This window comes from Vibrio sp. KMM 9700, from assembly GCF_058545285.1.
This window is the reverse complement of record NZ_CM178589.1, coordinates 1,325,703-1,441,045: the sequence shown is the minus strand read 5'-3', so window position 1 is coordinate 1,441,045 and position 115,343 is coordinate 1,325,703. Positions and strand designations below refer to the sequence as shown.

General features: G+C 43.2%; 78 protein-coding genes, 17 tRNA genes, 11 rRNA genes, 1 pseudogene and 1 riboswitch (2 of these 108 cut by a window edge). Of the genes and pseudogenes, 78 read left to right on the top strand and 29 right to left on the bottom strand.

Annotation, left to right across the window (positions count from 1 at the left end):
- The 6 genes from AC2VOY_RS06445 to AC2VOY_RS06420 form a co-directional block, all read left to right on the top strand.
- Positions 1-1,260, top strand: a 23S ribosomal RNA gene (locus AC2VOY_RS06445) (it extends 1,634 nt beyond the left edge of the window).
- 134 nt (positions 1,261-1,394) lie between these two features.
- Positions 1,395-1,510, top strand: a 5S ribosomal RNA gene (gene rrf, locus AC2VOY_RS06440).
- A 92-nt stretch (positions 1,511-1,602) separates the two neighbouring features.
- Positions 1,603-1,693 (top strand) — tRNA-Ser (locus AC2VOY_RS06435).
- 712 nt (positions 1,694-2,405) lie between these two features.
- On the top strand, positions 2,406-3,404 hold the full coding sequence (locus AC2VOY_RS06430) for an HlyD family secretion protein (RefSeq protein ID WP_491830467.1): 999 nt from the start codon (positions 2,406-2,408) through the stop codon (positions 3,402-3,404).
- 27 nt (positions 3,405-3,431) lie between these two features.
- Positions 3,432-4,361, top strand: coding sequence for an ABC transporter ATP-binding protein (locus AC2VOY_RS06425; RefSeq protein ID WP_491830465.1), 930 nt, complete (start codon positions 3,432-3,434; stop codon positions 4,359-4,361).
- Positions 4,362-4,363: 2 nt separating this feature from the next.
- The gene (locus AC2VOY_RS06420) at positions 4,364-5,476 is read left to right on the top strand and encodes an ABC transporter permease (RefSeq protein WP_491833034.1); all 1,113 of its coding nucleotides are present in this window, start codon (positions 4,364-4,366) and stop codon (positions 5,474-5,476) included.
- A 56-nt stretch (positions 5,477-5,532) separates the two neighbouring features.
- On the opposite strand, the gene AC2VOY_RS06415 is transcribed toward AC2VOY_RS06420, so the two are convergent.
- The 8 genes from AC2VOY_RS06415 to hemC form a co-directional block, all read right to left on the bottom strand.
- Positions 5,533-6,306: an iron ABC transporter ATP-binding protein gene (locus AC2VOY_RS06415; RefSeq protein ID WP_491830464.1), complete on the bottom strand. Its 774-nt coding sequence runs from the start codon at positions 6,304-6,306 to the stop codon at positions 5,533-5,535.
- A 12-nt stretch (positions 6,307-6,318) separates the two neighbouring features.
- Positions 6,319-7,266 (bottom strand): iron chelate uptake ABC transporter family permease subunit, encoded by a 948-nt coding sequence (locus AC2VOY_RS06410; RefSeq protein WP_491830463.1) that lies wholly within the window; start codon positions 7,264-7,266, stop codon positions 6,319-6,321.
- Positions 7,259-8,221, bottom strand: a complete 963-nt coding sequence (locus AC2VOY_RS06405; protein ID WP_491830462.1) for an ABC transporter permease — start codon at positions 8,219-8,221, stop codon at positions 7,259-7,261. The genes AC2VOY_RS06410 and AC2VOY_RS06405 overlap by 8 nt, the downstream gene beginning before the upstream one ends.
- A 205-nt stretch (positions 8,222-8,426) precedes the next feature.
- Positions 8,427-9,368 carry a siderophore ABC transporter substrate-binding protein gene (locus AC2VOY_RS06400; RefSeq protein WP_491830461.1) on the bottom strand — a complete coding sequence of 314 codons (942 nt, stop codon included), beginning with the start codon at positions 9,366-9,368 and terminating at the stop codon, positions 8,427-8,429.
- A 245-nt stretch (positions 9,369-9,613) separates the two neighbouring features.
- The gene (locus tag AC2VOY_RS06395) at positions 9,614-10,789 is read right to left on the bottom strand and encodes a heme biosynthesis HemY N-terminal domain-containing protein (protein ID WP_491830460.1); all 1,176 of its coding nucleotides are present in this window, start codon (positions 10,787-10,789) and stop codon (positions 9,614-9,616) included.
- Between the two features lie 2 nt (positions 10,790-10,791).
- Positions 10,792-12,024, bottom strand: a complete 1,233-nt coding sequence (locus AC2VOY_RS06390; RefSeq protein ID WP_491830459.1) for a uroporphyrinogen-III C-methyltransferase — start codon at positions 12,022-12,024, stop codon at positions 10,792-10,794.
- 11 nt (positions 12,025-12,035) lie between these two features.
- Complete coding sequence (locus tag AC2VOY_RS06385; RefSeq protein WP_491830458.1) at positions 12,036-12,806, bottom strand: uroporphyrinogen-III synthase; 771 nt, start codon at positions 12,804-12,806, stop codon at positions 12,036-12,038.
- A 4-nt stretch (positions 12,807-12,810) separates the two neighbouring features.
- Entirely contained in the window at positions 12,811-13,749 is a 939-nt protein-coding gene (gene hemC / locus AC2VOY_RS06380) for a hydroxymethylbilane synthase (RefSeq protein ID WP_491830457.1), read from the bottom strand.
- Positions 13,750-14,185: 436 nt separating this feature from the next.
- On the opposite strand from hemC, the gene AC2VOY_RS06375 reads away from it, so the two are divergent.
- Entirely contained in the window at positions 14,186-16,708 is a 2,523-nt protein-coding gene (locus tag AC2VOY_RS06375; protein ID WP_491830456.1) for a class I adenylate cyclase, read from the top strand.
- Positions 16,709-16,796: 88 nt separating this feature from the next.
- Here the strand turns inward: AC2VOY_RS06375 and fadA are convergent, their stop codons facing one another.
- Together fadA and fadB are read right to left on the bottom strand one after the other, a co-directional pair.
- Entirely contained in the window at positions 16,797-17,957 is a 1,161-nt protein-coding gene (fadA, locus tag AC2VOY_RS06370; protein ID WP_491830455.1) for an acetyl-CoA C-acyltransferase FadA, read from the bottom strand.
- Between the two features lie 31 nt (positions 17,958-17,988).
- Positions 17,989-20,172, bottom strand: a complete 2,184-nt coding sequence (fadB, locus tag AC2VOY_RS06365) for a fatty acid oxidation complex subunit alpha FadB (protein WP_491830454.1) — start codon at positions 20,170-20,172, stop codon at positions 17,989-17,991.
- Between the two features lie 231 nt (positions 20,173-20,403).
- On the opposite strand from fadB, the gene AC2VOY_RS06360 reads away from it, so the two are divergent.
- From AC2VOY_RS06360 to thiH, 19 genes are all read left to right on the top strand, one after another.
- Complete coding sequence (locus AC2VOY_RS06360) at positions 20,404-21,027, top strand: YigZ family protein (RefSeq protein ID WP_491830453.1); 624 nt, start codon at positions 20,404-20,406, stop codon at positions 21,025-21,027.
- Positions 21,028-21,057: 30 nt separating this feature from the next.
- Positions 21,058-22,515, top strand: a complete 1,458-nt coding sequence (locus AC2VOY_RS06355) for a TrkH family potassium uptake protein (protein WP_491830452.1) — start codon at positions 21,058-21,060, stop codon at positions 22,513-22,515.
- Between the two features lie 5 nt (positions 22,516-22,520).
- Positions 22,521-23,060 carry a menaquinone-dependent protoporphyrinogen IX dehydrogenase gene (gene hemG / locus AC2VOY_RS06350; RefSeq protein ID WP_491830451.1) on the top strand — a complete coding sequence of 180 codons (540 nt, stop codon included), beginning with the start codon at positions 22,521-22,523 and terminating at the stop codon, positions 23,058-23,060.
- Between the two features lie 555 nt (positions 23,061-23,615).
- Positions 23,616-25,158: ribosomal RNA gene (locus AC2VOY_RS06345) — 16S ribosomal RNA — on the top strand.
- 98 nt (positions 25,159-25,256) lie between these two features.
- Positions 25,257-25,332, top strand: a tRNA-Glu gene (locus AC2VOY_RS06340).
- Positions 25,333-25,369: 37 nt separating this feature from the next.
- Positions 25,370-25,445 (top strand) — tRNA-Lys (locus AC2VOY_RS06335).
- 30 nt (positions 25,446-25,475) lie between these two features.
- A tRNA-Ala gene (locus AC2VOY_RS06330) sits at positions 25,476-25,551 on the top strand.
- A gap of 22 nt (positions 25,552-25,573) precedes the next feature.
- A tRNA-Val gene (locus AC2VOY_RS06325) sits at positions 25,574-25,649 on the top strand.
- 357 nt (positions 25,650-26,006) lie between these two features.
- Positions 26,007-28,900: ribosomal RNA gene (locus AC2VOY_RS06320) — 23S ribosomal RNA — on the top strand.
- A gap of 134 nt (positions 28,901-29,034) precedes the next feature.
- Positions 29,035-29,150 (top strand): 5S ribosomal RNA (gene rrf / locus AC2VOY_RS06315).
- The 16S, 23S and 5S rRNA genes sit together here with 5 tRNA genes alongside, the layout of an rRNA operon.
- Positions 29,151-29,244: 94 nt before the next feature.
- A tRNA-Asp gene (locus AC2VOY_RS06310) sits at positions 29,245-29,321 on the top strand.
- 370 nt (positions 29,322-29,691) lie between these two features.
- Positions 29,692-30,813: a BamA/TamA family outer membrane protein gene (locus tag AC2VOY_RS06305; protein ID WP_491830450.1), complete on the top strand. Its 1,122-nt coding sequence runs from the start codon at positions 29,692-29,694 to the stop codon at positions 30,811-30,813.
- 23 nt (positions 30,814-30,836) lie between these two features.
- Positions 30,837-31,220, top strand: coding sequence for a fluoride efflux transporter CrcB (gene crcB, locus AC2VOY_RS06300; RefSeq protein WP_491830449.1), 384 nt, complete (start codon positions 30,837-30,839; stop codon positions 31,218-31,220).
- Positions 31,221-31,315: 95 nt separating this feature from the next.
- Positions 31,316-31,414, top strand: a riboswitch (TPP riboswitch).
- 115 nt (positions 31,415-31,529) lie between these two features.
- Positions 31,530-33,446, top strand: coding sequence for a phosphomethylpyrimidine synthase ThiC (gene thiC / locus AC2VOY_RS06295; protein ID WP_491830448.1), 1,917 nt, complete (start codon positions 31,530-31,532; stop codon positions 33,444-33,446).
- 118 nt (positions 33,447-33,564) lie between these two features.
- Positions 33,565-34,827 (top strand): thiamine phosphate synthase, encoded by a 1,263-nt coding sequence (gene thiE, locus AC2VOY_RS06290; protein ID WP_491830447.1) that lies wholly within the window; start codon positions 33,565-33,567, stop codon positions 34,825-34,827.
- A 27-nt stretch (positions 34,828-34,854) separates the two neighbouring features.
- Positions 34,855-35,601 (top strand): HesA/MoeB/ThiF family protein, encoded by a 747-nt coding sequence (locus AC2VOY_RS06285; RefSeq protein ID WP_491830446.1) that lies wholly within the window; start codon positions 34,855-34,857, stop codon positions 35,599-35,601.
- Positions 35,602-35,662: 61 nt separating this feature from the next.
- On the top strand, positions 35,663-35,863 hold the full coding sequence (thiS, locus tag AC2VOY_RS06280; protein WP_491830445.1) for a sulfur carrier protein ThiS: 201 nt from the start codon (positions 35,663-35,665) through the stop codon (positions 35,861-35,863).
- Positions 35,864-35,895: 32 nt separating this feature from the next.
- A complete protein-coding gene (locus tag AC2VOY_RS06275; RefSeq protein ID WP_491830444.1) occupies positions 35,896-36,669 on the top strand; it encodes a thiazole synthase in 774 nt (257 codons plus the stop codon).
- Between the two features lie 20 nt (positions 36,670-36,689).
- Positions 36,690-37,802 (top strand): 2-iminoacetate synthase ThiH, encoded by a 1,113-nt coding sequence (gene thiH, locus AC2VOY_RS06270; protein WP_491830443.1) that lies wholly within the window; start codon positions 36,690-36,692, stop codon positions 37,800-37,802.
- A gap of 103 nt (positions 37,803-37,905) precedes the next feature.
- Here the strand turns inward: thiH and AC2VOY_RS06265 are convergent, their stop codons facing one another.
- A complete protein-coding gene (locus AC2VOY_RS06265) occupies positions 37,906-39,690 on the bottom strand; it encodes an aminopeptidase P family protein (RefSeq protein ID WP_491830442.1) in 1,785 nt (594 codons plus the stop codon).
- A gap of 551 nt (positions 39,691-40,241) precedes the next feature.
- On the opposite strand from AC2VOY_RS06265, the gene tsrA reads away from it, so the two are divergent.
- Complete coding sequence (gene tsrA / locus AC2VOY_RS06260; protein ID WP_491830441.1) at positions 40,242-40,538, top strand: H-NS-like global regulator TsrA; 297 nt, start codon at positions 40,242-40,244, stop codon at positions 40,536-40,538.
- Positions 40,539-40,760: 222 nt separating this feature from the next.
- Here the strand turns inward: tsrA and AC2VOY_RS06255 are convergent, their stop codons facing one another.
- Positions 40,761-41,669: a DMT family transporter gene (locus AC2VOY_RS06255; protein WP_491830440.1), complete on the bottom strand. Its 909-nt coding sequence runs from the start codon at positions 41,667-41,669 to the stop codon at positions 40,761-40,763.
- 302 nt (positions 41,670-41,971) lie between these two features.
- Here AC2VOY_RS06255 and ubiE point away from each other — a divergent pair, with 302 nt between their 5' ends.
- The 6 genes from ubiE to tatC all read left to right on the top strand — a co-directional run bounded on the left by ubiE (position 41,972) and on the right by tatC (position 46,974).
- Entirely contained in the window at positions 41,972-42,748 is a 777-nt protein-coding gene (gene ubiE / locus AC2VOY_RS06250) for a bifunctional demethylmenaquinone methyltransferase/2-methoxy-6-polyprenyl-1,4-benzoquinol methylase UbiE (RefSeq protein WP_491830439.1), read from the top strand.
- Between the two features lie 21 nt (positions 42,749-42,769).
- A complete protein-coding gene (locus AC2VOY_RS06245) occupies positions 42,770-43,426 on the top strand; it encodes a ubiquinone biosynthesis accessory factor UbiJ (RefSeq protein ID WP_491830438.1) in 657 nt (218 codons plus the stop codon).
- Positions 43,427-43,434: 8 nt separating this feature from the next.
- Positions 43,435-45,075 (top strand): ubiquinone biosynthesis regulatory protein kinase UbiB, encoded by a 1,641-nt coding sequence (gene ubiB, locus AC2VOY_RS06240; RefSeq protein WP_491830437.1) that lies wholly within the window; start codon positions 43,435-43,437, stop codon positions 45,073-45,075.
- Positions 45,076-45,386: 311 nt separating this feature from the next.
- A complete protein-coding gene (gene tatA, locus AC2VOY_RS06235; RefSeq protein ID WP_491830436.1) occupies positions 45,387-45,647 on the top strand; it encodes a Sec-independent protein translocase subunit TatA in 261 nt (86 codons plus the stop codon).
- A gap of 3 nt (positions 45,648-45,650) precedes the next feature.
- A complete protein-coding gene (gene tatB, locus AC2VOY_RS06230; protein WP_491830435.1) occupies positions 45,651-46,070 on the top strand; it encodes a Sec-independent protein translocase protein TatB in 420 nt (139 codons plus the stop codon).
- Between the two features lie 145 nt (positions 46,071-46,215).
- Positions 46,216-46,974 carry a twin-arginine translocase subunit TatC gene (gene tatC, locus AC2VOY_RS06225; protein ID WP_491830433.1) on the top strand — a complete coding sequence of 253 codons (759 nt, stop codon included), beginning with the start codon at positions 46,216-46,218 and terminating at the stop codon, positions 46,972-46,974.
- Positions 46,975-47,112: 138 nt separating this feature from the next.
- Here tatC and AC2VOY_RS06220 read toward each other — a convergent pair whose 3' ends face one another.
- Positions 47,113-47,874, bottom strand: coding sequence for a TatD family hydrolase (locus AC2VOY_RS06220; protein WP_491830432.1), 762 nt, complete (start codon positions 47,872-47,874; stop codon positions 47,113-47,115).
- Positions 47,875-48,088: 214 nt separating this feature from the next.
- Between AC2VOY_RS06220 and hemB the strand changes: the two genes are divergently transcribed.
- Positions 48,089-49,117 (top strand): porphobilinogen synthase, encoded by a 1,029-nt coding sequence (gene hemB / locus AC2VOY_RS06215; RefSeq protein WP_491830430.1) that lies wholly within the window; start codon positions 48,089-48,091, stop codon positions 49,115-49,117.
- 93 nt (positions 49,118-49,210) lie between these two features.
- On the opposite strand, the gene gppA is transcribed toward hemB, so the two are convergent.
- Positions 49,211-50,716 carry a guanosine-5'-triphosphate,3'-diphosphate diphosphatase gene (gene gppA, locus AC2VOY_RS06210; protein WP_491830429.1) on the bottom strand — a complete coding sequence of 502 codons (1,506 nt, stop codon included), beginning with the start codon at positions 50,714-50,716 and terminating at the stop codon, positions 49,211-49,213.
- 25 nt (positions 50,717-50,741) lie between these two features.
- On the bottom strand, positions 50,742-52,085 hold the full coding sequence (gene rhlB / locus AC2VOY_RS06205; protein WP_491830428.1) for an ATP-dependent RNA helicase RhlB: 1,344 nt from the start codon (positions 52,083-52,085) through the stop codon (positions 50,742-50,744).
- Between the two features lie 113 nt (positions 52,086-52,198).
- Here rhlB and trxA point away from each other — a divergent pair, with 113 nt between their 5' ends.
- The 16 genes and pseudogenes from trxA to AC2VOY_RS06125 all read left to right on the top strand — a co-directional run bounded on the left by trxA (position 52,199) and on the right by AC2VOY_RS06125 (position 68,274).
- Complete coding sequence (gene trxA, locus AC2VOY_RS06200) at positions 52,199-52,525, top strand: thioredoxin TrxA (RefSeq protein ID WP_491830427.1); 327 nt, start codon at positions 52,199-52,201, stop codon at positions 52,523-52,525.
- Between the two features lie 266 nt (positions 52,526-52,791).
- On the top strand, positions 52,792-54,051 hold the full coding sequence (gene rho / locus AC2VOY_RS06195; RefSeq protein WP_491830426.1) for a transcription termination factor Rho: 1,260 nt from the start codon (positions 52,792-52,794) through the stop codon (positions 54,049-54,051).
- Positions 54,052-54,167: 116 nt separating this feature from the next.
- A pseudogene (ubiD, locus tag AC2VOY_RS06190) lies at positions 54,168-55,592 on the top strand (4-hydroxy-3-polyprenylbenzoate decarboxylase); the annotation flags it as partial.
- A 130-nt stretch (positions 55,593-55,722) separates the two neighbouring features.
- Entirely contained in the window at positions 55,723-56,439 is a 717-nt protein-coding gene (gene fre, locus AC2VOY_RS06185; protein WP_491830424.1) for an NAD(P)H-flavin reductase, read from the top strand.
- A 580-nt stretch (positions 56,440-57,019) separates the two neighbouring features.
- Positions 57,020-58,562 (top strand): 16S ribosomal RNA (locus AC2VOY_RS06180).
- A gap of 98 nt (positions 58,563-58,660) precedes the next feature.
- Positions 58,661-58,736 (top strand) — tRNA-Glu (locus AC2VOY_RS06175).
- A 37-nt stretch (positions 58,737-58,773) separates the two neighbouring features.
- A tRNA-Lys gene (locus AC2VOY_RS06170) sits at positions 58,774-58,849 on the top strand.
- A 41-nt stretch (positions 58,850-58,890) separates the two neighbouring features.
- A tRNA-Val gene (locus tag AC2VOY_RS06165) sits at positions 58,891-58,966 on the top strand.
- A 356-nt stretch (positions 58,967-59,322) separates the two neighbouring features.
- A 23S ribosomal RNA gene (locus AC2VOY_RS06160) occupies positions 59,323-62,216 on the top strand.
- 144 nt (positions 62,217-62,360) lie between these two features.
- Positions 62,361-62,476 (top strand): 5S ribosomal RNA (gene rrf, locus AC2VOY_RS06155).
- 409 nt (positions 62,477-62,885) lie between these two features.
- Positions 62,886-64,428 (top strand): 16S ribosomal RNA (locus AC2VOY_RS06150).
- 68 nt (positions 64,429-64,496) lie between these two features.
- A tRNA-Ile gene (locus tag AC2VOY_RS06145) sits at positions 64,497-64,573 on the top strand.
- Positions 64,574-64,596: 23 nt separating this feature from the next.
- Positions 64,597-64,672: transfer RNA gene (locus tag AC2VOY_RS06140), tRNA-Ala, on the top strand.
- A gap of 304 nt (positions 64,673-64,976) precedes the next feature.
- Positions 64,977-67,870, top strand: a 23S ribosomal RNA gene (locus tag AC2VOY_RS06135).
- Positions 67,871-67,985: 115 nt separating this feature from the next.
- Positions 67,986-68,101: ribosomal RNA gene (rrf, locus tag AC2VOY_RS06130) — 5S ribosomal RNA — on the top strand.
- A gap of 96 nt (positions 68,102-68,197) precedes the next feature.
- A tRNA-Asp gene (locus tag AC2VOY_RS06125) sits at positions 68,198-68,274 on the top strand.
- Positions 68,275-68,533: 259 nt separating this feature from the next.
- Here the strand turns inward: AC2VOY_RS06125 and ilvY are convergent.
- The gene (gene ilvY, locus AC2VOY_RS06120) at positions 68,534-69,412 is read right to left on the bottom strand and encodes an HTH-type transcriptional activator IlvY (protein WP_491830422.1); all 879 of its coding nucleotides are present in this window, start codon (positions 69,410-69,412) and stop codon (positions 68,534-68,536) included.
- 153 nt (positions 69,413-69,565) lie between these two features.
- Here ilvY and ilvC point away from each other — a divergent pair, with 153 nt between their 5' ends.
- Entirely contained in the window at positions 69,566-71,050 is a 1,485-nt protein-coding gene (gene ilvC / locus AC2VOY_RS06115) for a ketol-acid reductoisomerase (RefSeq protein WP_491830420.1), read from the top strand.
- Between the two features lie 136 nt (positions 71,051-71,186).
- Positions 71,187-71,921 (top strand): hypothetical protein, encoded by a 735-nt coding sequence (locus tag AC2VOY_RS06110; RefSeq protein WP_491830419.1) that lies wholly within the window; start codon positions 71,187-71,189, stop codon positions 71,919-71,921.
- Between the two features lie 93 nt (positions 71,922-72,014).
- Here the strand turns inward: AC2VOY_RS06110 and ubiK are convergent, their stop codons facing one another.
- The 4 genes from ubiK to AC2VOY_RS06090 form a co-directional block, all read right to left on the bottom strand.
- Positions 72,015-72,284 (bottom strand): ubiquinone biosynthesis accessory factor UbiK, encoded by a 270-nt coding sequence (gene ubiK / locus AC2VOY_RS06105; RefSeq protein WP_491830418.1) that lies wholly within the window; start codon positions 72,282-72,284, stop codon positions 72,015-72,017.
- Between the two features lie 163 nt (positions 72,285-72,447).
- Positions 72,448-75,534, bottom strand: a complete 3,087-nt coding sequence (locus tag AC2VOY_RS06100; RefSeq protein ID WP_491830416.1) for a multidrug efflux RND transporter permease subunit — start codon at positions 75,532-75,534, stop codon at positions 72,448-72,450.
- A gap of 11 nt (positions 75,535-75,545) precedes the next feature.
- Positions 75,546-76,652 carry an efflux RND transporter periplasmic adaptor subunit gene (locus tag AC2VOY_RS06095; RefSeq protein WP_491830414.1) on the bottom strand — a complete coding sequence of 369 codons (1,107 nt, stop codon included), beginning with the start codon at positions 76,650-76,652 and terminating at the stop codon, positions 75,546-75,548.
- Positions 76,653-76,739: 87 nt separating this feature from the next.
- Positions 76,740-77,330, bottom strand: coding sequence for a TetR/AcrR family transcriptional regulator (locus AC2VOY_RS06090; RefSeq protein ID WP_491830412.1), 591 nt, complete (start codon positions 77,328-77,330; stop codon positions 76,740-76,742).
- A gap of 284 nt (positions 77,331-77,614) precedes the next feature.
- Here AC2VOY_RS06090 and rep point away from each other — a divergent pair, with 284 nt between their 5' ends.
- Positions 77,615-79,636, top strand: a complete 2,022-nt coding sequence (rep, locus tag AC2VOY_RS06085; protein WP_491830410.1) for a DNA helicase Rep — start codon at positions 77,615-77,617, stop codon at positions 79,634-79,636.
- A gap of 156 nt (positions 79,637-79,792) precedes the next feature.
- On the opposite strand, the gene AC2VOY_RS06080 is transcribed toward rep, so the two are convergent.
- Positions 79,793-80,206, bottom strand: a complete 414-nt coding sequence (locus AC2VOY_RS06080; RefSeq protein ID WP_491830408.1) for a c-type cytochrome — start codon at positions 80,204-80,206, stop codon at positions 79,793-79,795.
- A 220-nt stretch (positions 80,207-80,426) separates the two neighbouring features.
- On the opposite strand from AC2VOY_RS06080, the gene AC2VOY_RS06075 reads away from it, so the two are divergent.
- The 15 genes from AC2VOY_RS06075 (at position 80,427) to AC2VOY_RS06005 (ending at position 92,829) form a co-directional block, all read left to right on the top strand.
- Positions 80,427-80,503: transfer RNA gene (locus AC2VOY_RS06075), tRNA-Arg, on the top strand.
- Between the two features lie 38 nt (positions 80,504-80,541).
- Positions 80,542-80,617, top strand: a tRNA-His gene (locus tag AC2VOY_RS06070).
- A 211-nt stretch (positions 80,618-80,828) separates the two neighbouring features.
- A tRNA-Pro gene (locus tag AC2VOY_RS06065) sits at positions 80,829-80,905 on the top strand.
- A 44-nt stretch (positions 80,906-80,949) separates the two neighbouring features.
- Positions 80,950-81,025, top strand: a tRNA-His gene (locus tag AC2VOY_RS06060).
- A gap of 57 nt (positions 81,026-81,082) precedes the next feature.
- Positions 81,083-81,159: transfer RNA gene (locus AC2VOY_RS06055), tRNA-Pro, on the top strand.
- A gap of 339 nt (positions 81,160-81,498) precedes the next feature.
- Positions 81,499-81,828, top strand: a complete 330-nt coding sequence (locus AC2VOY_RS06050) for a metalloregulator ArsR/SmtB family transcription factor (protein WP_491833032.1) — start codon at positions 81,499-81,501, stop codon at positions 81,826-81,828.
- Positions 81,829-82,031: 203 nt separating this feature from the next.
- The gene (gene arsD / locus AC2VOY_RS06045) at positions 82,032-82,430 is read left to right on the top strand and encodes an arsenite efflux transporter metallochaperone ArsD (protein ID WP_491830406.1); all 399 of its coding nucleotides are present in this window, start codon (positions 82,032-82,034) and stop codon (positions 82,428-82,430) included.
- Positions 82,431-82,438: 8 nt separating this feature from the next.
- A complete protein-coding gene (arsA, locus tag AC2VOY_RS06040) occupies positions 82,439-84,208 on the top strand; it encodes an arsenical pump-driving ATPase (protein ID WP_491830405.1) in 1,770 nt (589 codons plus the stop codon).
- 377 nt (positions 84,209-84,585) lie between these two features.
- On the top strand, positions 84,586-86,286 hold the full coding sequence (locus tag AC2VOY_RS06035) for a dipeptide ABC transporter ATP-binding protein (protein WP_491830404.1): 1,701 nt from the start codon (positions 84,586-84,588) through the stop codon (positions 86,284-86,286).
- 81 nt (positions 86,287-86,367) lie between these two features.
- A complete protein-coding gene (locus tag AC2VOY_RS06030; protein WP_491830403.1) occupies positions 86,368-87,930 on the top strand; it encodes an ABC transporter substrate-binding protein in 1,563 nt (520 codons plus the stop codon).
- 239 nt (positions 87,931-88,169) lie between these two features.
- Positions 88,170-89,150, top strand: a complete 981-nt coding sequence (locus tag AC2VOY_RS06025; protein WP_491830402.1) for an ABC transporter permease — start codon at positions 88,170-88,172, stop codon at positions 89,148-89,150.
- Positions 89,151-89,152: 2 nt separating this feature from the next.
- Entirely contained in the window at positions 89,153-90,109 is a 957-nt protein-coding gene (locus AC2VOY_RS06020) for an ABC transporter permease (RefSeq protein ID WP_491830400.1), read from the top strand.
- A 222-nt stretch (positions 90,110-90,331) separates the two neighbouring features.
- A complete protein-coding gene (locus AC2VOY_RS06015; RefSeq protein ID WP_491830399.1) occupies positions 90,332-91,339 on the top strand; it encodes a Gfo/Idh/MocA family protein in 1,008 nt (335 codons plus the stop codon).
- A 94-nt stretch (positions 91,340-91,433) separates the two neighbouring features.
- Positions 91,434-92,345 carry a 1,4-dihydroxy-2-naphthoyl-CoA synthase gene (locus tag AC2VOY_RS06010; RefSeq protein ID WP_491830397.1) on the top strand — a complete coding sequence of 304 codons (912 nt, stop codon included), beginning with the start codon at positions 91,434-91,436 and terminating at the stop codon, positions 92,343-92,345.
- 328 nt (positions 92,346-92,673) lie between these two features.
- Positions 92,674-92,829 (top strand): hypothetical protein, encoded by a 156-nt coding sequence (locus AC2VOY_RS06005; protein ID WP_491830396.1) that lies wholly within the window; start codon positions 92,674-92,676, stop codon positions 92,827-92,829.
- 162 nt (positions 92,830-92,991) lie between these two features.
- Here AC2VOY_RS06005 and gorA read toward each other — a convergent pair whose 3' ends face one another.
- Both gorA and AC2VOY_RS05995 read right to left on the bottom strand, forming a co-directional pair.
- Positions 92,992-94,347: a glutathione-disulfide reductase gene (gene gorA, locus AC2VOY_RS06000; protein WP_491830395.1), complete on the bottom strand. Its 1,356-nt coding sequence runs from the start codon at positions 94,345-94,347 to the stop codon at positions 92,992-92,994.
- Between the two features lie 67 nt (positions 94,348-94,414).
- A complete protein-coding gene (locus tag AC2VOY_RS05995) occupies positions 94,415-95,266 on the bottom strand; it encodes a 23S rRNA (adenine(2030)-N(6))-methyltransferase RlmJ (protein ID WP_491830394.1) in 852 nt (283 codons plus the stop codon).
- A 176-nt stretch (positions 95,267-95,442) separates the two neighbouring features.
- On the opposite strand from AC2VOY_RS05995, the gene prlC reads away from it, so the two are divergent.
- Positions 95,443-97,500, top strand: a complete 2,058-nt coding sequence (gene prlC, locus AC2VOY_RS05990; protein WP_491830393.1) for an oligopeptidase A — start codon at positions 95,443-95,445, stop codon at positions 97,498-97,500.
- Positions 97,501-97,621: 121 nt separating this feature from the next.
- On the opposite strand, the gene AC2VOY_RS05985 is transcribed toward prlC, so the two are convergent.
- Both AC2VOY_RS05985 and AC2VOY_RS05980 read right to left on the bottom strand, forming a co-directional pair.
- Positions 97,622-99,232: an isocitrate lyase gene (locus tag AC2VOY_RS05985; protein ID WP_491830392.1), complete on the bottom strand. Its 1,611-nt coding sequence runs from the start codon at positions 99,230-99,232 to the stop codon at positions 97,622-97,624.
- 88 nt (positions 99,233-99,320) lie between these two features.
- Positions 99,321-99,653, bottom strand: coding sequence for an aldolase/citrate lyase/malate synthase family protein (locus AC2VOY_RS05980; RefSeq protein WP_491830390.1), 333 nt, complete (start codon positions 99,651-99,653; stop codon positions 99,321-99,323).
- Between the two features lie 209 nt (positions 99,654-99,862).
- Between AC2VOY_RS05980 and AC2VOY_RS05975 the strand changes: the two genes are divergently transcribed.
- Complete coding sequence (locus AC2VOY_RS05975) at positions 99,863-101,413, top strand: DUF3612 domain-containing protein (RefSeq protein ID WP_491830389.1); 1,551 nt, start codon at positions 99,863-99,865, stop codon at positions 101,411-101,413.
- A gap of 3 nt (positions 101,414-101,416) precedes the next feature.
- Here the strand turns inward: AC2VOY_RS05975 and asnC are convergent, their stop codons facing one another.
- Positions 101,417-101,881, bottom strand: a complete 465-nt coding sequence (gene asnC, locus AC2VOY_RS05970) for a transcriptional regulator AsnC (protein WP_491830388.1) — start codon at positions 101,879-101,881, stop codon at positions 101,417-101,419.
- A 93-nt stretch (positions 101,882-101,974) separates the two neighbouring features.
- On the opposite strand from asnC, the gene AC2VOY_RS05965 reads away from it, so the two are divergent.
- Positions 101,975-102,784: a class I SAM-dependent methyltransferase gene (locus AC2VOY_RS05965; protein ID WP_491830387.1), complete on the top strand. Its 810-nt coding sequence runs from the start codon at positions 101,975-101,977 to the stop codon at positions 102,782-102,784.
- Between the two features lie 86 nt (positions 102,785-102,870).
- Here the strand turns inward: AC2VOY_RS05965 and AC2VOY_RS05960 are convergent, their stop codons facing one another.
- Complete coding sequence (locus AC2VOY_RS05960) at positions 102,871-103,347, bottom strand: DUF302 domain-containing protein (RefSeq protein WP_491830385.1); 477 nt, start codon at positions 103,345-103,347, stop codon at positions 102,871-102,873.
- A 167-nt stretch (positions 103,348-103,514) separates the two neighbouring features.
- On the opposite strand from AC2VOY_RS05960, the gene AC2VOY_RS05955 reads away from it, so the two are divergent.
- Positions 103,515-104,177, top strand: a complete 663-nt coding sequence (locus AC2VOY_RS05955; protein ID WP_491830383.1) for a hypothetical protein — start codon at positions 103,515-103,517, stop codon at positions 104,175-104,177.
- Positions 104,178-104,211: 34 nt separating this feature from the next.
- Here the strand turns inward: AC2VOY_RS05955 and AC2VOY_RS05950 are convergent, their stop codons facing one another.
- Together AC2VOY_RS05950 and AC2VOY_RS05945 are read right to left on the bottom strand one after the other, a co-directional pair.
- Positions 104,212-104,814, bottom strand: coding sequence for a response regulator transcription factor (locus AC2VOY_RS05950; RefSeq protein WP_491830382.1), 603 nt, complete (start codon positions 104,812-104,814; stop codon positions 104,212-104,214).
- A gap of 17 nt (positions 104,815-104,831) precedes the next feature.
- A complete protein-coding gene (locus AC2VOY_RS05945) occupies positions 104,832-106,661 on the bottom strand; it encodes a sensor histidine kinase (protein WP_491830381.1) in 1,830 nt (609 codons plus the stop codon).
- Between the two features lie 159 nt (positions 106,662-106,820).
- Between AC2VOY_RS05945 and dsrO the strand changes: the two genes are divergently transcribed.
- The 6 genes from dsrO to AC2VOY_RS05915 all read left to right on the top strand — a co-directional run.
- A complete protein-coding gene (gene dsrO / locus AC2VOY_RS05940) occupies positions 106,821-107,642 on the top strand; it encodes a sulfate reduction electron transfer complex DsrMKJOP subunit DsrO (RefSeq protein WP_491830380.1) in 822 nt (273 codons plus the stop codon).
- Positions 107,642-108,754, top strand: coding sequence for an NrfD/PsrC family molybdoenzyme membrane anchor subunit (gene nrfD, locus AC2VOY_RS05935; RefSeq protein ID WP_491830378.1), 1,113 nt, complete (start codon positions 107,642-107,644; stop codon positions 108,752-108,754). The genes dsrO and nrfD overlap by 1 nt, the downstream gene beginning before the upstream one ends.
- Before the next feature lie 9 nt (positions 108,755-108,763).
- Positions 108,764-111,850: a tetrathionate reductase subunit A gene (locus AC2VOY_RS05930; protein WP_491830377.1), complete on the top strand. Its 3,087-nt coding sequence runs from the start codon at positions 108,764-108,766 to the stop codon at positions 111,848-111,850.
- Positions 111,851-112,024: 174 nt separating this feature from the next.
- Complete coding sequence (locus AC2VOY_RS05925) at positions 112,025-112,981, top strand: ABC transporter substrate-binding protein (RefSeq protein WP_491830376.1); 957 nt, start codon at positions 112,025-112,027, stop codon at positions 112,979-112,981.
- Positions 112,981-114,666 carry an ABC transporter permease gene (locus AC2VOY_RS05920; protein ID WP_491830375.1) on the top strand — a complete coding sequence of 562 codons (1,686 nt, stop codon included), beginning with the start codon at positions 112,981-112,983 and terminating at the stop codon, positions 114,664-114,666. Before AC2VOY_RS05925 ends, AC2VOY_RS05920 begins: the two co-directional genes overlap by 1 nt.
- A 4-nt stretch (positions 114,667-114,670) precedes the next feature.
- Positions 114,671-115,343, top strand: partial view of an ABC transporter ATP-binding protein gene (locus tag AC2VOY_RS05915; RefSeq protein WP_491830374.1) — the 5' portion only. It continues 329 nt past the right edge of the window; the window shows 673 of its 1,002 coding nt (coding positions 1-673); it begins with the start codon at positions 114,671-114,673; the stop codon falls past the right edge of the window.

Genomic DNA, 115,343 nt, shown 5'->3' with positions numbered 1-115,343 from the left:
GCTTGAGAGAACTCGGGTGAAGGAACTAGGCAAAATGGTACCGTAACTTCGGGAGAAGGTACGCTCTTAGCGGTGATGAGACTTGCTCTCTAAGCTGCCGAGAGTCGCAGATACCAGGTGGCTGCAACTGTTTATTAAAAACACAGCACTGTGCAAAATCGTAAGATGACGTATACGGTGTGACGCCTGCCCGGTGCCGGAAGGTTAATTGATGGGGTTAGACTTCGGTCGAAGCTCTTGATCGAAGCCCCGGTAAACGGCGGCCGTAACTATAACGGTCCTAAGGTAGCGAAATTCCTTGTCGGGTAAGTTCCGACCTGCACGAATGGCGTAATGATGGCCACGCTGTCTCCACCCGAGACTCAGTGAAATTGAAATCGCTGTGAAGATGCAGTGTACCCGCGGCTAGACGGAAAGACCCCGTGAACCTTTACTACAGCTTGGCACTGAACATTGACCCTACATGTGTAGGATAGGTGGGAGACTTTGAAGCGCAGTCGCTAGATTGCGTGGAGTCAACCTTGAAATACCACCCTTGTATGCTTGATGTTCTAACTTAGCCCCATTATCTGGGGTGAGGACAGTGCCTGGTGGGTAGTTTGACTGGGGCGGTCTCCTCCCAAAGAGTAACGGAGGAGCACGAAGGTGGGCTAATCACGGTTGGACATCGTGAGGTTAGTGCAATGGCATAAGCCCGCTTGACTGCGAGAATGACAATTCGAGCAGGTGCGAAAGCAGGTCATAGTGATCCGGTGGTTCTGAATGGAAGGGCCATCGCTCAACGGATAAAAGGTACTCCGGGGATAACAGGCTGATACCGCCCAAGAGTTCATATCGACGGCGGTGTTTGGCACCTCGATGTCGGCTCATCACATCCTGGGGCTGAAGTCGGTCCCAAGGGTATGGCTGTTCGCCATTTAAAGTGGTACGCGAGCTGGGTTTAGAACGTCGTGAGACAGTTCGGTCCCTATCTGCCGTGGGCGTTGGAAGATTGAAGGGGGCTGCTCCTAGTACGAGAGGACCGGAGTGGACGAACCTCTGGTGTTCGGGTTGTCATGCCAATGGCATTGCCCGGTAGCTAAGTTCGGAATCGATAACCGCTGAAAGCATCTAAGCGGGAAGCGAGCCCTAAGATGAGTCTTCCCTGGCACTTTAAGTGTCCTAAAGGGTTGTTCGAGACTAGAACGTTGATAGGCAGGGTGTGTAAGCGTTGTGAGGCGTTGAGCTAACCTGTACTAATTGCCCGTGAGGCTTAACCATACAACACCTAAAAAGTTTTGTAGTTGGATTGAATAGAAACACTTGAATGTAGTGTTAGAGAATTTTTTCTTTAAAAAGAAATAGCAGCTTTCCGAATTATTATTTAACGTGAAACGTTAAATAAAAAGAATTTACTTGGCGACCATAGCATTATGGACCCACCTGATCCCATGCCGAACTCAGAAGTGAAACGTAATAGCGCCGATGGTAGTGTGGGGTTTCCCCATGTGAGAGTAGGACATCGCCAGGTTCTTATAATTGTTTTCAGATTTTTAATAAAAATCTAAAAGCAAAATAATCAATAAAGCAAATTAGTAAGACTTTATTGAGTAAAAAATTAGTGGAGAGATGGCTGAGTGGTCGAAAGCACCGGTCTTGAAAACCGGCAACCGTTAATAGCGGTTCTAGGGTTCAAATCCCTATCTCTCCGCCACTATTGAAGAAAGCCCTTGTCGAAAGACAAGGGCTTTTTTTATATCTATATGTTTTGAAAAACATTTGTATTTATTTATGAGAGTTAAACTAATTGGCTTGGAATACTAGAAAGAACAGAATACTAACGATCACACATAAAGCAATAAGAAGCTTATGCTCCGCACTATCTGCCTGTTTCCAGTAATTAGAAATAAAGTTAAACATAACTAAACCTCCTTGCGTTAGAATCCGATATAATTATAGAAAATTTAAACAAAAAAAATGTGACGGATTAAACAAAATTATTTAAATACCTTCAATACAAAGCAGTGATTTACTCCCTATCAATGGCTGTTATATACCTTAAAACTAACCTTCCAGAACTAGAAAGTGCTTAACTGGTATTTCAAACTAATTGTTAAAACGCCCAATAATTAGATTATTCACTAGGATCCCCTGAATTAAATACCAAAGCTGAGTGAATAGTATTGGTTAAGTTACAACCTACTTAGATTTGCAATCCAGATCCCAACCCGTTATTTAAATTCAGAATTTAATGTTATTCCATATCCTGATGATGTTAAGTTTGAAATAGGTTATGCCATGTTTTATCGTCAAGCGGATAGAGCGAATCCAATTCATCGTTTTTTAAAAGAAAATATTTCGCAAGCGATGCAAATGGTGAAAACTTCTCAAGTTTAACCATGAGATCCTATCAGGAGGGACTTATAATGGTACAAAGGCGCTTGCATCATTCTTATATCCTTATACTGATGCTGAGCATTTCAAGTGCTTTACTTGGTTGCCAACCTCAAGATAAATTACGTGCGCAAGGAACATTGGAGCGAGATCGCATTAGCTTAACCGCGCCTAGCGCTGAAATCATCACTCAACTTGCTGCTAGAGAAGGGGATAAGGTGAAATCTGGTGATCTTTTATTGCAATTAGACACCCGTAAGCAAAAAGCAAAACTAGCCCAAGCGATTGCTGCCAAGCACAAAGCCGAAGTTTATTTAAAACAAATGCTTAACGGTGAACGGGCTCAAGATATTGCAGCTGCGAAGGCTAACTATGAAAGTCTGCAAGCTAAGTTGATTGATGCGAAAAAGAATTATCAACGGATACTTAGTTTAAGCCAGAAAAATTTAGCCTCCAAATCCGAACGAGACAGCGCCAAAGCTGAGCAAGATGCAGCTCAAGCGGATTATCAAGCAGCATTGCAAAATTGGCAAAAGCTTAATCAGGGGTATCGGGTTGAAGAAATTGAACAAGCGCAAGCAGACCTAGCAGCGCAAGAGGCAAATCTAGCATTAGAGCAAGCTGTGCTTGATGAGTTAAGTATTCGCGCCACACGTGATGCCCGTTTAGACTCATTGCCATATCATCAAGGTGAACGAGTTTCTGCTGGCAGCATTGTCGCGATTTTGCAAGCAGATAGCGCGCCTTATGCCCGAGTCTATATTCCTGAGCCAGCCTTAGCCCATTTCTCTATTGGTCAGTCCTACCCAGTTTATATTGATGGCGTTGCATCGCCGCTGCAAGCCAAGGTGCGTTGGTATTCGCGTGAGCCAAGCTTTACCCCTTATCGCAATATGAGTGAGGAAGATCGGGCTCGCTTAGTTTACTTAGCTGAGTTGGCGTTACCAAGATCTGCGAATGAGTTTGCAGTCGGCGTGCCTTTATATGTCGACCTCACTCAAGCGACAAATGCTTCAGACTCTCGTGACTAAAGATCCTCGTGACTAAAGGTACCCGTGATGGCTAAAGATCAAAGCGTGATTTACGCGCAAAACCTACATAAGAAATTTGCTGATTTTAGCGCCCTCAAAGACGTTTGCTTGGATGTGAAGCAAGGTGAAATTTATGGATTTCTTGGGCCCAATGGGTGTGGCAAATCGACTTTAATTCGCTGTTTAACTGGTCTACTGGCGCCGACTCAAGGTCAGGTTGAGGTTTTGGGTCACCATGTTCCAAACCAAGCCGATGCGCTACGTTTAAAGATTGGCTATATGACGCAAAAATTCTCTTTATATGAGTCATTAAGCGTCAGTGAGAATTTAGACTTTATCGGGCAAATCTTTGGGTTGAGAGGAAAGGCGCTTTTATCTCGCAAGCAAACCCAGATGCAACTTTATAATTTAGAGTCTATGGCAACTCAAATCGTCTCTGGAATGAGCGGCGGACAAAAGCAGCGTTTGGCACTGGCTTGTGCGACCATGCATCGACCTGAGCTTTTATTTTTAGATGAACCCACCTCGGCGGTTGATCCTGAAAACAGACGTGATTTTTGGGAAAAACTATTTGATTTGAGCGAGCAAGGCACCACCATTCTTGTCACGACGCATTATATGGATGAAGCGGAGCGTTGCCATCGTCTGGCGATTATGCAATCTGGTGAGATTCGTGCTAATGACACCCCAGAGGCGCTGATGGCGCAAATGAAAGTTAATATTGTTGAAATACAGGCGATAAATTTAAGGGGTCTAAAGCAACGTCTGTTACAGACTCAAGCTGTGTATTCTGCCGCCCAACTTGGCATACGCTTGCGGGTGTTAATCGATCAAAAAATTGCCGACCCAATCGCTTGGTTAAAAGCACATGAGCCGAGCCTTCATTCTGCCAAATTAGAGATAGTTCGGCCTACACTTGAGGATGTATTTGTTAGCGTAACGGGAGAAAAGCAATGAATATGCTCGCTTTTTACCGTATTAAAGCCATGATAAACAAAGAATTTAAACAGCTATCTAGGGATCGTATTACCTTTGCGATGATCATAATGATCCCTCTGATCCAGTTGTTACTTTTTGGTTACGCGATTAATCTAAATGTTCGGCATATTCCGGTTGGGGTGTTGGATCATAGCCAAAGCTATGCAAGCCGCACCGTGCTTGAAGATATTAAGCAAACCCAAGTGGTAGACGTAGTTGATGCTTTTACTAACGCTCAAGATGCGCAGCAGGCTTTGCAATCAGGAGAGGTGCGCGCAGTGTTGATTTTGCCACAAGATATGCTGCAACGCTTCGAGCAAGGTCGCGTATTAGGTCAGTGGCTGATTGATGGTTCAGATGCTGCGGTGAGCGCTTCTTTACTCGCTTTAGAAGACTTTCCTTTTCGTTTGAATCCTAAAAATATCGCGCCGCATGTTAAAACCGCCCAGTCGGATGCAAGTTTTGCGATGACCTTGCTGTATAACCCAAGTCGCAAGTCTTCAACTAGCATTATTCCGGGCTTAATCGGGGTGATTTTAACTATGACCACGGTTTTGTTTACCAGTATTGCGATTGCGAAAGAAAGGGAACAAGGCAACTTTGAGCTATTAATCACGACGCCGATTCGCCCATTGGAAATTATGCTCGCTAAAATTTTACCCTATATTTTAATTGGTTTGATTCAGGTATCGATCTTGCTCTTTTTAGGCTCAGTATTATTTAATATGCCAATCAATGGACCTTTAGGGCAGGTGTATTGCGTGGCGCTATTGTTTATTTGTGCCAGTTTGTCGCTGGGTTTGATTATCTCGACTTTGGCGAAGACTCAGCTGCAAGCCGTACAACTCACTTTATTTATTTTATTACCTTCGATTTTATTATCTGGTTTTATGTTTCCATATGAGGGGATGCCAGTGGCGGCGCAATGGCTAGCCGAAGCAATACCTATGACGCATTTTGTGCGTATGATTCGAGGAGTTATCTTACGTGGCGCAGATATATGGGATTTGTATAAGGATGCGCTATGGTTGGCTGGATTTACGCTTTTTGGGATAGCTTTTGCAGCGATAAGGTTTAACAAGTCTTTAGATTAAAGATGCCTTCTTCTTGGCTTTGAGTTACATAGAAGAAGGCATTGAATTAGAACTTTTTAATTTTGTGGCAATAACTGATAGTGCATACAGATGCGTTGACCATCCACTTCTTTAATTTTAAATGGGATCTCATAAATTTCACTAAGCACATCTTCTTGGATCACATCCACAACCTTGCCTTGTTTAATCACTTCACCTTGCTTCATTGCTACTATGTTGTCGGAATAACAGGAAGCAAAATTAATATCATGAATCACGATAATCACGGCTTTTTTATGATCGTGGGCAAGGTGGCGAATACTCGACATAATTTCAACCGAGTGCTTAATATCTAGGTTATTTAACGGCTCATCTAAAAACACATAATCTGTATCTTGGGCCACAACCATAGCGATAAATGCCATTTGTCGTTGACCACCACTGAGCTCATCAATAAATTTATCTTGAATATGTGCAATCCCAAGACGATCCAATGCTTTATCTATCTTTTGGTTATCTTCTGCGGTTAAACGGCCTTTAGAGTGAGGAAAGCGCCCAAAAGCAACCAATTCTCGCACGCTAAAGCGCATATTGACTTGGTTGGATTGGCGCAATACAGATAGGTGCTTGGCAAGCTCGCTAGTCTCCCAATCCGCCAGTGGCTTATCTGCAATATGCACTTGCCCCATGTCTGATTCAGTTAGGCGACTTGCCATTGAAAGTAAAGTACTTTTACCCGCACCATTGGGACCGATAATTGCCGTCACTTCTCCAAGCGGGAAAAGCGTACTTGCATCTTTGACGACAAATTTTTGGTTATATTTTTTACTTAAATTATCAATTTTAATCATTACAGACTCTTTTTATATTTTTTGTCGAACAAGTAACAACAAGAAGTAACTGCCGCCAACAAGGTTAATCAGAACGCTTAAGGTGGTACCAAAATCAAGCAGATGCTCGACGACCCATTGACCAAAAATCAAAAAGCTCACGGCAACTAAACTGCTTGCCAGCATTAAGGTTTGGTGGCGATAAGAGATAAATACCTGACGCGTCACTGCGACCACAATTAAGCCAAAAAATAGCACAGGGCCGACTAAAGCGGTCGAGATGGCGATTAAGAGTGACACCAAAAGCATGATTTGCAGCATCAGCTTTTGCGTATTGATACCTAAGCTCTTGGCATTATCTTCACCGAGCCACATCACATCGAGTTTGTGGCAGAAGCGATATAAGAGATAGGCACAAAGCAGCAGCGGAATAATGCTTAAATACACCAATTCGCTTTTAATATTATTAAAACTTGCAAACATAGCAGCTTGAATCGCCGTGAACTCATTTGGATCGATTAACAAGGTAAAGAAGTTCGTTACGCTGCCAAATAAGCTACTTAAAATCACACCAATTAAGAGTAAGTTAAAGATGTTGGCGTTCGGACGACGAAAGTAAAAACGGAATAAGAGCATGGCTAGAGCCGTCATCAAGACAGTCGAAAGCGCAAAGTTTATTCGTGTATCACTAATCAGAGGGTGCAGACTGCCAAAACTCACCACAAGCAGTACTTGGATCAGTACATATAAGGAATCAAAACCTAAGATTGACGGGGTTAAGATTCGGTTATTGGTAATGGTTTGGAACACCAGTGATGACATTGCAATCGCAATTGCAGCAAGCACTAAGGCAATAATTTTCGGCCCGCGTTTAGATAAGAAATATTCATAATTATCTAAGGTTAAGCCTTGGAATAAGAAATAACAGATAAAAAGGCCACTAAAGACAGCCAATAGGATGATTTTATTACGATCACGCATTTGATTTATCCTTTAAAACTAGGTGGATAAAAATACAACCGCCAAAGATGCTGATCACCATAGAGATGGGCACTTCATATGGGAAGATGATAAGTCGACCTAAGATGTCGCAAGCAAGCACTAACATGGCGCCAAGATAAGCCACCCAAGGTAGGTTGCGGCGCATATTATCACCCATAAAAATCGCAACTAGGTTTGGAATAATCAGTCCTAAGAAAGGGATCACGCCGACAATCATGACGACAGTGGCAGAAAGTATCGCGACGATCATAACGCCGATAAAGACGATTTTTTGATAATCCAAGCCGATGTTTTTCGCAAAGCTTTCGCCCATGCTGGCGGCGCTAAACTGGCTTGCATAGTAGTAGGCAAAACAAGCGACTGGTAAGGCTAAATATAAGAACTCATAGTTGCCTTGCAAGACGGAGGCAAAGTTTGCGACTGTCCATGAAGACATGGTTTGCACGAGATCGTATTTGTAGGCTAAGAAGACGGTTAAGGCAGAAACGACGTTGCCGTACATGATACCGATAAGGGGCACTAAAACTGTATTTTTAAATTGTAGGCTTTGCAAAAAGCGCACGAATATTAAAGTACCGACAACGGCAAAGGTGAAGATTAGCCCAAGGTGTACCCATTGGCTCATGCCGCCTGCCCAGATCAAGCTGATGATGTAGCCAAGAACAGCGCAATCCAGTGTTCCTGTGGTTGATGGCGCAGCAAAACGGTTTTGGACAATTTGCTGCATGATAAGCCCGGCGATACTTAACCCTGCCCCTGCAAGCAAAATTGCCAGCAAACGTGGAACGCGGCTGGCAATTAGAATTGTTTGAGCATGAGAGTCTCCAGAAAAGAGTTGACTGACGTGAAGATCAGCAACGCCTATGGTTAAGGAGAGGGCACTCAGTAAGAGTAGTAGCACAATGGCTATGATGTGCTTGGAAGTTGAATTCATAATGAGGACGTTTTTTATTGTTATTTATGAATAAAGCCATTTGCACTGAATCATTCCACAAAGATGCTCGCGCCATCCTTTGTCGCTATAACTTATACATCCATATATAAGTTATCTTTGTTCCATGATACCAGTACAAATGACCTTGAGTTGAATCATAAAGTTGGCATAAAGCTAACCAAGTCTATATATCCAAGGGGATAACTCAGCTCTCAGGTTGGAAAAGCTGCGCAACGTCTTGGATCATTTTATTGGTTGATTGGAAACCACCTGCACTTAGATACCAAGCGTTTGAGTCAAGGAAGACAACTCGGTTCGCTTCAGCGGCTGGTGTTGTATCAACTAATGGATTGGTGAAAAGCTTTTTCGCATTACCAGAACTGCGGCCAATTGCTTGTTCACGATCTAAAATTAACATTGCATCAGGTTTTGCATTGGCGATGTATTCAAATGAGATCAGGTTGCCATGAGAGCCTGTTGGCTTTACATCTGGCGCTGCTTGCGCTGGGGTTAGGCCAAACTCATCAAACACAACAGAGAAACGACTGTTCTCACCAAAGAGTGCAAGCTTGTTACCATTGTTCATGATTAACAAAGTCTTAAGTGGGTGCTCTTGAGCCTGCTGATGTAGCTTGGCAATGTTTTGGTTGGTTTGCTCGATAAGCTTTTCAACTTCTGCTTCTTTATCGAAGATTTTACCAACGCTGCGCCAGTGTGCTTGCGTTGTTGCCCAATAATCTTGATCATCGATTACAAACATATAAGTTGGTGCGATCTCTTCAAGTTCATCATACACATCAATTTGGCGACCTTCACCGATAATCAGATCGGGTTTTAGAGTGTAAATGGTTTCAAAGTTAGGTTCTTTGGCGCTGCCAGAGTTGGTGTAAGTATCGGCTTTATATTTTGCAAGGTAGTCCGGCAGTAGGGCTTGCGGCATCGCGATAGGGTCGATATTTAGCGCATCAAGCAAGTCTAAACTGCCTTGGCCTAGCACCACAACACGCTCAGGCACTGCATCGATTTTGGTTTCACCTAAAGAATGTTTATAAGTTTCAGCGTTCGCCTGAAAAGCGGCGCCTAAGATAAGTGAGCTAAGAAGAAGTTTTTTAGCGGATTGTACAAATTGAGATTGAGAAAGCTTCATGATCGTCCTTGTAAAATTGATCTAGATCAAAGTAAATCTAAATGAGATTTATTATTAGTCGCATTAGAGTATCAATTTTTTGAAAAGGATCAAGCAAAGACTTGTATAGAAATGTAAAGTGCGATCTGGGCATAAAAAAACACCATGTTGAAAGCTTAAATATTCAGCCTAACATGGTGTTTTATAGGGTTAAATTTAATTTTAAAAACGCTATTTAAGCGAGTAATTTAACCGAAATAATTGAATTAGCTAACCAAGCTAAGTGCTTTGCGTGAAAGCTCAGCAGCTTCTTTGGTTTTATTTTGTTTCTCAAGTGTGATCACCAATGCGCGATAGTTCTCAACGCTTGATTCAAGTGCTAATGATTTTTCAAATGCTTGCTCTGCTTCTTGCCACTTTTCAGCTTGCATATAGAGATGACCAAGTGCGGCATATTTTGCAGCAGTTTCGCCATAGCGAGAGATGTTCTTCTCAACCATTTGCACTGCAGGGTGTGCATCAGCAAGGGCTAAGCTACCCAATAGTTTGAAGTATAAATCTTTTGGCTCTGACTTAATCGCATCACGTAAAATGATGTAAGCTTCTGAGTGACCTTGATTTGCAGCAAGCTGGTGAACAATTGCTTCAACCATTTGTGGGTCTTGTTTTTGTTTCTTCGGCAAATATCCCCAAAACCTTACGAGACCTTCAACGCCTTCTGTTTCGCCAGCTTCAAGCATCAAACCTTGTTTGGCTTGATAGAAGAGGTTAGCAGATTCATCATTTGTGATGACTTGGCGTTTTTGTAGCTTAGGCAGAAGCTCTTCTAGCTTCTTCCAGCGCGGAATATTGATATAAGTCTCTTTAAGCAGATTTAAAATCACCAAGTTTGTAGGGTGCTCATTGTTTAACTCTTCTAATAAATCACATGCACGTACATACTCACGGTTACGGATATATTGTTTGGCTTGAGTGAGCTCAATTGCTAGGTTGTTACCATTTTGCTCTTTCGCAAGGGCTAAATACTCATCACGCTTATTTGTGTCGCCCATGCCTTGCGCAGCTTCTGAGGCAATAAGGTAAGGCAGTAGTGGCGTATCATGATAATTTGCCCAACGTGTGGCTTTCTTCTCAGCAGCTTTCCAATCACCTTCAAGTAGCTTCACCATTGCCTCATTGGTATTACGTAATGAGTGGTTATGCTTACGGTTAGAGAACCAGTTAAAGGTTTTGGAGCTCGCGCTAAGTAGCTTTTTAAGAATAAATTCAATCAAAAGCAAGACGGCAAATAAAACAACGATACTTAGCACAAGTGTCACGACACTCATTTCTAAGGTATAACCTGCCATTGAGATAATCGCATAGCCTTGCTCGCCACTAAAGCTAGTGCCGACATATAAGCCGAGTGCGAGAAAAGCAAAAATAAAGATAATTCGAAACATTTTTACTCCTCCTCACCCAAGGTAGTCATAGAGCGGCGTAGACGTTCTGAGATAATGTCAGTAAGTGGTTGCTGACTGACAAGCTTAGTTGGGTAGTCGACTTGAATATTTTCTTTGCTTAACTCGGTAAGTTGTTTTTGGAACTCTTGTACTTTTAATGAGTTTTGATCAAAGAAACGTTGTGACCATTCAAGCGCCGCAGTCAAAGACTCTTGGAACATAGGATTACTTTCTTTGTTCACGCCTTGAATTGCGGTTTCTAGCTTGGACTTCATGTTTTCAAGTAAGTAGAAATGCTGATTTGGTGAAAGAAGTGGTGTGACGTTACCTTTACGTACACGGAACTGTACAAAGTGCTCGCTAAATGATTTCAATGAGTTGGTTAAGTTTTCTTGCCAATCATTAATATCACTAGAAACTTCTTCAGGTCCCTTAGTTAAAAGCTCTTCAGGGATAATTGCATTCGAAATTGGTAAGTCATCGACTTGTTTTTGTAAATCGATAAGTTTGATGACTAAGCCTTCTTGATCGACTAACGGCAGGGCGCGTAGTGTTGAAATATCTTCCGTCATCGCTTGGCGAAGTGATACTAAGCTTGGATCATTTAAAGAGGCAATGCGCTGATCGGCTGACTCAAGGAGCTCTGTTGCTGAAACGACATCATGCTCTAAGAAGAGTTTACGTGCGCCCATTTTTAACAAATAATCCGCTTCGGCCAATAACCAATCATTTGGACGACGACCTTTGAGCTCAGAAATCGCAACTTGTAAGCTTTGAATGCTTTTTTGCTGCTGCTCAACTTGAACTTGCGCTTTACGCGCCGCATCTTGGGCTTCTTTTAATTTGCTTGCAAATGCTTCTTCAGAGCTCGCTGCTTTGGCTTCAAAGTCTGACTTAATGCTGCTGATTTGGCTTGCTAGCGCTTGATTAAATTTTTGATTTTCTTGGTGTTGATAATAACCCAGTCCACCCATACCACCGGCAAGTAATAATGCAAGGATTAAGGCTGCAGTGCCGCGTTTTTTACCACCAGTTACTTGTTCATCTGAGGTTGGCTTTGCTTGTGGCGCAGGCTTTTTAGTTTGCTCTGGCGCTTTCTTGGCATCTGCGGGTTTGTCTGCAGGCTGTTTTGCAGTTGGCGCTTTGGCGTCAGCTTTATCTTGTGGAGTCGAGTTGTTTTGTGGCGCTGCTGTTTCCTGCGCTTTGTTTTGATTCGGATCTTGTTTATCTGTCATGCTTTTTAATCCTATGATAGATGCTTACTAATATGCGCACATAGCACTGGGTTGGCTGCGCTACCAGTATCGATAATATTTAAAAAACCAAGTTCGCTTGCAATCTTTGCAATCCGTTGACTGGGAATAAATAGGTATAAATTTTGTAACCAAGTCATGGTGCCTTGCGGCGTAGAGTGAACCAAATGCATGAGTTGTTCACCACTTGTCACGACGAGGTGGGTAATCTTTTGTTGTTGCCAATGTTGAAAATTATCCGCCGTTAAAGGGTGCAATCGTCTTTGATAAGCACAGGCATATTCCACTAGAGCGCCACGCTTAGTTAACTCTTGGGCGATGAGCTCACGCCCGCTATCGCCACGTAAAATGAGAATTTTTTTACCTTTAACTTGTGCAAGTTCTCGCATTTTAAGCAAGTTTTCGCTGTCTGCAATCAATGGTACGTGAATTTTTTGTCCCTGTATTGAATTCAGATCAAGCTTAGCGGCTAAACAAGTAGCAGTTTTTTTACCAATAGCAAAATAACTAATTTTTTGAGGCCAGTCTTGGCTTGCCGCCGATAAACTGTGCGCTGCCCAATAAATTGCGTGTTGGCTCACACTGATCACTATATCTGCTTGGGCTATCTTGGTGGCTAAATGAGGAAAGTCATGCCCTTTTGTTATTTCAATCAGCGGCTGGTGCAGCGCTTGGATGCCAATATTTTTGAGCGCGCAGCACAAGGCTTGCCCATCATTTGACGGGCGTGTGATTAAAACCTTGGCGGAGCGAGAAGCTGACATAAAGTTATGATTTGATTTCGTCTTGGTAGAGCTTCTCTAAGATTTCTTTCGCCCCATTTTGTAGCAAGGTATGGGCTAAGCTTTCACCTAAGGTTTGTGCGTCACTACGTTTGCCGCGAATCTCACCACGAATGACCTGTGTGCCATCTGGCTCACCAACTAGGCCACGTAACCAAATATCATCACCTTCTAATAATGCGTAGCTACCGATAGGCACTTGGCAACCACCTTCTAACGTCAGGTTCATTGCGCGTTCAGCCATCACGCGATCATAGGTATCTTTATCGTTTAATGGCTCAAGTAATTTACGCAAGCGTGTATCATCGAGACGACACTCAATGCCCACAGCGCCTTGGCCAACTGCTGGCAATGATTCCTCAGGAGAAATATAGCTTTGAATACGCTCTTCAAGCTCTAAACGTTTTAAGCCTGCCGCAGCTAACACAATCGCGTCATAATCACCGGCATCAAGTTTACCAAGACGGGTACCAACATTACCGCGCAATTCTTTGATGATGAGATCAGGGCGGCGCTCTTGGAGTTGGCATTGGCGACGTAAGCTACAAGTCCCGACGACAGCGCCTTGTGGCAACTCATCAACATTCTTATATTTATGTGAGACAAATGCATCACGTGGATCTTCACGCTCACAAATCGTCACAAGGCCCAAACCTTCAGGAAACTCGACAGGAACATCTTTCATTGAGTGCACTGCAAGATCGGCACGATTTTCTAGCATCGCTACTTCTAACTCTTTGACAAAAAGCCCTTTACCGCCCACTTTTGCCAGTGGGGTATCAAGAATGATATCGCCTTTTGTCACCATAGTTACAAGTTCAACATTTAACCCAGGGTGGGCTTGTTGAAGAGCATCCCTTACAAAATAGGCCTGCCATAATGCAAGTGGGCTTTTACGAGTTGCGATACGAATCGTGTCTGACATAAGAATTTCTTTCCGTTGAATTTTATAAATAAAAAATACTTCGTGAGTCGAGCACCAAATTGGCGTTTTTATCTCTAAATATAGCTATATAGGTTATCCTACCATTGTCTTTATAAAAGTCATTGTTTGGATACTGATATTCATAGTGATAAAGCATAAAAAATCAGACAAACTGTAATATTTAGCCACAATTTTATTGTGTATTATGCGTACAGTATCAAGTCTGTTGATACGCAGTTGTTTTTATAGCGTAATTCATGTTAAATCGCCTAGTTAATGCTAGTAAACATCGTATTTTTGAGTTTGGCTGAACTTTACTCAATATGATAAAAGCGTTACACTGATCACATAAAATAAAGTTGCTCAGTAGCATCCCGTAATAAGTCTTTAATAACTTTATTTTCTTTCATTTGGCGTGATGCAATAGGATCTCTCTTTGCTTAAATATACTCGAACTCTCATTGATAAACTCAATGCTCTTCATGAGCAGAGGATCGAGCGTGCCTTATCTTTGATGGATATGCCAAGCCAAAGAGTGTTCCAACTTCTTCCTGTATTATTGCATTATCATCACCCCGAACTTCCTGGATACTCAGCCTCCACAACGCCACAAGGTGTTTCGCAGTTTGAATGCTCTCCAGAGCAACTCCGTTTGTTGAATGGTTTATTTGAATCACAAAGCGGCTCAGTCACTGAAAGCTTAACCCAAGAAATTGATAGCTTAGAGAGTCGAGAGATTCTCGGTCTTTATGCTATGGGTAGTACTGGCTCTGTTGGTCAAAGTACTTCGAGTGATTTAGATGTGTGGGTCTGCATTCGATCTGAAATGCCACTTGAAAAACGCATGGCGCTGACGGGCAAATGTTTACAGCTGACGCAATGGGCGCAAAGCCTTGGAGTCGAAGCGCACTTTTTTTTGATGGATGAAACCCGTTTTAGAGAAAAAACGAGCGAAGACTTTGAAGGGGAAAACTGCGGCTCAACCCAAAACCTGTTATTACTCGATGAGTTTTATCGCTCGGCGGTACGTATAGCTGGACAAGGTTTGTTGTGGCAAATCGTCCCGCCAGAGATGGAAGCTTGTTATGATGAATATACTCAATCTTTATTTGATGAAGGCTATATCGACCCACAAGAGTGGATTGACTTTGGTCCGCTAAGTGATATCCCAGCTGAAGAGTATTTTGGCTCGAATTTATGGCAGCTTTATAAAAGTATTGATTCCCCTTATAAATCTGTTTTAAAAGCTATTTTGCTTGAGTCTTATTCGTGGGAATATCCGAGTCCACAGCTTTTAAGTATTGAAGCTAAGCGTCGCTTTTTCTCCTATGAGCAAAAAAGTTACGGCATGGATAGTTATTATCTGATGCTGGTAAAAGTTACACGTTATTTAGAGCGAATTGGAGACCAAACGCGTCTGGATTTAGTGCGTCGTTGCTTTTATCTAAAAACTCACGAAAAACTATCACGTTTGCCTGCGGAAAACTTTGTTGAGTGGCGTCATCAGGTGATTAAAGATTTAGTCCAAGAGTGGGGCTGGTCGGCAAAGATTATTCAAGAGTTAGATAATCGGCGTTATTGGAAGGTTGAATTGGTTAAAAAAGTTCACCAAGACCTTCTTGATGCCTTAATGCTAAGTTATCGCCAACTTATCCAGTTTGCACGTAAGCATAATATAACCTCGGCAATTAGTCCGCAGGATATTAGTATTTTAGCGCGTAAGCTCTATGCTTCATTTGAAACCCTGCCAGGCAAAATTACGCTTTTAAATGCACAAATCTCGCCAGATTTACATGAACCTTTTTTAAGTTTTGTGCATGTCGCGCAAAGTAACGTGAATGACGTTGGTTGGTATCTTTACAAGCATCCGCTTGAACCTAAAGAGATGATCACGGCTAAATCGCTCGAGCATTACCCTTATTTAAGCAAACTTGTGGCTTGGGCATTTTTCAATGGTTTGATCACTGAATCAACCCATTTAGATGTGCTTGCGCGCTCGACTGGCTTTGAAATTGATAAGCTCTATCAAATGGTCAGTGACTTGCGTAATACCTTCTCTTTGCGTAAACGCCTGCCGAGTATGCAAGCTCTGTCTAGCCCGTGTGAAGTTGACCAGTTATCTATCTTTATTAATTTAGAGCAAGATGCAACTGAATTACTAGATGATGCAGATTTAAATGTTAAAAATGCATTTGAAGTTGATGTCTTCCAGTTTGGTCAGGATAAACAGTGTTTAGTTTCAAGTATTGATTTGGTATTTCGTAATACTTGGCACGAGGTGCGTACACTGCATTTTCGTGGTGATGATGCCATGATTAACGCACTGCAACGTATTTTAGGCAAAATGCACCAAGATGCTCTGCCGCCAGATTCCATCGATGTTTTTTGCTATAGTAAGCACTTTAGAGGTTTGATGCGTAACACTGTCTATCAAGTCTTGTCCGAGTGCATTGATTTACGTCTAAAACCTATGGAAGAAGATCGAGGTCAACGCTACAAGGTTATCGATCTTGCAGAGCATAGATATGGGCTCTTTTTTGAGCGTCGCGGGGTGACAGTTTCTAAATTAGATAGTGGTGTAGATTTTTATGCCAGCATTTCAAATAAGAAACTGCAAAATGCACCGATGGGAAATGTGGTTGATGATATGCCACAAATTCGTCCTCCTATAATAGTTGATACCTATGCGAGTGAAGGTCTCGTTCAGTTCTTCTTTGAAGATGATGATTTAGGCTTCAATATCTATGTATTAGATGAAAACAACCAAGTTGAGTTTTATCGTCAGGTCGATGGCACTAAAGATGATGTGATCCGTAATATTAACCACTTTTATGCAACTGATACCCATGGTATGAATACCGACCATGCGCTTAACTTTAATTTGCCACAATATTATCAAGTGGTGAATGACACGGATGGAACCTCTAGAATTGAGCCTTATCGAAGTGAAGTTGTTTGATTTTAGTTAGTCTTATTGACAAAGAAACCCTCAACTGTGTCGAATACCAGTGAGGGTTTTTTTGTGTATTTGATTGTCTGTTTAGAGATTAGACACGCTCAAAAATAGTTGCGATACCTTGGCCGAGGCCAATACACATAGTCGCTAAACCAAACTCCACATCTTTGGCTTCCATTAAGTTAATTAAGGTGGTTGAAATGCGCGATCCAGAGCAGCCGAGTGGATGCCCGAGTGCAATTGCGCCACCATTGAGGTTGACCTTGTCTTGGCGATCTGACAATTTTAATCCCTTAAGAACAGCCAATGACTGCGCGGCAAAAGCTTCATTCAGTTCAATTAAACCAATATCATCTAATGACAAACCAGCACGCGCGAGCGCTTTATGTGTTGCCGGAACTGGGCCGTATCCCATAATCGATGGATCACAACCTGAGCCGGACATAGCGCGAATTTTCACTCTTGGGGTTAAGCCTAGCTCTTTCGCTTTGCTTTCGCTCATGACTAGCATAGCGGATGCGCCATCGGAAAGGGCTGAAGATGTCCCCGCAGTCACACTGCCGTTGACGGGATCAAAAACAGGGCGTAGCTTAGCCAAACTTTCAAGGTTAGTTTCTGGACGCACAACTTCATCATAATCAAAGAATTTGATTGAACCATCTGGAGCATGACCAGCTAGGGGTAAAATCTCATTTTTAAATCGCCCCTGTGTTTGTGCATCATGCGCCCTTTGATGTGATTGCATCGCAAAAGCATCTTGTGCTTCACGACTGATATGATGAATGCGTGCTAGCATTTCTGCTGTCATCCCCATTGAACCTGCACCTTTGGCGATATTTTTTGCCAGAGCAGGGTGAAAATCAACGCCATGCGTCATTGGCACATGTCCCATATGCTCAACCCCACCAATTAAGCAAATCTGTGCATCGCCAACCATAATTGCACGACTTGCATCATGCAAAGCTTGCATCGAGGAGCCACATAGACGATTGACGGTAATTGCGCCAACTTGTTTTGGGATCCCAGCCAGCAGCGCAGCATTACGCGCAATATTAAAGCCTTGCTCTAGTGTTTGTTGCACACAGCCCCAATACACGTCTTCTATTTCTTCAGGGTTAACCTTGGGGTTACGCTTTAATATGCCTTGCATTAAATGCGCCGATAAGTCTTCTGCGCGCGTATGACGAAATGCACCACCTTTAGAGCGCCCCATCGGAGTTCGGATACAATCAACAATTACAACATTATTCATTTTCATCTTCCTTGTTCAAATTGCTTATCAATCATGCGCTTAAAGGTTTTACAGGATAAAATCTTTCACCATTTTGATGCATGCGAGAAATACGTTCTGGCACTTGGTAGATTGCGCCGAGTGCTTGATAGGGCTTTGCCATAGCTAAATACTTATCTAAACCTAAAGTATCTAAGTAGCGGAACACACCACCTCTAAACGGAGGGAAACCTAAACCATAGACAAGTGCCATATCTGCTTCTTGCGGGGAGGCGATAATGCCTTCATCTAAGCAGCGAATGACTTCATTGATCATAGGGATCATAGTGCGGGCAATTATTTCTTGTTCATCAAACTCTTTTGCTGGGGCGCAGACTTCAGCTAAAACTTGTAGAACATCAGGATCGAAGTCTTTTTGTGGCTTACCTTTACTATCTTGGCTATACGCATAAAAGCCTTTGCCATTTTTTTGACCATATCTTTGTGCATCAAATAACACGTCGACAGCATCTTTTTTATCTTTTGCCATACGATCAGGGAAACCTTGGGCCATCACATCTTGTGCATGGTGCGCAGTATCAAGCCCTACAACATCGAGTAAATAAGCTGGGCCCATCGGCCAACCAAACTTGTGCTGCATCACCTTATCAATGTGCTTGAAATCCGCGCCATCGCTAAGCAATAAGCTAAAGCCTGCAAAATAAGGGAAGAGTACACGGTTGACGAAAAATCCTGGGCAGTCATTGACGACGATTGGTGATTTACCCATTTTTGCCGCATAGGCAACAATTCGAGCAATAGTCTCATCACTGGTTTTTTCACCACGAATGATTTCAACTAACGGCATGCGATGCACAGGGTTAAAGAAGTGCATGCCACAAAAGCGCTCAGGATGCTTAAGAGATTTCGCCAGTAAGTTGATTGGAATCGTTGAAGTGTTAGACGCTAGAATGGCGTCATCTTTAAGTTGGGACTCGACTTCACTGAGCACGCTAGCTTTGACTTTTGGATTTTCAACCACAGCTTCAACCACCACATCAGCCTGTTCAATACCTGCATAATGTAAGCTTGGCGTAATCGATGCGATCACTTGCGCCATTTGGCTACCATTGATTTTGCCGCGCTCAAGTTGTTTATTTAAAAGCTTGGAGGCTTCCGTCATGCCTAAATCAAGAGACTTTTGTGCAATATCTTTCATGAGCACAGGTGTGCCTTTGCTTGCAGATTGATAAGCGATACCGCCCCCCATGATCCCTGCGCCAAGAACCGCGCTACGCTCGGTAACTTTTGCGGCTTTCGTCGCCTTTTTAGCTAAGCCTTTGATGTATTGATCATTTAAGAATAAACCGACTAAGGCTTGGGTGACATCTGTCTTCGCGACTTTGATGAAGTGTTTGCGCTCAATTTCTAAGGCCGCATCTCGCTCAAGTTGCGCGCCTTCTTCTATTGCGCTCACCGCTGCTAGTGGCGCAGGGTAATGTGGGCCTGCTTGGCCAGCAATCATAGACTTGGCAATGCTAAAACTCATCAAGCGTTCGACTTCAGGTAAGTTTAAAGCCGCTTTTTTTTGTGCACGGCGTGCTTGCCAATCAATTTTGCCTTGGATCATATCTGTCATGCTGGTAATTGCTGATTCTGCCAAAGCAGGGGTATCGACAATTGCATCAATCAATCTTAGTTTTAATGCCGCATCTGCTTTATACTGCTTGGCTGTTGCAATCATTTCCATGGCGTTATCTGCGCCAATAAGGCGAGGCAGGCGGACGCATCCGCCAAAGCCAGGAATGATCCCCAGTTTTGTTTCAGGTAAGCCAATTTGGGCACTTGCATCGGCAATGCGAACATCTGTGGCTAAAATACATTCACAGCCGCCGCCGAGGGCAAAGCCTTTGATCACAGAAAGCGTCGGGATTGGCAAATCTTCTAATTTAGAAAAAATACTGTTGGCGAATCTTATCCATTCATCAAGCTTTTCGCTTGGTTGGCTAAATAAGCCTAAAAACTCGGTAATATCTGCGCCAACAATGAAAGTATCTTTGTCAGAGTCTAAAATTAAACCTTTGATGTTTGGTGTTTGTTGAAGTGTATCTAAAGCTGCGTCTAAGGCTTGTAGGGTAGCAAGGTTAAGCGTGTTGACTGAGCCTTGGGCACAAAAAGTTAAGCGGGCAATCGAAGGCTCATTTTGCGTAGCGATTTCTAAGCTGGATAGTTGCAAATATTCATCTTGGTAAATCATTGTCTATCTCCATGACAAAGAGTGGAATGTGGCGATGTCACGCCGGCTCATTTATTATTTTGAGTCGATTAAGTGTGGTCTGCTCATCGGACTTGTGCAATTTTCTTCTGAAGCAAAGTTTTAACTTTTATAGCTAAATCTCATATCATGAATATAAGTTGTGTAGTGTCTCCAAGATTTTAGAATCTGTTGATGTTTTGAGCGATGTAAGTATTGACTATTGGAGAGAAAATGAATTTAGAGTCGTATTCTATTTTAGAAAAAGCCGTCACCTTTGAAGAAGAAATTAAAAAAAGTCGCTTTATTACTCAGCTGATCCCTGTCGATACGGCGGAGCTTGCAAAAGCAAATGTTGAAGCTGTACGTAAAGAGCATCCACAAGCAAGGCATCATTGCTGGGGCTATGTACTTGGACGCGCTGATGATTCCATGCTGTGGGGGTTTAGTGATGATGGTGAACCTTCAGGTACGGCAGGCAAACCAATTTTATCTCAATTAAGTGGCTCGGGTATTGGTCAGATGCTCGCTGTGGTGACGCGTTATTCTGGCGGGATCAAGCTTGGCACCGGCGGCTTAGTCAAAGCTTATGGTGGCGGAGTCGCACAAGCGTTGGCATTAGCTAGCAAAATTGAGAAAAAAATAATGACTCAATTACATTTAAACTTTAGCTATGACATGATGCCGTTAGTGCAAAACTTAATGAATCTATTTGATGTCAAACAGCTTGATGCAGTTTATGATCAAGCCATCACACTCAAGGTTGAGGTGGAATCACGTTTAAAAGACGATTTTCATCAAGCAATGATCAATCAAAGTCGCGCTTGTATAATGATTTCACAGCCGGAAGACAATTAAGGAAGATGAAGTTTAAGCTTCAAATATACTATGCAATTTCGTTCAATTATCCGCATTGTGGGCTTATTGCTTGCAGTTTTTAGTACCACTATGCTTGCGCCCGCATTGGTTGCGTTTCTCTATCGTGATGGTGCTGGTGTCTCCTTTGTGATCACTTTTTTTGTGTTGCTTTTATGTGGGACTTTTTTTTGGTTTCCAAATCGGATGAAAAAGTCTGAGTTAAAGGCGCGTGAAGGTTTTTTGATCGTGGTGTTATTCTGGGTCGTAATCGGTAGTGCTGGGGCGCTTCCTTTTTTAATTTCCGATCTCGTTGATATATCTGTCACCGATGCTTTTTTTGAATCCTTTTCTGCGCTTACGACGACAGGGGCGACGACCATTGTCGGTTTGGATATCCTTCCTAAGGCAATCTTGTTCTATCGGCAGATGCTACAGTGGTTAGGTGGTATGGGGATCATCGTGTTAGCTGTCGCCATTTTGCCTATTTTAGGCATCGGGGGGATGCAGCTTTATCGCGCTGAAATTCCTGGGCCAGTTAAGGATAGCAAGATGACGCCGCGGATAGCCGAAACGGCGAAAGTACTTTGGTATATCTACTTAAGCTTAACTATACTCTGCGCCGCTGCATTTTGGCTGGCAGGGATGAACTTATTTGATGCAATCTGTCACAGTTTCTCGACCATAGCGATTGGTGGTTTCTCGACGCATGACGCAAGTATGGGATACTTTAATAGTCCTGCAATTAATATGATCACAGTGATCTTTTTGCTCATATCAGCCTGTAATTTCTCATTGCACTTTGCAGCCTTCGCATCTGGTGGCGTGCATCCCAAATATTATTGGAAAGATCCCGAATTTCGCGCTTTTGTTTTAATTCAGTTTTTACTCTTTTTATTGTGCTTCTTCGTCTTACTTGCACATGGCACTGAATCTTCTACCTTTGCAACCTTTGATGAAGCCTTGTTCCAAAGTGTGTCAATTTCAACAACCGCAGGATTTACCACCACTGGTTTTGCTGATTGGCCTTTGTTCTTACCCGTCTTATTATTGTTTTCTTCATTTATTGGTGGCTGTGCAGGTTCTACAGGTGGTGGTTTAAAAGTGATACGTATTTTACTACTGAGCCTGCAAGGGGGACGTGAACTTAAGCGTTTGATTCACCCAAGGGCTGTTTTCCCAATTAAAATTGGCGATAAAGCGCTGCCACAACGAGTTGTGGATGCGGTATGGGGATTTTTCTCGGCTTACGCACTTGTCTTTGTGATTTGTATGTTGGCTTTGATTGCTTTTGGCATGGATGAGCTTAGTGCCTTTTCTGCAGTGGCTGCCACCTTAAACAACTTAGGCCCTGGTCTTGGTGATGTGTCAGTACACTTTGCCGACGTGACAGCGGGAGCGAAGTGGGTATTAATTATTTCTATGCTATTTGGACGCTTAGAAGTATTTACCTTATTAATTTTATTTACGCCAACATTTTGGCGTAGTTAATTCTTATGATAGATAAAATAGGAAAGAAGTTGAAAAATTTATTGATTTACTCCACCCATGATGGGCAAACCTTAAAAATAGCTAAGGTCATTGCACAAGATCTCAGTGGGGATACTCAAGTAGTGAGTTTAGAGGATGCTTTTTCTTTAGATCTAGCAGACTACGATAAAGTCTTAATCGGTGCCTCTATTCGTTATGGGCATTTTAATAAGCAGCTTTATCGTTTTATTGAAGCAAACAAAGAAGTGTTAATGGCAAAACAAGCTGCATTTTACTCAGTTAACCTCACTGCACGTAAAGAAGGTAAAGATACCCCAGAAGGCAGTTCGTATATCCAGAAGTTTTTGCAAAAGTCGAATTGGCAACCTTCTATGATTGGCGTCTTCGCTGGTGCTCTTTATTACCCGCGTTATAAATTTGTTGATCGCATGATGATAAAGCTGATCATGACGCTTACTAAAGGCGAAACCGATACATCAAAAGAAGTTGAATATACAAACTGGGATAATGTTAAAAAATTCAGCCGAAACTTTAATGAAATGTAATCTATAAATTAGTTTTGTGTTGTTTTTAGGGCTCTTAGGAAGAAAATGCAAAAAAACTTAAAAAAGTTCAAAAAAGTACTTGCCAAGAAAAATTATCTCCTTATAATGCGCCCTCACAAACACGGCGGACTGCTTAATAAAGCAAGAGGTTAAGCTAGATAACTAGCAAAGTGTTGCGGTTGTTTTTCATTTTAAATGAAAGCGAAAAAAATAAAAAAAGTGTTTGACACTTACATTTGATTCGTTAAAATAATCGCCCTGTTCAGAGAGTTTTAACTCTTACTGAACAAGCTCTTTAACAATTTAAACCTATCAATCTGTGTGGGCACTCGTTGATTGTACAATTAGACTTCTTAGTTTACTAAGAGTCAAAATTTCAATGAACTAGTGACCAAATCGAGATTTTTTATCGTTTTACGATATAGAAAACTTGGCACAGTCAATTCATTATCTTTCTGTTGGAAAGATAATAGCTTTAGAATTACATCTTATCTTCGGGTAAGAATTAGTTTTGAAGTCAGTATTCATTGAGCTTGTCGAAAGACACAAAATCTTAAATTGAAGAGTTTGATCATGGCTCAGATTGAACGCTGGCGGCAGGCCTAACACATGCAAGTCGAGCGGAAACGAGAAGGTGCTTGCACCTTCGGCGTCGAGCGGCGGACGGGTGAGTAATGCATAGGAAATTGCCCTAATGTGGGGGATAACTATTGGAAACGATAGCTAATACCGCATAATGCCTTCGGGCCAAAGCAGGGGACCTTCGGGCCTTGCGCGTTAGGATATGCCTATGTGGGATTAGCTAGTTGGTGAGGTAATGGCTCACCAAGGCGACGATCCCTAGCTGGTCTGAGAGGATGATCAGCCACACTGGGACTGAGACACGGCCCAGACTCCTACGGGAGGCAGCAGTGGGGAATATTGCACAATGGGCGAAAGCCTGATGCAGCCATGCCGCGTGTATGAAGAAGGCCTTCGGGTTGTAAAGTACTTTCAGTTGTGAGGAAGGTAGCGTAGCTAATAACTGCGTTACTTGACGTTAGCAACAGAAGAAGCACCGGCTAACTCCGTGCCAGCAGCCGCGGTAATACGGAGGGTGCGAGCGTTAATCGGAATTACTGGGCGTAAAGCGCATGCAGGTGGTTTGTTAAGTCAGATGTGAAAGCCCGAGGCTCAACCTCGGAACTGCATTTGAAACTGGCAGGCTAGAGTACTGTAGAGGGGGGTAGAATTTCAGGTGTAGCGGTGAAATGCGTAGAGATCTGAAGGAATACCAGTGGCGAAGGCGGCCCCCTGGACAGATACTGACACTCAGATGCGAAAGCGTGGGGAGCAAACAGGATTAGATACCCTGGTAGTCCACGCCGTAAACGATGTCTACTTGGAGGTTGTGGCCTTGAGCCGTGGCTTTCGGAGCTAACGCGTTAAGTAGACCGCCTGGGGAGTACGGTCGCAAGATTAAAACTCAAATGAATTGACGGGGGCCCGCACAAGCGGTGGAGCATGTGGTTTAATTCGATGCAACGCGAAGAACCTTACCTACTCTTGACATCTACAGAACTTAGCAGAGATGCTTTGGTGCCTTCGGGAACTGTAAGACAGGTGCTGCATGGCTGTCGTCAGCTCGTGTTGTGAAATGTTGGGTTAAGTCCCGCAACGAGCGCAACCCTTATCCTTGTTTGCCAGCACGTAATGGTGGGAACTCCAGGGAGACTGCCGGTGATAAACCGGAGGAAGGTGGGGACGACGTCAAGTCATCATGGCCCTTACGAGTAGGGCTACACACGTGCTACAATGGCGCATACAGAGGGCAGCCAACTTGCGAAAGTGAGCGAATCCCAAAAAGTGCGTCGTAGTCCGGATTGGAGTCTGCAACTCGACTCCATGAAGTCGGAATCGCTAGTAATCGTGGATCAGAATGCCACGGTGAATACGTTCCCGGGCCTTGTACACACCGCCCGTCACACCATGGGAGTGGGCTGCAAAAGAAGTAGGTAGTTTAACCTTCGGGAGGACGCTTACCACTTTGTGGTTCATGACTGGGGTGAAGTCGTAACAAGGTAGCCCTAGGGGAACCTGGGGCTGGATCACCTCCTTATACGAAATGTGCATAGATGAGTGTTCACACAGATTGATACGGTTTATAAGTAAAGAGAATTGATGCTCCCAAGCATCACACCGAAAGGTATCCATAGTGTCCCGTTCGTCTAGAGGCCTAGGACACCGCCCTTTCACGGCGGTAACAGGGGTTCGACTCCCCTACGGGATACCACTATTTCTTTTGATTGCCATAAGGCAGTTGAAAAAATGGGTCGTTAGCTCAGTTGGTAGAGCAGTTGACTTTTAATCAATTGGTCGCAGGTTCGAATCCTGCACGACCCACCATTCCTTCCACGGGAATGCGCTTTAAATAATGGGGCTATAGCTCAGCTGGGAGAGCGCCTGCCTTGCACGCAGGAGGTCTGCGGTTCGATCCCGCATAGCTCCACCATTATTTAAGCTCAAAACAATGTGGGCGATTAGCTCAGTTGGGAGAGCACCTCCCTTACAAGGAGGGGGTCACTGGTTCGAGCCCGGTATCGCCCACCACTCTTTAAGTATTTTTGGAAACGGATTCCAAACTAGGGGTTTTTACTCTTGGTTCGGATTTTTGCCGCCGAAAGTCTTTAAAAAGTGTTTTATTGTAAAATAAAAACTCTTTGCTCTTTAACAATTTGGAAAGCTGACGAAATAATAAATTTCAATTTTTATTATTTCACCAAAAGTTCTCAATCTTATCTTTTAAGATAAGTAAACAAACACACATTTAAGTGTCTTGGCATTAAATTACTTAGTAATTTAATGTATCTATTGAGTCCGGCAATCGATATTTAGATTAACCCTCTAAATATCAAAAACAAATCTTATTTGTTTGGTATACAACACTAAAACTTTTTAGGGTTGTATGGTTAAGTGAATAAGCGTACACGGCGAATGCCTTGGCAGTCAGAGGCGATGAAGGACGTATTAACTTGCGATAAGCCCAGATTAGGTAGTAAAAACCACTTGAGTCTGGGATTTCCGAATGGGGAAACCCACATGCATAAGCATGTATCATTAACTGAATACATAGGTTAATGAGGCGAACCGGGGGAACTGAAACATCTAAGTACCCCGAGGAGAAGAAATCAACCGAGATTCTGAAAGTAGCGGCGAGCGAAATCGGATTAGCCCTTAAGCTTTTGATGAGGCAGGTGAACAAGCTGGAAAGCTTGGCGATACAGGGTGATAGCCCCGTAACCAACACCTCATAATCAGTGAAATCGAGTAAGGCGGGGCACGTGAAACCTTGTCTGAACATGGGGGGACCATCCTCCAAGGCTAAATACTACTGACTGACCGATAGTGAACCAGTACCGTGAGGGAAAGGCGAAAAGAACCCCTGTGAGGGGAGTGAAATAGAACCTGAAACCGTGTACGTACAAGCAGTAGGAGCACCTTCGTGGTGTGACTGCGTACCTTTTGTATAATGGGTCAGCGACTTATATTTAGTAGCAAGGTTAACCGTTTAGGGGAGCCGTAGGGAAACCGAGTCTTAACTGGGCGTCGAGTTGCTAGGTATAGACCCGAAACCAGGTGATCTAGCCATGGGCAGGTTGAAGGTTGAGTAACATCAACTGGAGGACCGAACCGACTAATGTTGAAAAATTAGCGGATGACTTGTGGCTAGGGGTGAAAGGCCAATCAAACCTGGAGATAGCTGGTTCTCCCCGAAAGCTATTTAGGTAGCGCCTCGGATGAATACTACTGGGGGTAGAGCACTGTTAAGGCTAGGGGGTCATCCCGACTTACCAACCCTTTGCAAACTCCGAATACCAGTAAGTACTATCCGGGAGACACACGGCGGGTGCTAACGTCCGTCGTGGAGAGGGAAACAACCCAGACCGCCAGCTAAGGTCCCAAATTATAGCTAAGTGGGAAACGATGTGGGAAGGCTAAAACAGCTAGGATGTTGGCTTAGAAGCAGCCATCATTTAAAGAAAGCGTAATAGCTCACTAGTCGAGTCGGCCTGCGCGGAAGATGTAACGGGGCTAAGCTATAAACCGAAGCTGCGGCTGCATATTCTTACGAATATGCGGGGTAGGGGAGCGTTCTGTAAGCCGTTGAAGGTGGTCTGTAAGGGCTGCTGGAGGTATCAGAAGTGCGAATGCTGACATGAGTAACGATAAAGGGAGTGAAAAACTCCCTCGCCGGAAGACCAAGGGTTCCTGTCCAACGTTAATCGGGGCAGGGTAAGTCGACCCCTAAGGCGAGGCAGAAATGCGTAGTCGATGGGAAACGGGTTAATATTCCCGTACTTCTTACAATTGCGATGGGGGGACGGAGAAGGCTAGGTGGGCCTGGCGATGGTTGTCCAGGTTCAAGTGCGTAGGCTAATTTCTTAGGTAAATCCGGGAAATTGTTAGGCTGAGACACGACGTCGAGCACCCAAGGGTGTGAAGTCATTGATGCCATGCTTCCAGGAAAAGCCTCTAAGCTTCAGATTGTAAGGAATCGTACCCCAAACCGACACAGGTGGTCGGGTAGAGAATACCAAGGCGCTTGAGAGAACTCGGGTGAAGGAACTAGGCAAAATGGTACCGTAACTTCGGGAGAAGGTACGCTCTTAGCGGTGATGAGACTTGCTCTCTAAGCTGCCGAGAGTCGCAGATACCAGGTGGCTGCAACTGTTTATTAAAAACACAGCACTGTGCAAAATCGTAAGATGACGTATACGGTGTGACGCCTGCCCGGTGCCGGAAGGTTAATTGATGGGGTTAGACTTCGGTCGAAGCTCTTGATCGAAGCCCCGGTAAACGGCGGCCGTAACTATAACGGTCCTAAGGTAGCGAAATTCCTTGTCGGGTAAGTTCCGACCTGCACGAATGGCGTAATGATGGCCACGCTGTCTCCACCCGAGACTCAGTGAAATTGAAATCGCTGTGAAGATGCAGTGTACCCGCGGCTAGACGGAAAGACCCCGTGAACCTTTACTACAGCTTGGCACTGAACATTGACCCTACATGTGTAGGATAGGTGGGAGACTTTGAAGCGCAGTCGCTAGATTGCGTGGAGTCAACCTTGAAATACCACCCTTGTATGCTTGATGTTCTAACTTAGCCCCATTATCTGGGGTGAGGACAGTGCCTGGTGGGTAGTTTGACTGGGGCGGTCTCCTCCCAAAGAGTAACGGAGGAGCACGAAGGTGGGCTAATCACGGTTGGACATCGTGAGGTTAGTGCAATGGCATAAGCCCGCTTGACTGCGAGAATGACAATTCGAGCAGGTGCGAAAGCAGGTCATAGTGATCCGGTGGTTCTGAATGGAAGGGCCATCGCTCAACGGATAAAAGGTACTCCGGGGATAACAGGCTGATACCGCCCAAGAGTTCATATCGACGGCGGTGTTTGGCACCTCGATGTCGGCTCATCACATCCTGGGGCTGAAGTCGGTCCCAAGGGTATGGCTGTTCGCCATTTAAAGTGGTACGCGAGCTGGGTTTAGAACGTCGTGAGACAGTTCGGTCCCTATCTGCCGTGGGCGTTGGAAGATTGAAGGGGGCTGCTCCTAGTACGAGAGGACCGGAGTGGACGAACCTCTGGTGTTCGGGTTGTCATGCCAATGGCATTGCCCGGTAGCTAAGTTCGGAATCGATAACCGCTGAAAGCATCTAAGCGGGAAGCGAGCCCTAAGATGAGTCTTCCCTGGCACTTTAAGTGTCCTAAAGGGTTGTTCGAGACTAGAACGTTGATAGGCAGGGTGTGTAAGCGTTGTGAGGCGTTGAGCTAACCTGTACTAATTGCCCGTGAGGCTTAACCATACAACACCTAAAAAGTTTTGTAGTTGGACTGAATAGAAACACTTGAATGTAGTGTTAGAGAATTTTTTCTTTAAAAAGAAATAACAGCTTTCCGAATTATTATTTAACGTGAAACGTTAAATAAAAAGAATTTACTTGGCGACCATAGCATTATGGACCCACCTGATCCCATGCCGAACTCAGAAGTGAAACGTAATAGCGCCGATGGTAGTGTGGGGTTTCCCCATGTGAGAGTAGGAGATCGCCAGGTTCTTTTAATTGTTTTCAGATTTTAATAAAAATCTAAAAGCAAAAAAACAATAAAGCAGTTTAAGTAAGACTTTATTGTGTACCAAATTAGTTGCGGAGTGGTAGTTCAGTTGGTTAGAATACCGGCCTGTCACGCCGGGGGTCGCGGGTTCGAGTCCCGTCCACTCCGCCACTTATTAGAAAGCCTGATTCGAAGAGTCAGGCTTTTTTTCGTTTGTATAAAATTAAGTAAAAAGAAGTGGTAGTTCAGGTGGTTAGCTTTTTACCTAGAGCAAGCCGGCCTGTCACGCCGGGGGGCGCGCCAAGTGGGTATCAGGGAGTCCCGTCCACTGAGCTACTCTTCTTTTATAAACAAATAGCAGAAGCCTGATTCGAAAGAGTCAGGTTTTTTTTCGTCTGTAGAAAACCTCTTCCATAAATAAATGATATAATCCCTTACAATTATTATTCACCAGATCAAGGCGACAACAGTGGCCAAATCCCTTCGACAGCTGACGTGCTTATCACTCATTTCAATCTCTAGCCTTGCTCAGGCTAATTTTTTGCCCGCTGCTTTTCAAGATCCTGTCGATAAACGCTTCGATATGGGTGGCTATTTAGCCGAAAATGCCTATGGTTTCTTGCCTGTTCCTATCATGATCACCGAACCTGCTTTTGGCTATGGCGGCGGCTTTTTTGGCCTTTTCTTGCATGAATCAGATGAAAATAAAAAACGTCGTGAAGAGTTGGCGATGAAGTCTATTGATGGTGGCGCTGAACTCGTCACGCCAGCAGTTACACTTGTTGGTGGCGCAGCGACTGAAAATGGTACTTGGGTTGCAGCGGTTGCACATCGACATACTTGGCTTGATGAAAGAATTCGCTACTTTATTGGCGCAGGTTATGCGGATCTAAACATAGATATATATATCAATAAGCACTTAGACATTGGTGATCATTCTTTTAGCTTTAATAAAGGCATGCAGACCAATACTACAGGTTATGGCTGGAAGCAAAGACTTGAGTTTAAAGTTGCAGATACACCGCTTTACTTAGGTGTGGCGCAGATCTGGGGGAAAATAGAAGTGGGTAGTGATAACCAATTGCTCGACTTTATTTTGAAAAATCGACTTGGTGAACAAAGTACATCATCAGGCGCCGGGATCACTTTCAATTATGATACGACCAATAATTATTTTTTCCCAACCCAAGGGACTTCGATTGCTGGACGTTATATGTGGTATAGCGATGCTATTGGCAGTGATTATGAATATGAAAAATTTATTCTTGATGCACAAACTTATTTCCCTATAGCCAAGGATTGGTCATTAGGTCTTGCGGCAGGTTATAAGTCACTCACAACAGATCAAGCAAACTTGCCACCTTTATCTAACCCATATATTAGTTTGCGTGGGATCAGTCGTTACCGTTATCAAGACAATTATGTGAGTACGCTACAAACCCAAGTTTCATGGGATCTCGATACGCGCTGGACATTACTTGGCTTTGTTGGGATAGGCAGCGCAGCGGATGAGTTTGGCGATCTTTATCAAGATGTTGAAGCGGCTTATGGCGCAGGGTTTAGGTATAAAATCGCACGTCGTTATGGGATGCGCCTTGGGATGGACTTTGCCTTCAGTGATGATGACAATGCCTTTTATTTCAACTTAGGCTCAGGTTTTTAAATTATAAATTTAGAGGTGTTATTGTGGGACAAATTGCAATTTTGGCATATATCGCGATAGGTGGCGCTGTCGGTGCCTGTTCACGTTATTTGATTTCAGATCTTATGGTTTCTTTATTAGGTAAGGGCTTTCCTTATGGTACCTTGCTCGTGAACATTTTGGGCTCTTTTATCATGGGCTTACTCATGGCAGCAATCGCAACTGGAATGATCCAAGAGCAGCCTTGGCGTCAAATTATAGGATTAGGATTTTTAGGTGCGTTAACCACATTTTCAACCTTTTCTATGGATAATGTCAGCATGTTACAGCAAGGTGAGTTTGTAAAGATGGGTGTATATATACTCTCAAATGTAATTTTAAGTATCACGGTAGCTTGGGTCGGCTTTCAAATCCTGAATAAAGGCTAAGAGATATATTTATTAGAAGAGTTTGAACTTAATCGCTATTTATTGTTTTGCTGAATAAATCACTTGCAGCTTAGTTTATCATCGGATAGGCTAATCAAAACTTGTCGGAGTGCCTAAGGGCTGAGATCGCAATTGCGGGATCCGTAGAACCTGATCTGGTTAATACCAGCGAAGGGAACGAGAATATATAACCTTGAAAAGATCTATCTGTGATTTGTACAGATGCATCTTTCTAACCATTCTCTCTACCTCACATCCGTCAAGCATTTTACGTTTATTTTCAATAAGAAAACATAAAAGGTGAATGCTATGTCGACACGTCAACAATCACGCCAGCAGGCGCGAGACTTTATGGATAAAGCGCAAATTACGCCATATCCAAACTCAAAAAAAATCTATATTCAAGGCTCAGATCCATCGATTCGCGTGCCAATGCGTGAAATTACGCTTTCAGATACCTTAGTTGGAACCAAAGAAAATCCTAAATATGAATCCAATGAATCTATCTATGTTTATGATACTTCTGGCGTTTACACAGATCCCGAGCATAAAGTAGATTTATATTCAGGTTTGCCGCGTTTGCGTGAAGTTTGGATTGAGCAAAGAGGGGACACGCTTGAGCTCGAACAAGTGAGCTCGGACTATGCTCAGTCACGTCGTCAAGATGACACGTTAGATGAATTAAGATATCAGCATTTAGCAAAAATCCGTAAAGCTAAGCCAAATAAATGTGTGACTCAGCTGCATTATGCTCGCCAAGGTATTATTACTCCTGAAATGGAATTCATTGCCATCCGTGAAAATCTACGCCGCCAAGAAGTCAAAGATGAAATCCTATTAAAACAACATGCTGGCGAGTCTTTTGGTGCAGCTATTCCTGAGCAAATCACTGCTGAATTTGTACGTCAAGAAGTGGCTATGGGACGTGCGATTATCCCATCGAATATCAATCATCCCGAATCTGAGCCGATGATCATCGGACGCAACTTCCTTATCAAAGTGAATGCTAATATTGGTAATTCTTCTGTTTCCTCTTCGATTGAAGAAGAAGTTGAGAAACTCGTCTGGGCAGCGCATTGGGGCGCAGATACTGTCATGGACTTATCCACCGGACGTTATATTCACGAGACTCGTGAGTGGATTTTACGTAATAGTCCCGTTCCGATTGGTACAGTGCCTATGTATCAAGCGCTAGAGAAGGTCAATGGCGTCGCGGAAAACCTAAGCTGGGAAGTGATGCGTGATACCTTGATTGAACAAGCCGAACAAGGGGTGGATTATTTTACCATTCATGCAGGGCTACGTTTACATCATATTCCACTAACTGCGCAGCGTGTGACTGGGATTGTATCGCGTGGCGGTTCGATTATCGCCAAGTGGTGTTTAGCGCATCACAATGAAAGCTTTTTATATCAAAACTTTAGAGAGATTTGCAAGATCTGCGCGCAATATGATGTGGCGCTCTCTTTGGGTGACGGCTTGCGCCCAGGCTCAGTTGCTGATGCGAATGATGAAGCACAGTTTGCTGAATTAAGAACCTTAGGCGAGCTGACTAAAATTGCATGGGAATATGATGTTCAAGTTATTATTGAGGGACCTGGGCATGTGCCGATGCACCTTATCAAAGAGAATATGGATGAGCAGCTTAAGCATTGTCATGAAGCGCCATTTTATACCCTTGGGCCACTGACAACAGATATAGCACCGGGCTATGATCATATCACATCTGGCATTGGCGCTGCGATGATTGGTTGGTATGGCTGCGCCATGCTCTGCTATGTGACGCCAAAAGAGCATTTAGGTTTGCCGAATAAGCAAGATGTGAAAACTGGGCTTATTACTTATAAATTAGCTGCCCATGCGGGGGATTTAGCTAAAGGTCACCCTGGAGCGCAAATCCGTGACAATGCTTTATCGAAAGCGCGTTTTGAGTTCCGTTGGCACGATCAATTTAACTTGTCGCTTGACCCAGAAACGGCGATTGCATATCACGATGAAACCTTGCCACAAGAGTCTGGCAAAGTCGCGCATTTTTGCTCCATGTGTGGGCCAAAGTTTTGTTCGATGAAAATCTCGCAAGAGGTGAGAGATTATGCGCAGAACTTGCAGCCCTCCATTCCTGTTCAGCAAATTGAAAGTCAGCAACTCGATGCTGAAATGCAGAAGAAATCAGCCGAGTTTTTACAAACTGGTGCAGAAATTTATCATCCTAAAATGGATGCTTAAATAGATAGGTGAGACATATAGCTGTTGCTTAAGTTTGACTAAGTCCTATATGTCTCTTTATTTCCCATGACACGCAGGTGTTGGGAATGGTTTAGTTTATTTTTATTAAAGGCCTTTCATGCAACTCGTTTTACCTGAGCAGCTGTGTTACCTAGAATCACAGATTAAATCAACGCTACTTGCAGCAAAGCAAGCGGGTTTTGCTATTGATGATTTCAAACTAAGTTTTTCAAAGGATCAACAGATTGAAATCATTAAAGACAATGCTAAAGCAGTTGAGTATATACCCATTACAACTTCGTCTGTGCAGATGCCTGAAGCAGGATTACGCCAAGTTTCGATTGCGATTATTAAACCGCAAGGAAGCTTGAACCTAGATTGCCATTATGTATTTGATAAATTAACTGCACCGCTCAGCGCTCAGCACTTATATATAGGTGCTTGGCAACAAGGGAAATGCCTTGATATTTACCAAGCTTTAGAGCAGACCTATTGTATTGATTATCAAGCTGATAGCTTGACCCCAAGTTATCTTGATGAGTTTTCTAAAGAGCGTCATCTTGCTTGGTTAATTGTTACTTTAATGCTTGATTTTACTGTTGAAGATGCCGCTCTTCTAGCCCATACCGCATGTCTTTCACAAACCCTAGTAGGGGAATTATCATCAAGTGTTCCACGTGAAACATGGCCGCAAAATATTGACCAGTTTCCGGTTTGTCGTCTCAAAAATGACCCATTAGAGCCTGCCGCGATTAAGTTTCCACAAATCGAACGCGATCTAGGTTTATACCCCGTAGTGGATCATGTGGATTGGATTGAAAAGCTGTTAAAGCTAGGCGTCAAAACGATTCAATTAAGGATTAAAGACCCAAAGCAAGCAGATTTAGAAGTTCAGATCCAAAAAGCAATTGAATTGGGTCGCGAATATGCAGCAAAAGTATTTATTAATGACTATTGGCAGTTAGCGATTAAGCATCAGGCCTATGGTGTGCATTTAGGTCAAGAAGATATTCAAGTTGCTGACTTAAAAGCTATTGCTCAAGCCAAAATACATTTAGGTCTATCGACACACAGTTACTTTGAAATTATGCGCGCTAAAGCATGCCAACCAAGTTACATCGCACTTGGGCATATTTTCCCAACAACGACCAAGCAGATGCCATCTAAGCCACAAGGGTTAACCCGTTTAGCTTTATATCATGAATTAATTAGTGGCCAGTGTCCAAGTGTTGCGATTGGTGGGATAGATCTTGAGCGAGCACCAAAAGTTTGGCAAACCGGAGTGGATAGTTTAGCTGTGGTTCGTGCTATTACCGAGGCATCTGATATAGAATATGCGTTACATGAGTTTGCGAACATTATGCAGCCCAGAAAGGCCTAATGTTTGAATAAATAATAAGGTTTACGCATGAACGATCAAGAGTTTAAACGCTATCAACGTCAAATTATGGTACCCGAAGTTGCTGAAGCAGGCCAAGAGCAATTACTAAAAGCCAAAGTGTTAGTGATTGGTTGTGGTGGTCTCGGCGCATCGGTGAGTTTGTTTCTCGCTGGCGCGGGGGTCGGGCAAATTGTCGTCGCAGATGGCGATACAGTTGAAGACTCGAATTTACAGCGCCAGATTATTTATCGCCAAGCCGATATTGGGATAAATAAAGCCAAAGCAACACTTGAGCAAATCAAAGCATTTAATCCTTTAACTAAAGTGCGTGCAGTACAAAAATTCTTGGAAGCCGAACAACTTAAGCTTGAAGTTATGATGGCTGATGTGGTGCTGGATTGCTCAGATAATTTTCCAACGCGACAAGCGGTGAATAAAGCCTGTGTCGAAACCAAAACTGCGTTGATTTCAGGATCTGCGATCGGCTGGGTTGGGCAGTTGATGAGTTTTGATTTTAAACATCAGCAGACACCTTGTTATCGTTGTGCGGTGCCGCATCAAGATAATAGTGCGGGCTTAAAATGCTCTGAGTCTGGCGTGATTGGGCCGGTTGTAGGCTCGATGGGGAATATGCAAGCACTTGAAGCAATTAAGTATTTAACCCAGAACAAGAACTTTAAACCTAACTATCTAAATCTTTTTGATGGCCAATATTTAAGTTGGCAAAAATTTAAAATCTCAACCGATTCATCTTGCCCTGTGTGCCAAGCTTAAACCTGTAGATAAGCCAAGGCTGACTCATGGGGCCAGATAGAATCAAGAATATAGGCAGAACATGAAAATAATCATCAATCAAAAGCCAGTCGAAATCAGTCAATGTATTAGTTTAGAGGGGGTGCTTAGTGAGCTTAACCTCTCGTCTCAAGGCATGGCTCTGGCATTAAATCAAAGCATTATTCCCCAGACGCAATGGGCACAAACCCAAGTTGGCGAAGGCGATGAGATTGATTTGTTTCAAGTGATCGCCGGTGGTTAATTCAATCGTTTTTTATTTATAAGGTACACCCAATGCAGCCAGACTTATTACAGATAGCTGATCGCAGTTTTAATTCACGTTTATTTACTGGAACAGGTAAATTTGCCACGAGCCAATTGATGCTTGATGCATTGATTGAGTCAAAATCAGAAATGACGACGTTAGCACTTAAGCGTGTGGATTTGCATACACCTGAAGACAACATTTATGCGCCATTAAAACAAACCCAAGTTCAACTTTTACCGAATACGTCGGGAGCGAAAACAGCCAAAGAAGCTATTTTTGCCGCTGAACTTGCGCGTGAAGCGCTGGGAACCAATTGGTTAAAGCTTGAGATACACCCAGATCCAAAATATTTAATGCCTGATCCGATTGAAACCTTAGCAGCAGCCGAGGCCTTGGTGAAAAAAGGTTTTATCGTCTTGCCTTATTGCCATGCTGATCCCGTGTTATGTAAGCGCTTAGAGGAAGTTGGTTGCGCTGCTGTGATGCCACTGGCTGCGCCGATTGGTTCAAATAAAGGCCTTGTCTCAGATGATTTTCTAAAGATTATTATTGAGCAAGCAAAAGTGCCTGTTGTGATTGATGCTGGAATTGGTGCGCCATCACATGCAGCTTATGCGATGGAGCTTGGCGCAGATGCTGTGCTCGTTAATACCGCGATTGCGGCTAGCCCTGATCCAAAAGCCATGGCACAAGCATTTGCGATGGCTGTTGAGGCTGGGCGCAGTGCTTATCTGGCGGGGCTTGCGGTGCAAAAATCACAAGCTGTGGCATCCAGTCCATTGACTGCGTTTTTAGGTTAAATCACAAAGGGATAGGCAAAATGAGCTTTAAAACAGAGTTTGAGAAACTTGATTGGGATGATGTGCGTTTATCTATTTATAGTAAGACGGCGCAAGATGTGGAGCGCGCTCTGAATAAAACTCAGCGTGATCTCGAGGACTTTAAAGCCCTTATCTCGCCAGCGGCTATGCCTTATCTCGAGCAAATGGCACAGATTTCCTATCAAAAAACCCGTCAACGTTTTGGCTTCACCATGGGCTTTTATATCCCTTTGTACCTTTCAAACCTGTGCGCAAATGCTTGTACCTATTGTGGCTTCTCGATGGAAAATAGAATTAAACGCCGCACCTTAACACTTGATGAAATTGATCAAGAAGTGGAAGCAATTAAAGCGCTGAAGATGGATAATTTATTACTCGTCACAGGTGAGCATGAGACCAAAGTGGGGATGAAATATTTCCGCCAAGTGCTGCCACGAATTAAACCCCACTTTAATTACTTAGGCATGGAAGTGCAGCCGCTTGATCAAGCAGACTATGCAGAGCTAAAAACCTTGGGCCTTAATGCCGTGATGGTTTACCAAGAGACGTATCATCCGGTGACTTATGCCAAACACCATTTACGTGGTAATAAACAAGATTTCTTCTATCGTCTTGAGACTCCAGATCGCCTCGCACGTGCAGGCATAGATAAAATAGGTCTTGGCGCTTTAATTGGTTTGGATGATTGGCGTACAGATTGCTTTTTCACAGCGAAGCATTTGGATTATCTTGAGAAAACTTATTGGAAGTCGCGTTATTCGATTTCTTTTCCGCGTCTTAGACCTTGCAGTGGTGGCTTAGAGCCGACATCAATTATGAGTGATAAAGAACTGGTTCAGCTAATCTGTGCTTATCGCTTGTTTAATGGAGAAGTTGAGCTATCCCTGTCTACCCGTGAAACCCCAGAGTTTCGTGATAATGTCTTGGGTCTTGGGATCACTTCGGTTTCAGCTGGTTCAAAAACTCAACCTGGCGGTTATGCAGATAAAGATGTCGAGTTAGAGCAATTTAGTATTAGTGATGAGCGTAGTGTGGAGCAAGTGGCAGGTGCAGTGCAGCAAAAAGGCTTTGAAGTGGTTTGGACGGATTGGAGTCAAGCTTACGCTGGCTAAGTTCATTCAATCGCGTCGAGGTTTCACGTGAAACATAAAAAAGAGATACCCGATAAATTAGGTATCTCTTTTTATTTTATCTAGCGCTAAGCTAATATCTTATTTAGATTTCAGCCGTGGCTTCTTCCAGCCAAGCTTTTACTGCGCCTTGCACAAGCGGACTAAGATCTTGCCAAACTTTCTCATGATATTGATTTAACCAAGCTTTTTCATCTGTGGTAAGCAAGTTAAAGTCAATTGCACGCACATCAATTGGGCAGCGAGTAAGAGATTCAAAACCTAAGGTTTCCACAGGTCCCTCAACGTGTTGCTTGGTGACTATCTCCAAGTTCTCAATGCGAATGCCAAATTTATCGGCTTCGTAATAACCCGGCTCATTGGATAGCACCATGCCTTCTTCTAAGGAAATGGGGTTATAGGCAGGAGAAATACGTTGTGGACCTTCGTGCACACTTAAGAAGTGCCCAACACCATGGCCTGTACCGTGATCAAAGTTATAACCTTGTTGCCATAAGTATTGACGCGCCAAGATATCCAGTTGGCTACCTGTTGTGCCTTTCGGGAATTTGGCAGATGCGAGAGCAATATGACCTTTTAGCACTAAGGTAAACTGCTGCTTCATAAATGGACTCGGATTACCAATCGCAATAGTGCGGGTTATATCTGTGGTGCCATCAAGGTACTGACCGCCTGAATCAACCAAATACAAAGAATCTTGGCTAAGCTTGCCGTATTCTTCTTGGTTTTGGTGATTATAGTGACACATCGCTGCATTGCTGCCAGCTGCTGAAATTGTATCAAAGCTGAGATCCATTAAGCTCTCATCTTCACGGCGAAAACTCTCAAGCGTATCTGCAAGTGTGCCTTCATCATGTAAATTACCTTGTGCCACTTCATCGTCGAGCCAAGATAAGAATTTCACCATAGCGACGCCATCACGCACGTGACAATCACGCATGCCTTTTGCTTCGGTAGAGTTTTTAGCCGCTTTGGGTAATAAACAAGGATCGGCAGATTCAATACAAATCGCACCAATTTGAGTAAGCGTTTGTTTAAACCAAGCATTGGCCGTGTTGGAATCAAAAAGAACATGCTTGTCTTTTAGCCCTTCAAGAACACTTTCAAGATCTTTAGGCTCATGTACGCGAACATTCTCACCAAAATGCAGCGCAGCTTCTGCCGGCAAGCGCGAGGCTTTGATAAAGACATCAACACTTGTATCTCGATGCAAAATCGCATGGCTGAGGATCACAGGTAGACGCGAAACATCTGCGCCACGAATATTGAGTAGCCAACAAATAGAGTCGAGTTGAGTCAGTAGGGCAGCATCCGCATCTTTTTGCTTAATCAAGGTTGCGATTTGGCTGCGCTTGGTTGGACAATCGACACCGACTGCTTGGGTAGGCATTAGGCGTACATCTGATTCAATCGCTTGCGGGCGATCATCCCAACTTTGATCGATAGGGTTTTGCGCTAGGCTAACCAGGCTCTGTCCCTTGGCGATTTGGCTGCTTGCTTTTTCAAGCCAAGTTGCGGTGTGCATTCTTGGATCTATGCCAACTTTTGCATCTTGGGCAAGGTTTTGTTTGACCCAAGCCAGTGGCGGCTCTTGAATTAAGTGATGATAAGAGAAAATATCGGCTGGGGTTTGCTTAGTGACTTGAACTGTATAACGGCCATCAACAAAGATCGCAGCTTGATCTAAAGTGATCACGGCAGCGCCTGCAGATCCTGTAAAACCAGTCAACCAATGTAGGCGCTCATTATGCTCGGGAATATACTCGCCTAAAAACTCATCTTCATGTGGGACAATAAAGGCATCGAGTTTATTCTCAGCTAGCCATTGTCGGATAAGAGTCACATGTTGCAAAATTACTGCCGCTTGCATAGATTTTCCTTTATGTCTGGTAATGCACCTAAGAGGTACAGAGCGATAAAATATAACACTTTAAGTTAGCTTGTTTGAGGCGAGTTCGCAACTTACAATAAGTATCTCTCTTGTAGCACCAAGTCTTAAACTAATTACTTTGTTTATTTTAAGTAAAGAGATATAATTCTGATCTATAGTTAAGCCTAATTGATAGCTTTGACTTTCACTTTATGCGTGATTTAGGCACAATCAATCTGATTGCGAGTAAAAACTAAGCAAAATTGTGAGTGAGAATCTAGCAGAAGTGCATTTTTTGATTGTATACTCAAGATAGGTAAGTGCTAATCACTTAAATTAGCAAAAGAGTAAGATCAAGTTCAGTATTTAGAAATAGTATTCCAAATAGGCTCCCTGTCATGAGTGATGTGAGTGTATTTGAATATAAAGTAATGCATATTTGCAAAAAAAGAAATTTAATTAATTTATACACTTTCTTTCGGCATACTTAGTTTGTATATTTGCAGATAGCAGCATATATTAAAAATTATATTATTAATGGAAACAACATCATGTCATTAACGACCTACGAAATGGCTCGTATTTTAGAGCAATTTGAAGAAAGTCCTGAAAAAGTAATGTTTGGTAAGCTGCTGCAGGAATTGGGCAATCAAAGCGAAGAGCGCGTCCGCAGTGCTGCTAAGCAGGTCTCCACCTCAACACTTAGGGATTTGATTTATCAGTTCCAACTTGTTCTGGATTCACGTAAAAAAGAAGAAGTTGTGATCATGGCTGAGAAGTTAAAAAGCCAAGGTTTTAGTGTGGAAGATCTAAAAAAATATATCGAAAAAAATAATATGACAGTTTAATAAATCTTTCACTTTTGGGATACTCTTCTGATTAGCCCATAAATATAGAGTATTTAATGTATTGATTATATATTATAAATAAAATTATTTGTATGATATATGAATACTTCAGTTATTTTAGGTTATATACGATAACTTAAATGATATATAATGCAGAATAGAAAATAGTTAAATATTATTATTCTGCATTATATTACTTCTTCCTCTCACTAATATAAGATTTTATATTGTTGAGCTGTCCACAGGCTTCGCTGTTTTCTTCATTTGTTGAACGATCAATCCGCATAAGATCAACACTAATCCTGCCACTGTGCTTATCCCTACCTCTTCGCCAATAATTTTACTTAATAAAAACAAAGATATAAATGGTGATAAGAAGATTAAGTTACTTATCCTTGATGTATGGTTTGTCTTTTTGAGCGCATATAACCAAAGCACAAAGGTTATCCCCATTTCAAATAAACCTACATAGGCCACCGCAAGCCAAGCGGTGAAGTCTAAATTCTGCCATGCTTGGTTTTGGTACATGAGTAACCCAAAGCTAAAAGGTAGCGATAGAATAAACCCAAGCAGCATAGAGATCACAGGATCGGCAGTATTCTTTGCATTCAATATCCAATAGCCTGCCCATAATAATGTCGAGAGCAATGCCAGTGAGACGCCTTGGGCACTGGTAAACTCCAAGGCTAAAACATTGCCTTGGGTCGCAATCACAAGCACGCCAAAATAACCCAATACACATGCCACTAGATCATACTTGGTCAGCTTTTGCTTTAAAAAGAAAGCAGCCATTACGCTAAGAGTAATCGCCCAGCTATAGTTCAGCGGTTGAGCCTGTGAGGCTGGCAATAAGTCATAAGCTTGGAATAAAATAAAATAGTATAAACAAGGGTTGATCAGGCCAAGCACAATGAAATACAGAGGTTTTTGCAAAAATGTCGTGTAGACCTGAGGCAATTTCCCTTGCCAATGACAAATGAGAGTTAAAACCAAAATTGAAACTAAGCTCGCAATTATAAGCATCTGCACTGGGGTGAAACTCGCGAGAGTGATCTTAAAAGCGCTCGCCACAGTGGACCAAAGCAAGACTGCGCTTATCCCAAAATAAAACGCATGTTTTTCATTTTTCATCGACTTTTATTCTCTTTGTGATGTGGGGATATTTTTTCTGGAGTATATACCCAAAAGAGTCGAAGGTGCAGCAAGCGAGTAAAATGATGAGATCCATCAGCATATAATGATATGAGCTGCTCGAAGTATTGATATGCACACAGTTAACTTTGCAAATATCAAAGGCATTATTGGAATTACACAAACTTTCGTCAGCATTAAAAGACAATCATCAAGGGATACAGTAAACTAGCTTTTATTTTATAAATTAAACCTTATGTAGAAGTAGCAAGCCAAGCTTGAAACGAAATGAGAGAAAAATTATGACTCAGCCAGACTTACAAAAAACATCTTCTGTTGATGAAACCATAGACTTTGGTTTTACCCAAGTTGCGAAAGAACAAAAAGTAGAAAAAGTAGCAGAGGTGTTCCATTCAGTTGCGAAAAAATACGACATCATGAATGACCTTATGTCTGGTGGGATCCACCGCTTATGGAAACGCTTTACGATTGATTGCAGCGGTGCACGCCGTGGTCAACGTATTCTAGACCTTGCTGGTGGCACGGGTGATTTAACCGCTAAGTTTTCACGTATTGTTGGCGAAACTGGGCAGGTTGTACTCGCAGACATCAATAATTCAATGCTTAATGTTGGGCGCGACAAATTAAGAGACAGTGGGATTGTGGGCAATGTGCACTATGTACAAGCTAATGCCGAAGAGTTGCCATTTCCAGATGACTATTTTGATTGCATCACGATAGGCTTTGGACTACGTAATGTGACAGATAAAGATAAAGCATTGCGTTCTATGTTCCGCGTGTTAAAGCCGGGTGGTCGTTTACTTGTGCTTGAGTTCTCAAAACCAACGATTGAAGCCTTATCTAAAGTGTATGATGCTTATTCATTCCATTTGCTGCCAAAAATTGGCGAAGTGGTTGCCAATGATGCCGATAGCTATCGTTATCTAGCGGAATCTATTCGTATGCATCCAGATCAAGAAACCTTAAAAGCTATGATGGACGATGCAGGTTTTGAGCAAACGAGCTATTACAACTTAACCGGTGGCATCGTCGCTTTGCACCGCGGTTATAAGTTTTAATGCTTCAGGCAAGGAAGTCTTATGTCGTTTGAATTATTTCTCCCAAATTCTGCACTGATGACAGCTGGCGTTGAAACGCTTTTCAATGCTTTGTTAAATCAAAGTGCGGCTGCGCAAGCGAATTTAACGCGTCTGCGTGGCAAGGTATTAAAGCTGCACCTACAAGAGCTAAATCTTGAGTTGTTCTTTGTTTTTAGTCAGCGCATCGATGTCCTTGCTGGGTATGAAGCAACACCTGATGCGAGTATATCGATTAAGCTGGCGCAACTTGCAGAGATCCGCGCCAAGCAAAACTTAACTGAGCTTATCAAGCAAGATCGCTTGGTGGTTGATGGTGATTTAAGCTTGATTCAAGATTTTGCCGAATTTATGGATGAGCTAAAGCCGGATGTGGAAGAGCTGCTTTCCAAATTAACCGGTGATGTGCTGGCCTATCAGTTGGTTCAAGGCGCGAAATCAACCAAAAATTGGCTGCAAGATAAAGCTCAAGTTTCACAGCATAAGTTAGCAGAAGCCGTGGTGCATGAGTGGCAACTTGCCCCTGCGCCATTAGAGCTGGCTTATTTTTGCGATCAAGTTTCAGATCTGGCGCAAGATGCCGATAAGCTAGAACAAGCCTATCAAGCATTGGTTCAGCGTCTTGAAGCTTCTTTCGAGCATCCTTCTCATCAAGAATAAAAGTATTTATGAAATTAGCCGAACTTCGCCGTTTATATAAGATTATCAAAACTCAACTTGAGTATGGGCTAGAAGATCTATTGCCTGAACATGCACACACAGTTTCAGCCAAACGTCTGATCAAACTCGCATTTTGGATTGATAATAAACATCTTGAAAAAGCCTCTGGTGAGCGTTTACGTCTTGCTTTGCAAGAGCTAGGGCCGGTCTGGATTAAGCTAGGGCAAATGATGTCGACTAGGCGTGATTTGTTTCCTGATTATATCGCCGATCCTTTAGCATTATTGCAAGATAAGGTCAGTCCGTTTGATGGCAATGAAGCGAAAGCGCAAATTGAAGCTGAGCTTGGTGGGAAAGTCGAAGATTGGTTTGTTGATTTTGAAATTCAGCCGCTGGCTTCGGCCTCAATTGCGCAAGTACATACCGCCAAGTTAAAAGAAACGGGACAAGAAGTGGTTTTAAAAATCATTCGCCCGGATATTTTGCCTGTGATCCAAGCCGACTTAAAACTGATGTATCGCATGGCGCATTTGATTGCCAAGTTTATGCCGCAATCAAGACGCTTAAAGCCTGTAGAAGTGATCAAAGAATATGAAAAGACGCTTTTAAATGAGCTTGATCTACGAAAAGAAGCAGCCAATGCATTGCAATTAAAGCGTAATTTTGAAGGCAGCGAAGACTTATATGTTCCCGATGTGCTGATGGACTTTACGACTCAAAAATTGATGGTCTCTGAGCGTATTTATGGAACTCAAGTTTCAGACATTAGTGGATTACATGCTCAAGGCGTGAATATGAAACTGCTGGCTGAAAAGGGCGTGACGGTTTTCTTTACCCAAGTCTTTCGGGATAGTTTTTTCCATGCTGATATGCATCCAGGAAATGTGTTTGTTGCACATAACAACCCTGAAAATCCATTATGGATAGGTTTAGATTGCGGCATTGTCGGTACACTTGATAGTGAAGATAAGCGCTATTTAGCCGAAAACTTTTTAGCCTTTTTTAATCGTGATTATCATAAAGTCGCGCAATTACACATTGATTCAGGCTGGGTGCCCAAAGATACGGACGTACGTGAGTTTGAAGCGGCGATCCGTGTGGTGTGTGAGCCAATTTTTGCGAAGCCTTTGTGCGAAATATCGTTCGGTCATGTCTTATTAAATCTATTTAATACTGCGCGTGAGTTTAATATGGAAGTGCAGCCGCAACTTGTTCTGTTGCAAAAAACACTTTTATATATAGAGGGCTTAGGCCGCCAGCTCTACCCTCAGCTTGATTTATGGGAAACCGCTAAGCCATTTTTAGAGCGTTGGATGCTTGAGCAAATTGGTCCTAAAGCTTTATTTAATCGTGTTCAAGATAAAGCGCCACTGTGGGCGGAAAAGCTACCAGATTTACCGGATATGTTGTTTGATACACTAAAACATAGCCGAGATATGGAAAAGCGTTTAGGGGATTTATACCAAGATTACGCAAAAGGTAAAAAACAGCACGCCAAGGGTCAACTATACTTTGGTGTGGGTGCAGCCTTGTTTATCTGCGCCGCCGTCTTACATATTTCACCGGATGCACTTACTCAGCAAATTTCAGCTTATGCAGCCGGAGCTGGACTTGTATCTTGGCTTTTAAGTTGGCGTAGCTATAAATAATCTCAGCTTATCTTCATTGGCTTAGATTTAAATCAAATAAGCATCAGAAAAGATCCTTTGTCTGTGATGCTTAAAAGTGAAAATAGTGTTATAAATAAGCAATCTTAGATTGAGGTATCAATAGTCTTTATTCTTGTCTAAGCACTTTAGAAGGAACTAAAAGATAAGTATGTATTAAGTCTTTGGGCTGACATATATTCTTCATCTTTTCGGTATATGATGCCGCAACCAAAACCTTTGCGCTTAGGTTGTTTTTTAAAGCAGCATAAGTTTGCTAGAATCATTTTATTTAGACCCGAGGTAAATAACAAATGGGCGGAATTAGCGTAACTCAACTTCTTATTATCGCAGTAATTATCGTACTTTTATTTGGTACTAAGAAATTACGTGGTATCGGTGGCGATCTTGGCTCAGCAGTAAAAGGCTTTAAAAAAGCAATGAGCGAAGATGAAGAAAAGAAAACAGAGAAAGCTGTAGAAGAAAAAGATGCAGATTTCCAAGCTAAAAACCTAGAAAGCTCAGCGCAAGAGCAAACGACGCAAGAAGTTAAAAAAGACAAAGAGCAGGGCTAAGCCGTGTTTGATATAGGTTTTTGGGAGCTCATGCTGATTTCTGTGGTTGGCCTTGTTGTGCTTGGCCCAGAACGTTTGCCGGTTGCTATTCGATCGGTTGCGCGCTTTTTTAATGGCATGAAGAGTATGGCAAACAATGTCAAAGATGAACTCTCGCAAGAGCTAAAAATCCAAGAGCTGCAAGATAACTTGAAAAAAGCAGAGCAAATGGGGATGAAAGATTTATCGCCAGAGCTTAAGTCTTCAATCGAGGAACTCAAGCAAGCCGCGCAGTCTGTGCAGCGTCCTTATCAAGAGCAAACTTCTAGTGATGAAAATAACATTGCTGGTGGCATTCAAAAAACAGCTGAGCAAGCTGATGAAGCCACAAAGTCAGATGCAGTTACAAACGCAGCTGAAAAAGAGCAATCGAAATCATCATAACGAAGATTATCTAGTTACCCATCTCGCTATATGCGAAAGGGACCAATGCATAAAAGCTTTCGCTTAGGTTAATCATTCTTAGATGAATATTAATCATCCAATTAAGCCTTAGTTTTTATGCATTATTTTTATTTTGAGGTTTTATATGACAGAGCAAGAGCAGTCACAACCTTTAATCTCCCACTTAATCGAATTAAGAGATCGCTTATTACGCGCCATTGCAGCGGTAATGGTTGTCTTTGTGTGTTTGGTTTGGTTCTCAGGGGATATATATGAGTTTGTCTCGTCACCGTTAATCGAAAAGCTTCCCGAAGGGGCAAGCATGATCGCAACCGATGTTGCATCACCATTTTTTACACCACTTAAACTGACTTTAATTGCCTCTGTCTTTTTAGCAGTGCCATATATCTTGTATCAGGTATGGGCGTTTGTGGCGCCAGGTTTATATCAACATGAAAAACGCTTGATCATGCCTTTGCTGTTTTCAAGCTCATTCTTATTTTATGCTGGTGTCGCCTTTGCATATTTCGTTGTCTTCCCGTTAATTTTTAGCTTTTTTACTGCCATTTCACTTGGCGGGGTCGAGCAAGCCACGGATATTGCAAGCTATCTTGATTTTGTCTTAGCTCTGTTTATGGCATTCGGGATTGCTTTTGAAGTGCCTGTAGCGATTATCTTGCTATGTTGGACGGGTGCAACGGATGTGAAATCGTTAAAAGAAAAACGTCCATATATAGTTGTCGGCGCTTTTGTGGTGGGCATGATGCTCACACCACCAGATATGATTTCGCAAACCTTGCTTGCGATCCCTATGATTATCCTATTTGAGGTTGGCTTATTCTGTTCGCGTTTTTACACCAAACCAAGTGAAGATGAAGAACAAGAAGAAACCAGCGCTGAATAAAGTTTTTCTTTAGATTCGACAATAGCTAAAGCTTACAAAAGAGCTAAGCAATAAAAAGCCACTTAACGAGCCATTAAAAATCGGTCTCAATGTTAAGTGGCTTTTTTGCATTCATATATCTAGCTGCAATTTCAAGCTTTAGATTTTAAATAAAGCCTTGGCATTCTTAGTTGTGATCTTATCGACCTCAGCTAAGTTCATCTCGCGGCAATCAGCAATCTTTTGCGCGACCAACGGCATTAAGCTTGGCTCATTACGCTTGCCGCGATGTGGCGTTGGCGCAAGGTATGGACAGTCGGTTTCTAAAATGATTTTGCTTAGATCAAGCTCTGGGATCACCATGTCCATTTTGCTATTTTTAAAGGTCGTCACACCGCCCAATCCAAGATGAAAACCAAGATCTTGAATCGCTTTGGCTTCTTCTATTGTGCCGCCAAAGCAATGGAACACACCGCTTAAACTGCCATCTTGTTGTTTGCTCAGCACGGCTAAGGTGTCTTCAATCGAGTCACGAGTGTGCACCACAATTGGCAACTGCATCTCTTTGGCCCAAGCTATTTGCTGGCTAAACGCATCGATTTGCTCGGCGCGGAAGGTTTTATCCCAATATAAGTCGATACCAATCTCACCCACAGCAATAAACTTATGGGTGTCAAATAAGGGACGGATTTGATCCAGTGCTTGCTTATAATCTTGATTTATATAACAAGGGTGAATGCCCATCATGCTCTGACACATCTCAGGGTAATCTTTTTGGGTATTAAGCATGGCTTCTATCGAGTTTAAGTCGATGTTTGGCATTAAGATTTGCTCGATGCCTGCGTCTTTGGCGCGTTTGATGCAATCGTCTCTGTCTTGATCAAATTCTTTGGCATAAATATGCGCGTGAGTATCTATCATAGAACCTCTATATTTGGATAAATTTAGCTTAGACATCTAGCTTCAAGTCTAACCTCTGGCTTCATTTTAAATCTAGAATACATATTTGTGTAGTGATAGGTTATTTTCTTATCTTAATGTGTTTGAAGGAGTTAACGGTGGTATGATGTTGGCGTCAATTTTTAATATATCCAAAATAATATAACTATGCAGGATATACAAAAGGAGAATCCAAGTGTCAGTTTCTATTCAAAGTCAATTCCCAGCGCGCCGTATGCGCCGTATGCGTAAACATGATTTTAGCCGCCGTCTTATGGCTGAAAACAAAATCTCAGTTAATGATCTGATTTATCCAATGTTTGTTTTGATGGGCAAAAATCGTCGTGAAGCGGTTGAGTCTATGCCGGGCGTAGAGCGTTTATCGATCGATCTTTTAATTGAAGAAGCAACCCATTTAGCTGAACTTGGCATTCCTATGATCGCGCTATTCCCTGTGGTCAACCAAGATGTGAAATCACTGTGCGCATCAGAAGCTTTTAATCCTGAAGGCCTAGTCCAACGTGCAGTCAAAGAGCTCAAAGCACATGTACCTGAAATTGGTATTATGACAGATGTCGCACTAGATCCTTATACCACTCATGGTCAAGATGGCATCATTGATGATGAAGGCTATGTGCTAAACGAAGAAACTACCGAAGTTTTGATTAAGCAAGCACTTTCTCACGCACAAGCGGGCGCAGATGTGGTCGCACCTTCAGATATGATGGATGGCCGGATTGGTAAAATTCGTCAAGCTTTGGAAGACGAAGGCTTGATCTATACTCAAATCATGGCTTACTCAGCTAAATATGCATCGAACTACTATGGACCTTTCCGTGATGCAGTCGGTTCATCTGCCAATTTAAAAGGCGCAGATAAAAAGACGTATCAAATGGATCCTGCAAACTCTGATGAAGCCTTACATGAAGTCGCAATGGATGTGGAAGAGGGCGCAGATATGGTGATGGTTAAACCAGGTATGCCATATTTAGATGTGGTTCGCCGCGTTAAGACTGAGCTACAAGTCCCAACCTTTGCATATCAAGTCTCAGGTGAGTATGCGATGCATAAAGCTGCGATTGAAAATGGCTGGTTGAAAGAAAAAGAAACTGTGCTGGAATCGCTACTTTGCTTTAAGCGCGCTGGTGCTGATGGGATCTTAACTTATTTTGCGAAAGATGTAGCCACTTGGCTGGCGCAAGATGCGGTAAAAATAGCTGAATAATAATATAAAAAATGATGTATGCGTTAAATAGAGTATACGCATACATCATTTAATGTTTATAGCTACTAATTTGTATAACTTTAAAAGCGATAACTATTTAGTCGGCTCAGATAAATCTAAAATCAACGGCCAGCCCATATCGGTTTGGCGGTTCACTTCAATTTCAAGCTCAGCCCAAGTTAATGGGTTTTGCTCTAACCAAAGCTTATCTAAGGTTAAGGTTAATTCTTCATCATTGGCACTGATCTGAAACTCAGGTTGATATGCCGATTCACGTCTATGAGTTAAAATCACAGCTAAACGCAGTAAGCGCAATAAACGTTTACCACTTTTGCCCGAAATCGCATGTTGCTCAGGCAGTGACGTAAGCTGCTCGCGATAACGGCGTACCATTTCTGCAATCAGATGACGCTGCGCCCGAGTAAAGCCGGGTAAATCTAAGTTTCTGAGAAGATAAGCACCGTGCTCACCACCTTTTTTATAATCGATGGTCAAACCGATTTCATGCACTAACGCCGCACTACTTAATAACCAAGGGGCAATCGACTCGCCAATCCATTCTTCGCCGCCACATTGACTAAACAAGTTTAAACAAACTTCTTCGACTTGGTGTGCATACTGAGTATCAAGTTGATACCTTGCTTGCAAACTGCAAATCGTACGCTGACGAATATCGGCATGTTGCATAGCATCTATCATGCCATAGGCCAAGCCTTCACGCAGTGCGCCGCCGGCTAAGGTCATGCTTTCAACTTCTAAAAACTCAAAAATAGCGATTAAGATAGATAAGCCGCTTGGGAAAACTAAGGCGCGCTCAAGGGTTAAACCATCAATTTCAAGCTCTTCAAGATGACTTGCAGCCATGGCTTGCTTTTGCAGGCGCTTAAGTTTCTTGAGGGTGATTTCCTCATCCATCCCTTGCGCCAGCATGATCTCTTGTAACGCTTGCACTGTGCCACTCGCACCGACACAAGCTTGCCAACCTAACTCTTTGTATTGCTTTAAGATCGGCTCCAAAACAGTTTTTGCCGAGGTAATTGCCTGTTCAAAATTATGCGCAGTCAGTTGACGGTCTTTAAAGTAATAATCCAGCCAAGTGACGCAGCCCATAGGCAAGCTCACCAAAGCTTTTGCTTCAAAGCCTTCACCGATAATGAGTTCGGTACTGGCACCGCCAATATCCACGACTAAACGTCGACCTAGACCACCAGAAGTATGCGCCACACCTTTATAGATGGTTGCTGCTTCTTCTTCACCACTAATGATTTGGATCGGGTGGCCTAAAATCTTGTTCGCTGTTTCGAGAAATACATCAACATTTTTTGCTGAGCGAAGCGCTGCTGTGCCTACAATTCGAATATTTTGTGGCGGAATATCTTGCAGCCTTTCAGCAAATAAGCGCAAACAGTCCCATCCTCTTTGCATTGCTTCGTTATTTAAGTAGTTATCCTTATCTAACCCATTGGCAAGACGCACTTTACGTTTGATCTTTGCCATGGTTTGAACTTGGCCTTCAATGTGGCGCACAAGTAGCATATGAAAGCTATTTGATCCCAGATCGATTGCTGCATATAAAGGTGATGAAACAGCCTGACTCATAAATAATGATGATCCCTATATTTCGTTATGAATTTGCTTGTGGCTTATTCTGCGGACGTCTTGGTCGGTTTTGACGTGGGCCGCTGTTACGTGGCGAATTGTTTCTTTGTCCACCGTTACGGTTACCTTGACGCGGGTTACGTTGATTGCGCGAATTATTGGTGCGCGGACGTAGACGAACTGGCGCTGGTAAATCCGTTAACAGGGCACTTGCATCATATTCAGAAACTGGAATTGAATGCTCGATATAAGTTTCAATATCTGGCAAGTTAATCGCATATTCTTCACATGCAAAGCTAATTGAAATACCACTTGCGCCTGCGCGACCGGTACGTCCAATACGGTGAACATAATCTTCGCAGTCATCCGGTAAGTCGTAGTTAAATACGTGCGTTACGGCTGAAATATGTAAACCACGCGCTGCAACATCGGTAGCAACTAAGAAGTCGATATCACCACGGGTAAATTCTTCTAAGATTTTCTCGCGTTTTTTCTGTGCCACATCGCCAGTCAATAGACCAACTCTGTGTCCATCAGCAGCTAAATGACCCCAAACAAGTTCACATTTGTGCTTGGTATTGGCAAAAATAATCGCACGTTCTGGCCATTCTTCTTCAATTAAAGTCTGAAGTAATGCCATTTTGTCAGTATTTGATGGGTAGAAAAGCTCTTCTTTGATGCGGTGACCTGTTTTTTGCTCAGCTTCCACCACTACATGTTCAGGGTTATGCATGTGCTCAAACGCAAGCTCTTGTACACGGTATGACAAGGTTGCTGAAAACAACATGTTCAAACGCTCATTTGGCGCCGGCATACGACGGAATAAAAAGCGAATATCTTTAATAAAACCAAGATCAAACATACGATCGGCTTCATCTAAAACAACAGCTTGAATATCGTTTAAATGAAAGACTCTTTGCTTATAAAAGTCGATAATACGTCCACAAGTGCCGATTAGGATGTCGACGCCTTGATTAATTTTTGCGAGTTGTTTCTCATAACTTTCGCCACCATAAGCCAGCGCAACAGAAAGTCCTGTTGTTTCGGCTAAAGATTCGGCATCGTTATAAATCTGAATTGCCAACTCGCGAGTAGGTGCCATAATTATGGCTCTCGGATTTGATTTATTTTCTCGTTCAGGCTCCGCTGTTTTGAGTAAATGGTTAAAGGTAGCAGTTAAAAACGCAAGGGTTTTACCAGTTCCCGTTTGGGCCTGGCCTGCAATGTCTTGGCCGGTGAGCAGTACCGGCAACGCCAAGGCTTGGATCGGGGTACAGTATTCGAACCCTTTTTTGTCCAATCCTTCAATGACTTGCGGGTGTAAATCGAAGTCGGCGAATTTTTGCTCTGTGATATGTGTCTTTTTCATTGCTATAGAATATCAGCTAATGCTTGCAATACGAAAGCAAATCCAGTCCAATAGGTGATCTATTTTTTGGTTAGACGACTAACCGCCCTTTAAATAATACTTTGGAGTGTAAGATGAGTGACAAGATTATGCAGTTGTCAGATGATGGTTTTGAAGCAGATGTCATCAATGCTGCTGGTCCAGTTCTGGTCGATTTCTGGGCAGAATGGTGTGGCCCGTGTAAAATGATTGCCCCAATTCTGACAGAAGTGGCAGAAGAATATGAAGGCAAACTAACTATCGGTAAATTAAATATTGACCAAAATGCGGATACGCCACCAAAGTTTGGTATTCGTGGTATCCCAACATTACTTCTTTTTAAAGATGGCCAAGTTGCTGCGACAAAAGTTGGCGCTTTGTCTAAAACTCAACTAAAAGAATTCTTAGACGCAAACCTATAATCTAAGTTTCTTCGTCGATAAGGCCGTGCTGCACATAATTTGCACGGTTTTATCGTCTAGTTGCGGCTTTTCTCACATGCAAAGCTAGACTAATATTGAATTTAGTGATAATTTATTGCCCGTTAATTAAACAAATTGAAAATTCATTAAGTTTAAATATAAATTTTATTTATTAGACAAGTTTCCTTTTCCAGGCCACCCTCAAGGCCATACGAATCTCAACAAACATACAGAATCCTATTTTGACAAAAAAAGCATCCACCACAATGAACCTAACAGAACTTAAGAACAGACCTGTGTCTGACCTTGTCTCGCTTGGAGAAACCTTAGGTTTAGAAAATTTAGCCCGTCTTCGTAAACAAGATATCATTTTCTCTATCCTTAAAGCACATGCGAAAGGTGGTGAAGATATTTTTGGTGATGGGGTTCTTGAAATCTTACAAGATGGTTTTGGCTTCCTGCGTTCATCAGACAGCTCTTATCTTGCCGGCCCTGATGACATTTATGTCTCGCCGAGCCAGATTCGTCGCTTCAACCTGCGCACAGGTGATACGATTGCCGGAAAGATTCGTCCACCAAAAGACGGTGAACGCTATTTTGCCCTTCTAAAAGTCAACACTGTCAACGACGACAAACCAGACAACGCTCGCAACAAAATCCTCTTCGAAAACCTTACGCCTATCCATCCAAATGATCGCATGATCATGGAGCGTGGTAATGGTTCAACAGAAGATATTACGGCGCGTGTGCTTGATTTGGCTTCACCTATTGGTAAAGGTCAACGTGGTTTGATTGTTGCACCGCCAAAAGCGGGTAAAACAATGCTACTGCAAAATATTGCTCAAAGCATTGCCCACAATCATCCTGAATGTGAACTTATGGTTCTACTTATCGATGAGCGTCCAGAAGAAGTTACTGAGATGCAACGTTTGGTAAATGGTGAAGTTATCGCTTCGACCTTTGATGAACCAGCATCGCGTCACGTTCAAGTTGCAGAGATGGTTATCGAAAAAGCTAAGCGTTTGGTTGAGCACAAAAAAGATGTCATCATCCTACTTGACTCAATTACACGTCTTGCGCGCGCATACAACACAGTTGTTCCATCATCAGGTAAAATCTTAACCGGTGGTGTGGATGCTAACGCACTACATAGACCAAAACGTTTCTTTGGCGCAGCACGTAACGTTGAAGAAGGCGGCAGCTTAACCATTATCGCAACAGCACTTGTTGATACCGGCTCGAAAATGGATGAAGTTATCTATGAAGAGTTTAAAGGTACAGGTAACATGGAGCTGCACCTAAATCGTAAGATTGCTGAAAAACGTGTTTTCCCTGCGATTGACTTTAACCGCAGTGGTACTCGTCGCGAAGAGCTTCTGACCAAGTCTGATGAACTACAAAAGATGTGGATCTTGCGTAAGATTGTTCATCCAATGGCTGAGCTTGATGCAATGGAATTCTTGATTGATAAATTGGCGATGACCAAAACCAATGACGAGTTCTTTGATGCAATGCGTCGTCAATAATACGCATAAACTATTTATGATGATTCATCGTAGTTAGATTTTATAAGCGCTGCTTCGTTTTCGAGTGGCGCTTTTTATTACCCGCAATAAAAGCGAGGTCTTAAAGGATATACATCATGAGCTTTAAAGATCTAAGAGACTTTATTGAAGCACTTGAGCAAAAGGGCTTATTAAAACGCATTACGCACCCAGTCGATCCGCATTTAGAAATGGTCGAGATCAGCGATCGCACCTTACGTGCTGGTGGCCCAGCATTATTATTTGAAAACCCAATCGGTTATGAGATGCCGGTGCTTACCAACTTATTTGGCACAGCGGAGCGCGTTGCGCTTGGTATGGGGCGTAATGATGTGCTTGAGCTTAAAGAAGTCGGTGAGCTATTAGCCTACTTAAAAGAACCAGAGCCGCCGCGCGGTTTAAAAGATGCGTTTGCCAAATATCCAATTTTTAAACAAGTGCTGAATATGCCAGCGAAGCGTCTGCGCAGCGCTGCTTGCCAAGATATCGTGTGGCAGGGTGATGAGGTTGATTTGGATAAAATTCCTGTGATGAGTTGTTGGCCTGATGATGTCGCGCCACTGCTTACTTGGGGGTTAACCATCACCAAGGGGCCAAATAAAAATCGTCAAAATATTGGTATTTATCGTCAGCAAAAGCTGTCCAAGAATAAAATTATTATGCGTTGGCTTGCACACCGAGGTGGCGCGCTTGACTTTAAAGATTGGCAAGAAACTAATCCGGGTGAGAAGTTTCCAGTGTCGGTTGCCTTTGGCGCAGATCCAGCAACCATTTTAGGCGCTGTCACGCCAGTGCCAGATACGCTTTCTGAATATGCGTTTGCTGGCCTATTGCGTGGTAGTAAAAGTGAAGTGGTTAAATCTATCAGTAATGATTTGGATGTGCCGGCAAGTGCTGAGATAGTGCTTGAGGGTTACATAGATCCAAATGAGCTCGCAGAAGAAGGGCCTTATGGGGATCATACCGGTTATTACAATGAAACCGAAATGCATCATGTATTTACGATTACCCATATTACGATGCGTAAAAAGCCGATTTATCACAGCACCTATACCGGCCGTCCACCAGATGAGCCAGCGGTATTAGGTGTGGCTTTAAATGAAGTCTTTGTACCTATCTTACGTAAGCAGTTTCCTGAAATCGTTGATTTTTATCTACCACCAGAAGGCTGTTCTTACCGTATGGCTGTGGTCAGCATTAAAAAGCAATACCCAGGTCATGCCAAGCGAGTCATGATGGGTGTTTGGTCTTTCTTGCGTCAATTCATGTATACCAAGTTTGTGATTGTGTGTGACGATGATGTCAATGTGCGTGATTGGAATGACGTGATTTGGGCGATTACTACACGCATGGATCCTGCACGTGATACGGTATTAATTGAGAATACACCGATTGATTCATTGGACTTTGCATCACCGAAAGTCGGCCTAGGCTCTAAGATGGGGCTAGATGCGACAGACAAAATTGGCGGCGAAACCGATCGCGAATGGGGAAGGCCGATTCATAAAAGCCCAGAGATAGTTGCCAAAGTCGATGAAATCTGGGATGAGCTTGGAATACTCGACGAGTAAGCTTAAGTTAACCTATATCTGTAATAAATTAGAAAGCTAAAGCGGCTAAGGATAATGCCGCATAAGAAAATAAGAGGATGCTATGTTAGTAAATTGTACCGTAAAACAAATCGAACCTTTAGCGAGCCATACGTTTCGTGTGCTATTGCATCCAGAAACTAAAGTAGAGTTTAAAGCTGGTCAGTATTTGATGGTTGTTATGGGTGAGAAAGACAAGCGTCCTTTTTCAATTGCGAGCAGCCCATGCCGCCATCAAGGTGAGCTTGAATTACATATCGGTGCGGCTGAACATAATGCGTATGCGATTGAAGTGATTGAAGCGATGAATCAAGCCTATGCAGATAAGACTCAAATTAGCGTGGATATCCCACATGGGAATGCTTATTTGCAAGAAGATGACTCACAAAATCCATTACTCTTGATTGCTGGTGGGACAGGCTTTAGTTATGTACGTAGTATTTTTGATCATTGCGTGAGCCAAAAGCTAAATCGTCAGATTTATTTGTATTGGGGGGCGAAAGATGAATCTCAATTATATGCACTTTCTGAAATTGAAGATATTTGCCAAGAATATAAATCGATTCAGTTTATCCCTGTTGTTGAAGATGCAGATGCGAGCTGGAATGGTAAACAAGGGAATGTTCTGCAAGCTGTGATGGAAGATTTTGAATCCTTAGCTGATATAGATGTGTATATTGCTGGACGCTTTGAAATGGCAGGTAGTGCCAGAGATCAATTTGTTGGATCGAAGGGTGCAAACAAAGATCGTATCTTTGGAGATGCTTTCGCTTTCATTTAAAAAAGCATATAACTTCGTATAAAAGGGCTGTTTTTGGTGGTGAAACATACAAAAACAGCCCTTTTTGTTTGTTTTTTATGCGAAGTGAAAATAAATCAAAAAAATTTCAAAAAAGATCTTGCCAAAGTAAAAGATCTCTCTATAATGCGCACTCACTGACACGGCGGACGGCTCAATTAGCCAGATGTTGAAGCAAGTCAGTGACTAAGCGGTTTTTTGAAGTTTCATTAAAATTTCAAAAGAAATCGAAAAAAATGTAAAAAAGTGTTTGACACTGACATTTAATTCGATAAAATAGCCGCCCTGTTCACGAGAAGCGCAGCTTCGCTGAACAAGCTCTTTAACAATTTAAACCTATCAATCTGTGTGGGCACTCGTTGATTGTACAATTAGACTTCTTAGTTTACTAAGAGTCAAAATTTCAATGAACTAGTGACCAAATCAAGTCTTCGGACTTGGCACAGTCAATTCATTATCTTTCTGTTGGAAAGATAATAGCTTTAGAATTACATCTTATCTTCGGGTAAGAATTAGTTTTGAAGTCAGTATTCATTGAGCTTGTCGAAAGACACAAAATCTTAAATTGAAGAGTTTGATCATGGCTCAGATTGAACGCTGGCGGCAGGCCTAACACATGCAAGTCGAGCGGAAACGAGAAGGTGCTTGCACCTTCGGCGTCGAGCGGCGGACGGGTGAGTAATGCATAGGAAATTGCCCTAATGTGGGGGATAACTATTGGAAACGATAGCTAATACCGCATAATGCCTTCGGGCCAAAGCAGGGGACCTTCGGGCCTTGCGCGTTAGGATATGCCTATGTGGGATTAGCTAGTTGGTGAGGTAATGGCTCACCAAGGCGACGATCCCTAGCTGGTCTGAGAGGATGATCAGCCACACTGGGACTGAGACACGGCCCAGACTCCTACGGGAGGCAGCAGTGGGGAATATTGCACAATGGGCGAAAGCCTGATGCAGCCATGCCGCGTGTATGAAGAAGGCCTTCGGGTTGTAAAGTACTTTCAGTTGTGAGGAAGGTAGCGTAGCTAATAACTGCGTTACTTGACGTTAGCAACAGAAGAAGCACCGGCTAACTCCGTGCCAGCAGCCGCGGTAATACGGAGGGTGCGAGCGTTAATCGGAATTACTGGGCGTAAAGCGCATGCAGGTGGTTTGTTAAGTCAGATGTGAAAGCCCGAGGCTCAACCTCGGAACTGCATTTGAAACTGGCAGGCTAGAGTACTGTAGAGGGGGGTAGAATTTCAGGTGTAGCGGTGAAATGCGTAGAGATCTGAAGGAATACCAGTGGCGAAGGCGGCCCCCTGGACAGATACTGACACTCAGATGCGAAAGCGTGGGGAGCAAACAGGATTAGATACCCTGGTAGTCCACGCCGTAAACGATGTCTACTTGGAGGTTGTGGCCTTGAGCCGTGGCTTTCGGAGCTAACGCGTTAAGTAGACCGCCTGGGGAGTACGGTCGCAAGATTAAAACTCAAATGAATTGACGGGGGCCCGCACAAGCGGTGGAGCATGTGGTTTAATTCGATGCAACGCGAAGAACCTTACCTACTCTTGACATCTACAGAACTTAGCAGAGATGCTTTGGTGCCTTCGGGAACTGTAAGACAGGTGCTGCATGGCTGTCGTCAGCTCGTGTTGTGAAATGTTGGGTTAAGTCCCGCAACGAGCGCAACCCTTATCCTTGTTTGCCAGCACGTAATGGTGGGAACTCCAGGGAGACTGCCGGTGATAAACCGGAGGAAGGTGGGGACGACGTCAAGTCATCATGGCCCTTACGAGTAGGGCTACACACGTGCTACAATGGCGCATACAGAGGGCAGCCAACTTGCGAAAGTGAGCGAATCCCAAAAAGTGCGTCGTAGTCCGGATTGGAGTCTGCAACTCGACTCCATGAAGTCGGAATCGCTAGTAATCGTGGATCAGAATGCCACGGTGAATACGTTCCCGGGCCTTGTACACACCGCCCGTCACACCATGGGAGTGGGCTGCAAAAGAAGTAGGTAGTTTAACCTTCGGGAGGACGCTTACCACTTTGTGGTTCATGACTGGGGTGAAGTCGTAACAAGGTAGCCCTAGGGGAACCTGGGGCTGGATCACCTCCTTATACGAAAAGTGCATAGATGAGTGTTCACACAGATTGATACGGTTTATAAGTAAAGAGAATTGATGCTCCCAAGCATCACACCGAAAGGTATCCATAGTGTCCCGTTCGTCTAGAGGCCTAGGACACCGCCCTTTCACGGCGGTAACAGGGGTTCGACTCCCCTACGGGATACCACTATTTCTTTTGATTGCCATAAGGCAGTTGAAAAAATGGGTCGTTAGCTCAGTTGGTAGAGCAGTTGACTTTTAATCAATTGGTCGCAGGTTCGAATCCTGCACGACCCACCATTCCTTCCACGGGAATGCTTGCTTTAGGCAAGAAAATTTGTGGGCGATTAGCTCAGTTGGGAGAGCACCTCCCTTACAAGGAGGGGGTCACTGGTTCGAGCCCGGTATCGCCCACCACTCTTTAAGTATTTTTGGAAACGCATTCCAAACTAGGAGTCTTACTCTTGGTTCGGATTTTTGCCGCCGAAAGTCTTTAAAAAGTGTTTTATTGTAAAATAAAAACTCTTTGCTCTTTAACAATTTGGAAAGCTGACGAAATAATAAATTTCAATTTTTATTATTTCACCAAAAGTTCTCAATCTTATCTTTTAAGATAAGTAAACAAACACACATTTAAGTGTCTTGGCGTTTAATTACTAAGTAATTAAACGTATCTATTGAGTCCGGCAATCGATATTTAGATTAACCCTCTAAATATCAAAAACAAATCTTATTTGTTTGGTATATAACACTAAAACTTTTTAGGGTTGTATGGTTAAGTGAATAAGCGTACACGGCGAATGCCTTGGCAGTCAGAGGCGATGAAGGACGTATTAACTTGCGATAAGCCCAGATTAGGTAGTAAAAACCACTTGAGTCTGGGATTTCCGAATGGGGAAACCCACATGCATAAGCATGTATCATTAACTGAATACATAGGTTAATGAGGCGAACCGGGGGAACTGAAACATCTAAGTACCCCGAGGAGAAGAAATCAACCGAGATTCTGAAAGTAGCGGCGAGCGAAATCGGATTAGCCCTTAAGCTTTTGATGAGGCAGGTGAACAAGCTGGAAAGCTTGGCGATACAGGGTGATAGCCCCGTAACCAACACCTCATAATCAGTGAAATCGAGTAAGGCGGGGCACGTGAAACCTTGTCTGAACATGGGGGGACCATCCTCCAAGGCTAAATACTACTGACTGACCGATAGTGAACCAGTACCGTGAGGGAAAGGCGAAAAGAACCCCTGTGAGGGGAGTGAAATAGAACCTGAAACCGTGTACGTACAAGCAGTAGGAGCACCTTCGTGGTGTGACTGCGTACCTTTTGTATAATGGGTCAGCGACTTATATTTAGTAGCAAGGTTAACCGTTTAGGGGAGCCGTAGGGAAACCGAGTCTTAACTGGGCGTCGAGTTGCTAGGTATAGACCCGAAACCAGGTGATCTAGCCATGGGCAGGTTGAAGGTTGAGTAACATCAACTGGAGGACCGAACCGACTAATGTTGAAAAATTAGCGGATGACTTGTGGCTAGGGGTGAAAGGCCAATCAAACCTGGAGATAGCTGGTTCTCCCCGAAAGCTATTTAGGTAGCGCCTCGGATGAATACTACTGGGGGTAGAGCACTGTTAAGGCTAGGGGGTCATCCCGACTTACCAACCCTTTGCAAACTCCGAATACCAGTAAGTACTATCCGGGAGACACACGGCGGGTGCTAACGTCCGTCGTGGAGAGGGAAACAACCCAGACCGCCAGCTAAGGTCCCAAATTATAGCTAAGTGGGAAACGATGTGGGAAGGCTAAAACAGCTAGGATGTTGGCTTAGAAGCAGCCATCATTTAAAGAAAGCGTAATAGCTCACTAGTCGAGTCGGCCTGCGCGGAAGATGTAACGGGGCTAAGCTATAAACCGAAGCTGCGGCTGCATATTCTTACGAATATGCGGGGTAGGGGAGCGTTCTGTAAGCCGTTGAAGGTAGTCTGTAAGGGCTGCTGGAGGTATCAGAAGTGCGAATGCTGACATGAGTAACGATAAAGGGAGTGAAAAACTCCCTCGCCGGAAGACCAAGGGTTCCTGTCCAACGTTAATCGGGGCAGGGTAAGTCGACCCCTAAGGCGAGGCAGAAATGCGTAGTCGATGGGAAACGGGTTAATATTCCCGTACTTCTTACAATTGCGATGGGGGGACGGAGAAGGCTAGGTGGGCCTGGCGATGGTTGTCCAGGTTCAAGTGCGTAGGCTAATTTCTTAGGTAAATCCGGGAAATTGTTAGGCTGAGACACGACGTCGAGCACCCAAGGGTGTGAAGTCATTGATGCCATGCTTCCAGGAAAAGCCTCTAAGCTTCAGATTGTAAGGAATCGTACCCCAAACCGACACAGGTGGTCGGGTAGAGAATACCAAGGCGCTTGAGAGAACTCGGGTGAAGGAACTAGGCAAAATGGTACCGTAACTTCGGGAGAAGGTACGCTCTTAGCGGTGATGAGACTTGCTCTCTAAGCTGCCGAGAGTCGCAGATACCAGGTGGCTGCAACTGTTTATTAAAAACACAGCACTGTGCAAAATCGTAAGATGACGTATACGGTGTGACGCCTGCCCGGTGCCGGAAGGTTAATTGATGGGGTTAGACTTCGGTCGAAGCTCTTGATCGAAGCCCCGGTAAACGGCGGCCGTAACTATAACGGTCCTAAGGTAGCGAAATTCCTTGTCGGGTAAGTTCCGACCTGCACGAATGGCGTAATGATGGCCACGCTGTCTCCACCCGAGACTCAGTGAAATTGAAATCGCTGTGAAGATGCAGTGTACCCGCGGCTAGACGGAAAGACCCCGTGAACCTTTACTACAGCTTGGCACTGAACATTGACCCTACATGTGTAGGATAGGTGGGAGACATTGAAGCGCAGTCGCTAGATTGCGTGGAGTCAACCTTGAAATACCACCCTTGTATGCTTGATGTTCTAACTTAGCCCCATTATCTGGGGTGAGGACAGTGCCTGGTGGGTAGTTTGACTGGGGCGGTCTCCTCCCAAAGAGTAACGGAGGAGCACGAAGGTGGGCTAATCACGGTTGGACATCGTGAGGTTAGTGCAATGGCATAAGCCCGCTTGACTGCGAGAATGACAATTCGAGCAGGTGCGAAAGCAGGTCATAGTGATCCGGTGGTTCTGAATGGAAGGGCCATCGCTCAACGGATAAAAGGTACTCCGGGGATAACAGGCTGATACCGCCCAAGAGTTCATATCGACGGCGGTGTTTGGCACCTCGATGTCGGCTCATCACATCCTGGGGCTGAAGTCGGTCCCAAGGGTATGGCTGTTCGCCATTTAAAGTGGTACGCGAGCTGGGTTTAGAACGTCGTGAGACAGTTCGGTCCCTATCTGCCGTGGGCGTTGGAAGATTGAAGGGGGCTGCTCCTAGTACGAGAGGACCGGAGTGGACGAACCTCTGGTGTTCGGGTTGTCATGCCAATGGCATTGCCCGGTAGCTAAGTTCGGAATCGATAACCGCTGAAAGCATCTAAGCGGGAAGCGAGCCCTAAGATGAGTCTTCCCTGGCACTTTAAGTGTCCTAAAGGGTTGTTCGAGACTAGAACGTTGATAGGCAGGGTGTGTAAGCGTTGTGAGGCGTTGAGCTAACCTGTACTAATTGCCCGTGAGGCTTAACCATACAACACCTAAAAAGTTTTGTAGTTGGACTAAATAGAAGCGCTTAAATGAGTGTGAGAACCTTATCTTTTATAGCTTATGTTATAAAGAAAATAACAGCTTTCCGAATTATTATTTAACGTGAAACGTTAAATTAAAGAATTTACTTGGCGACCATAGCATTATGGACCCACCTGATCCCATGCCGAACTCAGAAGTGAAACGTAATAGCGCCGATGGTAGTGTGGGGTTTCCCCATGTGAGAGTAGGACATCGCCAGGTTCTAATTTGCACTTTTCCTGTAAAGGAAAAGTCACCATAAAACTTTATTAAAATTATTTAGAGTTTTATGTTGACTTTCAAAGTGAATAGCGTATTATACGCATCTCGAAACGATAAAGTGAAAGCTAAATCGTTGAAAGTTAAGCTCTTTAACAATTTAAACCTATCAATCTGTGTGGGCACTCGTTGATTGTACAATTAGACTTCTTAGTTTACTAAGAGTCAAAATTTCAATGAACTAGTGACCAAATCGAGATTTCTTATCGTTTTACGATATAGAAAACTTGGCACAGTCAATTCATTATCTTTCTGTTGGAAAGATAATAGCTTTAGAATTACATCTTATCTTCGGGTAAGAATTAGTTTTGAAGTCAGTATTCATTGAGCTTGTCGAAAGACACAAAATCTTAAATTGAAGAGTTTGATCATGGCTCAGATTGAACGCTGGCGGCAGGCCTAACACATGCAAGTCGAGCGGAAACGAGAAGGTGCTTGCACCTTCGGCGTCGAGCGGCGGACGGGTGAGTAATGCATAGGAAATTGCCCTAATGTGGGGGATAACTATTGGAAACGATAGCTAATACCGCATAATGCCTTCGGGCCAAAGCAGGGGACCTTCGGGCCTTGCGCGTTAGGATATGCCTATGTGGGATTAGCTAGTTGGTGAGGTAATGGCTCACCAAGGCGACGATCCCTAGCTGGTCTGAGAGGATGATCAGCCACACTGGGACTGAGACACGGCCCAGACTCCTACGGGAGGCAGCAGTGGGGAATATTGCACAATGGGCGAAAGCCTGATGCAGCCATGCCGCGTGTATGAAGAAGGCCTTCGGGTTGTAAAGTACTTTCAGTTGTGAGGAAGGTAGCGTAGCTAATAACTGCGTTGCTTGACGTTAGCAACAGAAGAAGCACCGGCTAACTCCGTGCCAGCAGCCGCGGTAATACGGAGGGTGCGAGCGTTAATCGGAATTACTGGGCGTAAAGCGCATGCAGGTGGTTTGTTAAGTCAGATGTGAAAGCCCGAGGCTCAACCTCGGAACTGCATTTGAAACTGGCAGGCTAGAGTACTGTAGAGGGGGGTAGAATTTCAGGTGTAGCGGTGAAATGCGTAGAGATCTGAAGGAATACCAGTGGCGAAGGCGGCCCCCTGGACAGATACTGACACTCAGATGCGAAAGCGTGGGGAGCAAACAGGATTAGATACCCTGGTAGTCCACGCCGTAAACGATGTCTACTTGGAGGTTGTGGCCTTGAGCCGTGGCTTTCGGAGCTAACGCGTTAAGTAGACCGCCTGGGGAGTACGGTCGCAAGATTAAAACTCAAATGAATTGACGGGGGCCCGCACAAGCGGTGGAGCATGTGGTTTAATTCGATGCAACGCGAAGAACCTTACCTACTCTTGACATCTACAGAACTTAGCAGAGATGCTTTGGTGCCTTCGGGAACTGTAAGACAGGTGCTGCATGGCTGTCGTCAGCTCGTGTTGTGAAATGTTGGGTTAAGTCCCGCAACGAGCGCAACCCTTATCCTTGTTTGCCAGCACGTAATGGTGGGAACTCCAGGGAGACTGCCGGTGATAAACCGGAGGAAGGTGGGGACGACGTCAAGTCATCATGGCCCTTACGAGTAGGGCTACACACGTGCTACAATGGCGCATACAGAGGGCAGCCAACTTGCGAAAGTGAGCGAATCCCAAAAAGTGCGTCGTAGTCCGGATTGGAGTCTGCAACTCGACTCCATGAAGTCGGAATCGCTAGTAATCGTGGATCAGAATGCCACGGTGAATACGTTCCCGGGCCTTGTACACACCGCCCGTCACACCATGGGAGTGGGCTGCAAAAGAAGTAGGTAGTTTAACCTTCGGGAGGACGCTTACCACTTTGTGGTTCATGACTGGGGTGAAGTCGTAACAAGGTAGCCCTAGGGGAACCTGGGGCTGGATCACCTCCTTATACGAAATGTGCATAGATGAGTGTTCACACAGATTGATATGGTTTATAGATAAAGAGATTCCAATGATGGGTCTGTAGCTCAGCTGGTTAGAGCGCTCGCCTGATAAGCGGGAGGTCGGTGGTTCAAGTCCACTCAGACCCACCAATCATTGAAAATACTTCTAAGATGGGGCTATAGCTCAGCTGGGAGAGCGCCTGCCTTGCACGCAGGAGGTCTGCGGTTCGATCCCGCATAGCTCCACCATCTTTAAGTGTTCTTATTAAGAATCTTTAAAAATGGTTCAATTAGAAATATTTGAATCTGCTCTTTAACAATTTGGAAAGCTGACGAAATAATAAATTTCAATTTTTATTATTTCACCAAAAGTTCTCAATCTTATCTTTTAAGATAAGTAAACAAACACACATTTAAGTGTCTTGGCGTTTAATTACTAAGTAATTAAACGTATCTATTGAGTCCGGCAATCGATATTTAGATTAACCCTCTAAATATCAAAAACAAATCTTATTTGTTTGGTATATAACACTAAAACTTTTTAGGGTTGTATGGTTAAGTGAATAAGCGTACACGGCGAATGCCTTGGCAGTCAGAGGCGATGAAGGACGTATTAACTTGCGATAAGCCCAGATTAGGTAGTAAAAACCACTTGAGTCTGGGATTTCCGAATGGGGAAACCCACATGCATAAGCATGTATCATTAACTGAATACATAGGTTAATGAGGCGAACCGGGGGAACTGAAACATCTAAGTACCCCGAGGAGAAGAAATCAACCGAGATTCTGAAAGTAGCGGCGAGCGAAATCGGATTAGCCCTTAAGCTTTTGATGAGGCAGGTGAACAAGCTGGAAAGCTTGGCGATACAGGGTGATAGCCCCGTAACCAACACCTCATAATCAGTGAAATCGAGTAAGGCGGGGCACGTGAAACCTTGTCTGAACATGGGGGGACCATCCTCCAAGGCTAAATACTACTGACTGACCGATAGTGAACCAGTACCGTGAGGGAAAGGCGAAAAGAACCCCTGTGAGGGGAGTGAAATAGAACCTGAAACCGTGTACGTACAAGCAGTAGGAGCACCTTCGTGGTGTGACTGCGTACCTTTTGTATAATGGGTCAGCGACTTATATTTAGTAGCAAGGTTAACCGTTTAGGGGAGCCGTAGGGAAACCGAGTCTTAACTGGGCGTCGAGTTGCTAGGTATAGACCCGAAACCAGGTGATCTAGCCATGGGCAGGTTGAAGGTTGAGTAACATCAACTGGAGGACCGAACCGACTAATGTTGAAAAATTAGCGGATGACTTGTGGCTAGGGGTGAAAGGCCAATCAAACCTGGAGATAGCTGGTTCTCCCCGAAAGCTATTTAGGTAGCGCCTCGGATGAATACTACTGGGGGTAGAGCACTGTTAAGGCTAGGGGGTCATCCCGACTTACCAACCCTTTGCAAACTCCGAATACCAGTAAGTACTATCCGGGAGACACACGGCGGGTGCTAACGTCCGTCGTGGAGAGGGAAACAACCCAGACCGCCAGCTAAGGTCCCAAATTATAGCTAAGTGGGAAACGATGTGGGAAGGCTAAAACAGCTAGGATGTTGGCTTAGAAGCAGCCATCATTTAAAGAAAGCGTAATAGCTCACTAGTCGAGTCGGCCTGCGCGGAAGATGTAACGGGGCTAAGCTATAAACCGAAGCTGCGGCTGCATATTCTTACGAATATGCGGGGTAGGGGAGCGTTCTGTAAGCCGTTGAAGGTGGTCTGTAAGGGCTGCTGGAGGTATCAGAAGTGCGAATGCTGACATGAGTAACGATAAAGGGAGTGAAAAACTCCCTCGCCGGAAGACCAAGGGTTCCTGTCCAACGTTAATCGGGGCAGGGTAAGTCGACCCCTAAGGCGAGGCAGAAATGCGTAGTCGATGGGAAACGGGTTAATATTCCCGTACTTCTTACAATTGCGATGGGGGGACGGAGAAGGCTAGGTGGGCCTGGCGATGGTTGTCCAGGTTCAAGTGCGTAGGCTAATTTCTTAGGTAAATCCGGGAAATTGTTAGGCTGAGACACGACGTCGAGCACCCAAGGGTGTGAAGTCATTGATGCCATGCTTCCAGGAAAAGCCTCTAAGCTTCAGATTGTAAGGAATCGTACCCCAAACCGACACAGGTGGTCGGGTAGAGAATACCAAGGCGCTTGAGAGAACTCGGGTGAAGGAACTAGGCAAAATGGTACCGTAACTTCGGGAGAAGGTACGCTCTTAGCGGTGATGAGACTTGCTCTTTAAGCTGCCGAGAGTCGCAGATACCAGGTGGCTGCAACTGTTTATTAAAAACACAGCACTGTGCAAAATCGTAAGATGACGTATACGGTGTGACGCCTGCCCGGTGCCGGAAGGTTAATTGATGGGGTTAGACTTCGGTCGAAGCTCTTGATCGAAGCCCCGGTAAACGGCGGCCGTAACTATAACGGTCCTAAGGTAGCGAAATTCCTTGTCGGGTAAGTTCCGACCTGCACGAATGGCGTAATGATGGCCACGCTGTCTCCACCCGAGACTCAGTGAAATTGAAATCGCTGTGAAGATGCAGTGTACCCGCGGCTAGACGGAAAGACCCCGTGAACCTTTACTACAGCTTGGCACTGAACATTGACCCTACATGTGTAGGATAGGTGGGAGACTTTGAAGCGCAGTCGCTAGATTGCGTGGAGTCAACCTTGAAATACCACCCTTGTATGCTTGATGTTCTAACTTAGCCCCATTATCTGGGGTGAGGACAGTGCCTGGTGGGTAGTTTGACTGGGGCGGTCTCCTCCCAAAGAGTAACGGAGGAGCACGAAGGTGGGCTAATCACGGTTGGACATCGTGAGGTTAGTGCAATGGCATAAGCCCGCTTGACTGCGAGAATGACAATTCGAGCAGGTGCGAAAGCAGGTCATAGTGATCCGGTGGTTCTGAATGGAAGGGCCATCGCTCAACGGATAAAAGGTACTCCGGGGATAACAGGCTGATACCGCCCAAGAGTTCATATCGACGGCGGTGTTTGGCACCTCGATGTCGGCTCATCACATCCTGGGGCTGAAGTCGGTCCCAAGGGTATGGCTGTTCGCCATTTAAAGTGGTACGCGAGCTGGGTTTAGAACGTCGTGAGACAGTTCGGTCCCTATCTGCCGTGGGCGTTGGAAGATTGAAGGGGGCTGCTCCTAGTACGAGAGGACCGGAGTGGACGAACCTCTGGTGTTCGGGTTGTCATGCCAATGGCATTGCCCGGTAGCTAAGTTCGGAATCGATAACCGCTGAAAGCATCTAAGCGGGAAGCGAGCCCTAAGATGAGTCTTCCCTGGCACTTTAAGTGTCCTAAAGGGTTGTTCGAGACTAGAACGTTGATAGGCAGGGTGTGTAAGCGTTGTGAGGCGTTGAGCTAACCTGTACTAATTGCCCGTGAGGCTTAACCATACAACACCTAAAAAGTTTTGTAGTTGGATTGAATAGAAACACTTGAATGTAGTGTTAGAGAACATACAGCTTTCCAGATTATTATTTAACGTGAAACGTTAAATTAAAGAATTTACTTGGCGACCATAGCATTATGGACCCACCTGATCCCATGCCGAACTCAGAAGTGAAACGTAATAGCGCCGATGGTAGTGTGGGGTTTCCCCATGTGAGAGTAGGACATCGCCAGGTTCTTTTAATTGTTTTCAGATTTTTAATAAAAATCTAAAAGCAAAAAAACAATAAAGCAGTTTTAAGTGAGACTTTATTGTGCACCAAATTAGTTGCGGAGTGGTAGTTCAGTTGGTTAGAATACCGGCCTGTCACGCCGGGGGTCGCGGGTTCGAGTCCCGTCCACTCCGCCACTTATTAGAAAGCCTGATTCGAAAGAGTCAGGTTTTTTTTCGTCTGTAGAAAATTAAGCAAAAGGAAGTGGTAGTTCAGTTGGTTACCTTTTTGCCTAGAGCAAGCCGGCCAGTCGCGCCGAGGGTCGCGCCAAGCGGGTATCAGGGAGTCCCGTCCACTCCGCCACTTATTAGAAAGCCTGATTCGAAAGAGTCAGGTTTTTTTCGTCTGTAGAAAGCTAAAACATAGGGAGTCCCGTCTACTCTGCCTCTTCTCCCGCTATAAGCTCGAAACTTCCCATAATGCCTTGATTAAAGGTGTCTCTAGTTGTGATTTTAAACAACATAAACCCAATTCAAATGATTTAACCGGCTTTAAATTTATCCGCCTTACCTTATCCTTAATAGGGCTGTTATCTATTACCACATCCGGCGCTATGCCAATCCCTAAACCTAGAGCAACCATGCTGACAACACCTTCATGTCCTGAAACTTGGGCATAAATATTTGGTGTTTTGATTTTCATTTCCTTAAACCAATGATCGCAACGATCCCGTGCAATACCAGTTTCAGGGATAATAAAGGGTACTTTTTGCCAATCGATATGCTTTGCTTCTAATTGAGTTGAGAAACTACTCTCTGCCACAGGGGCGATGATAGAAAGCGAAATATCACCAATGATCCGATACGCCAGACGTGCAGGAGGAGGTGAAGGCAAGGCACTGATCACTATATCTGCTTGAGCATCGAAAAGCTTATCTAATGCTTGCGCAGGATCGCCAGTGGAGAGCTTTAAGTCTATATATGGATAAGTATTACGAAAGTTAGTTAAAAGTGCAGGAAGGTGGCTAAAGCTTGCAGTCACTGAGCAAAATAAGCGTAGGTTACCATGCAGATCTAAGTCTTTACCTTTGATCTGCAATTGAAACTGTTGCCATTCTTGGGTGATTTTTTGCGCCACTGGAATTAATTTCTTGCCCGCATCCGTTAGCTCTACACCACGGTTATCACGTACAAACAAAAGCGTATCTAAGCTTTGTTCTAGCTTTTGGACTTGCCTTGTTAGGGCCGATGGACTTAAGTGCTGTTGCTTAGCTGTTTGCGCAAAGTTCTTGCTCTCCACTAAGCTTAAAAACACCTCTAAACTCTTTATATTCACCTTGACCTCATGTTGCATTATTTGCAATTAATTCTTGTGAATATATCACTTTTCGCAATCACATAGATAGCATAATATGTTTCTTAAGCAATCAAGATTAGTTTGAATTGCACTTTATTTTACGGAATCACAAATTTAGCAGGATCTATTATTATGGCGAATTATTTCAATACCTTAAACTTACGTGAGCAGTTAGACCAACTAGGCCGTTGCCGCTTTATGGAGCGTGAAGAATTCGCGCAAGAAGCTGATTATCTAAAAGGCAAGAAAGTCGTGATTGTAGGTTGTGGCGCTCAAGGTTTGAACCAAGGTTTAAACATGCGTGATTCTGGTTTAGATATCTCTTATGCACTTCGCCAAGCAGCGATTGATGAGCAGCGTCAATCTTATAAAAATGCGAAAGATAATGGTTTTGCAGTAGGCAGCTATGAAGATCTTATCCCACAAGCCGATCTTGTTGTAAACCTAACGCCTGACAAGCAACACACCAACGTTGTTGAAACTGTGATGCCACTGATGAAGCAAGGCGCAGCACTTGGTTATTCACATGGTTTTAATATCGTTGAAGAAGGCATGCAAATCCGCCCAGACCTAACGGTTGTGATGGTGGCGCCTAAGTGCCCTGGTACTGAAGTTCGTGAAGAATATAAGCGTGGTTTTGGTGTCCCAACACTTATCGCGGTTCACCCTGAAAATGATCCAAATGGTGACGGCCTTGAAATCGCAAAAGCTTGGGCGGCAGCAACAGGTGGTCATCGCGCAGGTGTTCTTGAGTCTTCATTTGTTGCAGAAGTTAAGTCTGATCTTATGGGTGAGCAAACCATTCTTTGCGGTATGCTTCAAGCAGGCTCAATTGTTTGTTATGAAAAAATGATTGCCGATGGCATTGATGCAGGTTACGCAGGTAAACTTCTTCAATACGGTTGGGAAACTATTACCGAAGCACTTAAATTTGGTGGCGTGACGCACATGATGGATCGTCTATCAAACCCAGCTAAAATCAAAGCATTTGAGCTTTCTGAAGAGCTAAAAGAGCTAATGCGTCCACTGTATAACAAACACATGGATGACATCATTCAAGGTGAGTTCTCGAAAAACATGATGGCTGACTGGGCAAATGATGATGCAAATCTTCTAAAATGGCGTGAAGAGACAGGCCAAACTGCATTTGAAAACTACCCTGAATCAGATGTAGAAATTTCAGAGCAAGAATACTTTGATAACGGTATCTTGATGATCGCTATGGTTCGCGCAGGGGTTGAACTTGCTTTTGAAGCAATGACAGCATCAGGCATTATTGATGAGTCAGCTTACTATGAGTCACTACATGAGCTTCCATTGATTGCAAACACCGTAGCACGTAAGCGTCTATATGAAATGAACGTTGTTATTTCTGATACTGCTGAATATGGTAACTACCTATTTGCAAACGTAGCAACACCATTACTACGTGAGAAGTTTATGCCAAACGTATCGACTGACGTGATCGGTAAAGGTCTAGGTGATACATCTAACTTTGCAGATAACGCACAGCTTATCGAGATTAACGATACGATCCGTAACCACCCAGTGGAATGGATTGGTCAAGAGCTACGCGGCTACATGAAAGATATGAAGCGTATCGCGGTAGGCGGTTAAGCGAATCTTAAAACTTTGCACTCGGTTGGCACATGTTCGAAGAAGTGTTAAGCCGTTATAAGTTTTAAATAACAATCTTTTTATAATCAAAGCATCTGCATTTTTGTAGGTGCTTTTTTTTGTATAAGGATTTTAAATGCTAAAACCTAGCAAACTCATTGTTGGTCTTATTACTTTAACCGCATGTATTTATACGGCGCATTACTTTTATGTTTGGTTAGTGAAACCCGAGCAAAGTCTCGTGGCAAAGCTTCAGACTTATAGTGATCAGCAAAACTGCTTTTCTTGCCATCAAGCTAACGGACAACCCCAAACCGGTGCAGAGCTACCGAAAAATAATCACTATCTTTATGCTAAATCAGACTGGCAAATGTATTTTAAATTACTTTCTTTGGAACAAGATGCCAAATATGGGGATTATAATTCAAACCCTTTGTATCAGGCGGAAATGCTTGCACGAAAGTACAATTGCTTTTTATGCCACGGTAAATTTGGTCAAGGTGGGGTAGCAAATAAAGGTGGTTTAAAAGGTTATATTCCTGGCTGGTTTGGAACCGATTTTGCGCATTTAACCAATCATAATGATAAAGCAAAAATCAAACAATGGATCCAAACAGGGATTAATCAGGATATTTTAGATTTACCTATATTAGGCGAGAAAGCGAAACAAATTTTTGCTCAGCAAGAACTCAGCATGATTGCTTTGCCTTACCTTTCAGAACATGAATTAAACCTATTGGTTGATTATGTGGCTTATTTACATCAGCTTGGAGAAATCACAGCGCAAAGCTTAAAGCAGTACCAAGATGACGTACGTACAGCGAAACAAGAAGGTATCACGCCCATTCAGGTTGAGTTGATTCATGATTAGTTAAGGCGGGAAAGAAAGGAAGGGAATAAGTTTCACGTGGAACACTATCGACAAGGTTTCACGTGAAACAAAAATATTAGTGAGGTTTAGCTGTTAGTCTTGGCTTGGCTTCTCGTCTTGCTCAAGCTTAGCTTCAATTTGTGCAAGCTTTTGTTCAAGATCGGTTAGCTTTTGGCGCGTACGTAACAGCACTTGGGTTTGTACATCAAATTCTTCACGCGACACCACATCTAATTTATTCAATTGAGACTGGATCACTTGACGAACTTTTTGATCCACATCTGAGCCTAACTCCTTGACTGGCGCAGGCATAGATTCATGGATTTGCTTTGCGATTTGTTCTAGTTTCTTTGCATCAAACATATAAGACTCCTTTATCTTTAGTTATTTTATGCAATCTCAGCGCACTTGTCTTGGGAAAAGTTTTAATCTTTGTAAGCAGGTAAAAAAAACCGTAGCCACAAGCTTTTTTATCGACTTGCGTGGCTACGGTTTAGCTCTCGCGCATGACACGAGAATTAATTAATTACGATTCTTGATTTGGCAGCATTGGTGAAGCTTGGTCTTCGTCAAACTCTGGCAGTGGTTTATGTTCACTTGCTAGATAGCTGTAAATAACAGGCAATACAAACAAGGTGAAGATAGTACCAATTGCAAGGCCTGATACGATTACCACACCAATACTAAAGCGCTGCGCGGCACCTGCGCCGGTCGCAAACATTAGTGGGATCAAACCAGCAATCATAGCTGCGGTTGTCATCAAGATAGGGCGCAGACGTACCTTAGCTGATTCCATCACTGCGTCCATACGGTTTTTGCCATGTAATAGCTGCTCTTCTTTGGCAACCTCACAAATCAAAATACCGTGTTTGGTGATAAGCCCGACCAAGGTAATCAAACCAACCTGCGAGTAGATGTTCATGGTTGCTGCGCCCCAAGCAAGCACAATCAGTGCGCCTGAAATCGCCAGCGGTACCGACACCATAATCACAAGTGGATCTTTTACCGACTCAAATTGAATCGCCAAGACAAGGAAGATGATTGCTAATGCTAATGCAAAGGTTGCATAAAGCGCGCTACCTTCGGTCACAAACTGGCGAGACTCACCAAGGTAATCATGGTTGTAACCTTTTGGCAGTTCATTTTCTGCAAGCTCTTCATACCATGCAACCGCATCACCCATAGATGTGCCCGGTGCGAGTACGTTACTGACAGTCGCTGAGTTTAACTGGTTAAAGTGAGGCAGTGAGCGTGGCTCAGCATTCACTCCAATTTTAACTAAGCTACCCAAAGGTACAGACTCACCATTCGCACTACGCACATAGTAGCCATTCATCGATTCAGGATTTAAACGGAATTTACGTTCAACCTGAGGGATCACTTCATATGAGCGACCATTTAAGTCGATGCGGTTGACATAACCATCAGACATCATGGTACCCAGCGTAATTGCAATATCTTGCATGGTCACGCCATAAGCGCCGGCTTTGTCTTTGTCTATGTTGATATTCATGGTTGCTGAATCAAAGTTTAGATCAAGCGTTGAATAAACAAACATAGGGTTATTTTGTGCTTTTAATAAGACTTCACTTGCCACTTGGAAAAGACTTTCAAAGCTATTTGGCGTGGTAATGACAAACTGCATCGGTAAACCACTACCTGCGCCCGGAAGCTCAGGCATTTGGAACGCTGAAATAGCCATACCCGGCAGTTCTTTTACGAGTTCACCCACGCGGTTAGTCACTTCTTCTTGTGACGCTTCACGTTGGCTCCAAGGTACCAATGATCCAATACCAAAAGCTTGGTTTGAATTTGGTACACCAGTAAAGACCTGAGAATACTCGATTTCATCTTGCGCCATCATGATATCAGTGGCGTCATCCATGGTGTTTTGCAAGTAATCTAAGTTCGCATTGGATGCACCGGTTGCCATCAGTACAACCACACCTTTATCTTCCGATGGTGCAAGTTCTGATGGAATAAACTTAAATAGAACAGGCAAAGTTGCAAAGACAATAATTGCAAAAGCAACAAACACAGGTCGATGCTTCATCACAGCGCTGAGCATGCGAGAATATTTATCTGTCATCTTATCTAGGAATTTATGCACCGTTTGCTCAAAACGACTTGGCTTGTCATGTGCTTTAAGCATTTTAGAGCACATCACAGGCGATAGCGTTAAGGCCACAATACCTGATACAAATACCGCACCGGCAAGGGTTAAAGCAAATTCTTTAAATAAGGAACCAGTCACACCGCCCATTAGTGCGATCGGTGCATATACTGCGCCTAAAGTAATTGTCATTGCAATAACAGGTAGGGCGATTTCACGAGTACCGATAATTGCAGCGCGAAATGGCGTTTCCCCAAGCTTGATATGACGGTCGACGTTTTCGAGTACAACGATGGCATCATCCACCACAAGCCCGATAGCCAATACCATTGCGAGTAAGGTCATCAAGTTCCAAGAGAATCCCATAGATTGCATTACCATAGCCACACCAACAAGAGAGAGTGGAATCGTAATAATAGGGATAATTACCGCACGCAATGAACCGAGGAACAAGGTGATCACTACCAATACGATTAACGCCGCCTCAACAATCGTCTTCATTACTTCATGAATCGACTCGTTGATTGATACCGTTGAATCATAGTTGATGTTCATCTTGATATTGCTTGGCAAGTTACGCTCAATCTCTGGCAGCATCTCACGAATATTGGCAGCAATATTGATTGGGTTTGCACTTGGCGTCGCATCAATCGCAGCAACCACTGCCTCGTTACCATTTGCTGTTGCGCGATAGGTATCATGGCTTTTAGCTAGGGTTACTTTGGCAATGTCACCAAGGCGGATCACTTGACCTTTTGATGAGCGTACAATCAGCTCAGTGAGCTCTTCAGGTGTTTCGACCTGAGTATTTGCATCACCGTTATAAAGTACAAACTCACCTGTTGCTTGACCTGCGGCAGATTGATAGTTATTGGCATTTAATACCGTCATCACTTCTGTTGCAGTTAAGTCAAATGCACCCATTTTCGCCGGATCAAGCCAGATACGCATCGCATAGTTTTGACCGCCATATAGGTTTACCTTAGCTACGCCATCAATTGTAAATAGCTGGGGATTCACCACGCGTTGTAGATAATCCGTGATTTGGCTTGAGTTAAGCTCATCACTAGTAAAGCCTAAATACATCACCGAAGTCGTCGAGCCGGTCGACATCGAAACGGTTGGATCTTCTGCTTCAGATGGCAATTGCGAGCGAACCGAGTTGGTTTGCGCCAAGACATCGGCTAAGGCACCATTCGGGTCGGTATTGAGCTTCATGGTCACACTAATACTGGACATGCCAAGTACTGAGGATGAAGTCATGTAATCAATATTGTCTGCTTGAGCAATGGCTTGTTCCAAGGGCTGAGTAATAAAGCCTTGGATCAAATCGGCACTCGCACCATAGTAGCTAGTGCTAACGGTAATTACCGTATTCGTCATTTCAGGGTATTCACGTACCTGCATTTTGAAGATGGCTTGAAAACCAATAATCGCAATTAAGATACTAATAGATACCGCTAAAACTGGACGTTTTATAAAAACATCAGTAAAGCGCATAATGCCTCCGATTAAAGCATAGGGGTTTCTTTTGGTGGCGTTGTCGCATCGCTTTCAACTTTATGCACCAAAACACCATTACTTAAACGTACTTGACCTGAAGTCACGACTTCTTCGCCAGCTTTTAAGCCTTCAAGAACATGCACCACACTGCCATCACGTTCGCCGAGTTTGACGACACGTTGCGAAACGCGCTCTTCATCGCCATTTTTCTCAATCACGTAAATGCTATCGCCATATAAGGTATAAGTGATTGCAGTTTGCGGGACGGCAATTTGATCTTTGATTGTCGGCAAAATGATATTTGCACGCGCGAACATACCAGTACGTAAAGTATTGTCGTTGTTTGGAATATCCGCTTGGACTTGGATCAGGCCGCTTTGCGCGTTTACTGCAGGCTCAATCGCACTGATGCTGCCTTTAAAGGTTTGATCTTGATACGAGTCAACAAAGATATTAATTGCCTGGCCAACACGGATCTTAGTGATATCTGTTTGTGGCACAGTAAAACGCAAGCGCATGACGCTGGTGTCTTCAAGACGTGTCACTTCTGTGCCTGCTGTAAGGTATTGACCTAGATATACATTACGTAGACCTACAACCCCATCAAATGGTGCAGTGACGCGGCGACGGTCAATCGAGGCTTTTAGACTTTCGATGTCGGCAACCATAGAGAAGTAGCTTGCACTTGACTCGTCATACGCTTCTTTTGATACCGAACCTTTTTGATATAGGTTTTGGTAGCGTAAGTATTTAGCTTTTGCCGCAGGTAGCTTGGCTTGCGCACTTTTTAGGTTCGCTTCTTCAACTTTTGAATCAAGCTGAAGTAAAACCTGACCTTCTTTGACTTGTTGGCCTGATTCAAAGCTAATTTTATCGATTTCACCACTTACTTGAGAGGTAAGCGTTACCCCTTGGTAAGGTTCGACAAAACCAATCGCATCAATGCTTGGTACCCAGTCTTGAGTTTTGAGAACCAAGCTAGTGACAGGCAAGCTTTGCTCTGGCATGTTGGCTAAATATTCAGCTATTTTTTTGTTTTTAAAGAGGTTAAACCCAATCACACTCCCAAATAACAGGAGCACGATGAGTAACATCACGAAAGTCCACTTTTTCATTTGTTCAACCCTAAATAAGAAGAAATAAAAGTTAAATTTGCTCACCCAACTCGTTTGATTGAGCCGAGAAACTAAAAATTTTTGTGATTAATTATGGATGATGATGGCATCCCAACTGGCTTCAATTGCTGCATTAAGTGCTTCTTCATCGACATGGTAATCCCCTTGCACATGCTTACGCGCAAGCGCCATGCTGACATGCAAGGTTAAACTGGCCAGAATTTCATTATCTAATGGCTTAAAAATCCCTTTTGCTTTACCTTCGTTGAACATATGTTCAATCTTAGAGAAAAGCTCTTTTTCAAGCTTAGAGCAGCCTGAACGTTTGTTTGGGAGGGAGTCATATTGAAAGCGATTGATAATGTTATCAAAGTCAGTGGTAGCGGTAAGGCCAACGTTTTTCCAAATTAAAACAAAACGTTCCTTGATTGGCATGCTGTCTTTGACACCTTTTTGGACCATATCAGCAATGCCTTTTAAAGTGTGAAAGCGTACTTCATCAAGTAAATCTTGTTTATCCGTGAAATAACGGTAAATGGTTCCTGCTGCGACACCTGCTTCTTTGGCAAGCTTTTGCATCGACAAGCCATCAAAACCATCTTTTGCTATTAAATGTACAGCAGAATCAAGAATTTGTTGTTTCTTTAGCTGTGCCTGTAAGGGCGTAAGAGAGGTCATAATCCATTCACTTATTTAAACGAAATCCATAACATGCTCACCGTGAAAGAAAGTTAATTTCAATCTGAATGAACGTTCATTCATTTTATGTTTTTTTAAATAAAAAGCTAGGATTAAAAAGAGCCAAATTGTTATCGAATGGTTAAATATAGCTTAAATGTGGGGTTTATTTATATTTACTTACAACTTTATGAGGGGAAGCTGTTTGCTGCATCTTTGTGTATTTTGGGTATAATCTAGCAAGTAGAAAAATAAGCAAACTTCCAACCCCCAAGAGACTTTTCATGAAGTTAAACCCAAGACAAGACGAAGCTGTTAAATATGTATCAGGCCCTTGCCTCGTACTCGCAGGCGCAGGCTCAGGTAAAACCCGTGTGATCACCAATAAAATCGCTTATTTGGTGCAAACTTGCGGTTATGCAGCAAGACATATCGCAGCTGTGACCTTTACCAATAAAGCGGCGCGTGAGATGAAAGAGCGAGTTGGCCAAACCTTGGATAAGCAAGCGGCGCGCGGTCTGATGGTCTCAACGTTTCATACTTTAGGTCTTAATATTATTTGTCGCGAATATAAAAGCTTAGGTCTAAAAGCTGGGTTTTCTTTATTTGATGATCAAGACCAACTCACGCTATTAAAAGAGCTCACTGAAAAGGAGCTGGATGGGGATAAAGACTTATTACGTCAGCTATTATCGAGTATCTCAAACTGGAAGAATGACATGCTCAGCCCAGATCAAGTGAAAGCGAGGGCAAGATCTGAGCAAGAGGTTATTTTTGCAATTTGCTTTGAGCGTTATCAAACGCAAATGCAGGCCTATAATGCGCTAGATTTTGATGATCTGATTGCATTGCCGGTGAAGCTGTTAAAAACCAATCAAGAAGTACGTGAAAAGTGGCGCAATAAAATTCGTTATTTGCTAGTGGATGAGTATCAAGATACCAATACCAGTCAATATGAGTTGGTGCGTTTATTAGTGGGAGAGCGTGGTCGCCTGACAGTGGTTGGCGATGATGATCAGTCTATTTATTCATGGCGCGGTGCTAAGCCACAAAATCTAGTCTTGCTTAGTCAAGATTATCCAAACCTAAATGTGATTAAGCTTGAGCAGAACTACCGCTCAACCAGCCGTATCTTACGCGCCGCAAATATCTTGATTGCCAACAACCCACACGTGTTTGAGAAAACGCTTTTCTCCGAGATCCCCGATGGAGAACAGCTCAAGTTATTAATCGCTAAAAATGAAGAACATGAGGCAGAGCGGATCACTGGTGAAATTATCGCGCATAAGTTCTTAAAGCGCACCCAGTATAAAGATTATGCTGTGCTTTATCGTGGAAATCATCAGTCGCGATTGATTGAGAAGTCTTTGATCCAAAACCGTATTCCTTACAAAATATCGGGTGGCACATCATTTTTCGCGCGTGCAGAAATCAAAGATATCATGGCTTACTTGCGAGTTATCGTGAACCCAGATGATGACAATGCATTCTTGCGTATTGTTAACACACCAAGACGAGAAATTGGACCTGTGACGCTAGAAAAGCTAGGAACTTACGCCAATATGCGTCAAAAGAGTTTATTTGAAGCAAGTTTTGAGCTGGGGCTTGAGCAGCATTTATCTGGTCGAGGCTTGGAAAACTTACGTCGATTCACAGCTTGGATTGTGGCGTTAGCTGATAATGCTGAGCGTGGCGATAAAGTTGAAGCAATGCGTAGTTTGATTCGTGATATTAAGTACGAAGATTGGTTATACGAAAGCTCCACTAGCCCGAAAGCTGCTGAAATGCGCATGAAAAATGTTTCTCAGCTATATGAATGGATAGTCGCTGATCTCGAAGGCGATAATTACGATCAAGAAGAAAAGACGTTAAAAGAGGTTGTTCAGCGCTTAACCTTACGTGACATGATGGAGCGAGGTGAAGGTGAAGATGATGCAGACCAAGTGCAATTGATGACTTTGCATGCATCGAAAGGTCTTGAGTTTCCTTATGTATTTTTAATGGGCGCAGAAGAGGGGATTCTACCGCACCAAACTAGTATTGATGAGGATAACGTCGAAGAAGAAAGACGCTTGATGTATGTTGGGATCACGCGAGCACAAAAAGAGCTAACTTTTACCCGTTGTCGTGAGCGCCGTCAATATGGTGAAATCATCAAACCAGAGCAAAGTCGCTTTTTAGATGAACTGCCTTATGATGATGTTAACTGGGATGAAGTGAAGAAAAAAGAAACCCCTGAAGAGCGAATGGCAAAAGGCCAAGCCAATATTGCGAATTTACGCGCAAATTTATTTGGTAAAAAGTAGCCATATTTATATTATGGTCTATCTTTAAAATAAGAGCTCTCCCCTAGCTCTTGAGCCACTTTGTAGTGTTAGTTATTTATAGTATTAATTATTTCGACATCAAAATGATCAAAGCAGAGCCAAAATATTAAACGTTTTGGCTCTTTTTGATTTTAGCTATATACCTTTGGTCATAAACTCAATCGCGGCAACTAACTCATCGCTACTACAATCACCACATGTACCCATTGCAGGCATAGCATTAAAGCCATTTAAAGCATGCTCTTTTAGCGTATCCATGCCTTTCTCAAGTCGAGGTTGCCATTCTTGGGCATTTCCTGTTTTTGGTGCGCCACTTAAGCCTGTTCCGTGGCACAAAGTACAATAGGTTTTATAAACATCTTCACCTGTGCGTGGCGCAGCCGCTACTTTCGGCTCGGCTGGTGCATCACTTTTTATATAGACACCGCCAACAGGTGCGGTTCGTTTATCTATTTCATCGACTTGTTCTTGAGTCAAAGACGCAAAAACTGGCGTAGAAAGCAAAATACTTGTTGTGATGACGGCAACATACTTGTGAATCATATCCATATACTCACTTTTATTGGGTTTTATATTTTCTTTACTCAGTGTATCTTTTTCATTTCGAGCAATAAATGATAAAAACCCAATCATATGGGCTTGGTCACAGCTTATTTTTATTCTTTTTTGCTCAATTTGGCTGAAATTCAAGCAAACAGAAAAAAAAGTGAAAAAAGTACTAGACGCGGGGGGGGGATATCCGTATTATTCGTTTCCGCCGATAGGGCATGCGCCCGTAGCTCAGCTGGATAGAGCGTTGGCCTCCGGAGCCAAAGGTCGAAGGTTCAAATCCTTTCGGGCGTACCACTTCGGAAGCTAAAATTTGTCTAGCACGTAATACAGTGGTGGCTATAGCTCAGTTGGTAGAGTCCCGGATTGTGATTCCGGTTGTCGCGAGTTCAAGCCTCGTTAGCCACCCCATTTTTTTGGGACTTTTGTTCCAGTTTTGATTGACTTATCAAAACGAACACGCTAAGATAGCGACCCTTAAATGCTTCGACGGAAGCAGAGGTTATCCTCAAAAAAACGTCAATAATCAGTGAATAGTACATCTTGGTAGTGCATCTCTGATTTTAGGTAGTAGCGGGACCGGAGGGTTGAACCTCAAAAATAACGCAACCAAGGATATACTCGGTGAATAGCGCAGCTTGGTAGCGCATCTGGTTTGGGACCAGAGGGTCGGGGGTTCGAATCCCTCTTCACCGACCACATTTAAGTTTGTGTTTCTTAAACATGAACTATATAGAATAGTGGTGGCTATAGCTCAGTTGGTAGAGTCCCGGATTGTGATTCCGGTTGTCGCGAGTTCAAGCCTCGTTAGCCACCCCATTATTAAAGTCGAGTTTTACTCGCGCACAATTCGCAATAGCGATATAAAGAAATACTCGGTGAATAGCGCAGCTTGGTAGCGCATCTGGTTTGGGACCAGAGGGTCGGGGGTTCGAATCCCTCTTCACCGACCATATAAACAAAGAAACCTTGTGATTATCGCAAGGTTTTTTTGTATCTGGAGTTTGGTAACCCCGAGGGTCGGGGGTTCGCCTGATATTAGAATTTGGCTCTTCACCGGCCATTATATAAAGAAGCCTCATAGTAATGTGAGGTTTTTTGTATCTGGAGCTTAGTAACCCCGAGGGTCGGGGGTTCGCCTGATATTAGAACTGGCTCTTCACCGGCTATTTTATAAAGAAGCCTCACAGCAATGTGGGGCTTTTTTGCTATCTATACAAAGCTTGCCTTTATTATATTGACATATAGATCGACGCATTTATGATCTTTACATAAATTTTTTTGGATCCAATATCATGAACCCACTTATTTTATATAAAGCCCTCGCAGAAGAAACGCGACTGAAATCTTTACTCCTAATGCAAAGCCAAGGTGAATTATGTGTCTGCGACTTGATGCAAGCACTTGGTTTAAGTCAGCCCAAGGTGTCACGCCATTTAGCAGAGCTAAGAAAAAATAGCATAGTGCTAGATGAGCGTCGTGGTAAATGGGTGCATTATCGAATTAACCCTGATTTGCCCCAGTGGGTGAAAGATATTTTAGCTCTGACGCTTAAAAATAATCTAAGCATGATCGAAAATGAGCTCCAGACTATTCTTTCTTGCTCATGCGCGACAAAATAAAAAGCATAAGATTTAACCGATAAACCTTCTCGCTTTGATCAATACACGATTCTAGCTTTAATCTCAGCTGGATTTCTTGACTTATATACGGATTAACATATATGATATTTCGTATATGTTAGAGTATTCCTTCGAAGAGCCAACTTCAGCAAGATAATTTGTTTCTTTAGTTGACTACTTTTCTGATAAATAGAGAGCTAGTTATGAAAATCAATAGTGTAAAAGCAGAATCACCAGTCTTATTTGTATATGATCCAGCGCTTTGCTGCAGCAGTGGTGTGTGTGGTGTGGATGCGGATCAAGAGTTAATTCAGTTTTCAGCAGATTTAGATTGGCTAAAGAAACAAGGTATTGAAGTTAAAAGATTTAACCTTGCACAAGAGCCGATGGAGTTTGCGACCAACGCACAAGTGAAAAGCTTTTTAGAAGAGCAAGGCGCGGACAAACTTCCAGTTATTCTTGTTGGCAATGAAGTGAAAGCCTCTGCGACTTATCCAAGCCGTCACGAATTAGCAGCTTGGTATGGTTTAACTGTAAGTACGGAAGAAGCAGCGCAAGAAACAAAATCATCTTGCTGTGGTTCATCCTCTAATTGCTGCTAGGAGACGATATGAAATTTTTACAAGATCTTCCTCCATATCTGTTTTTTACAGGTAAAGGCGGGGTAGGTAAAACCTCTATCTCTTGTGCAACGGCGTTATCTTTAGTTAAAGAGAAGAAGCGTGTGCTACTTGTAAGCACAGATCCTGCATCGAATGTGGCGCAAGTCTTTAGCCAAGAAATTGGTAATCAAATCACTGAAATTCAAACGGTACCAGGTTTATCTGCAATTGAGATTAACCCACAACAAGCCGCGCAAGAGTATCGCAATAAGATCATTGAGCCATTGCAAAATATCTTACCTGCTGATGCACTGCGTAGCATCGAAGAGCAGCTTTCAGGTGCATGTACCACAGAAATTGCAGCCTTTGATGAGTTTACTGATTTGCTAACCAACCCTGAGCTTTCTGAAAAATTCGATCATATTGTTTTTGATACAGCGCCAACTGGGCACACCATTCGCTTACTCCAATTGCCGGGTGCTTGGAGCAACTTTATTGAAGATAATCCAGAAGGCGCTTCATGTCTTGGGCCTATGTCTGGGCTTGAAAAGCAGCGTAGTCAATATGCGCATGCAGTGAAAATGCTAGCCGATCCACTGCAAACCCGTTTGATTCTAGTTGCGCGTGCGCAGCAAAGCGCATTAGCAGAAGTCGCACGTACTTATGAAGAGCTATATTCTTTAGGTATTCAAAAGCAGTCGCTGGTCATTAATGGCATGATGCCAGCATCTGCTGCAAAAATGGATCCATTAGCCGCAGCAATTCTTGAGCGAGAAAGTAAAGCTGTTGCTGGACTGCCAGAAGTGCTTGGAAGCTTGAGCATAGATAAGGTTGAGCTTAAAGCGCGTAATATGGTTGGTTTGGATGCCTTGGCATCTTTACTTGAAGTGAGTGAAGTTGCCTCTGAGCAAGAAGCGACTGATAAACTCACGCAAGCAGATTTAAATCCACAGAGCTCAGACAAAGCAAATCTAGCCAGCATGATCGATGAAATCGCCAAAGACGAAAAAGGTCTAGTCATGCTGATGGGTAAAGGCGGCGTAGGTAAAACCACTTTGGCTGCTTCAATAGCTGTCGGCCTTGCGAAAAAAGGCTTTGAGGTGCATTTGACGACCTCTGATCCTGCTGCGCACTTAGAGTATACTTTGCAAGGTGAGTTAGATAACCTACAAGTGAGCCGCATTGATCCAGAAGCTGAAACAGAGCAATATCGCCAGCATGTACTTGAAACGAAAGGTAAAGATTTATCTGAAGATGAATTGGCACTTTTGGAAGAGGATTTACGCTCACCTTGTACAGAAGAAATCGCTACTTTCCAAGCTTTCTCCCGTGCGATTCGTGAAGCTAGCCGTAAGTTTGTGATCATGGATACAGCGCCAACGGGCCATACTTTATTATTGCTCGATGCTACCGGTGCGTACCATAAAGAAATCGAGAAGAAGATGGGCGAAAGCAAAGGCTTTACCACCCCATTGATGCGTCTGCAAGATCCAAAAGCAACTAAGGTGTTAATTACCACGCTAGCTGAAACAACGCCAGTGTTGGAAGCCAAACACTTGCAAGAAGACTTAAAGCGCGCGGGGATTTCTCCTTGGGGTTGGGTCGTCAACAATGCTTTATCCGTGGCAAGCCCTCAGGCGCCATTGCTGATTCAACGCGCAAATCAAGAGCAAGAACAAATACAAAAAGTGGAAACGCTCAGCCAGAGAGTCGCATTAGTGCCAATGCAGTTAACCGAGCCTGTTGGTCTAGAGGCTTTAACTAAGCTTGCAGAATAATTATTTAATTTTCTAAAAAAAATAGTGAAATCAAAAGGGTAATCTTTATTTGCCCTTTTTTTATGCTTAAATTTTAAGGTTTAGATAAGTAAAAAAACCACATAAATGAAGTTGTTACAAGACTGTAATCTTTGTTGGTTTATGGTGAAATATGCTCATTTATTGCACTTTATCCAATAAATCGTCTATAAAGTTTGCAATTTGATGAATATTTTGTCAAATTAATAAAATAGCTCGCAGTTTATATCAACTCGCGAAGACGAAGGATTCGTAAATTTATATCGTAAAATGTCAATTTTAGATCAAATTGAACGATAAAGTTTTAGACAAGGAACAAGCAGTGCAGCATTCTAGTGCCACTGTGATTGAGGTCAAGCATGTCATTATTAGAAGTCAAAGATCTTTGTATCAAATATCCATCACGCCATGGTGTCCACTTGGCAGTGAAATCCCTTTCTTTTTCAATTGAGCGCGGTGAAATCGTCGGTGTCGTCGGTGAGTCAGGCGCAGGTAAATCAACCGTAGGTAATGGGATCATCGACTTACTTAGCCCTCCTGGCTATGTCGCAGATGGTGAAGTCTTTCTTGATGGTGAAAAAATTTCAGGTCTTAGCCCTGAAAAAATGAAACAAGTCCGCGGCTCTAAGATTGGCTTTATTTTCCAAGATCCTATGACCTCGCTTAACCCTCTTTTTACCGTTGAGCATCAAATCACTGAAACCATTCATGCCAATATGAAGGTGACAGAAGAAGAAGCCTATAAACGTGCGCTGAACTTGATGAACCAAGTCGGTATCCCACAACCAGAGAACCGCCTTAAACAGTATCCGCACCAATTCTCAGGCGGCATGCGTCAACGTGTGGTAATTGCGATTGCCTTGGCAGGTGAACCAGATTTAATTATTGCCGATGAGCCAACCACAGCGCTTGATGTATCGATTCAAGATCAAATCTTAGGCTTGATCCGTGAGCTCTGCATTAAAAACAATGTAGGCTGTATGCTGGTGACTCATGACATGGGTGTGGTTTCAAACGTCACAGATAAAGTTGCCGTGATGTATCGTGGTGATTTAGTTGAGTTTGGCGAAACAGCAAAAGTGCTAGGTACGCCTGAGCACGCTTATACTCGTAGCTTGATTTCTGCGGTGCCACGCTCTGATAAACGCTTCGATCGCTTCCCATTAGTTAACTACATCGAAGAAGCAGTTGAACATAAGCCGATTGATATTAAATCTCACTGGTTAGGTCAAAGCCAAGATCAGCGCGAATATACTGGGCCTTTGCTTAAAGTTGAAGATGTTAACTTACGCTTTACGACCAAAGATTCTTTCTTCCCAAGCCGCCGCGAATATGTGCAAGCTTCTAACAATGTAAGCTTTGAAGTCTTTGAAGGTGAAACCTTTGGCTTGGTGGGTGAGTCTGGTTCAGGCAAGTCAACCATAGCACGTGTAATTGCGGGTTTATATCAACCAAACTCAGGCAAAGTGACATTTGAAGGTATTGATTTAACGGATATTAAATCAGAAAGAGAGCGCAGACCGTTCCGCCGTCAAATGCAAATGGTATTTCAAAACCCATACACTTCAATGAACCCAAGAATGAAAATCTTGGACATTATCGCAGAGCCAATTCGCTTCCATAAGTTAACTGAAAATGAGCAGCAAACTCGTTCGATCGTCTATGATCTTTTAGATCACGTTGGTCTTGGGCGTATGGCTGCGGTTAAATATCCACACGAATTCTCAGGCGGTCAGCGTCAGCGCATTTCGATTGCACGTGCTTTGGCAACTCGTCCACGTTTATTGATTTGTGATGAACCAACTTCGGCACTCGATGTGTCGGTGCAAGCGCAAATCTTGAACCTATTGAAAGATCTGCAAGATGAATTAAATCTGACTATGCTCTTTATTAGCCATGATTTACCTGTGATGCGTCAGATGTGTGATCGTATCGGGGTGATGAAAATGGGAACCTTACTTGAGGTTGCGCCAGCCGAGCAGTTATATACTGCGCCAGAGCATGAGTACAGCAAGCAGCTTATCGGTTTGATGCCAGAATTTACAGGTTTAAGAGCTTAAGATAAAGCTCACTACCTTAAATATATATAAAACACAACAACATATCGTTAGGGAATTATTCCCGCATAAAGGAGTTATGCTATGAAAACATTAAAGAGTAAGTTAGTGCTCGCTATGGCAGCAGCAGGTCTAAGCTTTGGTGCTTTGGCTGCTGATATTACAGTTGCATATGATGCAGATCCTGTTTCACTTGATCCACAAGAGCAGCTTTCAGGCGGTACACTACAACTTTCTCACATGGTGTTCGATCCGCTTGTTCGTTATACCCAAGACCTTGAATTTGAACCACGTTTGGCAACAAGTTGGGAGCGAATTGATGACAAAACAATGCGCTTTAAACTGCGTGAAGGCGTAAAATTCCACTCTGGTAACCCAATGACAGCGGATGATGTTATTTGGACGTTCAACCGTCTAAAAAGCTCACCTGACTTTAAAGCAATTTTCGAACCTTATGAAAAGTTAGTTAAAGTTGACGACTACACCATCGATCTTGTATCGAAAGACGTGTATCCGCTAGTTCTACAAACAGCAACTTACATTTTCCCAATGGATAGCAAGTTCTATTCAGGTAAAGATGAAAACGGTAAAGATAAAGGCGAGATCGTGAAACATGGCAACTCATTTGCCTCAACGAACGAATCTGGTACTGGTCCTTTCATCGTTAAAGCGCGCGAGCAAGGTGTAAAAGTTGATTTTGAACGTTTCGCTGATTATTGGGATACAGAAAGCAAAGGTAATGTTGATAACCTAACGCTTAAACCAATCAAAGAAAACGCAACCCGTGTTGCTGCGCTTCTTTCTGGTGGTGTAGATATGATTGCACCGGTTGCACCAAATGATCTTGAGCGTGTGAAAGACAATGAAGGGACTGATCTGGTGACGCTACCTGGTACGCGTATCATTTCTTTCCAACTAAACCAAGACTCAAACCCAGCGCTTAAAGATAAGCGTGTTCGCCAAGCGATTGTTTATGCGATTAATAACGAAGGCATTGCAAAACGCATCATGAAAGGCTTCGCAACTGCTGCAGGTCAGCAAAGCCCAGAAGGTTACGCAGGTTACAAACCAGAGCTAACGCCACGCTATGACCTTGCAAAAGCGAAAGAGCTAATGAAAGAAGCGGGTTATGAGAATGGCTTTAGCTTATCTATGATTGCGCCAAACAACCGTTATCTCAATGATGAAAAAATTGCTCAAGCAACGTCTGCGATGCTTGCGAAAATCGGTATCAAAGTTGACCTAAAAACTATGCCAAAAGCGCAATACTGGCCTGAGTTTGATAAATGTGCGGCAGATATGCTAATGATTGGTTGGCACTCAGATACTGAAGATTCAGCGAACTTAACTGAATTCTTAACCATGACGCGTAACAGTGAAACAGGTAAAGGTCAGTACAACTGTGGTCACTACTCAAATGCGAAAGTGGATGAGCTTATCACGAAAGCAAACGTTGAAGTTGACGCTGCGAAACGTGCTGGAATGCTGCAAGAAGTTGAGCAAATTCTTTATGATGACGCTGCATTCGTTCCACTACACTGGGAAAACCTTGCTTGGGGTGCGAAATCAAATGTTGATATCAAACCTATCGTCAACAGCATGAACTTCCCATACTTTGGTGATCTTGTTGTTAACGAAGCAAAATAATTAAATTTTAAATTAGTACTTTAACCACCTTTATTTTAGTTTCTAAGATAGAGGTGGTTTATTCCCAAGAAGTTTGGGCATATTCAATAAAAATATAAATGTCAGTATTCATATCAATTAGATAATTGAAGAGGAATTGGTATTAATATTGAGTAAAGCTAGTTTTTTATAATAAAAATAGGAAATCGGCTCATTACGCAAGAAATTGCTAAAAATGAGCATTTTTAAAAGGATTTAAGATGTTTACCTTTCTCGTTAAGCGCATCTTTCAAGCGCTCGTTGTGATGTTTGTGATAAGTCTTGTCGCATTCTCCATCCAAGATAATTTAGGTGATCCATTACGCGAAATGGTGGGGCAGTCCGTATCTGATGCAGAGCGTCAGGCACTGCGTGATGAAATGGGTCTCAATGATCCTTTCCATATTAAATACCAAAGATTTTTAGTTGCTGCGGTGCATGGGGACCTTGGCGATTCTTACTTCTTCAAAAAGCCAGCACTTGATGTGATCATGGAAAAGCTACCTGCAACCCTTGAGCTGGTGTTTGGTGCATCTTTGATTATCGTTTTCTTATCGATTCCACTTGGGGTTTATTCCGCGATTCATCCGAAACGGGTGCTGACCAAAGTGATTATGGGCTTGAGTAGTATCGGGATATCGATTCCCGTATTCTTAACCGCAATCTTGCTTATGTATGTCTTTTCGATTGAGCTGCAATGGCTACCGTCATATGGGCGCGGCGAGACAGTCAGTGTCTTTGGCTTGTGGGATTCAGGTTTATTTACTATTGATGGTCTCGCGCACCTTGTACTGCCATCGATTGCCTTAGCTTCTATTATGTTACCACTCTTCATTCGTCTGGTACGCTCTGAGATGCTTGAGGTTTTAGGCTCGGAATACATCAAGTTCTGTAAAGCGAAAGGACTGAATTTAAATAAAATTTATTACCAGCATGCATTAAAGAACACCATGTTACCTGTACTTACGGTTGGTGGGGTGCAAATCGGTACCATGGTTGCTTATACGATTTTAACCGAGACAGTTTTCCAGTGGCCGGGAACTGGCTTCTTGTTCCTTGAAGCGATTAACCGTGTGGATACGCCACTGATTACTGCTTATGTCATCTTTGTCGGTCTGATCTTTGTGGTGACGAACACCATAGTCGATCTTCTATATGGGTTAGTGAACCCAACCGTGAACATTACAGGCAAAGGAGCGTAATCATGAGTAATCAAGACCTATCTACACAAGAATCGATGACGCCAAATGCTTGGAAACGATTCAAAGATTCTGACTTTTTATATTATTTTAAGCGCGATAAAGTCGCGATGTTTAGCTTTGCCGTTTTCTTAGCTTTCTTTTTAACGGCTTTGCTTGCACCTTGGATTGCGCCAACTAACCCTTATGACTTGGCAAGCATAGATATTATGAACTCTGAGTTGCCACCATCTTGGATGGACGAGGGTGACCCAGCATTTTGGCTTGGTACGGATGACCAAGGACGCGATATTTTTTCTACCATTTTATATGGTGCGCGCTTATCTTTGATGATTGGCTTTTGCGCAGTAGCCGTGCAGCTTTTCCTTGGGATCATCATTGGTCTAACAGCAGGTTACTTCGGTGGTCGCTTGGATAGCCTTTTGATGCGTGTTGCGGATGTACAATTGTCTTTCTCAACCATGATGGTTGCGATCATTGTCTCAGCAATTTTTAAAGCGAGCTTTGGTAGTGAGTTTTATAGCCAATATGCCGTATTGATGCTGATTGTGATTATTGGTGTTGCGGAGTGGCCGCAATATGCACGTACGATTCGCGCATCTGTATTGGCTGAGAAGAAGAAAGAATATGTGGAGGCTTCTCGCGTGATGGGTTTTGGTTCATTGCGTATTATGTTCCGTCATATCCTGCCAAACTGCTTGTCACCTATCTTGGTTATTTCAACTGTGCAGGTGGCGAATGCGATTATGTCTGAAGCGGCGCTGTCTTTCTTAGGTTTAGGTCTACCGGTAGACAAACCATCATTGGGCTCTTTAATCAGCATTGGCTTTAACTATATTTTCTCTGGCTCTTGGTGGATCACGGCTTTCCCTGGGATTGTTTTAGTCTTGATCGTGCTGGTGATTAACCTGCTTGGGGATTGGTTACGTGATGTGTTCAATCCTAAGTTGTATAAGGGTTAATTTGTTTATTCGTCATATTTGAAATAAAACCACTGTGGGGGTCCTGCGGTGGTTTTTTTATGTGCTATATTCAGTGTCCGTGGGTTTGCTTATGTTTATCCCATGCCGCAAAGACGCTCTAGCCATCCATGGTCGCTATGACTTGCACGTCCCTGTGCAAGTAATCTTTGCTCTATGGGATTAAACATAAGCAAATTTCAACCAACATCTAGGAAGTTCATCATGATACGTTTAGCTGTAATTGGTACCAATTGGATCTCAAATAAGTTTGTTGAAGCCGCGCTTGCAACGAGCAAGTTTAGCCTCAGTGCTGTTTATTCGCGTAAACTTGGATCTGCGCAAGAGTTTGCCGCGCCATTTCACACGAGCCAATCGCCAGTCTTTTTTACCGATCTAAATGAAATGGCTGATTCAGATACATTTGACGCTGTATATATCGCAAGTCCAAACTCATTGCATGCGCCGCAAAGCATTCAAATGCTAAAAGCGGGCAAACATGTGATTTGTGAAAAGCCGATAGCCTCTAACTTACGTGAAGCTGAAGAAATGTATCAAGTAGCCAAAGAGTCGGGCAAGGTTTTATTTGAAGCATACAAGAGTGAGTACTTACCTAATTTTAAGCTTATCTCTGAGCATCTGCCAAGCCTTGGTAAGTTGCACAAAGCTACTTTTAGTTATTGCCAGTATTCTTCGCGTTATCAAAAATATTTAGATGGTGAGAATCCAAATACATTTAACCCTGCATTTTCAAATGGCTCAATTATGGATATTGGCTATTATGCAGTAGCCTCTGCTGTTGCCTTGTTCGGTGAACCAGAACAAATAATTGCAAGTGCTTACTTACTTGATTCGGGTGTGGATGCACATGGCTGCGTGATCTTGCAAAGCTTTAAAGGTTATCCTGAATTATGTATGACGATTCAGCATTCCAAAGTCACGGACTCACATCAGCCAAGTGAAATTCAAGGTGAAGCTGCCAGCATGTCTATTCACCATATCTCGGCATGTGAAGGGATTGAGGTTCAAAAGCGTGGTGAAGAAAAATCGACGCCATATCAAGCAGAGCAAGCTGAGAATACCATGCTTGATGAAGCGCTGTATTTTGCCCAGCAGATTGAGTCTGGAAAATTATGCGAAAAAGCCAAGCAACGTTCACTGGCTACGGCAAAAGTGCTGACAGAAGTACGTCGTCAAACGGGCGTGGTGTTTCCTGCGGATAGCGCTAAATAAAGCTATTTTTGAAGTGAGATGAGCATTTTGATTTTGTGCTAAAATCTTACCCCAAACCTAAATTATATTTATTCCAGCAATAAAAGGGCAAATGATGAGTCAAACCAATCAAGTTTCAGATATTTTTAACCCAGAAGACTGGCGCGAAGTGGAAGGCTTTGCATTTGAAGATATTACTTATCACCGCGCAGTTGAGGCGGGTGTCGTACGTATTGCGTTTAACCGCCCTGAGTGTCGTAACGCATTTCGCCCAAAAACAGTTGATGAGCTGTATACTGCACTGGAACATGCGCGCATCTCAAGTGATGTGGGTTGTGTGCTCATCACTGGTAATGGACCAAGTGCAAAAGATGGCGGTTGGGCATTTTGCTCCGGTGGCGATCAGCGCATTCGTGGACGTGATGGCTATAAATATGAAGGCATGCCACAAGATCAAATTGACCCAGCTAAACTTGGTCGCCTGCATATCCTTGAAGTGCAACGCTTAATTCGCTTTATGCCAAAAGCTGTGATTGCTGTTGTGCCGGGTTGGGCTGCTGGCGGTGGTCACTCCTTGCATGTTGTCTGTGATTTAACTTTAGCTTCAAAAGAGCATGCTGTGTTTAAACAAACTGACCTAGATGTGGCAAGTTTTGATTCTGGTTATGGCTCAGCATATTTAGCCAAAATGGTTGGTCAGAAAAAAGCTCGTGAAATCTTCTTCTTAGGATTAGATTATAGCGCACAAGATGCGTTTGAAATGGGTATGGTGAATAAAGTTGTGCCGCATGCTGAGCTTGAAAAAGAAGCCCTTGAATGGGGTAAAATCATCTGCCAGAAATCACCAACGGCGCTGCGCATGATGAAGTTTGGATTAAACCTAACTGATGATGGCATGGTTGGTCAGCAGATTTTTGCTGGTGAAGCAACGCGTTTAGCTTATGGCACGGATGAGGCGCAAGAAGGGCGAGATTCTTTCCTTGAGAAGCGTCCAAAAGATTTCTCTAAGTTTCCATATCACTACTAATTACAGTCATAACTATTGACTCAAATATGAAGGCGGCCTCTGGTCGCTTTTTTTATATGTGATAGTAAAATGTAAATTTATTACATTTGTGAGCTTAAATAACTTAATTATTTAGGGGTATATAGAGTAATGTTTTAATTTGCGATCTAAAATAAATTCATAGCCATTTTAGACAGCTTTAAATTGATTTAAATCATACTGATAGTTCAATTTCATTTGAAATTCAAACGAAATTAGTTGTAAACTTACTACAGAGTGCTTGTTTTTTGAGCGTTGCAGTGTTTTAATATGTGAAACAGGTCGCAAGAATTATCATTGAAGGTCAATTATGCAAAATCAAGCAAGCTTAAACACAGAAAATGTTCTCCCACAAACTAATTCAAAGCTTAAAGAAACTTTGGTTGAGTTAGCAAGTGTATTAACATTATTTGCTGTGACTTCAACGATTGTGTTGATGACAAGCCTAACTTGGATCAACTTATAAGTTATCCTTTAGAGCCGATGCCTCATCCTTGAGGAAAAGAATAATAAGTGCCACAAGCCATGTCGATTGGGTTGTGGCATTTTTGTATGTGCTTGATGAAAAAATAAAAAAAGCTCAGCAGAAAAACCGGCTGAGCTTTTTATTTGATTAAAAATCAATCACTTAACGCATTGTTACGAATTCTTCAGAGCCAGTTGGGTGAATCGCAACCGTCGCATCAAAGTCAGCCTTGGTTGCGCCCATCTTAATGGCGACCGCAAAGCCTTGGATCATCTCATCAACGGTAAAGCCAATGCCGTGTAGACCAACAACTTTTTCATCTGCGCCGGCGCAAACAAGCTTCATCTTACAAGGTTGGCGGTGCGCGGTGACAGCTGTATACATAGCAGTAAAGCCAGATGTATAAACCTTCACATTTTCTTCGCCATATTGCTCAATTGCTTCTTGCTCAGTTACGCCAACCGTGCCGATTGGTGGGTGGCTAAACACAACTGTTGGAATGCAAGAGTAATCCATTTTCGCATCAGGTTTGTTATTAAACAGACGCTCTGAAAGTTGACGACCTGCTTTCACCGCAACAGGGGTGAGCTCAACACCACCTTCCATAATGTCACCGACACAATAAATGCCTTCAACATTGGTTGCTTGGTATTCATCAACTTTAATATAGCCGCGTTCATTAGTCTCAACGCCAGTTGCTGCAAGGTTAATTGCATCCGTTGCTGGGTGGCGACCAATCGCCCAAATCAGGCAATCTACTGTGTAGCTTTCGCCGTTTTCAAGCTCAAGAGTTAAGCTATCATCTGCGTTCTTGGTCACTTGTTTTGGCACTGAGTGAGTATGTAGGGTTGGTCCTTCAGTGTTCATCACTTCCACAAGCGTATCGATGATCATAGGATCAAAGCTGCGCAGTGGTGACTCTTTACGCACAAATAAATCTGTCTTCGTGCCAAGCGCATGCAGCACACCTGCAATTTCAACCGCGATGTAGCCTGCGCCCACAACTGCGACACGTTTTGGCTGCTCATTTAGCTCAAAGAAACCATTTGAATCTATGCCATATTCAGCGCCAGGAATATTTGGAATCGTCGGACGACCACCAACAGCGATTGTGATGTGATCAGCTGTATACTGCTCACCATTTACTTCAACAGTTTTTGCATCCACAAATTTTGCAAAGCCACGGATCACTTCAACTTTATTGTTCCCTAATACGCGATCATAAGACTCGTGGATACGGCCGATATATGCTTGGCGGCTTTCAACTAATTTTGACCAAGAGAAACCTTTTTGCTCCACATCAAAGCCATAATCTTTAGCATAAAGATGAATAGCTTCAGCAACTTGGGCGCCATGCCACATCACTTTTTTTGGCACACAACCCACGTTGACACAAGTGCCGCCTAAATCTTTTGCTTCAATCAATGCAACCTTTGCACCATACATAGCTGCGCGGTTGGCAGAGGCGATACCACCACTACCACCACCAATACAGATATAATCGAAATGTTTTGCCATTATGTTCTCCATCATTCTTGATTGAATGTGTTTTTCAGTTAGTAATCTTCTTATTCTGGGGCTAAGTTTATTCAGGCACAACCCAGTTAATCGAAAAATGCCCAGTCTGAGGGGCTATTTTTTGTTGTAGTTCAGGCAAAATCATTTGCATTTGTGACTCAAGTGTCCATGGAGGGTTGATCACTATCATGCCTGATGCTGTCATGCCGCGCTCATCTGAGTCAGGGCTTACTCCAAGCTCAAGTTGTAGGATTTTGCGTATGCCTAAATCTTCTAAACCTTTGATCATCATATCGATATTTTCACGATAGACGACAGGATACCAAATGGCATAAATCCCAGTCGCCCAACGTTTATAGCTTTGCGCTATCGCACGCACCACATCTTTGTATTCACGCGCAAGTTCATACGGTGGGTCAATGAGAACTAAACCGCGACGCTCTTTGGGTGGTAAAGTCGCTTTTAAGTGCTCAAACCCATCTTTTTGTAACATCCGCACTTGGCGATCACGATGAAACTCTTGCTCAAGCAGTGGGAAGTCACTTGGATGAAGCTCAGTTAATACCATGCGGTCTTGGCTGCGGATATGGTGGCGTGCAACTCGTGGTGAACCTGGGTAATAACGCAGCTCATCATCTTGGTTAAGCGCAGCGATTGAGTCAAAGTAGCTTTCAAGATCTTCAGTGATCTCTTTTTTATCAAAGTCTTGCTGCCAGATCTTAGCGATCCCTTGCTTGAATTCGCCCGTTTTCTCAGACCATTCATGCGTTAAGTCATAGCGACCCACACCTGAATGTGTGTCATGATAGATGAAAGGTTTATCTTTTTGTTTGAGCGAGTTTAAGATCAAACTTTGGACGATATGTTTGATAACATCGGCATGGTTGCCTGCATGAAAGCTGTGACGATAACTGAGCATTGGGATCCTAGGAATTAGAATTTAAAAATATTACTGACCATCTTACCGAAAACTTCAAAGAATTCATCGTAAAAAATGTCTATTCTAATAATAGTTAGGTTTATCTATTGAAATTACTGAGATCAACCAAAATATATGTAAGATAAAAGGTAGATACAGCACATAAAGGAATTAACATGACAAACCCGTTACTAAGCTTTGTAGAAAAGGGCCATAGCGAGCTGCCAAAGTTTTCAGAAATTAAAGCAGAACATATCCAAGCCGCTGTTGAGCAAGCGATTAATGATTGCCGCGCGCAAGTTGAGAAAGTTTTAGAGTCAAATGATGCACCTTCATGGGACAACATCTGTGTGCCACTTACCGAAACTGACGATAAGTTAAGCCGTATTTTCTCACCTGTTTCACATATCAACTCAGTTAAAAATAGCCCTGAATGGCGCGAAGCGTATGAAGCTTGTCTACCGCTTTTATCTGAATATGGCACTTGGGTCGGTCAACATAAAGGTTTATTCAAGGCTTATCAAAGTATTAAGCAAAGTGACGAATTTGCGAGCTTAAATACTGCGCAGCAAAAAGCGATTACGAATGCACTGCGTGACTTTGAGCTTTCAGGGATTGGCCTGCCAACTGCGGATCAAAAACGTTATGGTGAAATCAGCAAGCGCCTGTCTGAGCTAGGTTCTAAGTTTTCAAACAATGTGCTGGATGCAACCATGGGTTGGAGCAAACACATAACGGATGAATCTGAACTTGCTGGCTTGCCAGAATCTGCAATGGCAGCCGCGAAAGCGAACGCCGAGGCGAAAGAGCTTGATGGTTGGTTGTTAACCCTTGAAATGCCGTCTTATATCCCTGTGATGACGTATGCAGATAACAGCGAATTGCGTCGTGAAATGTATGAAGCTTATAACACGCGCGCATCCGATCGTGGTCCGAATGCAGGCAAGTGGGATAACACTGAAATCATCAATGAAGAGTTGAAACTACGCCATGAAATCGCACGTTTGCTTGGCTTTAACTCTTATGCGGAAAAGTCACTGGCGACCAAAATGGCGCAAACGCCTGATCAAGTGATGACTTTCTTAAATGATTTGGCGAAAAAAGCAAAACCTCAAGGCGAGAAAGAAGTTCAAGAGCTGAAAGCTTTTGTGAAAGCTGAGTTTGGTGTTGAGGAGCTAAATCTCTGGGATATTGCTTATTATAGCGAGAAACAAAAACAAAAATTATTCCAAATCTCTGATGAAGAGCTTCGCCCTTATTTCCCTGAAGATCGCGTTATTTCAGGCTTATTTGAAGTGCTTTCGCGTGTCTTTGGCATGACGGTTAAAGAAAAGCAAGGCGTCGATGTTTGGCATGAAAGCGTCAAATATTATGAAATTTTTGATCCTAAAGGTGAGTTACGTGGTGGCTTCTATCTTGACTTATATGCGCGTGAACACAAACGTGGCGGCGCATGGATGGACGAGTGTCGCGTTCGCCGCGTAACCGCAAGCGGTGAGTTGCAAACGCCTGTGGCTTATTTGACCTGTAACTTTAACAAGCCAGTAGGTGATAAGCCTGCATTGTTTACTCATAATGAAGTCACAACCTTGTTCCATGAGTTCGGTCATGGTATCCACCACATGTTAACTCAAGTGGAAGTCTCTGATGTTTCAGGCATTAATGGTGTGGCTTGGGATGCAGTCGAGCTGCCTAGTCAGTTCTTAGAAAACTGGTGTTGGGAAGAAGAGGCGCTTGCCTTTATTTCTGGTCACTATGAAACAGGTGAACCGCTGCCAAAAGCTATGTTAGATAAAATGCTAGCGGCGAAAAACTTCCAATCTGCGATGTTTATCTTACGTCAGCTTGAGTTTGGATTGTTCGATTTCACCTTACATAGCCAATATGATCCTGATGTTGGGCCAAAAGTGCTTGAAACACTTGCTGAGGTGAAAGCGAAAGTTGCTGTTCTGCCAAGCCTTGAGTGGAACCGTTTCTCGCATGGCTTTAGTCATATTTTTGCTGGTGGTTATAGCGCAGGTTATTACAGCTACCTATGGGCAGAAGTGCTTTCAAGTGATGCTTTCTCTCGTTTTGAAGAAGAAGGCATCTTTAACCCAGAAACGGGCGCAAGCTTCCTTGAAAACATCCTAGAGATGGGTGGCAGTGTCGAGCCAATGGAGCTATTTAAACGCTTTAGAGGCCGTGAGCCACAAATTGATGCCTTGTTGCGTCATGCTGGGATTGCTGCTTAATCTCTCTTAGTTAGCAGTTTAATCGTGCTGTCTGAATAACAAGGCCCTAGTTGTATACTGATATACGGCTAGGGCCTTTTGTTTGCACTGAGATAATAAAATGATGTTGCGAGCTATACCTTTAAGAGAATTGGTTCATGGTGTTCTTTTCGCCCGATGCTTTAAGCGCTTGTTCACCTGAGAAAAACTCTTTATGCGCATCCCCAAGGTTTGAGCCCGACATGTCTTGGTGTTTCACACAAGCCAGCCCTTGGCGAATTTCTTCACGCTGAATATTCTTCACATAGGCCAACATGCCTTGCTCACCAAAATAATCCTTGGCTAAATTATCAGTGGAAAGCGCCGCCGTATGATAGGTTGGCAAGGTGATCAAGTGATGGAAAATTCCCGCTTCTCTTGCCGCATCTTTTTGGAAGCTTTGAATTTTTTCATCTGCTTCAAGTGCCAGTGAACTGCCATCATAAACAGGGCTCATTAGCTTCTCTCGTTCATATGCGGTGACATCTTTGCCTTGAGCTTGCCATGTATCAAACACTTGCTGACGGAAATTCAAAGTCCAGTTAAAAGATGGACTATTGTTATACACAAGCTTTGCATTGGGCACGGCTTCACGAATACGTTTCACCATTCCTGCAATTTGGCCTATATGTGGCTTTTCTGTTTCGATCCAAAGTAAATCTGCGCCGTTTTGCAGTGAAGTGATGCAATCAAGCACGACGCGATCTTCACCTGTGTTAGGTTTAAAGGCAAACAAACCATTGGCTAAGCGTTTGGGTTTAAGCATTCCATTTGCTTGTTTAATTAAAAGCTCACCTGTACTGACTTGCTCAAAAGAGGTGACTTCCTCGCCATCAAGAAAGCTATTATATTGCTCAGCTAAATCACCACTTTGTTGTGAAACCGGTATTTTTTGCGTAAGGCCGGCGCCGAGTGAGTCGGTTCGAGCCACTATGACGCCATCTTCAACCCCAAGTTCGAGGAATGCGTAGCGAACGGCATTAATTTTCGCTAAAAAGTCTTCATGTGGAACCGTAACCTTACCATCTTGGTGTCCACATTGTTTCGCATCTGACACTTGGTTTTCGATCTGAATGCAGCATGCACCGGCTTCAATCATTTTTTTCGCCAGCAGGTAAGTTGCTTCTTCATTACCAAAACCTGCGTCGATATCCGCAATAATTGGTACTACATGAGTCTGAAAATTGTCGATTTGTTTTAAGATTGCTTGGGATTGGAGTTCATCGCCAGCTTGCTTTGCCTTGTCATAATCTTGCATTAAATGGTTTAGCTCACGCGCATCCGCCTGTTTTAAAAAGGTATAAATCTCTTCGATTAATTTTGGCACACTGGTTTTTTCATGCATAGATTGGTCAGGCAAAGGGCCAAATTCAGAGCGCATTGCGGCAACCATCCAGCCAGAAAGATAGAGGTAGCGACCCTTGGTATCGGCAAAGTGTTTCTTAATCGAAATCATTTTTTGTTGGGCGATAAATCCATGCCAACAGCCTAAAGATTGAGTGTATTGGCTTGGATCTTGGTCATAACTTGCCATATCTTGACGCATGATCTTCGCCGTATAGCGTGCAATTTCAAGCCCAGTCGAAAAGCGGTTTTGCAGGCGCATTTTGGTGACATAATCCGGCACAATTTGCTGCCAAGTCGCTTGATTTTTGACGCTTTGTTCTGCTTGTTTTAATTCTGATTTGTAGGTATTTAAGTTTTGTGGCTGCATAGTCTTATCTTCCTTGTTATGCCCTATATATCAACTGCTTGGGTTTAGATTTAAGTTATGGTTCACGAAAGTTTTGGATTTAAATTTTTTAATCAAGATGCTTCATCGTCAATTGATGCTCGCCTTGCTTATGACTCATCTGAATTTCAACATGATGAGTTGCGCTTTTTAAAATCATATAGGTGAGATCGCAATCCGGATGGCTGTGCTCAATTAATTGTTTTGGTTGAGCCAAGCCGCTTTGAGTGCCATCGTTAAAACAAGCAAGCAGCTGATTAAAGTACACGCGGTAACTCATAACATCTTGGTGCGAGCCTTGCATCAAGGGAAATTCTTCATCAAGAAATTTGGCACTAAAATCAAGAATGCTTGATGACGGTCGTATAGTTTCGGTTTGGATATAGTTTAAATTTGTATTCATCTGTCTGCCTCATGGATACGACTTGTGCGTTTGCAGCGTATCTTGTTGGAATTTCGAGAAATTTAACTCACAAAGTGTGAAGTCTGCTGAGGAATAAGCTTAACAACTGAGCTTTTCGCTTCCTTTGTCTAAAGACTAGTGAATTTTTGTCTAGAATTTCACAAAGAGAATTTCACATTGTAAATTTCACAAAATGAGTGAATCGCCTTATGAATAAGCAGACGAATAGCCATGCACGGCAAGCCCATTTTTTAGGTACAAAAATCCGTAACTTACGTAAGCGTCACGGCTTAACTTTGGAAGATCTTTCGGCGCGCTGTATTAAGGTTTCAGCCCAAGATGCACCTTCGGTGTCATACCTCTCAATGATTGAGCGGGGCAAACGCGTACCAAGTGAAAGCATGCTTGAAGTGATTGCTGGTGTATTTCAAAAGCCGGTACATTGGTTTTTAGATGCAGCCAAAGAAGTTGAGGATATTGTTCCAGATAAAGGTAATAAAGGTGGTGTGAGTGGGGTTGCACTAGAGCCTAACTTTTTATTTTCAAACGATATTTTACAAAGTGCGATCCCTGAAATTCTCGCTCAGACTGGGACGTCGGGTTATCAATTTGCACATATTTTGATTCGTGCATATCAAGAGCAAGCGCAAAATCATTTTCCTGATCTTGAAAAGGCGGCCGAACGGGTAGGAAAAAAGCGGATGCCGCTATCGGTTGAGGATTTAATCGAAATTGCTCACGATGTGGGTATTAAAATCCTTTGGTTTGAAGAAGATGCGCAAGATGTAGTGGATCATACGCAGGTTCATTCAAAGCATTTAGTGCGCTCTTATGCTGAGTCGCCTGGCGTGATTCGAATTAACCTTGCCTTAAAAGCTAAACCTGAGAAATTAAAATATGATTTAGCTGTGCATATTGGACACAAGGTTTTACATAACAGTGATGGTGAAAAGAACGTCATCGCCTCAGATAACCGCAATATCGTGAGTTTAAAGCATAAGATCAGAACAAATCATGAAATGAGCCGCTTAAATGCTGCGGATATTTTACAAGCTTGGCGCGATTTTGAATGTTCATTTTTTGCCGGTGCATTGCTTTGTCCAAAAGTGCCGTTTCGTCAATTGCTTGACCGTCATGGCTATGAAATTAGTGTCGCCCGCTTAATTGATGTATCTGAGTCTGTGGTGATGCGGCGGATGACGGCTGTTTCTTCTTACCCACATTGGCATTATTTTGATGCTTATTACCCGGGTAAGCTCAAAGCTGTGTATCGTGGAAATGGGATCCCACTGCCTTGGGGAAACATGAAAATGGTTGAAGATCCTTGTCAGCATTGGTCGGTGTTTCGCATGATTAAAGCGCCGCAGAATAATAGCGTGGCGCAAATTTCAGTTTTGGAGCAAGAGGGCGAACCACATATTTATTGCTGTGAGTCGATTAAAGTGCAAGATATGGCAGGGAATCCCCATGTTTTATGTGCAGGGCTTGATCTTAATCCTGCGTTAACTGCGCAAGGTATCGATGCATTAAAAATTGCCACCGAATTACAACAAATTTGTGTGCAAAAAGGGGGTCAAGCTACCATCCCATATCATATTCGTAAAATATTAACGGCGACAGCTAAGTTGTTGAATATAAAGTGGATCGAGCGTGGTGTTGAGTCGCAAGCTAGGCTTATTTGCACCCGAGGGAACTTATGCCCGCGCTTGCCGAGTTGTTACAATAAAGCAAAGCCGCTGGTGAAAGGTTTTCAGGACTAGCATTTAAGGTTTCACATGGCGATGAATTGGATTTTGCAGTGAAATCAAAGTCTCAGTGGATTGTACTTCATCGATGGACTGAAGCTTATCAATCAGTACATATTGCAATTCTTCAATATTGCGGCACATGAGTTTGACGAAAATATTATAGGCGCCTGTGGTGTAATAAGCTTCTACGACTTCATCCAAGGCGCTGAGCTTCTCGATAGCGGTGTGATAATCGCGCGCCGCTTTGAGGTTAATCCCAATAAAACAGCAGACATCATAACCAAGCTTTTTTTCATCGACCACGACTTTTGTCCCTTGGATCACCCCAGATGCGCGCATTTTCTCAACACGAACATGAATCGTCGCAGGACTAACCTTTTGCGTTTTAGCTATTTCAGCATAAGGAATTTTGGCATCTTGAACCAGTGTTTTTAAAATAGCGCGGTCAAGATCATCAAGGCGAGACAGGGGTTGATTCATATTTCACTCGTTAGTTTTTTATCTGGAGCTGATTTAGTATAATCTTATCAGTTCTTGAGCATAAGCTAAACCAAATCACCCCAAGGAATAAAAGTGAAGATTAATTTAATATCTGAAAACCCAGACGATCATAGCAAATTAGCCGACATAGCAAGCCGTTGGCAACTTGTTCATGACCAATCCTCACTTTTTAGCTTGTGCTTAACTCAAACACACCTTGAACTACGTAAAAATGATGAGCCAAAATTAGGCGCTATTTTTGTTGATTTTGTTGCCGGCGCTGTCGCGCATCGACGCAAATTTGGTGGTGGTAAAGGCCAGGCGATTGCTAAAGCGGTCGGTTTAAATAAAGGCGCAACGCCACATGTGCTGGATGGCACGGCAGGGCTTGGGCGCGATGCTTTTGTGCTGGCATCGCTTGGTTGTAAGGTATCTATGCTTGAGCGTCATCCTGTAGTGGCCGCTTTGCTTGATGACGGTTTACACCGCGCTAAGCAAGATCCTGAAATTGGCGCTTGGGTGAGCGAGCGTATGCAGCTTTTACATGCATCGAGTCATGATGCGCTAGATCCTGATGTTCTAACCAAACTTGCGCACAACCGTGAATTTTCAGCGCCAGATGTGGTGTATTTAGATCCTATGTACCCACACCCTGAAAATAAAAAGAAAACGGCTTTGGTGAAAAAAGAAATGCGTGTGTTTCAGTCCTTGGTCGGCGCTGATACAGACGCTGATGATCTGCTTGCACCTGCGCTAAAACTTGCGACCAAGCGAGTGGTGGTCAAGCGTCCGGATTATGCTGATTTTTTAGATTTGAAAAGACCAAGTATGGCAATCGAGACAAAGAAGAACCGTTTTGATGTTTATGTGCTTGCAGGTATGAAGAATACCTCCGCAGAATAAGCTTTGCGCAAACCATGCAAAACGAAGAGGGGAGATTTGCCCCTCTTTTTATATTTACGCTTATCAAATCATTGAGAAAAATTCGGTTAGTTTGCTGTTGCCGCTGCGCTGATCCCTTTAAGCGCTTTAGTGACCATATCAACCGCTGCTTGGCAGTCTTTTAAATTGTGACGTTTGGCAAGATAGCTTGGGTCATTATAAGTTAAAGTGACTTTTTGGTCGGCACCTTCAGCGACTAATATTTTTTGTGGTAAATCAATCGCAAAGCTCTGATTGCATTGCATTAAAGGTGTCCCAACCTTAGGGTTACCAAAAATATAAGTTGTGGTTGGGGCAAGCGTTAAATCAACTTTTGCGGCATTTTTATCATGCTCAACTTTGGCAAATAAAGTTAATCCTTTCTCCTCTAATATCTTTTCGAGCTTATCCTTGGTTGCTTGATAATCCATTGGACTGGTTAAAACTATTAGTCCGTTATCTGATTCGCTGGCGATTAAACGTTGGCTGATCAAGGTCATACAAATCCCTATACTCACGAGTATTAAGAGCACTTTTAGTTTCATGTCGCTATCCTTTTTGGCGATCCCAGATACATGAGTATAGGTAAATATAGCCTACTTGAGAGATGAATTTTGGATAATGTGAGCGAGGAAATATTGTGCAGAGAATCAAATTCATGTATAAATAAACAAGAAATATTATCATTTCGATTTGTTTTTGAGGCTAAGCGATGACTAAATTATGTAAGCTTAAATCTAAGACTTTGACGCATAATAAAAAGTTTTTAGATATAGTTGCAGCGCCGCAGTTTTACTGTGGTAAGTGTTCTCGCGTGGCGAATCAAAAAAAGGCCTTATGTAAGGGGCAAGCTTTGTCTTTAATTGGAAAAGGTGCTCAACGTCAGGCGATGAAGCATAATGAGTCTAACGCGCTAGATTTGGATCAAAGCCTTGCGGCTGTGCCAATCAAGGTGCAAGCTGCCGCGCCTGTAAAATCAATAACGCCAAACAAACCGCGCGTCGCTCAGGTTGTTGCTTTAGCCAAACAGCGTCGACAAGAGCGTCTGGCTGAGCAGAAAAGTCTCTTGGAGCCAGAATGTATCCAAGTCCCAGTCAATACACTTCATAGCGATAACTTTGTTGCAGACACAAAATCAAAGACAAGGGTGCAACTAAGCATGCAAGCGTTAACTAAGGAAAAACAGGATTTGAAAAAAGCAATTAAGATGCAAAAGAAAATGCTTAAAGCGCAGAAAAAATTGCTCAAATCGCAGAAAAAACTGGCTAAAATTCAGAAAAAAGCTAACAAGTTGAATAAAAAGCTAGATAAACAGCAGCTCAAACTTGCAGCCTTTGCGCCGCCTCAAACCAGTACTCACTTGCCGCTTCACTAGACATTCCACTCATTCTTTCACTGGCTCATTTGGATTAAGCTATCTTCGCGTATTTAATCGCCAGTTCAGCGGCGGTTTTGACGTCAAATTTCTTCATCAGCTTTGCCTTATGAACCTCAATGGTGCGCACCGCCACGCATAGTTCATCAGCAATTTGTTGGTTGCGTTTGCCTTGTACCACATGCTCTAAAATGTCTTTTTCTCTAGGCGTTAAGCTTTGATAAGCAAGAGTTACATCGAGCATAGAGGTTTGCGCTAAGCTGTATTGCCATGCTTTGTCGATAGCAGCAGTGAGCTTGTCGGTTTGAACAGGCTTTTGCAGGAAATCGACCGCGCCAGCTTGAAGCGCTTCCACTGCCATGGGCACATCGCCATGCCCAGTTAAAAATACCACGCCTAAAGCACTGCCCTTGTTCATTAATTTTTGATGTACTTCTTGGCCTGTCATCTCTGGCATTCTGCTATCTAAAATAACGCACGCTTGTTGTGAGTACGCATCATTTTGCTCTAAGTAATCTAAAAACTCTGATCCTGAGGCAAAAGCTTGGCATTGATAGTCCATTGTTTCTAATAAAAAAGATAATGATTCACGAACGGATTGGTCATCATCCACTAAGTATAAAGCTGCTTGCTGCATATTCTTCTCTTCTTCCTTTAATCCGCTTTGCGCACAGTTTGGGCTGCAAATATGATACTCACACAACAACCGCGTGGTGTGGCCGGCGCTAAGTTTAGCTTTGCGTGATGCTTTTCTAAAATATCTTGGCAAATCGACAGCCCCATTCCAAGGCCCTTTTCTTTGGTTGTATAAAAGGCTTGAGTGGCTTGGCTATCCTTGGGTAAACCCACGCCAGTATCTTGTACTTTGACGACCAGTTGCGGGGTCGAAAAATCAAAGCTGAGGTTAATTTGGTGCGAAATATGGCTATCGTCACACATGATGCAGGCATCTAAAGCGTTATTTAAAATGTTAATTAATACCTGAGTGATGCCAACTTTATCTAAGGTTAATAAGTAAGGCTTGCCGATGATTTGGCTGCGCACTGGGATCTGATGCTTTTCAAATTGATAGGCTAAAAGGGCATAAGTCTCATTGAAAATTTCAATAATATCGGCTTCTTGCATATCAACAGGGCGCTTTTTAATTAAGGTGCGCAGACGGCTGACAATGTTATCAACCCGTGAGACTTGGCTATCAATCTTATCAATAATATTTTGAATTTGAGCTGCGGATGCACCTTTATCTAACTTGATTTTGGCAGCTTGGCTGTAGTTGCGAATCGCTGCCAGTGGCTGATTGATTTCATGTGCAAGGCTTGAGCCTAATTCACCAACCAAGGTAATGCGCTGCGCATGTTCAAGCATTTGGGTCTTTTGATTAAGGGCCTGGTGGGCTTTAGTTAGTTCGCGCTTACTTCGGCTAAACTTCCACTCCAATAAGAGGTGGTATAAGTTAATCGATAAAAATAAAACAAAAGCTGCCCAGCCCCAAGCTTGGTGCTCTTTGACCCAAATCAGACCTTGTTGCCACCAAGGGCGTTGCAATGGATGAATCGCCAATTCTTGATACATGCGATCTATCATATAGGGGCTTATCGGTGACGCCCAACCTAAAGACTTACTCGCTTTGGCGGCAGGGCTATCACTTGGCATCTCTAATAATGCCTTGGCAATTTGCGTTGCAAGTTCATCTGGCACAAGCGAGGTGCGGGCAAACGACCAGTTAGGGTAGAGTTGAGTTGACACCGCACATGGAAAGCCAGTTGGTGCCTGATTGTCGATCACGCGAAAGGTATCTTTTAGGATGGAGCCTTCAGACTGCATTTCCTCAAGCAAGCAAGCGGGCGCAATCGCAACATCTGCCTCCTGATGAGTTAAACTTAATAGCAACTCATCGAGTGGAAACCCAAGGTATTGGATCTCTGAAAACAAGCTTTCTGGTTTGGCATTGAGATTTGCAAGTTTACGCTTGAGAATTAAGAAACCGCCAAATGCATTCGGTGAAACGGCAACCGCTTTTTTGCCTTTTAAATCTTCCACGCTTTGAATATCTGAATCATAAGGGACGACTAAGCTACTTCCTAGTGCTTCGGTTGTTCCTTGTGGCCAGTCACCTTTTAATGTCGCTATCCATGATAGTGGGTACTCACGACCAAGAATAACTGCTTGGCCTGGATTGGTGATCACAAAAGAGAGACTATTGTCGGCGACGCCTTGGCGTATCTGGATTAAATCAAGAGGTTGTAATTCAAACTTATATTGCGGCAATTCTTGGCTCAGCCAATCGAGTGTCGGCTGCCAAGTCTCGATTGCGCGCGCATGCCCACGGGTTGCAAGGACACCAACCTGAATACTTTGGCTTTGAACTTGCACTGACTGGCTTTGCAGTGCTTCACTTTGAGCGTGGGCAGAGGTATAGAAAAAACCACTGATAAATGCACTGGCAGTAAGTAAGTACTTGCTGATGTTGAGTCTTGTCGGCAATGTTCGCCCCTTGAAGATAGAATACGGCTGAATTCTTTTGATTTAGATCAATTTTACGCTAGGTATGTGGAAAACCACAATAGAGAAGATCCTTACCTCTATAGGATAATACATCCAGATGAGTATTTAAGCTCAAAATTATATAGATAGGGTGAAATCATGGATCAAACAAAACGCCGATTTTTATCTGGTGTCGGGGCAATTACCGCAGGTGCTGCGCTGATCCCTGTAGCAAGTGCCAACGCGCAAACCAAGGTGATTCGTAATAATCAAGAAGCTGACCGTAAAGGTATGGTGGGTAAGCGTTATGCCATGCTAGTTGATTTGCGTAAATGCGTGGGTTGCCAAGCTTGTACTGTAGGTTGTGCGATTGAAAACCAAGCGCCAATTGGTCAATTCCGCACAACGGTGAAGCAATATCAAGTGACGCTTGATGACGGCACAACCGCGCAAAAAGAAACCAAGGTTTTCACTCTACCGCGTCTATGTAATCACTGTGATAACCCACCTTGTGTTGCGGTTTGTCCGGTTCAAGCGACTTTCCAACGTGAAGACGGCATTGTGATGGTTGATAACAAGCGCTGCGTGGCATGTGCTTACTGTGTGCAAGCTTGCCCATATGATGCGCGTTTCATTAACGAAGAAACTATGACCGCAGACAAATGTACTTTCTGTGCGCATCGTCTAGAAGAAGGCTTGCTTCCTGCTTGTGTTGAAACTTGTGTTGGTGGCGCGCGTGTGATTGGTGATTTAAATGATCCAAACAGCCAAATTAGCCAAACTTTAGCGGCAAATAAAGACCAAATCCAAGTGCTAAAACCTGAAGAAGGGACGAAGCCACATGTTTTCTATATTGGTATGGCGCAAGAGTTTAGCTCACACATTGATGGCAAAGCTGCAATTTATGATCCAGCAGAAGAAGTCATTGAATTAGCAGAGAAATCTGCGCACAACGCAGCTGCAGTTCAAGGAGCAAAATAATGAATATCACTGAAATTTTAGTTCCCGCTCAACAAACTGCTTGGCTCCCGTGGGCTGTGCAATACTTTTTCTATATCGGCAGTGCTTACGCAGCCGCAATTTTGTTTTTCATTAGCTTGATTTTTAATGATAAAAGCTCACATACGATGCGTAGTGCCTTGGCGTTAGTGATGGCGATTTGCGCGATTGTTGGCCCATTAGCATTAACCGCTGACTTACACCAACCGGGCCGCGCATGGCACTTCTTCGTGCATTTAACGCCTTGGTCTTGGATGTCAAAAGGCTCTATTTTATTACCAATCTTTTCTATGCTTACGGTTGCAACAACTTGGCTATACTTACGCAATGATTTGGCGAAATTTAAAACCAATAACAACAAGTTATTGCAAAAAGTCGCACTATTAACCTTAGGTGACTGGCAAGTGAGCCGTAAATTAATGCTGAGCATTGCAGGTTTGACTGTGTTATCTGGTTTATCTATTGCCCTTTATACGGGGATGGAAGTATACAAGGTTGCATCTCGTCCATTGTGGAACCAAGCCGCTTCACCGCTTATCTGGTTTGCCACGGCATTTTTAGGCGCACTCGGTTTAACTTTGATTGTATTAGTTATGCAAAAAGCCCAAGCAATCAGTGAATTTGATAAACGTTTAGTTCAAAAGACCATGATGTTAAGCAGTGTTGCTGGCTTCATTTTAATGGTAATTTGGGCATCAAATGCAGGTGATCATAGCTTATTTGCACAACTTGATTGGTGCATTCGTTTAGGTACTTTACTTGTTCTGTTCTCACTTTGCGCCTTGATGGGACGTGTGATGATTGCGCCAAAACTCAGTGCGCTAAAAGTGATGGCTGTGGCTGTTGTTGGTGTGGTGACCTGTTGGCAGTTGCGTTGGGTCACTATGATGGATGTGCAAATGCTGCCTAAATATGACCATGGCCCATATCCATACGAATTGCCTTTAGGTAGCAATGGTCTGCTTGGCATTATTGCAATGGCTGGGCTTTGGATTGCTATCGCGGCACTTGCAAGTGAGTTGGTTGATGCGAAAGATACTTCATCAAAGCTTACTCATTCAAACCTAAACCAACTTGATTCATCTAACCTTTGAGGCTAAATCATGGATAACAAACGTCGTAATTTTTTAAAAGCTGGCCTTGTGATTGGTGGTACTGGTGCATTTGCAGCAGGTTATGCCGAAAAAGGTAAGAGTATGCTTGAAGGGGCGATCACTGGTACTTCTGGTGAAGAAACCAAGCACCCACATTTTGGTAACTCATTAAGCCCAGAATATACAGTCAAAAATGGCAAGTTAGTGGCGAACCCTGATCAGCGCGTTGTGCCTTCTATGTGCCTAGGCTGCTGGACTTTGTGTGGCGTTCGTCTACGTGTTGATAACAAAACCGATGATATTTTACGTATTTCAGGTAACCCATATCACCCGCTTTCAAGTGAGCACCAAATTGCTTTTGAAACCCCAGTCAAAGATGCATATTTATCTTTAACCGGTGAAGCAGGTATTGAAGGTCGCTCAACTGCGTGTGCCCGTGGTAACGCTATGATGGATGTGCAAAATAGCCCATATCGCATCAAAACACCGCTTAAACGTGTTGGCGCACGTGGTGAAGGCAAGTGGGAAGCGATCAGCTATGAGCAGCTAATTAAAGAAATCACTCAAGGTGGTGATCTCTTTGGCGAAGGTCATGTTGAAGGTCTAAAAGACATCCGTGATCTAAAAACGCCGGTTGACCCGAAAAACCCTGAGTATGGACCAAAAGCGAACCAGTTATTAGTGACCAATGGTACCAATGAAGGCCGTGACGATATTATCAAACGCTTTGCATTCAATAGCTTTGGTACACGTAACTTTGCTAACCATGGCTCATACTGTGGCTATGCGCTGCGCGCTGGCGCTGGTGCATTTACCAATGATTTAGAGAACTTTTCACACCTTAAGCCTGATTACGACAATGCTGAATTTGCCTTGTTTATCGGTACTGCGCCGTCACAAGCGGGGAATCCATTTAAGCGTCAAGCGCGTCAAATTGCGCGTGCACGTACTCGTGAAAACTTTGAATATGTTGTGGTCACGCCAACCTTGCAAGTGTCAACTAGCTTAGCAACCGGCAACAACAACCATTGGTTAGCGATTAAATCTGGTACAGATTCAGCGTTAGTGCTAGCGATTATTCAATGGATGTTTGAACACGAGGCTTATAACAAGACGTTCCTTGAGCAGCCTAGCGCTGCCGCAATGAAGGCCGCTGATCAAAAACACTGGTGTAATGCAACGCACTTGGTGATTGAATCAGACTCTCACCCAAGAAAAGGTGGCTTCTTACGTGCATCAGATATGGGTCTTGAGATCCAAGGTGAAGCACTATCAGCGGCTGATCCTTATATGGTGGTTGATAAAGCAAGCGGTGAATTGGTTGCCAACACAACAGATAAACCTGCGCAGCTTTTTGCTAGCCTAGAAGTTGAAACCACTCAAGGGAAAGTTCAAGTACGTTCTTCACTCGCGCAACTAAAACAAGCTACAAATGAATATACGCTTGACGAATATAGCCAGTTCTGTGGTATTGATGCAGATAAAATTGTCGAACTTGCAGCGAAATTTAGTAAACATGGGACAAAATCAGTTGTTGATACCCATGGCGGTAACATGCACTCAAACGGTTTTTACAATGCTTATGCGATCATGATGCTCAATGCTATGGTCGGTAACATTAACCAACCGGGCGGCATGTTTGCTAAAGCTGGTGGTTATCCGACAGCAGCAGAAGGTCCACGTTATGACTTTATGCAGTTTGATGGAAAAGTTGCGCCAAGTGGTGTCTTCTTATCTCGTAGTAAGTTCCCGTACCAGAAAACCTCTGAGTACAAGCGTCGCGTGGAAGCGGGTGAATCACCTTATCCAACACGCGCACCTTGGTACCCAATTTCATCTCCACTTTTAACTGAGCATTTATCTGCGGCGATTGATGGTTATCCGTATCGTGTGAAAGCTTGGATTAACCATATGGCGAACCCTTTATATGGTGTTCCAGGTTTAAATACACTATTAAAAGATAAGCTAAAAGATCCAAAGCAACTGGGTTTGATTGTCTCTGTGGATGCTTTTATCAATGAAACATCAGCAATTTCTGATTACATTGTGCCTGATACAGTGACTTATGAAAGCTGGGGAATGGCTGGTCCTTGGCATGATGTGAAAACTAAAGCTGTGACAGCACGCTGGCCAGCGGTAGCGCCACGTACAGATAAAACTCAAGATGGTCGTTCTATCTGTTTGGAAGATTTCTTAATTGATGTGGCAAAAGCGCTAGCATTAGGCGGCTTTGGTGATAAATCAATTAAAGATGCACAAGGTAACTGGCATGGGATCCACACTGCGGCAGATTATTATATGCGTAGTGCGGCAAACCTTGCATATGTTGCAGGTGGCGTGCCCGATGCGACAGCCGAAGATATTCACTTCTCTGGTGTAGAGCAGATCTTAAGCCAAATGCAACACACATTAACGCCAGAAGAGCTGAAAAAAGTAGCCTTTATTTTTGCCCGTGGCGGCCGTTTTGAAAACTTAACCAAAAGCATCATTGATGGCGAGTTTAAGTATAAATGGGAAAAACCTGTTGCGATCTGGAATGAAAAACTAGGCACTTCAATTAATACCATGACAGGTGAGCAATATTCAGGTTGTCCGAAATGGTATACCCAGCGTCTTGCAGATGGTACTAGCTATGATGAGCAGTTCCCAGCAAGTGAGTGGCAGTTCACTTTGACGAACTTTAAGTCAAATGTACATAGCGCAGTCTCTAACCTGTCACCACGCTTAAATGCAGTGAAAGGTGACAACCCTGTGTATATTCACCCAGTTGATGCAGAAAGATTTGGCATCGAAACCGGGGATAGCTTTGAGATTGAAACGCCAACCGCAAAACTTGTCGCAACAGCGATGATTGTCGATGGTATTCACCAAGGCACTCTCGGCTTTGAACATGGCTTTGGTCATACTGAGCTCGGTGAGCGCGCGCACTGGATTGATGGCAAGCAACAAGCCGTGAAAATGAAGTCGCATGATGGTGTGAATATCAATGATATTGGTATGATCGACCCAACCCGCAACAGCAATGGTGTGGTCTTGGATTGGGTGATTGGCTCAGCGGTTCGTCAAGCATTGCCGGCGAAGATACGTAAAGCTTAATTGCTTCATTCGATTCAATATAAAAGCCTGATTTGAGTTTAACAATCAGGCTTTTTTGTGCCCAAAATTCGCTAGCGGCTTTTATTTCGTTATAAATCTGTCATACATCCTTCATCTAGCTGTTGTAAAAATAGACACTTATTCGTATATGGATATCACTTAATCGAGGGATTTATGAAACTAAAAGAAATACTTATTACTGCGCTTTTGTTTGCTACAGCGTCAGCACATGCCGAAACACTGACTGTATATAGTGCAGGACCAAAAGGGTTATCCCAAGAGCTGATCCAAGGCTTTATGGATAAAACGGGGGCTAAGGTCGATTTATATCAAGCGACAGGCGGCAAAATTATGTCTCGTTATCAAGCGGAGAAGTCAAACCCGCATGTAGATGTGATGATTTCTTCTTCATTAGGTCACGCCATTACATTAGAAAAAAATGGTGAGTTGCTTGCTTATCAATCCCCGAATGCCAAGAATGTTCCTGACTTTCTAAAAACGCCAAGCTACACAGCACAGGGAACGGCGGTACTTGCGATTGCTTATAATACTCAAAGTGATATTCCTGCGCCAAAGCGTTGGAGTGATTTAACTAAGCCTGAATATAAAGGCCAAGTGACCATGCCAGATCCTAGTAAATCGGGATCGGCGCTTACTTTAGTTGAAGGCTTGAATGAGAAGATGGGTGATGATGCATGGCAATTATTTGCCGATTTAAAAGCCAATGATATTTTAATTCCAGGTCCGAACAACGCGGCTTTGAATCCTGTCTTACAAGGCGCAAAATCTGCTGTGTTTGGCGCAGTCGATTATATTGGTCTGGGTTTAAAAGCCAAAGGTGAATCATTAGAAGTGGTTTACCCTGAAGATGGCACTGTGCTCGCACCACGTCCGATGATGATTTTAAAATCGACCCAACATGAAGCACTTGCGAAACAGTTTGTGGATTATGTCTTATCAGATGAAGGGCAAAAATTCGTTGCAGATACTCTAATTTTACCTGCTCGCTTAGATATTAAAGCGCAACGCCCAGGTTTTGATAGCTTAAATCTAATTCAATTCGATACTAAGCTTGCGGCGGAGAATGCAGCGCAAACCAAAGATAAGTTTAATAAATTAATGGCGAATTAATGTCTATTTATGATTCGTCAAAGGGCGTTCGCCTGCCTTTGCTATTTAATTTAAGTTCGGTTTTTTTGCTTTTCATTATCATAGGTTTGCCTGTTTTATCTGTGATTTTATTTGCAATATTTCCAAAATTTAACCAAGCATCACTGGCGGCGCCCTTTAGTAACTTTATTCCTCAGTTTGATGATCCTAAGTTTATCCAAGCAAGTTTCAATTCCATTCGTTTGGGGTTGAGTACCACATGTGTCGCGGTAGTTTTAGCAACTTTTCTGGCTTACTTACGTAATAAGATGACGCAAGAACTAGGTCGAATGTGGGATGTATTGTTCTTGGTGCCTTTTCTGATCCCGCCTTATATCAGTTCGATGGCGTGGATCCAGATGTTCCAATTTAATGGTATCTTGCATCGCTTAACAGGGATTAACTTATCTGGTTTTTTATTCTCATTCAGTGGCATTGTGTTTGTGATGAGTATGCACTTATTTCCTCTGGTTTACTTTTCAGCTGTGGGTGCATTTAAAGTTATTGGCGCGAAATACACGGATGCAGCCAAGATTTATGCAGCCAATTCATGGCAAATGTTAACAAAAATTTTGGCTCCTTTGCTCACGCCGACTTTAGTGGCCAGTGGTTTGATGGTGTTTGTGCTCTCGATTGAAGAGTTTGGTACGCCAGATATTTTAGGCAGTCGTTTTGGCTTTCAGGTCATAGTGACCTATATCGAAGAAAAACTATCGGACTGGCCTATTGATTTACCCGGCGCCTCGGTTTTATCCCTAGTGTTAATTTTAATTGCGGTGATTGCTTATTTTATTCAATTTAAAATTAGCAGTGCCTATAGCGCAAAATTAGAAGGACAAAACTTACTCTCTAAACCATCCTCAAGTCTTAGGTTTCAATGGTTCGCAAACTTGATTTTTTTTGCCGTCGCAATATTTGCCTTATGTCTGCCAATCATCTCTATGTTGATCGCTTCATTGATGCGCACTGTCTCAAAAGGGGTACATTGGGATAACTTAAGCCTGCAAGCTTATAGCGACTTATTTTCCACACAAAATGATGCTTGGCAGGCGATATCGACCAGTTTAGGACTGGCATTGGAAACCGCAGTCATTGCGAGTGTGATTGGCCTATTGGTTGCTTTTACCTTAGTGCGTCTCAAACCTAAAGGCGCTGTGGTGTTAGATATTCTCGCCTTAATGCCTAACGCAGTGCCTGCTATGGCATTGTCGGTTGGTCTGATATTAACTTGGAATCAGAAGTTTTTACCTATTACCCCATATCAAACGAACTTTATCTTGCTGTTTGCTTATGTGTGTTTGATGTTGCCTTATCCGATTCGCATGCTTACCAGTGCGCTACGCCAACAAACCAGTGCGCTTGATGAAGCGGCGGCAATTTATGGGGCAGGGACGTTTTATATTATTCGTAAAATTCTTCTACCCTTGATGCTGCCAATTATGTTTGCATCAGCTTGTATTGTTTTTGCTATTTCAACACGTGAGTTGGTGGCATCTTTATTGCTTGCTCCTGCTGGCACAGAAACGGTTGCAACCTATGTGTTTAATCAATTTGATCAAGGCTCGATTAGTAGCGGTATGGCGATGAGCATGCTGGTGATTCTTGTCTCTGGAAGTTTAATTGCCTTTGGACAATGGATAGCGAAAAAACAAAATGGAAAAGGATAAGCCCGTGAGTGCGATACAAATTTCAGATATTTCAAAGTCTTTTGATGGACGGATAGTTTTAAAAGACATCCATTTAGATATCCAAGAGGGCGAATTTATTTCTCTTCTTGGTCCTTCTGGTTGTGGCAAAAGCACATTACTGCGCATTTTGGCAGGGCTGGAGCAACCTGATTCAGGACAAATTTTTGTGCATGGGCAATCCTTTGCTGATGTTCAAAGGGGAGACTTTCTACCGGTTGCAAAGCGTGGTCTGGGGTATGTATTCCAAGATTATGGCTTATGGCCACACATGAGTGCATTTGAAAATATCGCCTTTCCATTGCGACTAAAAAAACTCTCAGAAACAGAAATTCATAATCAAGTCATGGATGTGGTTCGCTTAGTTAAATTAACAACTCATGAGTCTAAACTTCCCGAAATGCTCTCTGGAGGGCAAAAGCAACGAGTATCGATTGCTCGCGCCTTAGTTGCCCAGCCTAAAGTGATTTTACTCGATGAGCCTTTATCAAATTTGGATGCGAATCTACGGGAGGAACTTGGTCTGGAGATTCGGGATTTAACCAGTCAACGAGGGATCACTTGCGTCAATGTGACTCATGATAGAAAAGAAGCGCAATTGCTCTCAGACAAAATAGCATTAATGAAAGATGGCGTGATTCATCAGCTTTCTGATCCCG

Bases quoted from the DNA above. Each gene is read 5' to 3' on its own strand.
- AC2VOY_RS06360 (WP_491830453.1), top strand. From the start codon at position 20,404: ATGAATTTAGAGTCGTATTCTATTTTAGAAAAAGCCGTCACCTTTGAA.
- AC2VOY_RS06275 (WP_491830444.1), top strand. From the start codon at position 35,896: ATGCAGCCAGACTTATTACAGATAGCTGATCGCAGTTTTAATTCACGT.
- AC2VOY_RS05955 (WP_491830383.1), top strand. From the start codon at position 103,515: ATGACTAAATTATGTAAGCTTAAATCTAAGACTTTGACGCATAATAAA.
- AC2VOY_RS06245 (WP_491830438.1), top strand. From the start codon at position 42,770: ATGTCGTTTGAATTATTTCTCCCAAATTCTGCACTGATGACAGCTGGC.
- AC2VOY_RS06390 (WP_491830459.1), bottom strand. From the start codon at position 12,024: ATGACAGATAAACAAGATCCGAATCAAAACAAAGCGCAGGAAACAGCA.
- AC2VOY_RS06410 (WP_491830463.1), bottom strand. From the start codon at position 7,266: ATGCGTGATCGTAATAAAATCATCCTATTGGCTGTCTTTAGTGGCCTT.
- rhlB (WP_491830428.1), bottom strand. From the start codon at position 52,085: ATGAAAAAGACACATATCACAGAGCAAAAATTCGCCGACTTCGATTTA.
- AC2VOY_RS06415 (WP_491830464.1), bottom strand. From the start codon at position 6,306: ATGATTAAAATTGATAATTTAAGTAAAAAATATAACCAAAAATTTGTC.
- nrfD (WP_491830378.1), top strand. From the start codon at position 107,642: ATGAATATCACTGAAATTTTAGTTCCCGCTCAACAAACTGCTTGGCTC.
- AC2VOY_RS06385 (WP_491830458.1), bottom strand. From the start codon at position 12,806: ATGTCAGCTTCTCGCTCCGCCAAGGTTTTAATCACACGCCCGTCAAAT.
- AC2VOY_RS06400 (WP_491830461.1), bottom strand. From the start codon at position 9,368: ATGAAGCTTTCTCAATCTCAATTTGTACAATCCGCTAAAAAACTTCTT.
- prlC (WP_491830393.1), top strand. From the start codon at position 95,443: ATGACAAACCCGTTACTAAGCTTTGTAGAAAAGGGCCATAGCGAGCTG.
- ilvC (WP_491830420.1), top strand. From the start codon at position 69,566: ATGGCGAATTATTTCAATACCTTAAACTTACGTGAGCAGTTAGACCAA.
- AC2VOY_RS06005 (WP_491830396.1), top strand. From the start codon at position 92,674: ATGCAAAATCAAGCAAGCTTAAACACAGAAAATGTTCTCCCACAAACT.
- AC2VOY_RS06090 (WP_491830412.1), bottom strand. From the start codon at position 77,330: ATGACCTCTCTTACGCCCTTACAGGCACAGCTAAAGAAACAACAAATT.
- AC2VOY_RS06020 (WP_491830400.1), top strand. From the start codon at position 89,153: ATGAGTAATCAAGACCTATCTACACAAGAATCGATGACGCCAAATGCT.
- rep (WP_491830410.1), top strand. From the start codon at position 77,615: ATGAAGTTAAACCCAAGACAAGACGAAGCTGTTAAATATGTATCAGGC.
- ubiE (WP_491830439.1), top strand. From the start codon at position 41,972: ATGACTCAGCCAGACTTACAAAAAACATCTTCTGTTGATGAAACCATA.
- fadA (WP_491830455.1), bottom strand. From the start codon at position 17,957: ATGAATAATGTTGTAATTGTTGATTGTATCCGAACTCCGATGGGGCGC.
- AC2VOY_RS06095 (WP_491830414.1), bottom strand. From the start codon at position 76,652: ATGAAAAAGTGGACTTTCGTGATGTTACTCATCGTGCTCCTGTTATTT.
- AC2VOY_RS06010 (WP_491830397.1), top strand. From the start codon at position 91,434: ATGAGTCAAACCAATCAAGTTTCAGATATTTTTAACCCAGAAGACTGG.
- AC2VOY_RS06035 (WP_491830404.1), top strand. From the start codon at position 84,586: ATGTCATTATTAGAAGTCAAAGATCTTTGTATCAAATATCCATCACGC.
- AC2VOY_RS06285 (WP_491830446.1), top strand. From the start codon at position 34,855: ATGAACGATCAAGAGTTTAAACGCTATCAACGTCAAATTATGGTACCC.
- ubiB (WP_491830437.1), top strand. From the start codon at position 43,435: ATGAAATTAGCCGAACTTCGCCGTTTATATAAGATTATCAAAACTCAA.
- gppA (WP_491830429.1), bottom strand. From the start codon at position 50,716: ATGAGTCAGGCTGTTTCATCACCTTTATATGCAGCAATCGATCTGGGA.
- thiH (WP_491830443.1), top strand. From the start codon at position 36,690: ATGAGCTTTAAAACAGAGTTTGAGAAACTTGATTGGGATGATGTGCGT.
- AC2VOY_RS06430 (WP_491830467.1), top strand. From the start codon at position 2,406: ATGGTACAAAGGCGCTTGCATCATTCTTATATCCTTATACTGATGCTG.
- AC2VOY_RS06110 (WP_491830419.1), top strand. From the start codon at position 71,187: ATGCTAAAACCTAGCAAACTCATTGTTGGTCTTATTACTTTAACCGCA.
- AC2VOY_RS06420 (WP_491833034.1), top strand. From the start codon at position 4,364: ATGCTCGCTTTTTACCGTATTAAAGCCATGATAAACAAAGAATTTAAA.
- gorA (WP_491830395.1), bottom strand. From the start codon at position 94,347: ATGGCAAAACATTTCGATTATATCTGTATTGGTGGTGGTAGTGGTGGT.
- AC2VOY_RS05975 (WP_491830389.1), top strand. From the start codon at position 99,863: ATGAATAAGCAGACGAATAGCCATGCACGGCAAGCCCATTTTTTAGGT.
- AC2VOY_RS06030 (WP_491830403.1), top strand. From the start codon at position 86,368: ATGAAAACATTAAAGAGTAAGTTAGTGCTCGCTATGGCAGCAGCAGGT.
- trxA (WP_491830427.1), top strand. From the start codon at position 52,199: ATGAGTGACAAGATTATGCAGTTGTCAGATGATGGTTTTGAAGCAGAT.
- AC2VOY_RS06220 (WP_491830432.1), bottom strand. From the start codon at position 47,874: ATGATAGATACTCACGCGCATATTTATGCCAAAGAATTTGATCAAGAC.
- fadB (WP_491830454.1), bottom strand. From the start codon at position 20,172: ATGATTTACCAAGATGAATATTTGCAACTATCCAGCTTAGAAATCGCT.
- asnC (WP_491830388.1), bottom strand. From the start codon at position 101,881: ATGAATCAACCCCTGTCTCGCCTTGATGATCTTGACCGCGCTATTTTA.
- rho (WP_491830426.1), top strand. From the start codon at position 52,792: ATGAACCTAACAGAACTTAAGAACAGACCTGTGTCTGACCTTGTCTCG.
- AC2VOY_RS05985 (WP_491830392.1), bottom strand. From the start codon at position 99,232: ATGCAGCCACAAAACTTAAATACCTACAAATCAGAATTAAAACAAGCA.
- AC2VOY_RS06395 (WP_491830460.1), bottom strand. From the start codon at position 10,789: ATGTTTCGAATTATCTTTATTTTTGCTTTTCTCGCACTCGGCTTATAT.
- tatC (WP_491830433.1), top strand. From the start codon at position 46,216: ATGACAGAGCAAGAGCAGTCACAACCTTTAATCTCCCACTTAATCGAA.
- AC2VOY_RS05995 (WP_491830394.1), bottom strand. From the start codon at position 95,266: ATGCTCAGTTATCGTCACAGCTTTCATGCAGGCAACCATGCCGATGTT.
- dsrO (WP_491830380.1), top strand. From the start codon at position 106,821: ATGGATCAAACAAAACGCCGATTTTTATCTGGTGTCGGGGCAATTACC.
- AC2VOY_RS05960 (WP_491830385.1), bottom strand. From the start codon at position 103,347: ATGAAACTAAAAGTGCTCTTAATACTCGTGAGTATAGGGATTTGTATG.
- arsD (WP_491830406.1), top strand. From the start codon at position 82,032: ATGAAAATCAATAGTGTAAAAGCAGAATCACCAGTCTTATTTGTATAT.
- hemG (WP_491830451.1), top strand. From the start codon at position 22,521: ATGATAGATAAAATAGGAAAGAAGTTGAAAAATTTATTGATTTACTCC.
- AC2VOY_RS06080 (WP_491830408.1), bottom strand. From the start codon at position 80,206: ATGGATATGATTCACAAGTATGTTGCCGTCATCACAACAAGTATTTTG.
- AC2VOY_RS06025 (WP_491830402.1), top strand. From the start codon at position 88,170: ATGTTTACCTTTCTCGTTAAGCGCATCTTTCAAGCGCTCGTTGTGATG.
- AC2VOY_RS06015 (WP_491830399.1), top strand. From the start codon at position 90,332: ATGATACGTTTAGCTGTAATTGGTACCAATTGGATCTCAAATAAGTTT.
- AC2VOY_RS05925 (WP_491830376.1), top strand. From the start codon at position 112,025: ATGAAACTAAAAGAAATACTTATTACTGCGCTTTTGTTTGCTACAGCG.
- hemC (WP_491830457.1), bottom strand. From the start codon at position 13,749: ATGTCAGACACGATTCGTATCGCAACTCGTAAAAGCCCACTTGCATTA.
- AC2VOY_RS05950 (WP_491830382.1), bottom strand. From the start codon at position 104,814: ATGCAGCAAGCAGCTTTATACTTAGTGGATGATGACCAATCCGTTCGT.
- AC2VOY_RS06425 (WP_491830465.1), top strand. From the start codon at position 3,432: ATGGCTAAAGATCAAAGCGTGATTTACGCGCAAAACCTACATAAGAAA.
- AC2VOY_RS06100 (WP_491830416.1), bottom strand. From the start codon at position 75,534: ATGCGCTTTACTGATGTTTTTATAAAACGTCCAGTTTTAGCGGTATCT.
- AC2VOY_RS05930 (WP_491830377.1), top strand. From the start codon at position 108,764: ATGGATAACAAACGTCGTAATTTTTTAAAAGCTGGCCTTGTGATTGGT.
- fre (WP_491830424.1), top strand. From the start codon at position 55,723: ATGTTAGTAAATTGTACCGTAAAACAAATCGAACCTTTAGCGAGCCAT.
- arsA (WP_491830405.1), top strand. From the start codon at position 82,439: ATGAAATTTTTACAAGATCTTCCTCCATATCTGTTTTTTACAGGTAAA.
- thiE (WP_491830447.1), top strand. From the start codon at position 33,565: ATGCAACTCGTTTTACCTGAGCAGCTGTGTTACCTAGAATCACAGATT.
- AC2VOY_RS05980 (WP_491830390.1), bottom strand. From the start codon at position 99,653: ATGAATACAAATTTAAACTATATCCAAACCGAAACTATACGACCGTCA.
- thiS (WP_491830445.1), top strand. From the start codon at position 35,663: ATGAAAATAATCATCAATCAAAAGCCAGTCGAAATCAGTCAATGTATT.
- AC2VOY_RS05920 (WP_491830375.1), top strand. From the start codon at position 112,981: ATGTCTATTTATGATTCGTCAAAGGGCGTTCGCCTGCCTTTGCTATTT.
- AC2VOY_RS06265 (WP_491830442.1), bottom strand. From the start codon at position 39,690: ATGCAAGCGGCAGTAATTTTGCAACATGTGACTCTTATCCGACAATGG.
- AC2VOY_RS06405 (WP_491830462.1), bottom strand. From the start codon at position 8,221: ATGAATTCAACTTCCAAGCACATCATAGCCATTGTGCTACTACTCTTA.
- AC2VOY_RS06355 (WP_491830452.1), top strand. From the start codon at position 21,058: ATGCAATTTCGTTCAATTATCCGCATTGTGGGCTTATTGCTTGCAGTT.
- tsrA (WP_491830441.1), top strand. From the start codon at position 40,242: ATGTCATTAACGACCTACGAAATGGCTCGTATTTTAGAGCAATTTGAA.
- thiC (WP_491830448.1), top strand. From the start codon at position 31,530: ATGTCGACACGTCAACAATCACGCCAGCAGGCGCGAGACTTTATGGAT.
- ubiK (WP_491830418.1), bottom strand. From the start codon at position 72,284: ATGTTTGATGCAAAGAAACTAGAACAAATCGCAAAGCAAATCCATGAA.
- AC2VOY_RS06255 (WP_491830440.1), bottom strand. From the start codon at position 41,669: ATGAAAAATGAAAAACATGCGTTTTATTTTGGGATAAGCGCAGTCTTG.
- tatA (WP_491830436.1), top strand. From the start codon at position 45,387: ATGGGCGGAATTAGCGTAACTCAACTTCTTATTATCGCAGTAATTATC.